The 115343-nt window shown below is 62.8% G+C and carries 94 protein-coding genes and 29 tRNA genes (1 of these 123 only partly in view); 75 read left to right on the forward strand and 48 right to left on the reverse strand.

Translation table 11 applies throughout. The annotated features are described in order from the left end of the window. Positions 1–56: 56 nt before the first annotated feature. The 14 genes from LZC95_26645 (at position 57) to LZC95_26710 (ending at position 4133) form a co-directional block, all read left to right on the forward strand. Positions 57–128 (forward strand) — tRNA-Arg (locus LZC95_26645). A gap of 9 nt (positions 129–137) precedes the next feature. Then, positions 138–212: transfer RNA gene (locus LZC95_26650), tRNA-Glu, on the forward strand. A 3-nt stretch (positions 213–215) separates the two neighbouring features. After that, a tRNA-Arg gene (locus tag LZC95_26655) sits at positions 216–290 on the forward strand. A 341-nt stretch (positions 291–631) separates the two neighbouring features. Then, positions 632–704 (forward strand) — tRNA-Thr (locus LZC95_26660). A 299-nt stretch (positions 705–1003) separates the two neighbouring features. Beyond that, positions 1004–2152, forward strand: a complete 1149-nt coding sequence (locus LZC95_26665) for an IS110 family transposase (GenBank protein ID WXA90055.1) — start codon at positions 1004–1006, stop codon at positions 2150–2152. A gap of 480 nt (positions 2153–2632) precedes the next feature. After that, positions 2633–2704: transfer RNA gene (locus LZC95_26670), tRNA-Gln, on the forward strand. An 87-nt stretch (positions 2705–2791) separates the two neighbouring features. Beyond that, positions 2792–2902: transfer RNA gene (locus tag LZC95_26675), tRNA-Pro, on the forward strand. A 3-nt stretch (positions 2903–2905) separates the two neighbouring features. Next, positions 2906–2981: transfer RNA gene (locus LZC95_26680), tRNA-Val, on the forward strand. A 1-nt stretch (position 2982) separates the two neighbouring features. Next, positions 2983–3060, forward strand: a tRNA-Leu gene (locus tag LZC95_26685). Between the two features lies 1 nt (position 3061). Next, positions 3062–3147 (forward strand) — tRNA-Leu (locus LZC95_26690). Between the two features lie 78 nt (positions 3148–3225). Further along, positions 3226–3765 (forward strand): HNH endonuclease, encoded by a 540-nt coding sequence (locus LZC95_26695; protein ID WXA90056.1) that lies wholly within the window; start codon positions 3226–3228, stop codon positions 3763–3765. A gap of 134 nt (positions 3766–3899) precedes the next feature. Further along, positions 3900–3977, forward strand: a tRNA-Pro gene (locus LZC95_26700). A 4-nt stretch (positions 3978–3981) separates the two neighbouring features. Beyond that, a tRNA-Val gene (locus LZC95_26705) sits at positions 3982–4057 on the forward strand. A gap of 1 nt (position 4058) precedes the next feature. Further along, positions 4059–4133: transfer RNA gene (locus LZC95_26710), tRNA-Leu, on the forward strand. Between the two features lie 52 nt (positions 4134–4185). On the opposite strand, the gene LZC95_26715 is transcribed toward LZC95_26710, so the two are convergent. Beyond that, complete coding sequence (locus LZC95_26715) at positions 4186–5049, reverse strand: hypothetical protein (GenBank protein WXA90057.1); 864 nt, start codon at positions 5047–5049, stop codon at positions 4186–4188. 672 nt (positions 5050–5721) lie between these two features. Here LZC95_26715 and LZC95_26720 point away from each other — a divergent pair. Both LZC95_26720 and LZC95_26725 read left to right on the forward strand, forming a co-directional pair. Next, positions 5722–5798, forward strand: a tRNA-Pro gene (locus LZC95_26720). Between the two features lies 1 nt (position 5799). After that, positions 5800–5889: transfer RNA gene (locus LZC95_26725), tRNA-Ser, on the forward strand. Between the two features lie 772 nt (positions 5890–6661). On the opposite strand, the gene LZC95_26730 is transcribed toward LZC95_26725, so the two are convergent. Both LZC95_26730 and LZC95_26735 read right to left on the reverse strand, forming a co-directional pair. Next, the gene (locus LZC95_26730; GenBank protein ID WXA90058.1) at positions 6662–7630 is read right to left on the reverse strand and encodes a hypothetical protein; all 969 of its coding nucleotides are present in this window, start codon (positions 7628–7630) and stop codon (positions 6662–6664) included. Further along, positions 7627–8580 carry a VOC family protein gene (locus LZC95_26735; GenBank protein WXA90059.1) on the reverse strand — a complete coding sequence of 318 codons (954 nt, stop codon included), beginning with the start codon at positions 8578–8580 and terminating at the stop codon, positions 7627–7629. The genes LZC95_26730 and LZC95_26735 overlap by 4 nt, the downstream gene beginning before the upstream one ends. A 78-nt stretch (positions 8581–8658) precedes the next feature. On the opposite strand from LZC95_26735, the gene LZC95_26740 reads away from it, so the two are divergent. Then, positions 8659–8973: a LysR family transcriptional regulator gene (locus tag LZC95_26740; protein WXA90060.1), complete on the forward strand. Its 315-nt coding sequence runs from the start codon at positions 8659–8661 to the stop codon at positions 8971–8973. Between the two features lie 166 nt (positions 8974–9139). Here the strand turns inward: LZC95_26740 and LZC95_26745 are convergent, their stop codons facing one another. Then, positions 9140–10327: a PLP-dependent aspartate aminotransferase family protein gene (locus tag LZC95_26745; protein ID WXA90061.1), complete on the reverse strand. Its 1188-nt coding sequence runs from the start codon at positions 10325–10327 to the stop codon at positions 9140–9142. A gap of 98 nt (positions 10328–10425) precedes the next feature. Between LZC95_26745 and LZC95_26750 the strand changes: the two genes are divergently transcribed. Continuing rightward, the gene (locus tag LZC95_26750; GenBank protein ID WXA90062.1) at positions 10426–11760 is read left to right on the forward strand and encodes a PLP-dependent aminotransferase family protein; all 1335 of its coding nucleotides are present in this window, start codon (positions 10426–10428) and stop codon (positions 11758–11760) included. A gap of 660 nt (positions 11761–12420) precedes the next feature. Beyond that, positions 12421–13704, forward strand: coding sequence for a S1 family peptidase (locus tag LZC95_26755; GenBank protein WXA90063.1), 1284 nt, complete (start codon positions 12421–12423; stop codon positions 13702–13704). Positions 13705–13815: 111 nt separating this feature from the next. Here the strand turns inward: LZC95_26755 and LZC95_26760 are convergent, their stop codons facing one another. Beyond that, positions 13816–15222 (reverse strand): PLP-dependent aminotransferase family protein, encoded by a 1407-nt coding sequence (locus LZC95_26760; protein ID WXA90064.1) that lies wholly within the window; start codon positions 15220–15222, stop codon positions 13816–13818. A 118-nt stretch (positions 15223–15340) separates the two neighbouring features. On the opposite strand from LZC95_26760, the gene LZC95_26765 reads away from it, so the two are divergent. The 5 genes from LZC95_26765 (at position 15341) to LZC95_26785 (ending at position 19410) form a co-directional block, all read left to right on the forward strand. After that, positions 15341–15958 carry a nitroreductase family protein gene (locus LZC95_26765; protein ID WXB00229.1) on the forward strand — a complete coding sequence of 206 codons (618 nt, stop codon included), beginning with the start codon at positions 15341–15343 and terminating at the stop codon, positions 15956–15958. A gap of 33 nt (positions 15959–15991) precedes the next feature. Further along, positions 15992–16537, forward strand: coding sequence for a peroxidase-related enzyme (locus LZC95_26770; GenBank protein ID WXA90065.1), 546 nt, complete (start codon positions 15992–15994; stop codon positions 16535–16537). Positions 16538–16678: 141 nt separating this feature from the next. After that, positions 16679–17401 (forward strand): SDR family oxidoreductase, encoded by a 723-nt coding sequence (locus LZC95_26775; protein WXA90066.1) that lies wholly within the window; start codon positions 16679–16681, stop codon positions 17399–17401. A gap of 69 nt (positions 17402–17470) precedes the next feature. After that, positions 17471–18388 (forward strand): NADP-dependent oxidoreductase, encoded by a 918-nt coding sequence (locus LZC95_26780; GenBank protein WXA90067.1) that lies wholly within the window; start codon positions 17471–17473, stop codon positions 18386–18388. 467 nt (positions 18389–18855) lie between these two features. Next, positions 18856–19410, forward strand: a complete 555-nt coding sequence (locus tag LZC95_26785) for a TetR/AcrR family transcriptional regulator (protein WXA90068.1) — start codon at positions 18856–18858, stop codon at positions 19408–19410. On the opposite strand, the gene LZC95_26790 is transcribed toward LZC95_26785, so the two are convergent. Further along, positions 19334–20227, reverse strand: coding sequence for an SDR family oxidoreductase (locus tag LZC95_26790; protein ID WXA90069.1), 894 nt, complete (start codon positions 20225–20227; stop codon positions 19334–19336). The two genes, LZC95_26785 and LZC95_26790, sit on opposite strands and share 77 nt — an antisense overlap. Then, the gene (locus LZC95_26795) at positions 20224–21051 is read right to left on the reverse strand and encodes a GDSL-type esterase/lipase family protein (protein WXA90070.1); all 828 of its coding nucleotides are present in this window, start codon (positions 21049–21051) and stop codon (positions 20224–20226) included. The genes LZC95_26790 and LZC95_26795 overlap by 4 nt, the downstream gene beginning before the upstream one ends. Before the next feature lie 228 nt (positions 21052–21279). On the opposite strand from LZC95_26795, the gene LZC95_26800 reads away from it, so the two are divergent. Continuing rightward, positions 21280–22188, forward strand: a complete 909-nt coding sequence (locus LZC95_26800; GenBank protein ID WXA90071.1) for an aminoglycoside phosphotransferase family protein — start codon at positions 21280–21282, stop codon at positions 22186–22188. 407 nt (positions 22189–22595) lie between these two features. On the opposite strand, the gene LZC95_26805 is transcribed toward LZC95_26800, so the two are convergent. After that, the gene (locus tag LZC95_26805) at positions 22596–23180 is read right to left on the reverse strand and encodes a CGNR zinc finger domain-containing protein (GenBank protein ID WXA90072.1); all 585 of its coding nucleotides are present in this window, start codon (positions 23178–23180) and stop codon (positions 22596–22598) included. Positions 23181–23329: 149 nt separating this feature from the next. Here LZC95_26805 and LZC95_26810 point away from each other — a divergent pair, with 149 nt between their 5' ends. Together LZC95_26810 and LZC95_26815 are read left to right on the forward strand one after the other, a co-directional pair. Then, positions 23330–24028: an SDR family oxidoreductase gene (locus tag LZC95_26810; GenBank protein WXA90073.1), complete on the forward strand. Its 699-nt coding sequence runs from the start codon at positions 23330–23332 to the stop codon at positions 24026–24028. After that, positions 24025–24543, forward strand: a complete 519-nt coding sequence (locus LZC95_26815; protein WXA90074.1) for a lipocalin-like domain-containing protein — start codon at positions 24025–24027, stop codon at positions 24541–24543. The genes LZC95_26810 and LZC95_26815 overlap by 4 nt, the downstream gene beginning before the upstream one ends. 461 nt (positions 24544–25004) lie before the next feature. On the opposite strand, the gene LZC95_26820 is transcribed toward LZC95_26815, so the two are convergent. Next, complete coding sequence (locus LZC95_26820) at positions 25005–26624, reverse strand: GMC family oxidoreductase N-terminal domain-containing protein (GenBank protein WXA90075.1); 1620 nt, start codon at positions 26622–26624, stop codon at positions 25005–25007. Between the two features lie 109 nt (positions 26625–26733). Next, positions 26734–27804 carry an aldo/keto reductase gene (locus tag LZC95_26825; protein WXA90076.1) on the reverse strand — a complete coding sequence of 357 codons (1071 nt, stop codon included), beginning with the start codon at positions 27802–27804 and terminating at the stop codon, positions 26734–26736. Positions 27805–27883: 79 nt separating this feature from the next. Here LZC95_26825 and LZC95_26830 point away from each other — a divergent pair, with 79 nt between their 5' ends. After that, positions 27884–28816: a LysR family transcriptional regulator gene (locus LZC95_26830; protein WXA90077.1), complete on the forward strand. Its 933-nt coding sequence runs from the start codon at positions 27884–27886 to the stop codon at positions 28814–28816. A gap of 808 nt (positions 28817–29624) precedes the next feature. Here LZC95_26830 and LZC95_26835 read toward each other — a convergent pair. Continuing rightward, positions 29625–29876, reverse strand: coding sequence for a hypothetical protein (locus LZC95_26835; protein WXA90078.1), 252 nt, complete (start codon positions 29874–29876; stop codon positions 29625–29627). A gap of 241 nt (positions 29877–30117) precedes the next feature. Here LZC95_26835 and LZC95_26840 point away from each other — a divergent pair. The 10 genes from LZC95_26840 to LZC95_26885 all read left to right on the forward strand — a co-directional run bounded on the left by LZC95_26840 (position 30118) and on the right by LZC95_26885 (position 31284). Next, positions 30118–30189 (forward strand) — tRNA-Lys (locus LZC95_26840). Positions 30190–30217: 28 nt separating this feature from the next. After that, positions 30218–30292, forward strand: a tRNA-Lys gene (locus LZC95_26845). A gap of 4 nt (positions 30293–30296) precedes the next feature. Beyond that, positions 30297–30370, forward strand: a tRNA-Gln gene (locus LZC95_26850). 199 nt (positions 30371–30569) lie between these two features. After that, positions 30570–30644 (forward strand) — tRNA-Asn (locus tag LZC95_26855). A 2-nt stretch (positions 30645–30646) separates the two neighbouring features. After that, a tRNA-Thr gene (locus LZC95_26860) sits at positions 30647–30718 on the forward strand. Positions 30719–30741: 23 nt separating this feature from the next. Beyond that, positions 30742–30814, forward strand: a tRNA-Glu gene (locus tag LZC95_26865). Positions 30815–30897: 83 nt separating this feature from the next. Then, positions 30898–30969, forward strand: a tRNA-Asp gene (locus LZC95_26870). Between the two features lie 67 nt (positions 30970–31036). Further along, a tRNA-OTHER gene (locus LZC95_26875) sits at positions 31037–31107 on the forward strand. 1 nt (position 31108) lies between these two features. After that, positions 31109–31179: transfer RNA gene (locus LZC95_26880), tRNA-Ala, on the forward strand. Between the two features lie 34 nt (positions 31180–31213). Then, positions 31214–31284 (forward strand) — tRNA-Gly (locus tag LZC95_26885). A 250-nt stretch (positions 31285–31534) separates the two neighbouring features. Here the strand turns inward: LZC95_26885 and LZC95_26890 are convergent. Further along, positions 31535–32977 (reverse strand): TolC family protein, encoded by a 1443-nt coding sequence (locus LZC95_26890; GenBank protein WXA90079.1) that lies wholly within the window; start codon positions 32975–32977, stop codon positions 31535–31537. Between the two features lie 92 nt (positions 32978–33069). Between LZC95_26890 and LZC95_26895 the strand changes: the two genes are divergently transcribed. From LZC95_26895 to LZC95_26920, 6 genes are all read left to right on the forward strand, one after another. Further along, positions 33070–33176: transfer RNA gene (locus LZC95_26895), tRNA-Gln, on the forward strand. 3 nt (positions 33177–33179) lie between these two features. Continuing rightward, a tRNA-Val gene (locus LZC95_26900) sits at positions 33180–33255 on the forward strand. A 1-nt stretch (position 33256) separates the two neighbouring features. Continuing rightward, a tRNA-Leu gene (locus LZC95_26905) sits at positions 33257–33334 on the forward strand. Positions 33335–33396: 62 nt separating this feature from the next. Continuing rightward, a tRNA-Pro gene (locus LZC95_26910) sits at positions 33397–33473 on the forward strand. A 92-nt stretch (positions 33474–33565) separates the two neighbouring features. After that, a tRNA-OTHER gene (locus LZC95_26915) sits at positions 33566–33655 on the forward strand. Positions 33656–34241: 586 nt separating this feature from the next. Further along, positions 34242–36818 carry a protein kinase gene (locus tag LZC95_26920; GenBank protein ID WXA90080.1) on the forward strand — a complete coding sequence of 859 codons (2577 nt, stop codon included), beginning with the start codon at positions 34242–34244 and terminating at the stop codon, positions 36816–36818. Between the two features lie 402 nt (positions 36819–37220). On the opposite strand, the gene LZC95_26925 is transcribed toward LZC95_26920, so the two are convergent. After that, positions 37221–37385 carry a hypothetical protein gene (locus LZC95_26925; protein WXA90081.1) on the reverse strand — a complete coding sequence of 55 codons (165 nt, stop codon included), beginning with the start codon at positions 37383–37385 and terminating at the stop codon, positions 37221–37223. A 319-nt stretch (positions 37386–37704) separates the two neighbouring features. Between LZC95_26925 and LZC95_26930 the strand changes: the two genes are divergently transcribed. The 3 genes from LZC95_26930 to LZC95_26940 all read left to right on the forward strand — a co-directional run bounded on the left by LZC95_26930 (position 37705) and on the right by LZC95_26940 (position 39787). Continuing rightward, entirely contained in the window at positions 37705–38097 is a 393-nt protein-coding gene (locus LZC95_26930; GenBank protein ID WXA90082.1) for a hypothetical protein, read from the forward strand. Between the two features lie 157 nt (positions 38098–38254). Then, positions 38255–38425 (forward strand): hypothetical protein, encoded by a 171-nt coding sequence (locus LZC95_26935; protein ID WXA90083.1) that lies wholly within the window; start codon positions 38255–38257, stop codon positions 38423–38425. A gap of 930 nt (positions 38426–39355) precedes the next feature. Beyond that, positions 39356–39787: a DUF1501 domain-containing protein gene (locus LZC95_26940; protein ID WXA90084.1), complete on the forward strand. Its 432-nt coding sequence runs from the start codon at positions 39356–39358 to the stop codon at positions 39785–39787. Between the two features lie 49 nt (positions 39788–39836). Here LZC95_26940 and LZC95_26945 read toward each other — a convergent pair whose 3' ends face one another. The 5 genes from LZC95_26945 to LZC95_26965 form a co-directional block, all read right to left on the reverse strand. Beyond that, on the reverse strand, positions 39837–41318 hold the full coding sequence (locus LZC95_26945; protein ID WXA90085.1) for a right-handed parallel beta-helix repeat-containing protein: 1482 nt from the start codon (positions 41316–41318) through the stop codon (positions 39837–39839). Between the two features lie 110 nt (positions 41319–41428). Beyond that, positions 41429–41779 carry a hypothetical protein gene (locus LZC95_26950; protein WXA90086.1) on the reverse strand — a complete coding sequence of 117 codons (351 nt, stop codon included), beginning with the start codon at positions 41777–41779 and terminating at the stop codon, positions 41429–41431. A gap of 93 nt (positions 41780–41872) precedes the next feature. Further along, on the reverse strand, positions 41873–42796 hold the full coding sequence (locus LZC95_26955; protein WXA90087.1) for an MBL fold metallo-hydrolase: 924 nt from the start codon (positions 42794–42796) through the stop codon (positions 41873–41875). Positions 42797–42968: 172 nt separating this feature from the next. Next, complete coding sequence (locus tag LZC95_26960) at positions 42969–44033, reverse strand: MBL fold metallo-hydrolase (GenBank protein WXA90088.1); 1065 nt, start codon at positions 44031–44033, stop codon at positions 42969–42971. A gap of 19 nt (positions 44034–44052) precedes the next feature. Then, on the reverse strand, positions 44053–44547 hold the full coding sequence (locus LZC95_26965) for a nuclear transport factor 2 family protein (protein ID WXA90089.1): 495 nt from the start codon (positions 44545–44547) through the stop codon (positions 44053–44055). Between the two features lie 150 nt (positions 44548–44697). On the opposite strand from LZC95_26965, the gene LZC95_26970 reads away from it, so the two are divergent. After that, positions 44698–45564 (forward strand): sigma-70 family RNA polymerase sigma factor, encoded by an 867-nt coding sequence (locus LZC95_26970; protein WXA90090.1) that lies wholly within the window; start codon positions 44698–44700, stop codon positions 45562–45564. Positions 45565–45965: 401 nt separating this feature from the next. On the opposite strand, the gene LZC95_26975 is transcribed toward LZC95_26970, so the two are convergent. Next, a complete protein-coding gene (locus tag LZC95_26975) occupies positions 45966–47048 on the reverse strand; it encodes a glycosyltransferase family 4 protein (protein WXA90091.1) in 1083 nt (360 codons plus the stop codon). Between the two features lie 560 nt (positions 47049–47608). On the opposite strand from LZC95_26975, the gene LZC95_26980 reads away from it, so the two are divergent. The 5 genes from LZC95_26980 (at position 47609) to LZC95_27000 (ending at position 52343) form a co-directional block, all read left to right on the forward strand. Beyond that, on the forward strand, positions 47609–48064 hold the full coding sequence (locus LZC95_26980) for an Hsp20/alpha crystallin family protein (GenBank protein ID WXA90092.1): 456 nt from the start codon (positions 47609–47611) through the stop codon (positions 48062–48064). A 70-nt stretch (positions 48065–48134) separates the two neighbouring features. Then, the gene (locus LZC95_26985) at positions 48135–48476 is read left to right on the forward strand and encodes a hypothetical protein (GenBank protein WXA90093.1); all 342 of its coding nucleotides are present in this window, start codon (positions 48135–48137) and stop codon (positions 48474–48476) included. 450 nt (positions 48477–48926) lie between these two features. Continuing rightward, positions 48927–50450 (forward strand): GMC oxidoreductase, encoded by a 1524-nt coding sequence (locus tag LZC95_26990; GenBank protein WXA90094.1) that lies wholly within the window; start codon positions 48927–48929, stop codon positions 50448–50450. Between the two features lie 201 nt (positions 50451–50651). Further along, positions 50652–51596, forward strand: a complete 945-nt coding sequence (locus tag LZC95_26995; protein ID WXA90095.1) for a hypothetical protein — start codon at positions 50652–50654, stop codon at positions 51594–51596. Between the two features lie 327 nt (positions 51597–51923). Beyond that, complete coding sequence (locus LZC95_27000; protein WXA90096.1) at positions 51924–52343, forward strand: hypothetical protein; 420 nt, start codon at positions 51924–51926, stop codon at positions 52341–52343. Between the two features lie 77 nt (positions 52344–52420). Here the strand turns inward: LZC95_27000 and LZC95_27005 are convergent, their stop codons facing one another. From LZC95_27005 to LZC95_27020, 4 genes are all read right to left on the reverse strand, one after another. Further along, complete coding sequence (locus LZC95_27005; GenBank protein ID WXA90097.1) at positions 52421–52840, reverse strand: hypothetical protein; 420 nt, start codon at positions 52838–52840, stop codon at positions 52421–52423. A 235-nt stretch (positions 52841–53075) separates the two neighbouring features. Continuing rightward, on the reverse strand, positions 53076–53681 hold the full coding sequence (locus tag LZC95_27010; protein WXA90098.1) for a hypothetical protein: 606 nt from the start codon (positions 53679–53681) through the stop codon (positions 53076–53078). Between the two features lie 102 nt (positions 53682–53783). Continuing rightward, positions 53784–54203 carry a cytochrome c gene (locus LZC95_27015; protein WXA90099.1) on the reverse strand — a complete coding sequence of 140 codons (420 nt, stop codon included), beginning with the start codon at positions 54201–54203 and terminating at the stop codon, positions 53784–53786. Beyond that, positions 54200–55750 carry a flavin monoamine oxidase family protein gene (locus tag LZC95_27020; GenBank protein WXA90100.1) on the reverse strand — a complete coding sequence of 517 codons (1551 nt, stop codon included), beginning with the start codon at positions 55748–55750 and terminating at the stop codon, positions 54200–54202. The genes LZC95_27015 and LZC95_27020 overlap by 4 nt, the downstream gene beginning before the upstream one ends. Positions 55751–56058: 308 nt before the next feature. Between LZC95_27020 and LZC95_27025 the strand changes: the two genes are divergently transcribed. Further along, positions 56059–60087: a protein kinase gene (locus LZC95_27025; GenBank protein WXA90101.1), complete on the forward strand. Its 4029-nt coding sequence runs from the start codon at positions 56059–56061 to the stop codon at positions 60085–60087. After that, positions 60084–60671 carry a hypothetical protein gene (locus LZC95_27030; GenBank protein ID WXA90102.1) on the forward strand — a complete coding sequence of 196 codons (588 nt, stop codon included), beginning with the start codon at positions 60084–60086 and terminating at the stop codon, positions 60669–60671. The genes LZC95_27025 and LZC95_27030 overlap by 4 nt, the downstream gene beginning before the upstream one ends. A 56-nt stretch (positions 60672–60727) precedes the next feature. Here LZC95_27030 and LZC95_27035 read toward each other — a convergent pair whose 3' ends face one another. Next, positions 60728–60970, reverse strand: a complete 243-nt coding sequence (locus LZC95_27035) for a hypothetical protein (GenBank protein ID WXA90103.1) — start codon at positions 60968–60970, stop codon at positions 60728–60730. 170 nt (positions 60971–61140) lie between these two features. Between LZC95_27035 and LZC95_27040 the strand changes: the two genes are divergently transcribed. After that, positions 61141–61983 carry a glycoside hydrolase family 16 protein gene (locus LZC95_27040; GenBank protein ID WXA90104.1) on the forward strand — a complete coding sequence of 281 codons (843 nt, stop codon included), beginning with the start codon at positions 61141–61143 and terminating at the stop codon, positions 61981–61983. 254 nt (positions 61984–62237) lie between these two features. Here the strand turns inward: LZC95_27040 and LZC95_27045 are convergent, their stop codons facing one another. After that, positions 62238–62852, reverse strand: coding sequence for a CGNR zinc finger domain-containing protein (locus LZC95_27045; GenBank protein ID WXA90105.1), 615 nt, complete (start codon positions 62850–62852; stop codon positions 62238–62240). 48 nt (positions 62853–62900) lie between these two features. Here LZC95_27045 and LZC95_27050 point away from each other — a divergent pair, with 48 nt between their 5' ends. Continuing rightward, a complete protein-coding gene (locus LZC95_27050; protein WXA90106.1) occupies positions 62901–64262 on the forward strand; it encodes a hypothetical protein in 1362 nt (453 codons plus the stop codon). Here LZC95_27050 and LZC95_27055 read toward each other — a convergent pair. After that, positions 64205–65092, reverse strand: coding sequence for a LysR family transcriptional regulator (locus tag LZC95_27055; protein WXA90107.1), 888 nt, complete (start codon positions 65090–65092; stop codon positions 64205–64207). The two genes, LZC95_27050 and LZC95_27055, sit on opposite strands and share 58 nt — an antisense overlap. Positions 65093–65280: 188 nt before the next feature. Here LZC95_27055 and LZC95_27060 point away from each other — a divergent pair, with 188 nt between their 5' ends. The 5 genes from LZC95_27060 to LZC95_27080 all read left to right on the forward strand — a co-directional run bounded on the left by LZC95_27060 (position 65281) and on the right by LZC95_27080 (position 72944). Continuing rightward, a complete protein-coding gene (locus tag LZC95_27060; GenBank protein ID WXA90108.1) occupies positions 65281–66117 on the forward strand; it encodes an alpha/beta hydrolase in 837 nt (278 codons plus the stop codon). 44 nt (positions 66118–66161) lie between these two features. Next, positions 66162–66575, forward strand: a complete 414-nt coding sequence (locus LZC95_27065) for an OsmC family peroxiredoxin (protein ID WXA90109.1) — start codon at positions 66162–66164, stop codon at positions 66573–66575. Positions 66576–66726: 151 nt separating this feature from the next. Further along, positions 66727–68205 (forward strand): Ig-like domain-containing protein, encoded by a 1479-nt coding sequence (locus tag LZC95_27070; GenBank protein WXA90110.1) that lies wholly within the window; start codon positions 66727–66729, stop codon positions 68203–68205. A gap of 667 nt (positions 68206–68872) precedes the next feature. Next, positions 68873–71650 carry an AMP-binding protein gene (locus LZC95_27075; GenBank protein WXA90111.1) on the forward strand — a complete coding sequence of 926 codons (2778 nt, stop codon included), beginning with the start codon at positions 68873–68875 and terminating at the stop codon, positions 71648–71650. Then, on the forward strand, positions 71622–72944 hold the full coding sequence (locus tag LZC95_27080; protein ID WXB00230.1) for a serine hydroxymethyltransferase: 1323 nt from the start codon (positions 71622–71624) through the stop codon (positions 72942–72944). The genes LZC95_27075 and LZC95_27080 overlap by 29 nt, the downstream gene beginning before the upstream one ends. 70 nt (positions 72945–73014) lie before the next feature. Here the strand turns inward: LZC95_27080 and LZC95_27085 are convergent, their stop codons facing one another. Beyond that, positions 73015–73353: a hypothetical protein gene (locus LZC95_27085; protein ID WXA90112.1), complete on the reverse strand. Its 339-nt coding sequence runs from the start codon at positions 73351–73353 to the stop codon at positions 73015–73017. A gap of 317 nt (positions 73354–73670) precedes the next feature. On the opposite strand from LZC95_27085, the gene LZC95_27090 reads away from it, so the two are divergent. Beyond that, positions 73671–75623: an N-acetylmuramoyl-L-alanine amidase gene (locus LZC95_27090; protein ID WXA90113.1), complete on the forward strand. Its 1953-nt coding sequence runs from the start codon at positions 73671–73673 to the stop codon at positions 75621–75623. Here LZC95_27090 and LZC95_27095 read toward each other — a convergent pair. The 3 genes from LZC95_27095 to LZC95_27105 all read right to left on the reverse strand — a co-directional run bounded on the left by LZC95_27095 (position 75586) and on the right by LZC95_27105 (position 79538). Continuing rightward, positions 75586–76341: a hypothetical protein gene (locus LZC95_27095; GenBank protein ID WXA90114.1), complete on the reverse strand. Its 756-nt coding sequence runs from the start codon at positions 76339–76341 to the stop codon at positions 75586–75588. The two genes, LZC95_27090 and LZC95_27095, sit on opposite strands and share 38 nt — an antisense overlap. An 18-nt stretch (positions 76342–76359) precedes the next feature. After that, entirely contained in the window at positions 76360–79095 is a 2736-nt protein-coding gene (locus LZC95_27100) for a serine/threonine-protein kinase (protein WXA90115.1), read from the reverse strand. 218 nt (positions 79096–79313) lie between these two features. After that, the gene (locus LZC95_27105; GenBank protein WXA90116.1) at positions 79314–79538 is read right to left on the reverse strand and encodes a hypothetical protein; all 225 of its coding nucleotides are present in this window, start codon (positions 79536–79538) and stop codon (positions 79314–79316) included. An 89-nt stretch (positions 79539–79627) separates the two neighbouring features. Here LZC95_27105 and LZC95_27110 point away from each other — a divergent pair, with 89 nt between their 5' ends. Further along, the gene (locus tag LZC95_27110) at positions 79628–82408 is read left to right on the forward strand and encodes a carbohydate-binding domain-containing protein (GenBank protein WXA90117.1); all 2781 of its coding nucleotides are present in this window, start codon (positions 79628–79630) and stop codon (positions 82406–82408) included. A 74-nt stretch (positions 82409–82482) separates the two neighbouring features. Here LZC95_27110 and LZC95_27115 read toward each other — a convergent pair whose 3' ends face one another. The 3 genes from LZC95_27115 to LZC95_27125 form a co-directional block, all read right to left on the reverse strand. Continuing rightward, positions 82483–82725: a hypothetical protein gene (locus LZC95_27115; protein ID WXA90118.1), complete on the reverse strand. Its 243-nt coding sequence runs from the start codon at positions 82723–82725 to the stop codon at positions 82483–82485. Between the two features lie 114 nt (positions 82726–82839). Further along, entirely contained in the window at positions 82840–83427 is a 588-nt protein-coding gene (locus LZC95_27120; GenBank protein ID WXA90119.1) for a hypothetical protein, read from the reverse strand. Between the two features lie 512 nt (positions 83428–83939). After that, entirely contained in the window at positions 83940–84389 is a 450-nt protein-coding gene (locus tag LZC95_27125) for a hypothetical protein (protein ID WXA90120.1), read from the reverse strand. A 471-nt stretch (positions 84390–84860) separates the two neighbouring features. On the opposite strand from LZC95_27125, the gene LZC95_27130 reads away from it, so the two are divergent. Continuing rightward, a complete protein-coding gene (locus tag LZC95_27130; GenBank protein WXA90121.1) occupies positions 84861–85379 on the forward strand; it encodes a hypothetical protein in 519 nt (172 codons plus the stop codon). A gap of 305 nt (positions 85380–85684) precedes the next feature. Here the strand turns inward: LZC95_27130 and LZC95_27135 are convergent, their stop codons facing one another. Together LZC95_27135 and LZC95_27140 are read right to left on the reverse strand one after the other, a co-directional pair. Then, positions 85685–86491 carry an NAD(P)-dependent oxidoreductase gene (locus tag LZC95_27135; protein ID WXA90122.1) on the reverse strand — a complete coding sequence of 269 codons (807 nt, stop codon included), beginning with the start codon at positions 86489–86491 and terminating at the stop codon, positions 85685–85687. Between the two features lie 90 nt (positions 86492–86581). Then, positions 86582–88072, reverse strand: coding sequence for an alpha/beta hydrolase (locus LZC95_27140; GenBank protein WXA90123.1), 1491 nt, complete (start codon positions 88070–88072; stop codon positions 86582–86584). 342 nt (positions 88073–88414) lie between these two features. On the opposite strand from LZC95_27140, the gene LZC95_27145 reads away from it, so the two are divergent. After that, complete coding sequence (locus tag LZC95_27145; protein ID WXA90124.1) at positions 88415–91360, forward strand: hypothetical protein; 2946 nt, start codon at positions 88415–88417, stop codon at positions 91358–91360. A gap of 14 nt (positions 91361–91374) precedes the next feature. Here the strand turns inward: LZC95_27145 and LZC95_27150 are convergent, their stop codons facing one another. Further along, positions 91375–91776, reverse strand: a complete 402-nt coding sequence (locus tag LZC95_27150; protein WXA90125.1) for a tautomerase family protein — start codon at positions 91774–91776, stop codon at positions 91375–91377. 30 nt (positions 91777–91806) lie between these two features. Next, entirely contained in the window at positions 91807–92022 is a 216-nt protein-coding gene (locus tag LZC95_27155; protein ID WXA90126.1) for a XapX domain-containing protein, read from the reverse strand. Positions 92023–92106: 84 nt separating this feature from the next. Here LZC95_27155 and LZC95_27160 point away from each other — a divergent pair, with 84 nt between their 5' ends. Beyond that, positions 92107–93000, forward strand: a complete 894-nt coding sequence (locus tag LZC95_27160) for a LysR family transcriptional regulator (protein WXA90127.1) — start codon at positions 92107–92109, stop codon at positions 92998–93000. Between the two features lie 118 nt (positions 93001–93118). Beyond that, positions 93119–93841, forward strand: a complete 723-nt coding sequence (locus LZC95_27165) for a dienelactone hydrolase family protein (protein ID WXA90128.1) — start codon at positions 93119–93121, stop codon at positions 93839–93841. An 11-nt stretch (positions 93842–93852) separates the two neighbouring features. Here LZC95_27165 and LZC95_27170 read toward each other — a convergent pair whose 3' ends face one another. Next, the gene (locus LZC95_27170; protein WXA90129.1) at positions 93853–94074 is read right to left on the reverse strand and encodes an SDR family oxidoreductase; all 222 of its coding nucleotides are present in this window, start codon (positions 94072–94074) and stop codon (positions 93853–93855) included. A gap of 752 nt (positions 94075–94826) precedes the next feature. On the opposite strand from LZC95_27170, the gene LZC95_27175 reads away from it, so the two are divergent. The 3 genes from LZC95_27175 to LZC95_27185 all read left to right on the forward strand — a co-directional run bounded on the left by LZC95_27175 (position 94827) and on the right by LZC95_27185 (position 99199). Next, positions 94827–95831, forward strand: a complete 1005-nt coding sequence (locus LZC95_27175) for a formylglycine-generating enzyme family protein (protein WXA90130.1) — start codon at positions 94827–94829, stop codon at positions 95829–95831. Positions 95832–96042: 211 nt separating this feature from the next. Beyond that, on the forward strand, positions 96043–97539 hold the full coding sequence (locus LZC95_27180; protein ID WXA90131.1) for an arylsulfotransferase family protein: 1497 nt from the start codon (positions 96043–96045) through the stop codon (positions 97537–97539). 640 nt (positions 97540–98179) lie between these two features. After that, the gene (locus LZC95_27185; protein ID WXA90132.1) at positions 98180–99199 is read left to right on the forward strand and encodes an acetylserotonin O-methyltransferase; all 1020 of its coding nucleotides are present in this window, start codon (positions 98180–98182) and stop codon (positions 99197–99199) included. 77 nt (positions 99200–99276) lie between these two features. Here the strand turns inward: LZC95_27185 and LZC95_27190 are convergent, their stop codons facing one another. Further along, the gene (locus LZC95_27190; GenBank protein WXA90133.1) at positions 99277–99996 is read right to left on the reverse strand and encodes a TetR/AcrR family transcriptional regulator; all 720 of its coding nucleotides are present in this window, start codon (positions 99994–99996) and stop codon (positions 99277–99279) included. Positions 99997–100024: 28 nt separating this feature from the next. Between LZC95_27190 and LZC95_27195 the strand changes: the two genes are divergently transcribed. Next, on the forward strand, positions 100025–101587 hold the full coding sequence (locus tag LZC95_27195) for an FAD-dependent monooxygenase (protein WXA90134.1): 1563 nt from the start codon (positions 100025–100027) through the stop codon (positions 101585–101587). A gap of 41 nt (positions 101588–101628) precedes the next feature. Then, a complete protein-coding gene (locus LZC95_27200; GenBank protein ID WXA90135.1) occupies positions 101629–103176 on the forward strand; it encodes a hypothetical protein in 1548 nt (515 codons plus the stop codon). 60 nt (positions 103177–103236) lie between these two features. Here LZC95_27200 and LZC95_27205 read toward each other — a convergent pair whose 3' ends face one another. From LZC95_27205 to LZC95_27225, 5 genes are all read right to left on the reverse strand, one after another. After that, on the reverse strand, positions 103237–103404 hold the full coding sequence (locus LZC95_27205; GenBank protein ID WXA90136.1) for a hypothetical protein: 168 nt from the start codon (positions 103402–103404) through the stop codon (positions 103237–103239). 56 nt (positions 103405–103460) lie between these two features. Continuing rightward, positions 103461–105194, reverse strand: coding sequence for an asparagine synthase-related protein (locus LZC95_27210; protein ID WXA90137.1), 1734 nt, complete (start codon positions 105192–105194; stop codon positions 103461–103463). After that, complete coding sequence (locus LZC95_27215) at positions 105191–105883, reverse strand: lasso peptide biosynthesis B2 protein (protein ID WXA90138.1); 693 nt, start codon at positions 105881–105883, stop codon at positions 105191–105193. The genes LZC95_27210 and LZC95_27215 overlap by 4 nt, the downstream gene beginning before the upstream one ends. A gap of 221 nt (positions 105884–106104) precedes the next feature. After that, the gene (locus LZC95_27220) at positions 106105–106983 is read right to left on the reverse strand and encodes an NmrA family NAD(P)-binding protein (GenBank protein WXA90139.1); all 879 of its coding nucleotides are present in this window, start codon (positions 106981–106983) and stop codon (positions 106105–106107) included. 122 nt (positions 106984–107105) lie between these two features. Then, complete coding sequence (locus LZC95_27225; GenBank protein ID WXA90140.1) at positions 107106–108416, reverse strand: amidohydrolase family protein; 1311 nt, start codon at positions 108414–108416, stop codon at positions 107106–107108. A gap of 112 nt (positions 108417–108528) precedes the next feature. Here LZC95_27225 and LZC95_27230 point away from each other — a divergent pair, with 112 nt between their 5' ends. Further along, a complete protein-coding gene (locus LZC95_27230) occupies positions 108529–109086 on the forward strand; it encodes a MarR family transcriptional regulator (GenBank protein WXA90141.1) in 558 nt (185 codons plus the stop codon). A 13-nt stretch (positions 109087–109099) separates the two neighbouring features. Here the strand turns inward: LZC95_27230 and LZC95_27235 are convergent, their stop codons facing one another. Then, positions 109100–112876 (reverse strand): M36 family metallopeptidase, encoded by a 3777-nt coding sequence (locus tag LZC95_27235; GenBank protein WXA90142.1) that lies wholly within the window; start codon positions 112874–112876, stop codon positions 109100–109102. 239 nt (positions 112877–113115) lie between these two features. Between LZC95_27235 and LZC95_27240 the strand changes: the two genes are divergently transcribed. Next, positions 113116–114375, forward strand: a complete 1260-nt coding sequence (locus LZC95_27240; protein WXA90143.1) for an alpha/beta hydrolase — start codon at positions 113116–113118, stop codon at positions 114373–114375. Positions 114376–114387: 12 nt separating this feature from the next. Here the strand turns inward: LZC95_27240 and LZC95_27245 are convergent, their stop codons facing one another. The 3 genes in view from LZC95_27245 to LZC95_27255 are tightly spaced (at most 54 nt apart) and all read right to left on the reverse strand, a layout consistent with a single transcriptional unit that may run on beyond the window. Then, the gene (locus LZC95_27245) at positions 114388–114720 is read right to left on the reverse strand and encodes an antibiotic biosynthesis monooxygenase (GenBank protein ID WXA90144.1); all 333 of its coding nucleotides are present in this window, start codon (positions 114718–114720) and stop codon (positions 114388–114390) included. Positions 114721–114774: 54 nt separating this feature from the next. Then, complete coding sequence (locus LZC95_27250; GenBank protein WXA90145.1) at positions 114775–115173, reverse strand: hypothetical protein; 399 nt, start codon at positions 115171–115173, stop codon at positions 114775–114777. A gap of 42 nt (positions 115174–115215) precedes the next feature. Next, positions 115216–115343, reverse strand: the 3' end of a protein-coding gene (locus tag LZC95_27255; protein WXA90146.1) for a VOC family protein. 358 nt of this gene lie beyond the right edge of the window; 128 of the gene's 486 nt are visible here — the last part of the coding sequence; the start codon falls outside the window, past its right edge — the gene reads right to left on this strand; the stop codon is at positions 115216–115218.

Below are 115343 nucleotides of genomic sequence, written 5' to 3' on the forward strand. Positions count from 1 at the left end.
AGGATCGCCGGCTGCAACCCGGCGCGCGAGGGCGCGACTCCCTCTCGGCTCTCCACGCCCCACTCGTCCAACGGAAGGACCATCGTCTTCTAAACGATCGCATCCGGGTTCGACTCCCGGGTGGGGTGCTCGTCCACGTTCCCATCGTCTAACGGTCAGGAAGCCGGGCTCTCAATCCGGAAATGCGGGTTCAATTCCCGCTGGGAACACCATCTCTCCTCGTCTCGGTGGATTCCGAGCACCGGTCTACGAAACCGGTTGCCCAGGTTCGATTCCTGGCGGGGAGGCCATCTGTCCTCGTTCGGCCGGATTGCCGACTCGAGCCTCCGAAGCTCGATGGCGTGGTTCGACTCCACGCGGGGACGCCTCGTCCCCCGTGCACGTGCTCGAGCGCTGGGTGGACGGTCTCACGGGCAGTCAGACCGGCGTGGCTCCGGGCGTGGTTGTAGCCCACGCGTCTCCTAGAGGCCATCTGGGTTCGATTCCCAGGCTGCCCACCGCGGCGAATGCTGCGACGACTACATGGTTACTCCGAGGATGCAGGTGCAACTCCTGCCGCCGGCACTTGGGCTGGCGTCGTCCAACAGCAGGACATCGGAAAAAAGTCGCCGCTCTCGTTGTCGCCGCCTTTGCCGTCGAGGCCCAGATAGCGGGGCACCTCATTGGTAATGAGGAGAAGGAGGGTGCAATCCCCTCGGACGGCTCTCGCTCGATTCTGCGGTGATGGTTCAAGAGGAGAACGCGAGGTCGCCAGCCTCGAGATCTGGGTGCGATTCCCAGCAGATTGGATGAACCGGCGGCAGTAAAACCTGACGCGTCGCCGCCGCCGGACGTCACGCCCACTGCAACGCCGAGATCGATGGAAGGTCTCAGCCGCAGCGGGCGCGCCGTCCGGCTTTCCTCGCGAAGAAAAACGATCGACCTCCCGCCGATCGCCGAAGCTATCGGCACCCCCGCGTGGTCAGAGCCACAAAGAGAAGTGGGGGCCCAAGGGAGGTCGATCATGCGTAGCGTAGGCCTGGATTTAGGAGCGCGCCACATCGCTTATTGCGAGGTGTGCGATGGGAAAGTCGTGGAGCGGACGAGCGTGCAACAGATCGAACAGCTCAAGGGTCGATTGGGGCCCGGGACGCTTCCGGCCATTGTCGCCTTCGAGGCAGCGCGAGAGGCTTGGTTCGTCCATGATCTCCTCCGAACCTGGGGACACGAGCCGAAGATCGTCGACACCACGCGACTCAAGACGATCGGGATAGGACACCACAAACGCAAGAACGATGCGCTCGATGCCGAGCACCTCGCCATCGCGGTCGAACAGGGGCGCATTCCCGAAGCCCACGTCCTATCGGTGGAAGGTCGAGAGCTTCGCGAGCAGTTGAGTGTCCGACAAGCGCTGGTTGAGACCCGCGCGGGTTACGTGACCACGATCCGCGGCCTCGCGCGTGCACATGGGAAACGTGTTGCTACGTGCGATATCAGCAACTTCGTGACGCACTTGGAAGCAACCGAGATGAATCCTGGCTTGCAGAAGCTTGTTGCGCCGTTAGCCGCCATGCTGAAAGTACTCGACGAGCAGCTCGTGAGAGTGGAAGAGAAGTTGCAGAACTTGGCAGGGCGAGATCCTCGGATACGTCTTTGCGCCACAGCCCCCGGTGTAGGGCTCATCGTCGGGGCCACGTTCATGTCCGTCATGGACGATGCCCACCGTTTCAAGAATGCCCATGCGGTGAGCGCCTATCTCGGACTCGTTCCGTCCGAATCGACCACGGGAGGACCGAGCAAGCGTCGTCTCGGAGGCATCACCAAACAGGGAAACCCTCACGCGCGAGCCATGCTCGTGCAAGCAGCCCACAGCCTACTGCGCACGCGCAAGCATGCCGGGGACCCCATTCGTCTTTGGGGAATGAACATCGCCAAGAAAAAAGGAAGATCGATCGCGGCTGTCGCCGTGGCCCGACGTCTTGCTGGTGTGCTCTGGGCGATGTGTCGTGATGGGGCTTTCTACGACCCGAATACGGCCACAAAGGGGACTTTCCAGAAAAAGAGCATGCGTGGAAGCGATGAAACTCAGCGCACCGTTGCGCTCCGGCGCGCGACCAAGAAACTTCAGCGGCGATACACTCGCCGTAAGACTTCGGAGGTCACCATGACGTGACCCACCCGATGCGCCGCAGAGCGCGCGACGTTTTGAGAACCCATTGGAGGACGATGAACGCGGGGAGAGCGGTGTGAGCACGACCGAGGTAACGCCAAGGTCGAGAGCTCGCCCCGTAAATTGCGTCTCGCTCCGCCCTACGAATCCCATACTGCGTCCCGGGGCTACCCGCGACCATCGCTGCCCGGTGAACGCGAAGAGTCAATTGACGGCAAACTCGAAACGCACGTCTGGCGGCCCATCTTTTTCAAAACGCAGCGGGCTCGTCTCGAGCCACAGGAGAGCTCCATGCTTCGCCAAAACACCTCCTCCCGGACGACGAAGAAAAATCCGAAGAAGAAGAAAATCGCCTTGCATAAACCGCCGGTACAGAGTCACCGCTCCGAGGCGCTATGCCTCCGCAGCCGCTGCGATCCTTGGAGGAAGGCGAGCTTCATAAGCTCGGCCGAGACGGTTCGATTCCGCCCGCAGCGACGACGATCCGGGGTCGTCCAATGGCAAGGACCCGCGACTTTGAATCGCGTGATGAAGGTTCGAATCCTTCCTCCGGAACCGGACGAGCGCAGCGCCGATGCTGCGCTCGTCCATGGGGGTCCACGAACGCGCCGGCAGCGTCGTGCTCGAGGGCCGGATCATCATCTGGGTGTAGCTCAATCAGGAAGAGCACGCGGTTTGGGACCGCGTGGTTGCAGGTGCACTCCGGCCTTCGGCCTCCGTGGGCCTTCGGCTCGATTCCTGCCACTCAGACCATGTGCGGGGAAGGCGATCTGGGGATCGCGCCTGCTCGACAAGCAGGAGGCGGCGAGTTCGATCCTCGCACCCCGCACCATGCCGACGTAGCCCAATCGGCAGGAGGCAACGCGCTTAGAACGCGTGCAGTGTCCGTTCGAATCGGACCGTCGGTACCATGTCACCGTGATGGAATAGGTATACATGGCAGGCTGAGAACCTGTGCGCTTCGGCGCGTGGGGGTTCGATTCCCCCCGGTGACACCAATTTTTGACCCGCGCTCACTCAAGCGCACGAGGAGAAGTGCCATGCGAATCCGCAAGAGACGAAAGAGGTAAAGGCCAATGTCGACACGAACCCTTATGCTGACCCCCTGGATGACCCCGCACCGTGTGATCTCCTGGCGGCGCGCCGTCGCGCTCTTCTTCCTCGGCAAGGTCGAGGTGCTGGAAGAGTACGACGAGCCCATTGCCGCGCCATCGATTACCATTCGCACGCCGGCCGTCGTCCGCCTCACCAAGGGCACCGTGTCGAAGAAGTACAAGGTCCGCTTCTCGCGCGTGAACGTCTTCACGCGCGACGGGTTTCGCTGCCAATACTGCGGCGTGCGCAAGGCCATGGACGCCCTCAACTACGACCACGTCGTGCCACGCGTCCGCGGCGGCAAGACCGTCTGGGAGAACATCGTCACCTCGTGCTACGCCTGCAATGACCGAAAGGGGGGCCGCTTGCCGGAGGAGGCGGGGATGATGCTTCTGCGGAAGCCGTTCAAGCCTTCTTCGCTGCCGTTCGTGCCCGTGCTCGACACCGGCAGGGAGGTTCCTTCGATGTGGAGGAACTACTATCCCCTCGCCGCCGCCGAGCACCGTGCGGACGTAGCGTGACGACGCCGCCCGAAGGGACGCGGGCGACGTTCGCGCGCGCAAAGCTGCACCCGACGTCTTGGAGCGCGCCGCACGCGCCGTTCTCACGCGCCGCGTGCGCGAGCTCTGGGCCCAGACGCAAAACAGGGCCATTTCAGCGCGTAGTTTAGCCTGGCAAAAACATCGGCTCGGGGAGCCGAGGACCGTGCGTTCGAATCGCACCGCGCTGACCACTTTGCGGGGCTCGCTTTCTGGTGAGAGCTCCTGCCTTACAAGCAGGCGAAGGAGAGTTCGATCCTCTCGCCCCGTACCACGCGAACGTAGCCTAATTGGCAGGAGGCACCTGCTTCAAGCTCAGGACAGTGCGGGTTCGAATCCCGCCGTTCGCACTACCGCGCCGACGTGGCCCAATCGGAAGGAGGCAGCGGATTTAAATTTAGATCACTCCAGCAAAGCGCTCCCGAACCCTCCCCTCGCGGTGGCCTGAACGAAACCATCGCGGAACCGCCGCGTGTAGACCGGACCGAAGCGTGTCTCGACACCATGCACGGAGCGCTCGGGTTCGCCGTCGCAATCGTAGACGCGGGGTGAATCCGGTGGGCAGGGCTTGTGGCCTCGCGACGATGGGCAAATGCGTGGCGCATCGCCGTCGCGCAACACGATGTCTCCATCGACAACGACCATCGTCCCCTCGGGTTGCGCGAGGGCCGCGGCGACCGAAATCTGTCGCGTCTCGGGCCAGCGCGAGGGATCGCCGCTACGGTGAGGGCGAGGTGGCCAAATGGGTTCCTGGGGGATGTCGCGCGTGACACCGGCCACGCGATCGCCAACTTCGACATGATTGGGATCACCCTCGAGGCGCCGCGCGACGAACGTGTCGAGGTCGCGCGCGCGTGTCGGCAGCGACGCGATGGGAGGGCATGGGCCCATGCATGCGTCCCAGCCGGAATTGCCAAGGACGTGGCCGAAGGCATCCCAGCGAAATGTGCCCGCGAATTGCTTCGTTTCTGCGTCCCACGGCACGACGACCATGGCCGCGCCTTCCCCGCAGGATAGAGGCGCGAAGGGCCCGCCGCCTTTCCCGCGGGATAGAGGCGCGAAGGGCACGACGATCGTGACGGCATCGTTTACATGGTGCACGAGCCAGACTGGTGTGCCGTCGCCGAGTACAGCGCGCGTCATCTCACCGCGCGCTGGTAACGCGAGAACCTTGGACACCGAAGGCGCAATGACGCGCGTGTCGTGAGGAGGCAGCGCACGAACCTGCGCTGCCGGCCCGCGACAGGCGATCAGAAACGCCAGCATGGTGATCCAACAAGCCCTCAACCGCATCGTGCGCGGACCCACCGGTCGCATTCTTTACGATGGTATTGACAGTAGAGGCAATTGTCCACGGCGCGCTCGGCATTCGTCGGACGCGTAAGGCGCGTATAAGAGGCGCACCACGCCATCGAGCTCGAAATTGGTGCGATCTCCGCGTTCTCACTGTTGCTGTCGGGCGACATCTGCTGATGTGAATCAATCCGTTTCACGAGGCGGTCGAAGTCTGGTTGCCGCGACCGCCCCTTCGCACAGCAACATTACCCGGCCTGGTCTTCCTGGTCTTCCTGGTCGACGAGGCGCAATCGATCTCCAATGTACCGCCGAGGATCCGCGCGTAACGCCGGCACAGTTCGATGGCTTCAGGTCCGCACGGAGACGATGGAGAGGCTAATTTGAATCCCGCGCAGTGTCCGTTCGAATCGGCCGTCGGCACCGCGGGCCATGACGGGTTGGTCACCCTGGACTCTCTGATAAGGAGTCTGCACTGCGTTCGATTCGCAGATGGCCCACCAGCGCGATGACCTCGTCGCCGCGCTCATCGATCCGCGCGTGGTCTCGTCAGGCCAGGGCGTCTTATAAGGGTCCCGCTCCGGGTGCACTCCGGCCTTCGGCCTCCGTGGGCCTTCGGCTCAACTTCCGGCGCGCGGACATCATCTGGGTGTAGCTCAATTGGCTAGAGCGCTCGGTCCGGAACCGAGGAGGTGCAGGTTCAAGTCCTGCTGCCCAGACCACGGAAGGGGAATTCGTCGGGGACGAAGCTCGCTTGGAAAGCGATGCGCGCCGCACTCGCGGCGTGAGGTTCGAGTCCTTTCCCTTCCGCCACGGAGAGTCAATCGAGCCAGCGCTCGACGCGGTCTTGAAAACCGATGGCACGCGCCAGCGTGCGTGGTTCGACCCCACGCCTCTCCGCTACATGGAAGGCAAATCGATCAAGGATCGAGCCCGTTTCGAATACGGTGCGCGCTGCGATGAGCGGCGTGGGGTGCGACTCCTCTGCTTTCCGCCATGGAAGTCGAATCGCGAATGGTCGCGAGCCCGGCCGCTACCCGGTGCGTGCTCTTCGGGGCATGGTGTTCGAGTCATCCGACTTCCGCTGTGATTGGCGCCAAGTTTCTTGGCCGGCGACCCAGTGAGCGCGCCGCCGGGGGAGAGCAGGATAGTGACATCGCCAATCGGGCGGCGTTGCGTCTTCCGGGCACCCTCGAACGCGGGGGGCATCGCGCGCGTGATCAGAAACGACTCGTTCCGAGTGGACGAAAGCCGGAGGCATCGACGCCCGCGGCCCGCGGTAACTTGCCCAACGAACCAGAATGCACCCACCGGGGATCGCCGGCGATGTAAACTCCGCGCCGTAAGGAGACCATCGGGAAGCTGGCCGTGTTTCGGTGGGACACCCCGTCGATGTGGCGAGCGGCGAGTTTTTCGGAGATCACTCGGACTTCGAGCTCGAAGGCGTGGTTCCGCTGATCTTGAACCGCCGTTACAGCACGCGCTTTCTCGAGGCCTCCCCCATGCGAGCTGCACGGGAAGAAATCAACGATGAGCCATTTGGCCCTGGATGGCGCGCCAGCGTCTTCGCCAAGGGCGAACGGCTTCAAGGCGACACGAGGGCCCCATCGAGCACCTGGCGCACGATACGAAATGGCAATCTTGGCTTCTGGTCGGCGAGATGGTCGAGCTGTCCCTCGACCACCCAAGCGCTATCGGCGAAAAGGGCGAACGTGGTCGGACCTTCGAACCCCGTCGCAAGTACCGAAATCGCCCCGCGATCGCCTTGTAGCTCGGCTCGCACGAGTCGATTTGCGCCACTCTCGACAATGAGAAGGCTCCCGTCGGCTGCGATCTCGATGCCATCAGGACGAGTAAGGGGGCGGTCGAGAGAAACAGCGACGGACTCTCCAGCCGTCCCCTGTGGCGTAAGCGGGATTCGAAAAAGCTCGTTGTGCTGTGTATGAACCGCGTAGACATTTCCCTGGAGGTAGGCGAGGCCATTAAGGCCATACTCGCCGGGCATCACCTCCCATCTGCGATCCGTTGCCCAGACAACGGCTTTCGCGTTTACGAGTTTGTCCAACGCGGCGACGCGTAGAATTCGCGGCGCGAAGGAATCACTCGCGTACAAGGCGCCTTCGTCGTCCATCGTCAGATCGTTGCAGAACGCTTCTCGCTCCGGAAATGGATGTCGGACCACGGTGTGACCATCTTGAAGGGACAGCCCCAAGACGGCGGAAGGATGGGATGGAGGCGCACCTCCGTCGCAGACCCAAAGTACCCCGCTCGCCTCGTCCACGAGCAAACCTTCGGCCGTTTGCACTTGCCGGACCGCCGGATCGCCACCGGACACGAAGACGTCGAATTGACGGCTGCCCGGTCCTCGCCGAAGAATGGCTCCAGTTCGTACGCTGCCGACGAAAAAGGAACCGTCCCGGGTCGTCGTGATCCCCTCGGGGAAGAAATCGGCTCCCGGAAGCACGAATCCAGCCCTATCGTGGGACGGGGACTTGGCGCAGGCGGCGGTCATTGCCAGCAACCAGGAGCTCGCGAGCACGGTGCATCTCGTCATCTCGGCGCACCTGGCAAGAGTGAAAATAGCGTGAACTGCATTCCGTCCGGGGCCCGAACGCGCACGTTCTTGTGCAGCCACGGCGTCGCCACAGGCCCCCCGAGCCATTCGGCGCCGGCCTTGGTCAGCTCCTTGCCAACGGCATCGGAGTCGTCGACCCAGACCGCCACACGCACGGGACCGGCTACCCGCCGTCCGACCTCGACACGATCGACGGACTCCGCCATCGGTTTCGAAAGCAACTCCAGAGTGGCATTGCCCGCGTCGAAAAGTGTTCCACCTCCCGCTGGATCATCCCATTGCTGCAAGATCGGTAAGCCGAAGGCGTCGCGATAGAATCGCAACGCCTCGTCATAACGGTCCACCGTCAGCGAAAAGCGCATCGCACGAACTGGCCCCTTGGTGGATTTCGCACCGACGCTCGTGAACAGGGAGTATTGCATCCCATCGGGAGCGCGCATCCGGAACGTATTGAGCCCTGAAGGCGACGTCACTGGACCGGCAAGCCGTTCTCCGCCCCCGGCCAAGAACGCCGTCGAGACTTGAGTCGCATCGCCCACTTCAAATCCGAGACGGACAGCTCCCGCCGCCCTTTTTCCGACCTCGAGTCGGTCAATGAATTCAGCCCGTTGCTTCGACAGGATCTCCAGCGTGGCATGGCCGGTATCCAGAATGACACCGCGTCCGTCGGGTCGGTCCCAAATCTCATCGACTGGCAACTTGAGCGAGTCTCGATAAAAACCGAGGGCTTCATCGTACGCGTCAACCGTGAGCGCGGCGCGCAATTCTCGAAGTGGACCACGATTCGGCGTGGGGTCGCCGCGAAAGTTGCCATTCCCCCGCGGCGTGGTGCCGCCGTGCGAGCAGGCACACAGCGTGGCGATGGCCGAACCAACCGCAACGCATCGAACAACGTCTGAAAGAAGGGTACTCCAACCGAAAACCGACATACCCAAGGTATAGATCGCTGCCGTCGACGCGATAATCGCGGTTCCTGTATCGTCATTCTATACTATGAGTATCAAATCATGGACCGCCTCACCGGCATGTCGCTCTTCGTATGCGCCGTCGATCGCGGCAGCTTCGCTGCGGCCGCGCGCGATTTCGGAATGACGCCCGCCATGGTCGGCCGGCACGTACGCGCGCTCGAGGAGCGGGTCGGCGCGCAGCTTCTCCAACGCACCACGCGCACGCAGCGCCTCACCTCGTTCGGGCGCCTTTACTACGAGCGGTGCGCGCGCGTCCTCGCCGAAATCGACGCCATGGATCGGACGGCCGACGAGCTCCGCGCCTCCCCGCGCGGCAAGCTTCGCGTGCTTCCTAGTGCAGCGCGACCGACATGAAGTGCATAGGCTTTATTACCGAGCTCTTGGATATGCGTTTGACCCCACCTCGTGCGCTCGCGCATCTCCGTGGGTCATCGGAAGGGCGAAGTGTTCGTTGCCTGTATGCTGGCTACGGCTGGGGCCCCGAAAGCTTCTCGCCAAATCGCCTGCGGGGTGTATGCCCTCACCTGCCCAGCCGATCCAACGCCTGCCCCACATCGGCCACCAAGTCCTCGGTATTCTCGATTCCTGCGGCGAACCGAATCAAACCCGGCGTAATACCCTGTTCTTCGACAATGGTCGGGGACAGCCGGTCGCCGAACAGGACCGCGGGCCGCATGACCGTGGACGAGACCCCGCCTAGGCTCGTCGCATACGATGCAAGCTGCAGGGCAGCTATGAATTCACTTGCCGCTGCGGAACCGCCCTTCAAGTCGAACGTGAGCAATCCACCGAAGCCGGACATTTGTGCGCACGCGAGTTCGTGCTGTGGATGGGACGTCAATCCGGGATAGAAGACGCGGCGCACGGCAGGATGCGACTCCAGAAAGCGCGCTATTGCCAGCCCATTGGCGTTCTGCTGGCGAACGCGTAGTTCCAACGTTCGAATACCCCGCAGCGCAAGCCAGGAATTGAACGGCGCGGCGATGGCGCCGGTCACCAAGCTCCTATCCCAAATACGCGCGACCAGCTCACGTGAGGCGGTGACGCTCCCCGCGAGCAGGTCGTGGTGCCCGCCAATGTACTTGGTGGCACTATGCATCACGATATCGACCCCGAGTTCCATCGGCCGCTGATTGATGGGCGTGGCGAACGTATTGTCGCAGAAAGTGAGAATACCTCGCGCTTTCGCCAGCTCGCACACCGCACGAAGATCGGTGATGTGCATCATGGGGTTCACCGGCGTTTCGAGGACAATCAGCTTGGTGTTGGGCCGGATGGCCTGCTCGAACGCCGAGACCGACGTTTGATCGACCCGCGAGGTCTCGACGCCGTAGCTCGGCAGAATTTCGTCGAGGAGCTCGGTCGTGCCCATGTAATGGCTGCGCTGCCCGACGACATGATCGCCCGCCCGAAGGAACGTCATGAGGGTCGTGGTGATCGCCCCCATGCCCGAGGCGAACATCATTCCGGCTTCTCCGCCCTCCAGATCGGCGATAACGTTGACGAGCCGCGCCGTGGTGGGATTGCCCCGCCGGGTGTAATATTCATTTCCGAGTGGGGCCGCCATTTCTCTCAAATGCGCATCGTCACGCGCGGCGTAATTGACGGATTGATGCAGGGACGGTGATACGCTGAGCCCGTCCAGGCCATCGTCGTCGGCGTTGAGCAAGCGGGTGGTGAACGAGAATCCATTGCGGTGCGCGTGCATATGGGAGATAATGTTCTCCGTGCAATCTCGGTGCAACTTTATCATTGCTCTCGGAGCAATTTCGTTTCACCCGCCCTCCATGTCTCCCGAGATCCGCCGTGGATAATTATCAAACGATTGCCGACGCGATTGCTGCAGACATTCTCGAAGGTCGCCTGCGCCCGGGCGATCGCCTGCCGCCCCAGCGCGAGTTCGCCGATCGACGAGGGATTGCCACGTCGACGGCAAGCCGCGTTTACTCGGAGCTCATTCGGCGCGGGTTGGCGGTCGGTGAGGTGGGTCGTGGAACGTACATTCGTGCGGTCGCCAAGGCTCTGGCCGCCACGTCGGTGGAGCCGCCGGATGCCCCGGTCGATCTCGAACTGAATTACTGCGTCCTGCCCGAGCAGGTGGCCGACATGGCGCCGGTGCTCTCCGCCCTCACGACGCACGATGCGCTGGCGAATGCGCTCCGTCCCGTGGGTGCGGCGGCCACGCCTCGTGCGCGTGAGGTGACGGCGGAGTTTCTCGCGCGGGGTGGATGGCGGCCGGAACCGGCGCAGGTGCTCTTCACGGGCAGCGGGCGTCAGGCGATTGCCGCGGCCATGTCGGCTCTAGCCCCGGTCGGCGCGTACGTGGGGGTGGAGGCCCTTACCTATCCCATGGTGCGGGGTATAGCCGCGCGCATCGGCGTTCATCTGGTTCCACTCGCCCTCGACGACGAGGGATTGCGACCCGATGCCGTGGCGCGGGCACATCGCGCGAGGCCGCTCTCGGCCATCTACGTGCAACCGGCACTGCACAACCCGCTCGGAACCACCATGAGCCCCGCGCGCCGCTCGGAGCTCGGAGCAGTTCTGAAAAAGACCGGAATCGTTGCCATCGAGGACGCGGTCTATTCCTTTCTGGCCGACGAGGAACCGCTCGCGCTCGTCGCCCCGGATCACACGATCCTCGTCGACAGCATATCGAAGAGAATTGCGCCCGGTTTGGGTCTCGGCTTCGTCGTTACACCGGAGAGGCTCGCGGAGAAAGTCGCCACCACGATTCGGTCCGCCGGATCGCTCGCCCAAGGCTTTCCACTTGCCGCGGCCTTGCGTTGGATGGCCGATGGCTCGGCGGCGCGCATTGCACTGGCCAAGCGGAAGAAAGCTGCACGCGGCCATGTGCTCGCGTGCGAGATTCTGCAGGGGCTCGCCGTGCGGGGCGATCCGCGAGCCTTTCACTTGTGGATGGAGCTTCCGGCCCCATGGCGGGCCGACACCTTTGCCGTCGCGGCCGCACGCCTGGGCATTGCCATCACCCCTGCCAGTGCCTTCACCGTCGGCACGGGGCACGCGCCCAATGCCGTGCGCCTTGCTTTGGCATCGCCGCCGCTCGATGCAGTGGCCCGCGCGCTGCGCAAGCTGGCGCAGCTTGCGATGACCAGCGATTACGAAGCGGGAGTCGATTGATTCGATTTCAATCAGGCTGGCGATTGGCGTCCTCCATCGGGCTTCTGCCGCTCCAGGGACGTATCGGGACATCGTTGCCCCCGACGTACCCTCGCTAGCCTAACCCCCCGCTGGGTTCCTCAGTTCGAGGACCCGCCGGGGGTTCTGTCGTTTTGTGAGCGCGTCGGGTCGAACACGTCAAATGCCCACGATCTCCGCGGGCTTCGGATGCCTTCCGGGCAACCTCGACGGCGGCACGAGCCGACCGGAGCATCGATCGGGCTGCTTACGTCGATCAGGCTGCGTACGGTGATGGCGAAGTTAATGAGGATGCGAGCCGTGCTCGACGAGACGCACACCATGGTCGCGTAATCTCGATACGCGCATATCCGAGTTGCTCACCGCATTGACCGATTGGCTCTCGGCGTGCTGGCAGGCATCGGTGGTGAACGGCTGGAGGTCAGAGGCCGACGATATTGAATCTCATCAAGCCTGCGCGTCCGCTGCGCGCAAGGTGACGACGCGTCCAAGGCTTACCGACCAGGCGAGCGAGTCATGTATCTCCGTAAAACGTGTCTTTACGACCTTGAAAATTGGTCGATATCGCCCAACCTCCCATTCTCACATCTCTGGGTGGTCGCAGGCGACGAACGCCGCAATCCAGAAAAAGGAGAAGACGCGATGGGTAACGGACTCGCGATGGGTATTCGTTTGTGGCATATCGGTTTGGCCACGCTCGGGCTCGGCATGTTCTCAGGATGCGGATCGCCGGGGACGAACGAAACGGCCGAAACCGATGGACCGAGCGCACTGCAAGGTATCGACGCAGAGTCGCGAGCAAAAATGGCGGCTCAAGAACCGTTGATCCGCGCGGCCAACGTCATCCAGCAAAGCATCGATACGGCCAATCCTGATGGATATGCCACCCTCGCGCTCGAAGACGACCACGTCGCGGTCTGGTGGAAGGGCACCCCGCCCGAGTCCGTGTTGCGAGGAATCGAAGCCGCTAGGAAGATCGCGCCCATTCAACTCCGCGCCGCCGAGCACTCCCGCGCGGAACTGCGCGACGCCGCCGAAAAGGTTGCAAATTACATCGATACGCACCGCTCCGGGCCATACTACGGAGTCGACGTCGCCTACAACGGCAGCGGATTGAAGATCCTGGCCGATCCCGATGCATCGCCGGAAGCTGGTGGAGCGCGGGTCCTGGCGGCCGCGTCCAAGGTGGATCTTGCAGGCGATCTGGGCGTACCCGCCGGGATCGCAGTGACCGTTTCCCGAGAAGTCCGGCCGCTCGACACCAGGAGCCGTGGGGCCGACACGCAGCCGTATATCGCTGGCGCCCGCATCGTCAACGTGGATACCCACGAGGAGTGCACATCCAGCTTTGCGATGAAAGATTTCGGAGGATTTTCGTATTTGCTCACGGCTGGCCACTGCGGCCGCCCCGGCGGCCTATGGAACAACGGTGCGGGAGCTCGGATCGGTGTTGGTTCCAATGAACAAAAGGATCACGACGTTCTGCTGATTCGAGTCAATCAGTCTGCAGGCTATATGTGGGATGGTCCCCCGTCACACGAGTTCGTCAAGCGAGTCTCCGGCTGGTCCGACACTCGCCCCGGCATGTGGCTGTGCACCTCGGGCGCGACCTCGGGGCCCATTTGCAATCATCATGTCAGCGGTGACTTCACCTATAAGCGGTGTGGTGTCGATACGTATGGAAAGTGGGAGTGCTACAGCGATTTGGTGCGCGCGCACTTGTTCAACAATGTCACCGCGTCGCGCGGTGGGGACAGCGGAGGCCCCGTGTTTCGTCTCGAAGGAGCCGATCGGGTGATCGCGCAGGGTGTCATCAGCGGCGTTCGAAGAGGCGACGGTCGCACCGATGGTTACACGGATTTGATCTTCCAAGACTTTGCTACGGTCCGCAGGGATTTTCCGAACATGTACATTCTCACGCAATAAGCACTCGTCACCGGCCGAGGGCGCGGTGGGAGACCGAGGTGTCAAGCCCGTTGGGAATGCGTACTACGCGTTAGAGCACTTCTTTGTCGCTGCCGTTTACGTATGCGGCGATCACGCAAGGAGATCGATGGCGCGGTAGAGGCGGTCGCACGCCGCGGGGATCCTTTCGAGAGGCGCCGTGGCGACCCCCAATAGCAGGCCGGATCGCCGCGCCGTAGGGCGCATGTACCAAGGAGACAACGCTGTCGGGGCGAGTCCGTAGGTCAAGGCGCGCTTGGCGATCTCGGTGTCACGCGCCCCTTTGGGCAGCGGCACGCGGACCGAGAGCCCGGCGCGCGAGACCGAGGACACGCGCCCTTCGAGGCAGCTCAGTAACGCGTCCTGCTGTTTGGAGTATATGCGCTTCGTTCGCCGCAGGTGACGCATGTAATGCCCTTCGCGCATGAACTCCGCGGTTGCGTGTTGGACCGCGGGACCGGGGGCGGGGGCGAGGCACGCCGCCACCTCGGCGAAGGACGCGGCCATGGACGGAGGGGCGACGATGAAGCCCAGACGCAATGTGGGACTGATGGTCTTGCTGAACGAGCCCATGTGGATGATCCGCCCGTCGCGATCCAAGGACGCGAGCGCGGGGGCCGCGCGTCCTCGCAATTGCAGCTCGCTCAGGTAATCGTCTTCGAGGATCCACGCGCCCGTCTTCGCTGCCCAATCGAGCAAGCGCAGACGCCGCGCGAGCGATAGCGTGGAGCCGATCGGCGCCTGCTGCCCCGGCGTCACGAGCGCGAGCGCCGCATCGGGCGCGTGCTCGAGACCATACTCCACGTCCATCCCGTCGTCGTCGACGGGGATCGGGACGGGCTGCAATCCCCCGAGCTCGAGCCCTCGCCGGCTCAACGGAAAACAGGGATCCTCCATCCAGGCCGTGCGCCCTTCGAGCGCGAGCGCCCGCAGCACGAGGCCGAGCGCACCGGCGAACCCGCCCGTGATGATGATCTGCGAAGGCGAGCACGCAACGCCGCGCGCGAGCATCAGGTGGGCTGCGATCTCACGCCGCAGCTCGGGCTCTCCGCGCGGATCGGGGTAGCTCGCGGACGACCAGGTCTCGGTCCGGACTGCGCGCGCGCGGATGCGCGCGAAGAGCTTGGCCGGGAAGCACTCCGGCGCGGGGACCCCCACTTGGAAGAGCGCGGGCGCGGACGAAAAGGCGGGGAACAAATCCGCGAAGAGCGAGGACTCCTTCGGAACGTCGCGCACAGCGCTCGTCGAAGGTCGCTTCGCGACATGCGTCCCCGCCGAGCGCGACGCGACAATGAGCTGAGCATCCGAGAGCCTCTCGTACGCCACGCGGACGGTCCCTCGCGCGACGCCCAATTGGGCCGCAAGATCCCGCCACGAGGGCAGACGGGCCCCAGGTACGAGGACGCCGCTGTCGATCGCCGCCGCGATCCCCTTGTAAATCTGCTGCGCCAAAGGCGTCTTCCCCGAGCGATCGAGCCGCAGCTGAAACCGTTTCGCCATTCTTTATTGGTACAGTGAAATGATTACTTTTTGGTACTTTTCTTTGATCCAAGGTGGCGCCATCGTTTGGCGGGCAAAGAGAATCTTCGAAGGAAACTCATAGGAGTCCGTGATCACCATGACCAATGCCGTCATCGAAACGATCCTGAGTCGATCCGCCGCCAAGTACTACGATCCTGCAGCCACCTTGAGCGACGACGAAATCCGCGAGTTGGTGCGGATCGGCACCACCGCGCCGACATCCTTCCACTTGCAAAACTGGCGCTTCATCGCCGTGCGCACGCGCGAAGCCAAGGCGCGTCTGCGTCCGATCGCCTGGAATCAACCCGCGATCACCGATGCAGCGGTCACCTTCATCGTCTGCGGCCAACTGGTCGAGACCAGTGTAATCCCAGCGCGCCTGGCGCCCCTGGTTGAATTGGGCGTCATGCCGCCGGCGATGGTGGCAGATTGGGAAATCCCCGCACGCGATCTGTACATGGCATTCCCGCAGCGCCGGCGCGACGAGGCCGTGCGCACCGCCACCTTCGGCGCAGCGACGATAGTCTACGCAGCCCGCTCGCTGGGCCTGGGTTCGACGCCGATGATCGGTTTCGATGCCGATGCAGTGCACCGCGAGTTCGGACTCGCCGAGGACGAATTACCGGTCATGCTGTTGTGTGTCGGGAAGGAGCGGGCGGGCAACTGGGCGCAGAAGCCGCGTCGCCCCCTCGCCGAAGTGCTGGACTTCGTTTAACGGTCATAAGGCAATAACTCCAGGAAGGTTACGATGCCACGAACCACTGCTCTCAAGCTGGAACAGGTGCCAGCTGCTTCGAAACCGACTCTCCATGCGTTCACCAAGAACATCGGGTTCACCCCCAATATGATGGCGGCCTTCGCACAGAGCCCGATCGCGTTCAACGCATGGGCCGCCCTTCTCGACTCCCTGAGCAAGGCGCTCGACGTAAAGACGCGCGACAGCATCGGCCTCGCTGTCTCCGAAGTGAATGGCTGCAACTACTGCCTAACGGTTCATAGCTTTACGGCGCAGCATATGGCCAAGCTGCCGGCCGATGAAATCATCCTCGCCCGGAAGGGCCATGCCGCCGATCCGAAGCGGGACGCCGCCGTCCAGTTTGCGCGTAAGGTCATCGAGACTCGCGGCCATATCCGTGACACCGATCTGAAAGCCGTTCGCGATGTCGGGTACTCGGATGCGAACATCATGGAGATCATCGCACTAGTGGCCATGTACTCCCTGACGAATTTCTTCAACAATGTATTCGATCTCGACAAAGACTTTCCCGCCGTCACGCCTGCCGGTGCAATCTGACCTCTCTCCAGTCGTGTCTCTATCTCTGAGCTTTGCGGCCGCGATGTGAAAGCCTAGCCACGCCCAGGGAAGATTCTTTGAAAAGCGTCTGGGCGTTTCTTACGTGCCGCCCATCGGCGTCGAAGTGGACCCACTATTTTCATGGGTGAAACATTGAGCAAGTCACAGAAGGTCGTCGTCGTCACTGGCGCGTCACAAGGCATCGGCGCTCGTATCGTAAAGGCTTTCCGAAACCTCGATTACCGCATCGTCGCAACCTCACGTTCGATCAAGCCTTCGAACGACGAGAATATCCTGAGCATCGCCGGCGACATCGGCGACCCCGCGACCGCTCTACGTGTCATTTCCCAAGGCATCGCGCACTTTGGCCAGATCGATACGTTGGTGAACAATGCGGGCATCTACATTGGAAAGCCTTTCACCGAACACACCGCCGAAGACTACTCCGCCGTGATGCGCGTGAACATGGCGGGCTTCTATCACATCACGCAACGCGCGATCGCCGAGATGGAAAAGCGCTCGAGTGGCCACGTGGTGAGCGTCACGACCAGCATCGACCAGGCTGCAATCCAAGGAGTCTACACGGTCCTGGCGGCTATGACGAAGGGCGGCATCAACGCTGCCACCAAGTCACTGGCCATCGAATACGCGAAAAAGGGTATTCGCGTAAACGCCGTTGCTCCGGGGATCATAAAGACGCCGATGTACGCACCTGAAAATTACGAAGCGCTGAGCGCTTTCAACCCTGTCGGACGCATGGGCGAAACAAGTGACATCGCCGATGCCATCCTTTTTCTCGATTCCGCGCCGTTCGTCACTGGAGAAATCCTGCACGTCGATGGCGGGCAGAGTGCTGGCCATTGAAATGTAACCGAATGGATATCCTCTAAAACAACGCAACAACAGTTCCACAGACGACCAAAGAGATTTCCCATGAAAGCAATCATTGTAACGGAGCAGGCATTAGGAACGACTGGGATGAAGCTGGTCGAACGACCCGAGCCGCAGGCCGCGATAAACGACGTTATCGTTCGGATTCATGCGTCGGGGTTCGTCCAAACCGAGCTTGAGTGGCCCTCGAGCTGGACCGATCGCAATGACCGTGACCGAACACCGTCGATCCCCGGCCACGAGCTGGCTGGAGTGGTCACCGCTCTCGGTTACGGCACAACGGGACTGTCGGTAGGACAGAGGGTGTTCGGTCTCGCGGATTGGCATCGCGACGGCACCCTGGCCGAATATCTGGCGATCGAGGCCCGTAACCTCGCACCGCTGCCGGGCGACGTTGACTTCACGGTGGGCGCGAGCCTGCCGATCTCGGGCCTCACCGCGTTCCAAGGATTGTTCGAACACGGCCGCCTTCGGGCGGGGCAAAGCGTCATCGCACACGGCGCGGCCGGCGCAGTCGGTTCGATGGTGACGCAGCTCGCGCGAGAGGCCGGCGCCTACGTCATTGGCACTGGACGCGCGGCCGACCGTCAGACGGCGCTCGACTTCGGCGCGCAGGAATATGTCGCTCTCGATAGTGATACGCTGGAAGACGTTGGCAGCGTCGATCTTGTGTTCGATGTCATCGGCGGCGATATCGGCAAGCGGTCCGCGCGCCTGATTCGAGCCGGCGGAACCCTGGTGTCCGTCGTCGGACCGTCCGAGGTGCGGCCCGACAACGGCCGGGCGATCGACTTCGTCGTCGAGTCGGATCGTGCCCAACTGACGGAGATCGTCCAGCGGGTGCGGGACGGACGACTGCGGACGAACATCGGCACCATTTCGACGCTCGACGAGGCCATCGCCACCTTCAACGCGCCCAAGCGGCGCGCAGGGAAAACGGTCATCCGCGTTCGCGCGTGAGTACTCGGCGAGGGCGACAGAATCGACCGACGACCTCCACTCGCGCCGGCGCGGAGCTTTGTTTCTAGCGCGATCCCAACAGAGCAAGAGCTTCGGCGCGGGAGGTGGCGCGCAGCCCCCAGCGCTTCGTCCGAGAGGTACAGATCGACGAGTGCACGTGCATGTTGCTCGGGTGATGGCAGGCGAGCCTCGGAGCCGGCATATCGCTGGGCGAAGGGATTGCAGGTGGTGAAGCTTCGCACAGCCTCGGCGTAGAGCTCGTCCTTGCTCGTGAAATGGTTGTAGAAGCCGCCGCGGGTCAGGCCGCGCGTGTGCGTGCCTTGTGCTCTGCGGTGTGACGAGGCTCCGCCGTCGACTTGGTCGGAGGCGGTGCGACGGACCGCACGGAGAACGAGCGGGTTTTCCAAGCGCCGGACGCTCCGAGATGCTAGAAAATTGCGCGGATGAGAACGACGAGCCAGGAGAGGATGCGACGGGAACCTCGGCAGGGCCGGTCCCGGCAGACCGTGCATGCGGTGCTGGGCGCGGTCTCGCGGGTGATTCGGCGCGAGGGGGTCGACGCGGTCACCACCAACCGAATCGCTGAAGCAGCAGGTGTAAGCATCGGCTCGCTCTATCAATACTTCCCGGACAAGAAGGCCATCTTCAGCGCGCTGCATGAGCGCCACGTCGAGGACGTTCGCCGTGTGATCGAGCGCACGATGGCCGGCCGCTCCAAGTCTCTCGACGGGTTCACTCGCACGCTCGTGGAAGGGCTGGCGGATCTCCATGCCGCGGAGCCCGAGCTCCACGAGCTGGTCTCCGAGCAGGTACCCGAAGGCCCGTTGGGTTTTCGCCGCGCACTCCGGGCGACCTTCGAGCGCGTCACATCGTCGGAGCGGATGCTGTTCGTCCTCCCCAACGTGATCGAAGCGCTCGTGCACGGCATCTCGCAGCGGCCTTCCCCTATTTCGGCCGCGTCAGCGAGGGAGGAGGCCGTGCGGACCGTCCTCGCTTGCCTCGAGTCGTGCCGGAACGCCTGAAGGCTCCCGCGTTTTCTTCCGCCCATTGATCGAAGGTGACGGGCCTGCGTCCGAGGACCTGCTCGACACCGTCGGTTACCGTCGCTAGGCGGCCCTCCCGGATGGCCCGCCAGATGTCGACGAGAGCATCCGCATAAGCGCGATCGAAGTTCGGCCGTGCATCGTCGTCGGAGATCTGCTCGAAGCGGATGGTCTTGCCGATCGCTGCGCCAATCCGCGACGCCATCTCGCCGTAGCTGAGAGCCTGTGGGCCGGTGATCACCAGCGCTTCACCGTCGTGAGCGCGCGTGGTCAACGCCTTCACCGCGACATCGGCGATGTCCGCCGGGTGGATGAAAGCGATCTTGCCGTTGCCCGTTGACGTTCGTAAGACGCCCTCACGCTTGATCGTGTGCGCCCAGCTCAGCGCGTTGGACATGAATGCCGAGGAACGGATGAACGTGAAGCGGACGCCGCTCTCGCGGAGGGCGTGCTCTCCGCGGGCGTGCCAGGGCCCGGTGCCTACCCCGGTGCTCACGTCCAGCGTCGAGAGCTTGACCAAGTGGCGCACCCCCGCGGCCTTCGCGGCCAACGCGGCAGCACGATCTCGAACCTCGAGATCGGGACCACTGTTGAGTAAAAAGATTTCGCGAATGCCAGAGAGCGCGCTCGAGATGTCAGCAAGATCGCCAACCCGGATCTCGACCCGGTCCCCGAAGAGGTCTCGCGCCTTCTTCGGATCGCGCACGAACACGCAGGGACGGTCTCCGCGATCGATCAGACGCTGCGTGACGAGCGAGCCGACGTTCCCGGTGGCTCCGGTAACGAGACACGTCACGAGACGTTGCTCCAGGCTCGTATGATCTCGAACGCGAGACGCTTCTGACCAGCGAGCGTGAAGTGGAGCCCGTCCTCCATGAGCAGCTCGGGCGGGGGCGGCGTACCGAGAATCGAAAACAGGTCGACCGTCGGAGCGTCGAGGTCCCCAACGGCGGCCGCTACCCGTGCGACGTCCTCGTTGCGGAAGCGGACACCGAAGCGCGATAGGCCCCAGTGGTTCGAGATGCGCTCCTCATTCACGGCCGCAGGCGTGATCCACAGGCAGCGCGCCTTCGTCTCGAGCGAGGCGCGCTGGTGCAGCTCGCGCAGATTCCGCACGGTCTCCTGGTGATCGACGAGCGTCTTGGCCGGCTTTGGCCCTTGCGTGCGCGCATCGTTCAGCCCGATGAAAAAGAGGATCCAGTCGGGCTGCTGCGCGACGACTTCGCCGATGCGAATCAGCCCGTGCGTCGTCGTGTCACCCGGGGCCGCGTTGATCGCCACCGAAGCGCTACGCGCAGTCAGAAGCTCGCTCAGGATCACGGCCCAAGACTGCGGGTCCGACGTGTGGCTGTCGCCGAACGCTACGATCCGGGCGCCCTCTTTCAAGGGCAGGCGATCGATCATCGCGCTGACGGCGGACTCGGAGACCAACTTGCGCGCCGCTTCCTTGGCGCCCCCCAACATTCGCGCGTGCTCGGCGGCATATACATCGGGAGGAAGCCCGAGAAGAGCCGCGCGGACAGTCTCCGAGAGGGCCGCCACGCCCGGCAGTGAGCCGAGGGTCTTTTCCGGTTGAAGGACTTTGAGAAGCCAGCGCGTTTGCTCGGCCGATAGTTGCATGCGTTCCGCCTTTCCTTTTCGACGCTGAAAACTACGTCGTGAATGCCCGCTCCGTCAGCTCGCGTTCGTGCCTTGCACAAGCAGGAGAAATCGCGATCGAGCGAAGCCGCTTCGCAAGGGTTGCTCAGATTCAGCGGCTACCCGCGGGGCATTTGCCACGACTAGGCCCCCGAGAAGGCACGTAGTTGCGTCCACAATCGCGCATGTGGATCATCCAGCGAGGTGACCATGCGTAGTGAACGAGAAATCGCGGCGGCCGTTCTGGCATCGTGCGGACAACCAGGAGAGATCTCGTGGCGCTCGTGGCGATGGGCGGTCGCGTTCCAAAACGAGTTCATCGCCTTCGCCGCCGATGACGACGAAGGATGGGAGCGCCTACGCCGCGAGCGAGCACTGCTCGATCGCCTCGCCGCGCGAACGAGCGTGGCGCTGCCCGCCGTGGTCCTCGAGGACGAGAGAACGCGATTGCAACTGCGGCGAATGGTACCCGGCGTTACGGGCGATATGGTCGAGCGCATCGTGTTCGGGCGCGACGACAAAGTTGGCCCTGCGACACGTTACCAACCGAATCTTCCTTTCACCGCCAAGGGCCGACGTCTTGCGCGCGACCTTGGACATGCGCTCAGCGCATTGCAGCGCGCCATACCTGTCGAAGAAGCAAGGGCTCTTGGATTTGCTGTCCATTCGTACCTATTCCTCCTCGACCAGGTCGCGGCGTATCTGGCCGAGCAGCGCGAGCTACGTGACCTTTACATCGCCATTGCTCCGCTTCGCCGCTGGTTCGCAGAACTGCCCAATGAGCCAGCTCTCTGCCTCTGCGATTTGCAGCTCCACAACATTGCGGTCCTGCCGCAAACTGGTGCGCTGGGCGGATTGTTCGACTTCGATGACGCCGGGATCATGCACCAGCTCGAAGACTTCAAGTATCTGCCGTCCTTCGGCTTGGAATTCACCGAGTTCGCTCTCGAAGCCTTCATGGAGTCCGGTGGCCGCTCATCGACCCTCGCGGAGGTAGGGCGATTTCATGTGCTCTCTGCAATGGAGCATTTTCTCTTCGTCCCCGAGGAGACACCGCGATGGCCGGAGATCGTCAGATGGGCGAGAGCCGCCGTCCACCACTTTGCGCGCGACTGGTAGCCTCACCCCCGCGATGGCGAACCGATATCACTGCCGGATGCCGAGGCGCAATCAACGATCCAGACCCGGGCCGCTCTTTCACGGAACCTACTCTCGCACCAGTCGTCGCGCATGTGCACGAATCAATTCACCGTATTCCGTGTCGAGGTCCTCGGCTGTCCTCCCGGGATTGCCGAATTCCACTTCAAAGCCAGTCCATGCGCCCAGAGAGGTCACAACCTGCATTGGAAGGTCAAAGGCCCGATAGAAGATCGCACATGCCAACACTGTTTTGCCCTTGCCTGCACGTGCCTTCGCGAATTTCGGCAACTCCGATAACTCCGCGCCAAGCGGTTCGGTTCATTCCGGCGGGGTATGACACTGCACAATCTCCCTCCCGGCTCGTGGTGGAGTATTGGCGCGACAGACTATTGCGATTTTTCCTTGCGCTGGCGAAACGCGGCGACCTTGTGCCGGTTGCCGCATGCCGTCATCGAGCACCAGCGGCGATCGCCCGATCGCGATGTGTCGAAGAAGAGAATCGCGCATCCATCGCCCTCGCATTGGCGCACCCGATCGGCCACTTCACCGCCCAATAGGAGGACGGCTTCACGCGCGACAAAGGTCAGCAACGCACTGGCGTCGCCGCGCAATCGTGCACTGCCATCGGCGCCGATCTCGGGAGCTGCCGCAGGCAGTCGCGCAATGTCGTTGAGAGTTGCGCGTGCGCTCGCAGGTCGCACCTGTCCTGCGACGCATCCCATAGCTAGCGCATAGATCGCCTCCCGTAACCGCCGCGCCATGCCCAAAAGATCATCGTCCGGCGCGGTCGCCGCGCACTCGAACCCGGCGGCCTGCAGCCAGCGGATGACATCCTCCGGCCGCGTGAGGAGATCGCGCTGGGTCGGCTTGAGCCGGCCCGTCAGCGTGGCCGTGAGGTCGAGCGCGGCATGCCCGCCGCGAAAGCGGAAGCCATCGCGCGTTTCCTCCTGATTTGACGCCGAAATTCTCACAGGACGAATGAACAACTCTTTTCCGGGGCGTGCCATTGAAGATGAAACCAGTTTGACAGGTTACGTGGCGCGTGGCAACGTAACCCCACATACAGGTTACCAAGTGGGCATATGATCAGCCGCTTCCCTTGCGGCCAGAGGAGGTCTTCGTGAGCGGATCACTGGAAGGACAGAGCGTGGTTGTCGTTGGCGGCAGCACCGGAATCGGCTGCGCAGTTGGGGAACTCGCCGCGAAAGCCGGCGCTCGCACCTATGTGCTCAGCCGATCGGCGCATGCGCCCGAGGGAACGCGAGCGATCGTGGCCGACGTGACGGATGCGGCGTCGATGGAAGCGGCTTTCGCGCAAATCGGACGAATCCATCATATCGCCTACACGGCCTGGTCCCGTCAGGGCGCGCCGCCGCTCGCGACGCTGACGAGCGATCATCTGCAGCAGAGCTTTGCCGCCAAGTTGTTCGGCGCCCTGCACGCGGTTCGCTTGGCCCTGCCCTATCTCGATCCCTCGGCGTCGATCACCCTCACCTCCGGGCAGGTGTCGCGCAAATATGGTGTTGGCAGCGTCCTCAAGGGCTCGGTCAATGCCGCGGTGGATGCGGCCGGAAAGCATCTCGCCAAGGAACTGGCGCCGCGCCGCGTGAATGTCATCAGCCCGGGCGTGACCGATACGTCGCAATGGGGAGAACCGGGTTCGGCGAAGCGTCTCGAAACACTGGAACGTGTTTCCGCCGCGCTGCCCGTCAAGCGGGTTGCCACGCCGGAGGAACTGGCCTCGGCCTATCTGTTCGTAATGACCAATCCATTCGTCACGGGCGCGGTCGTCGATGTCGATGGCGGAGGTCTATTGTGAGCGAGCACCCCCTATTCCGGCGCCGCACACTTATCGCGTTTGCGGCGACCGTGCCGGCCGCCGTCGCGGGCGCAATGGCGGCACGGTCGGTCACATCATCGCTTGCCGGCACGTGGACGCTCGTCGCTGCCGATCGCCGAATGCCGGATGGCTCAGTGGTTCACGATTATGGCGCAGCGCCGGACGGCCGGCTGATGATCGACGAAGCCGGCCGATACGCCTTGCAGATATTCAGCACCGATAGATCGAATTTCGTAGCCAAAGACAAGGCCGGCGGCACCGACGCCGAAATGCGCGCGGCCGTCGTGGGATCGAGCACGCATTTCGGCTCGCTTGCCGTTGACTGGGCAGCAAAAACGCTGCGTTTCGCGATCGAGGATTCGTCTTTTCCGAACTGGCGCGGCCAGGTACAGACACGTTCCTTCGTTTTGCGCGACAATGTGCTGAGTTGGGAGGTTCCGCCGCGACCGGACGGAGCCGTGCCCATATCGATTTGGCGCCGCCTGGCCGTTTAGCTGGCCTGGAAATGATCCTAACGCTGGGGTTATTCTACGGCCGGTGCCATGAACAAGGACGCGCAGAAGCTCATCGACAAATTGGATGGTACCGAGTCCGAGGCGGAGTTGGCGGCGGTGAAGGAGCTCCGAAAGTTGGACATATTTCCGAGGCTTCTTCTTGAGAAGTACAGATCGTCACGCATCTTCACGCGGCGGTCGATGCAATTCAGAGCAAGAATCACAATTATTTCGTCGACCGAGATCATACCGGAAATTTCATATGGGAGGTCTCGCAGCCAGCACCTAGCGAAGACGGCTAGCGGTCGTTTGAGTGGATCGAATGATCCTACACGAACGCCACTGGCCGAGCAAAAAGCCGGAATGGGAGAAGCGAGTGGTAGTTGGTATTCCCGCGGCCACATCGAACACATTGACCTTAACTCGACGAGGCACCTTCTATTCGGGAGAAAAGAACCGACTCAAATGCAGTGTTCCTTTTTCAGAATTTGCGAAGCGCGCTCGCCGATAATGACACAAGGTGCCATCGTATTCCCGGTCGTGACGCGTGGCATGATCGAGCCATCGGCGATGCGAAGATTGCGAATGCCGTGCACCTTCAGCGAGCCGTCCACCACCGAAAGCGCGTCATGGCCCATTTTTGCGGTACAGGTCAGGTGCCAATAAGAGACGGCGCTATCGCGAATGTAGTACTCCAATTGACTCTTGCTTTTGCCACCTGGCAGGACTTCGCGCTCGACGAAGGGCATGAACGCCCGCGCATTGCCTATGGCGCGTGCCATTTCGGCGCACACCAGAGCCACCTTGATATCGTCGGTGTGGGCAAGGGTGTTGGCCTCGAGCCTCACCGGATCCAGGGGGTTGGACGAACTCAAACGAACGCGCCCGCGGCTCTTGGGCCGCGCAAGGCCGCCGAACATCGACCAGCCGCCGTTGGGCAGGTCGAGCACAGGAGTGGCCGGGCTGCGCGTGGGAAATTCGGCTTGGCAAAACATGAGATCCGGCGCATCCAAGGTTGGATGACTTTTCCAATACATGGTCGCTTCACTACCGGTGTTGCGGGGGCTGATCGGGTATTTGTATTCCCAAATGCAACCGAAGGTTACGTGGTCTTGCAGGTTCCTTCCCACGCCGGGTAAGTGTTGCAGCACGGGGATGGAAAATTGACGCAGCTCATCTTGATCGCCAATTCCCGAGCACATTAGCACCTTCGGCGTGTGAATCGCTCCCAACGACAGAATGACCTCCGACGTCGCGCGAAGGGTCGACGTTTGCCCGTCACGCATGATTTCAACCCCGGTAACCTGCTGTTGCTCGAGGAGGAGACGGGTTACCACGGTATGGGTCAGCACCGTCAGGTTGGGGCGGTCCATATAGGGATATGTATAGGCACGAAAAACAGAATGGCGCTTACCATCGCGGGTCGAGGAGTCGGAGTAGGCGCATCCCCCATCGCCCTCCATCATGCGACCATTCGGATTCGGAAAACTCGGGATTCCGAGCTCTTGGGCCGCTTCGAGCATAGCCGATGCAATGGGGCTAGGGTTCGGTGACGACTGGATGAACATGGGCCCACCCGTTCCGCGGTACTCAGGGTCCGGCGGGCCTTTCCAGTCTTCGATATTGCGGTAGATGGCGAGAACGTTCTCGTATCCCCATGCCGGGTCCTTCGCCTCCGTGGCGAAGAAATCCCAATCTGATTTGTGCCCTCTCGCCCAAACCATCGCATTGATGCTCGAGCCGCCACCGAGCACCTTCCCCATCGATAGAAGAATGCTCCGGCCATTCAGGTGTGGATTTGGGGCCGCTTGAAAAGCCCAATCGCGGTCGCTTCTCAGGTTGGTCGGCCAGAGCGCTGGGTTCGTGACCTCCGGAACGTCTTCGTCCCCGCCGGCCTCGAGCAACAGCACCTGCACGGATGGATTCTCTGCAAGGCGCCTTGCAATGACGGAGCCCGAAGAGCCTGCCCCGCATACGATGAAGTCATAGTGAGTCTTCAAAGCCGCCCTAAGCGAAGCCTGATTGGCATTTGCCCGTTCGGCAAAATCTTGATCCTGAGAAGAGCTGTTGATCGATGTCATGGCTTTCTCCCGAGTGAAAGGCTGCGCGCGGAGATCCGCGCGGCCCCAAAGTTCGCGCCTTGCTTGAAGGCATCTGCATTATCGCGACGCAGGGATGATGGTATCCGTATCAGCGCGGCGAAATGTGTGTGCCGCCGGAGATCGCCTGGCGCGTCATGGGCGTGCGCAGAAAATCGTGAGGGAAGCCCGGTTCTATCGCACTGGCAGCGTCCAGGCGAGCGAGGTGTGCCTCGTTCCACTGGACGTCGAGGGCGCCGAGATTGTCCTCCAGTTGCTCCAAGGTGCGTGCACCGAGAACGGGGGCACTCACCGCGGGGTGGAGCAGCGTCCACGCAAGGGCAATTTGCGCAGGCGTTCTACCCATTTCGACGGCCACCGACTTCACCACCTCCGCGATCTCCAGATTGCGCTCGGTGAGGCGACCGGTCACGGAGATCACCTTCTTGCGCGTGCCGCTCGCGTTGCCTTGCGCGGGGTCGAGTGCCAAATCCGCCTTCGTATATTTGCCCGTGAGCACGCCGCTCGCCAGCGCGGCCCAAGGCGTGACACCGAGCCCCATCTCCCGCGCCATGGGCAGCAGATCGCGTTCGACGGTCCGCTCGGCCAAGCTGTACTGAATCTGCAACGCAACCAGCGGCGTCCAACCCCGCAGATCGGCAATGGCCTGCATGCGCGCGGCTTGCCATGCGGGCGTGTCGGAGAGACCGACGTAAAGGACCTTGCCCGCGCGAACGAGATCGTCCATTGCACGCAAGATTTCGTCCACCGGAGTGGTCCCATCCCAGATATGCAAGTAGAGCAAGTCGATATAGTCGGTCGCCAGCCGCTGGAGGCTCGCTTCCACTGCGCGAATCATGCTCTTGCGATGGTTTCCGCCCGAGTTGGGATCGCCCTCTCGCATGGCGAGCGTGTACTTCGTGGCGATGACGAGGCGATCGCGCCGGTTACGCGCAAGCTCACCGACGAGCTTTTCCGACGTACCATTGGTGTAGAAGTTCGCGGTATCGATGAAATTGCCGCCGCGGTCGACGTAGGTGTCGAAAATGCGCCGCGTTTCGTGGGCATCGGAGCCCCAGCCCCAGTCGGTGCCGAAGGTCATGCCGCCGAGCGCGAGCGGCGAGATGCGAAGACCGGATCGGCCCAAAAGACGATAGGTGCGAAGGGAGAGTGCATCGTTCATGGTGCACCGAAGATGGAGCTCACCGGCTCTTTAGATAATATCGTATAATTGAACGGGCCTGTTTAGCTGGAGATATAGAATGCGTGGAAGTGAATATGCCGAGCTGACCGCTTTTGCCACCGTCGCTGCGCAAGGCAGTTTCGTCCGGGCGGCGGCCCAGTTGAGGATCTCGCCCTCGGCGCTGAGCCAGATCATTCGGGGACTCGAAGAGCGCCTCGGCGTGCGCCTCCTCAACCGCACCACGCGGAGCGTCGCCCCGAGCGACGCCGGCGCACGTCTGCTCGCCCGCATCACGCCGGTGATGAACGAGCTCGATGCCGCCGTTGCCGAGGTGAATACGTCACGGGACCGGGTCGCGGGCAGCCTTCGCATCAATACGCCACGCACCGCCGCGGTCCGCCTTTTGGGCCCGCTCGTGGGCCCATTTCACGAGAAATATCCGGACATCGAGCTCGACATCGTCGTCCAGGAAGCCATGATCGATATCGTCGCGGAGCGCTTCGATGCGGGCATTCGCTTCGCCGAGCAGCTCGCGAAGGACATGGTGGCCATCAAATTGAGCGACCCCATCAAGACAGCCGTGGTCGCATCACCGAAGTACCTGGCCCGCCACGGCATCCCGAAGACGCCACGCGATCTCATGAAGCATCGCTGCATCAATTGGCGCTGGACCACGAACGGCAGCTTGTATCGATGGGAGCTCGAACGCGGAAAGCGAAGAGTGGAGATCGCCGTAGAAGGCCCCTTGAGCGTCAACGACATGGAGGTCATGTTCCGAGCCGCCCTCGATGGTGTGGGGCTCGCCTATTTGTTCGACGACCACGTGCGGCCCTGGGTCGAAAAGGGAAAGCTCGTGCGCGTCCTCGAAGCGTGGTCACGATCGCTGCCAGGCTTTTACCTCTATTATCCGAGCCGGAGCCATATGTCGCCCCCACTGCGCGCGTTCGTCGAATTTCTTCGCGAAAACGCATCAGTACCTACCAGCCGGAGGAACTTGCATCGCGAGGCGTGAGCATCGAAATGGAAAGCACTGCTTGGCTTGGGCTCGCGCTCGATAGCGCGTTCGCTCCATGCGCGACGCAATCGAAACAGCAATGTGCCGCGCGAAAGCCTCCCCGTTGTTGGGCAGCTCTGCGGACGGCGTCATCTGGAGGCGGAGGCGATGGGATGCCACGCAATGTTCCTACCGTTGCGCGTTGTGAGCATGGGAGGTTCTGGAATGGGGCCAGCGATTGAGACTCGACACGACACCGCGCCAGAAGCTTGCGGAATGTTGCGGGTCTCCGCGCGTATCGTAAAGCTCTTCGCGGCGCACGAGCTCAACTCATCAGCTGATGGCCGAGCGCCTCGATGCGTGCACCGATCCCGAGTCCTCGAACACTGCACGGTCAGTAGAGCGCTGCCGTCCTGCCTGACGAAAGAGGTTCGCTTCGCACCCAGAAGTACGATTGACGTCTCTACGCGCGACCAACCCGGACGCGATCTTTTTTGTTTGAGCGTCCGATTTATTCTTGACCGCTTTCAAAATGAGGCTCATAAGAACGAAACATCTGAATGGTAGTCGCGCTCGTCGCGTCTATTCTTCCGTACCGAGAAAGAACGCTCAGCTAACCCGCAGCCCTTCGAACCGCCATGATGACCCGACGCCCCCATCAATCATCTGCCAGCTTGTCGCCCAAGGCGACGTGGCAGGGGTGCGCCTATAGCGTCATGCGGCCGCTCGAAGGCAAAAAGAGCCAGATCGGTCTCCTCCAGGATTGCGCCGCGATCCTGTTTGCGAACCCGGAGGTCGATCCCTAGGCGGAAATTCCAGAGTCGTTTCAGCGCACTCTCGGAAGGCCGCCTAGGGAAACCCAGGCGGCCTTCGGCGTTTGTACCCCCGCAAGCGCGGGCGTGAACGGCGTGCTGAAGGCTCCGAGCAGGCACTTCGACACCACCGTCGCGGTGGCGCTCGGGCGTGTTGCGACGATGTGCCAGTCCAGTTCCAGCAGAAAGAGCGGGCCCCTGCCCGCGTCCGAAACCACGACGTTCGAGGAGAACAAACGCAGAATCAAACGCGATAGTTGGTTCATGAATCAATCCATGTATCGATGCTTTCAACCGAAGAATCCGTTCTTCGCTCCCGCGAAGATGACGGGAGACGTGCGCCCAGTTTGCGGGCCTGCGTCGAGTCGGGAGAAGCTCGATCGGTAGCTGGAGTCAGGACGTTCTGCGCGCAGCCATGAAGGCCGCCGAGGAACGATCCTCGGTGGCCTTCAACGCATTTGGAGAACGGAGAACGAGATGAAACACATGCGGAAGCAGAAAATCTGAGGGACGTTATCTCAATGGTAGAGGGCCGGCCTTTTAAGCCGAGAGATGAGGGTTCGACTCCCTTGCGTCCCACTTCGTCGTCGCGTGCGACGGCGAGCATGGGTCCGTAGCGTAATGGGAGCGCACCCGGCTCTTACCCGGTGAAGCGAGGGTTCGAATCCCTCCGGGCCCACCATCGATTCGGGATCGTCTAGCTGGCAGGACGCCGCGCTCTGAACGCGGAAACGCAGGTCGAATCCTGCACCCGAAACCAATGCTTTCGACAGCGAGAGCTTTCCTTCGTCGCAGGAGATCCGCGTTCGGAACGAGCGCGGCGGAGGGTGACGTGTGCCCACAAGGGCTCTGTTCCTTGAAAACTTGGCGCCAATCAAAAACGCGACACCACCGCGCCGGTGGTCGTCGGCATGGTCGAAGTCCACGCCGATGTCAACGGCCCGCGGTGTCGCGCTCATTCCAGCGTCGCCTAATGGCAAGGCACCCGGCTGTTAACCGGACATATGGGAGTTCGATTCTCTCCGCTGGAGCCAATGCCCTCGTAGCTCGATCGGTCGAGCACCCGTTTCGTACTCGGGAGGTTCCGGTTCGATTCCGGACGAGGGCTCCGCCCGCGCAAGCGGGTCCTATGCCCTCGTCGTCTAAAGGTCAGGAGCTCCGGCCTTCAACCGGAGAATGTCGGGTTCGAATCCCACCGAGGGTGCTCGCGGGCTGTGAGCTGGTCGCGTGATAGCGGCCGATTGCGCCTCCGGCTCGACTCCTGCGGGGGACGCGATCGATTATCTTGCCTCGTGATGCGACCGGTGTCGCAGCTCCGCTGTCTACGGAGTGAGACGGGTTCGACTCCCGTACGGGGCGCTCGGCGAATGCCGTGAGGAGTACATCTGGCAAGAATGAACCTCTTCACGATTTTGTCGCCGTTCTTAGGTCGGAGAGCCAAGGTGGCCAGCCGAGATTCCAAATCTCGGAGAGGCGGTTCGATTCCGTCCCGACCTGCGGGGCCGTAGCTCAAAGGCAGAGTGCCCGGTTTGCACCCGGGTGATGGGAGTTCGAGTCTCCCCAGCTCCACAACCCTGATGCGCGCGCAGCGCGCCAGGGGATCGCGGACATCGTTCAATGGTAGGACCGCAGCCTTCCAAGCTGCCGATGCGGGTTCGATTCCCGCTGTCCGCTCTGTTTCTTTTCGAGCCGATTCTCGAGCGAGGATCGCCGGCCGCAACCCGGCGCGCGAGGGCGCGACTCCCTCTCGGCTCTCCATGCCTCATTCGTCCAACGGAAGGACCATCGTCTCTTTTCGCTCCTTGCGGGGCTTTTCTGCGGAGTGGAGCAGACGCAGCTCGCCTGTTTCATAGGCAGGAGGGCACGGGTGCAAGTCAGGTCTCCGCGCCCCGCCTTCATTCGCCGGTGACTACGCAGAGCACGCTCACGGCGCTGCTGACTCGACATCGTCGATGCCGCTCACCCGCGCGAGCTCCGCGCGCGTCATGTTCTGGTCCATCAAAGCCTGATTGTAATTCGCCCGTGCGCTTACGAGGATCCGGAGCGGCTCGACAAGCGCACGCTCGTCCTTGGTCCCGAGGTCCATCGCGTTCTCCACTTGGACTATCCAACCTTTCGCACGGTGGACGGCGCGCTCCCACCTTTCGGCGCGCTCGTTCGCCTCCACCGCAGCGGCGTGGGCCACTTCGACCTCGCTCGCGACGCCGCCGAGGGCGAGGCGTTCGAGAGCGTACGCCTCGGCGAGGTTGGACTTCGCTTGCTCGAGGCGCGCAGCCTTCGTCGCGAAATCGAGCGACCAGTCGAGACCGAAGGCGGCTCCGAATTGGACGTGATTCGCGGCGGCGCTCGGATTGAGGCCGCCACCGCTTTGCGCGCTTTCGACCTTCGGCGCGACCGCGTAGTCGAAGAGCATTCCGAGCCCAATGTTCGGAAATAAGTTTGCGCGTGCGATACCGACTTGTGCATCACGCGCGACCGCACCTGCACGCGCTCGGTTAACGTCGGGCCTATTGAGGCGCGCGGCTACGAGATACCGAACCACCGGGCCGAGCGGCGTTGGCGGTGGCTTGAGCGGCTCGTCTGGGACATCGAACCCGCTCTGCACCCCGGTGTAAAAACGAAGCGCGGCGAGGGCGGCGGTCTCGCCGCGCTTCGCCTCGGCGACGCGCGCGAGCAGCTCGTCGCGACTAACTTCGAGGCGCAGGCGATCGGTATTCTCGACGGAGGTATCGCCGGACTCGAGCTTCGAGGCGATCGAACCGATCGCCTCGTCGAGTTTGGTGAGCGCATCCGACGCGAGGTGGAGCATGTCCCGCGCGAGCGCAACACCGAAGAACGCGCGACGCACGTCGGTGTGAACCTGAAGTTTCTCTTTCTCGACGTCCCATTCTCCAAGCCGGATTTGGGCCTCGGCGGCGCGCTTGGCCGACGCTATCTTGCCAAAGGTATAAAGCGGCACCGTCGCATTGACTCCGACTTGCAGGAAGGGCCCGATGCCATCTGCGAAAGTCGTTGCTTCCTCGGGCTTTTTATCCTTTGGACGATTCGGAACGACGCCGAATCGGCTCGTCAAATTGACGAACGACCATGGCGCGGCGCGAGCCTCGTCGAGTTGCGCACGCATCGACGCGAGCCGAGCGCGAGCCGCATCGATCGCCGGATGGTTGTGGTCGGCAAGACGGAGGCATTCGCCGAGCGAGTAGGGACGAAGCTTCGAGCCGTCAGCACACGCCGACCGCGTTAAGGTGAGCACGAGAACGACGAGCGCGATGCTCGCTGGTATCGCCGCGAACCATGGCGACGGTGTCAGATCGCGCGTGAACGAGCGCTGTGCGATGAAGCGTTGGATGCGTCTAAAGGAAGTCATGTCGCCCGCGATAACAAGCGCTATGTCCATCCCATTCCACACATCCACAACGAACACCAAGGCGGTATTCCTCCGTCCGCAGCGACAACGATCCGGGGTCGTCCAATGGCAGGACCCGCGACTTTGAATCGCGTTATGAAGGTGCACTCCGGCCTTCGGCCTCCGTGGGCCTTCGGCTCGATTCCTGCCACTCAGACCATGCGCGGGGAAAGCGATCTGGCGATCGTGCCTGCTCGACAAGCAGGAGGTGGCGAGTTCGATTTTCGCGCCCCGCACCATGCCGACGTAGCCCAATTGGCAGGAGGCAACGCGCTTAGAACGCGTGCAGTGTCCGTTCGAATCGGACCGTCGACACCATCTCACCGTGGCGGAATTGGTATAGCAGCAGGCTGAGAAAGTTTCCGGCGCGCGGACATCATCTGGGTGTAGCTCAATTGGCTAGAGCACTCGGTCCGGAACCGAGGTGGTGCAAGTTCGAGTCTTGCTGCCCAGACCATGGAAGGGGAATTCGTCGGGGACGAAGCTCGCTTGGAAGGCGATGCGCGCTGCACTCGCGGCGTGAGGTTTGAGTCCTCTCCCTTCCGCCACGGAGAGTCAATCGAGCCGGCGCTCGGCGCGGCCTTGAAAACCGATGGCGTGTTTCAAGCACGCGTGGTTCGACTCCACGTCTCTCCGCCACATGGAAGGTAAATCGATCAAGGATCGAGCCCGTTTCGAACACGGTGCGCGCTGCGATGAGCGGCGTGGGGTGCGACTCCTCTGCTTTCCGCCACGGAAGTCGAATCGCGAATGGTCGCGAGCCCGGCCGCTACCCGGTGCGTGCTCTTCGGGGCATGGTGTTCGAGTCATCCGACTTCCGCCGTGATTGGCGCCCGCTAGTACATCCGAGCGCGCCATTGAATGCACGACGATGCCGATGGCCGATGGTCGGCGCTCGATTCTTGTCGATGACTTTCCTGACAGGAGAACTGGATGTAATTGCTATCAGCGAGTTTGCTCCGCCGCGCAACGTGCCCGCGGTGCTCCAGCGGGACGAGGGCAGCGAGCGCCCGGCAGCCAAGCAGTGCGCCGGCATTGTCGTCGGAGTCATGCGAACATCGCGCAGCTTGTGTCCGGGCGCATCCTTGCCGGCTCGGCATTGAGACGATACAACTTGAGGCCCGTGAACGGGTCACGTGATCACGTACCTGGGAATCGAAGCTCCGACCCGCATGCGCGTTTCGCCGGTCGCTTTATCGTCGAGAAAGAAGCCGGACGCGGTGGTATGGGGGTGGTCCTACGGGCCTACGATTGCACGGCCGAGCGCACCGTCGCGCTCAAGGTGCTTCACAAAACGGGTGCATCGGCGCTGCGTCGCTTCGCCATAGAAGCCGATGCCCTCGGCAAACTCGACCACCCGGGCATTGTCCGCTATCTCGCCCACGGAGTGTCGGAGGACGGCGCGCCGTACTTGGCACTCGAGTGGCTCGAGGGCGAGAGCTTGCGCGAGCGCCTCGAGCGCGCCGCAAAGCAGAGCGAGTATCTCGACCTGGGCAAGGTCGTCGCGTTGGGCGAGCGCGTCGCGGGGGCGCTCGCAGCGGCGCACGCCATCGGCATCGTGCACCGCGACGTGAAGCCGAGCAACATCTTGCTCGTCAACGGAGACCTCTGTCGCGCCAAGCTGCTCGACTTCGGCATTGTGCGCGCGCCCTTTGCAGAGCACGACACCACCTCGGGCACGGTGCTCGGCACGGTGGGGTACATGGCGCCAGAGCAAGCACGCGGTGCCGAAGACGTCGACGGGCGTGCCGATCTCTTTTCGCTCGGCTGCGTACTCTTTCGCTGCCTCGCCAACCGCGAGGTTTTCGACGGCCCCGATCCGGCGACCGTGCTGTCGATGCTTCTCCTGCATAAGCCACCGCGTCTCAGCGAGCTTCGCCCGGGCGTCCCGCCCCAACTCGATGACTTGGTCGCTCGGCTGCTCGCGCGCGAGCGCGAAAACCGGCCGGCCTCGGCGTCCGACGTCAAGCGTTCCCTTGCGCAGATCGGCTCGGAGCTTCTCGGTGAGACGCAGGCATCGGGCCGCCTCGAGCCCCCGCAGCCCCTTGCACTCAAAATCGATGCGCCGCCGCTTACCACCGCGCGGCGGCCGCTGTGGATTGGCGCCAGCGCTTTCGCGGTGCTGGTGCTGGCCATCGGCATCACGCTTCGCCCTTGGCGGCGCGCGACCGATTCGGCGGCGGCGGTCCCGTTGCAAGTCGCTCCATCGCCTGCGCCCACCTCCCTCACCTCACTCCCCGCGTCGCCGTCCTGCGACCCACGTGCCGTCGCCCTTTACCAACAAGGTCTGCAGGGGATGCACGATGGCCGTTGGTCGGAGGCAAAAGTCGATTTCCGCCGCGCCGCGGAGCTCGATGGTGCGTGTCCACAAGTCCAACTCCGGCGCATTTCGACCGCCTGGGAGCAGAGCACCTCGCTCTCGACCCGCCGCCGTTACCTGCGCGAAACCTTGCGTCTCCGCGATGGACTCAGCGATCGCGATCGCATGGTCGTCCAAGCATTCGAGCTGCTCCTCACGGGCGACGTGCCCCGGCTCGAGGACACGCTCCGAGTCTTCCAAGAAGCGGTGAACCGCTATCCGATGGACGCCGAGCTCCGACAGATGTTGGCGAGCGAAAAAATGACCATCGCGCGCAGCCGCGCCGAGCTCGAGGACGCACTCGAGGACGCGCGCAAGGCGGCCGAGATCGATCCATCGTACTCCGACGCATGGCAGACGCAGAGCCGCATCCTCGAACGCCTCGACCGCGACGACGAGTCGCGTGCGATGCTCGACCAATGCATCGCGGTGTCGCCGGGCTCGGTCGACTGCATGCAGGTCCGCTCCTTTGCCATGAGCCTCGCGGGCCAATGCGAGGACGCTGTTGCCGAATTGCGGCGCGCCTCCTCATGGGACCCGGAGCAATCGGGTATCTACCGCGCGCTGGCCGAGGCGCTCGCCGCGACGGGCGCACCAAAGGAGACCATCGAGCAAGTCCTGGTTATGCGTAACGACCGCTTGCCCGTGGAAGGCCGCGACGAGACGCGCCTGCTCGAGCGCGCGCAGCTCGAGGCGTGGGCCGGGCAATTCGATGCTGCCATCGACACAGCGCAGGAACTCGAACGCCATGTTGCGAGCTCCGCATCGCGCGGATCGCATTGGGCCGCGGCGATTATCGCGTCCGGCTCTCTCTCCGAATCGGGCGACGCCGCCGGCGCAGCGCGCGTCGCCACGCAAGCGCTCCTGCGCAAAGGGGCGTGGCCCCCGGACTCGACGCGCTCGCTGCCGGAGGCCCCCGCCGAAGGATGGCTCCTCGGCGCCAAGTTCAGAGGGCAACGCGACAAATTGGCCGAGTGGCACAAAGCAGTAAGCGCGTGGGAGCGCTCGAACGAAGGTTTCCTCGACGCCTTCGAGCGGTGGGGCCTGAAATGGGGCCCCATGATGGATGCGCCCATCGATCCACGCGAAGTCCTGGCCGAGGCGCCTTCGGGGAGCCCGAGCGAGGGCGCGCGGCACTATCACGTGTCGTGGCGGGTCGGCGTCCTTGATGCGTACGCTGGGCATATCTACTTACAGGCTGGTGACATTGCGCACGCGATGCCCTTTCTCGAGCGCGGCGCGCACGCCTGCCAGGGTTTCGACTACCCCTTCCTCAAGACGCGCGCGCACCTGTGGCTGGGCATGGCCAAAGAGAAGCTCGGCGATACCGACGCCGCGTGCTCCGCATACCGCGCCGTCCTCGATCGATGGGGCCACGCGACACCGCGATCGGTCACCGCCCGCGAAGCGGAACGTCGGAGCCACGCCCTGGGCTGCAAGTGACACATTAGTGGGTAGCGTCGTTACTTGAGTAAGCGCCTGAACGAGCCAATGAAGACGGCATCCAGACTTGACGAATACATCCGTTCGGCCGGGCTATCGATGGGGTCACAGTATTTGAAACGATGGCAGCCTCGCACTCGTTCAGCACCAGTACGGAGCGATTTACGTCCTACCGAATCCCAACCATCTTCTTTTCAAACCCATAGGGACCCCTAGAGCCCGGGCAGAAACCCCGTAACCGCTCTCTCGAAAAACCGAGAATAGCTTCACATGCCAAGTTGGAGCATCGCCGAATGCGGGTGCTCGCAAAGCTACGGACGCGAAGAGGAGCTCGAACTCCTCAGCGATCTTGCTGCTCGGCTTCGAACGTTCAAGAACCTCCTCTTCTTGCCGCGTTTGGCATCAGCGATATTCTTCAGACAGCAATTCCTCATACTGACCATACAAGGCCCGATTTGCCTGCTCTTCCTCACGTCGTTGATAAATCATGTACTCTTGATAGGAGACGACAGTGTCAAGAAACCCTGCGACCGAACGCATCGCATCGTCGATGCGTGCAATATTCAAACAATCAACCTCGGTCTTTAATGGCAGATTCGGGCCTCGAGCACGAGGAAATCGAGAGCAGGTCCGAATAGGGCTCCTATTCCATACAAGATAGGAAGTTTCCCAACTCAAATACGAGACTCCGGCCGGACCAAGAGTGTCGCGGACGGCGCGCATCGTCCATTGTTCGCGCCCGTGTTCGCCATACCGCGCGAACAATTCGCATGTCCTTTTGATAATTGACATTGATTTTCGTTCAATAATGTTTCATTAACAAACATTCAAATCAGTCTTCGCCTATGGATTCACGTAGGCGCAATTTCGAATAAGGAGAATATACATGAAAGCCAAGAAGCAAGCGCTCGGCGCGGCCCTCGGGATCATGTTTGCGATGATGGTTTCCGGTTGCAGCACCGATACGGCCGAACAAGAAGAGACGACGAACGTCACCTCGGACGGACTGACCACGCAAGCGGATGGCGAGTTTTGGCTGTATCGGGAACCATTTTACGGCTATCTCGTGAGAACGGGTATCAAGCCGCGCTGCTTCAATGTGGATAGGGACCAAGAACACCCCTCATCGTTGAAAATTGTCAGCGGCAACTTCAGGTTTTACGACAACAAAGACTGCAAGGGTGGATACCTCGGACTCAAGGGGCCGAAAGAGGTGCCCCAATTGAGCGCGTTCGGCTGGGACAACAGGATCCAATCGCTCGAATACACGGGCCCGTAGCGCGGTCGCGATGTGAGGTCTCGTCGGTGAGGAGCAGCAGCGGCTCCTCACCGAACTCTCTTGCCACTCCGCAAAATTGAGTCGCTCGGGCAGGCTCGCCGCGATCGCGGGGCTTTCGATGCGAGCGGGCACTATGACCGATGGATCCATGGCGCCAATGAAGACGTTCTTCTTCGAAACTCGAGCGCGCATCTTTTCCCTCTGGACGGATCTACGAAAGACGCGCCACGACACTTTAAGTGATTGGACAATCGCCTCGGCGAATCTCGAACCGAACAGTGTCGAAAATGTCACCGCGATGCTGTGCTCGCCGGACGCGGCCAACTGATTCCACGCCTTTGAAGGCCGCCGGCCCCTGCGCCGCGTAGAACCCGCCGCAGGAATCATCGCCTCAGCCACAACGCTCGGGCATCTCGAGATAGGCGCAGACGCTCACTCGTTTAGCGCGAGAGCCGAAGAGGCGCACGGGACTCCGAGGTTACGCGGCTCGTGTTGGCATGACCGTGCCATTCGCCTCCCAATGCGAGCCCGCATCGAGCACCGGGGAAATTTTTGAAATTCGTTTGGGCCAGCGCTGCGAATCTACGCCGGCATGAAACATCGCAGAAGCGAACGGAGTTCAGCGGGAAGAAGCCTCATGACGTGCGCCCGCGTTGGCATAACGATGAATGCTATGAAACAGCCAACCTTGTGCTCGCCGTCGGAAATCACAAGTACCGGGACAATTCGCAGCTAATGTTAGCTTGATGATGAATTGGCGCCCTCGAACCGCTCCAAGTGAAGGAAATGTGGCACCGTCTCAACAAGAAGAATGCACGCCCTCGAAGCATCGCAGTGCGTAGGGAACGCAACAGAAAGTATACGCAATGCCGGGCCCGTCTTCTCGCAGCAGCGAGCCGTCAGTCCATGCGAACGGAGCGCCGCTTCCACATCGCACGGACTGTCATCCGCGCAAACTATCTTTCTATCGGTAGAATTGCCGAAGATAGACTGCATTGATTGAACGAAATACCGCGCGACTCTTCTCGGCGTTCCGAAATGCTCGAGGGAGGATCCGCACTTGCCGGTTGGTGGACGGCATCAAGGTGTTCTGATTGAACATCCATCTCGCCCGAAATCGTCAATGACACGGGGGGCTCTCCTCGTCCGAATCGACGGGGAAACAGCTTTCTTCCCATAGGATTGACGCAACGCACATCGACCCGGTGTTTGGGCGCCGATGAAAACGCATCATCGTATCGACGCGTCGCGACCATGAATGATGCCGATCGCTCGGGCGGTACCGTCAATCCATTTGGCCGCACTGGGCGACTACGACGTTGATAGGCCGATCGACGACACCGGGACGGATCACAACCCGTTCACCAACTCGATCCTGTTCGCGGGGAAGGGTATTCGTGCCGGTGCCGTGCTCGGAGGTTCGGACTTCCAATCGTCGAACGAGGAGCTCTCGGGTGCGCACTTGTCCTTGGACACCGAGAAACTCAAGCGGATGGGTCTCCCGGTCGATTTCGAAACGGGACTCATCACGGGAGAAAAGCCGGCCGAGTATACGGCAAATGCGTATTTGACCATCGCCTCCGTCGTCAATGCCGTTTATACGCTATTCCGTGTCGACCGCCAGCACCACTGGGAGAACGGACGCGGCCTGGGCCCAGCGCCCGTTCTGGCGGCGCTCTTGAAAGGATAGCTTCGCGCACGAGTCGTAGTAGAGCGCTGCCGACGGTGGTTTCATCGATTTAGCGCGAGAGCCAAAGCGGCGCACTGAACTCCGACGTTGCGCTGCTCGTGTTGAACACGGCGGCCGCGGTGGCGGTGAAGAACGCCCCTCGCGTGCCGTCGCGAAAGGGACTGCCGTGGCTCACGAAGGTAAACGTCGCCACCCCCGCGGCATTCGTTCTTACCGTTTCGGCGCCGAGGTAGATTTCTCCCTCGCCGAGCACCGCTACATTTCGTGCATAGCCCGCGAAAAACTCGACGGTGAGCGTGGCATTCGGTCGAGACGCGAGCGTCCCGCGGAGCGTGACCGTGCCGTTCGCCTCCCAATGCGAGCCCGCATCGAGCACCGGGAAATTCTGAAGTTCGTTCGGTCCAGTGTCGCAATCGGGAGCGCCGTCCGCGCACGACCCAGCGGGATCGTTCGGGGTCGGACCGTCGATGCCGAGGTCGATCCCGAGGCGCACGGGGCTCGCGGGATCGGTGGTCCCTCCCGCCGATGTAGGCAGCGATACAATCGGCTGCCCGTTGCCGAAAATACGATTCTGCGAGATGGTCGCGCGTGACGTGCCCGTGAGCCCCACGCCCATCCGATTGCCGCTGATCGTATTGTCTTTTACCACGATACCGTTGCCGGCGGCGGTGATGCCGTAGGTGGAGTTCGTGATGATGTTGCCCATCACCGTCACGTCGTTCGCGGAATTGAGCTGCAGTCCGTCGGAATAGCCGCTGAACCAATTGTAGAGAAACCGGATCCCGGCGTTCCCTTCGCCTGCACACTCGACGCCCTGCGAACGGGGGCTGACGGTGTTCGGCGACGATTGGAAGAACACGTTGTACTGGTATGTCGTGTTCGTCGTCCCGCGCGTGCACTCGCCCCCATCACCCGTGTCATAGATGACGTTTCGTTCGACCACATTGTTCGTCGACAGCCCCTTGGTCGATCCACCCGCAGCCGTACCATCATCCCCCGTAATCATGATACCCGCCGCGCCGACCATATCGTGGACCACATTGTGGTGGATATGATTGTCATGACTCCGAAGGAGCAGGACGCCAATGCAAAAATGGCGAATTTCGAGCCCACTTATTTCGATGTGCCCAGAGTCCACCACGGCAAGCCCCGGCTTTTGCAGCGAGCGTACGTTCGGACCACTGCCCACATGGTTCTCGGCCGGACACGAGGCCGTCGTCGTATCATCCACGATGCGCGTGCCGTCTACAACGACGCGCGGAGCTTCGCCGGCGACGCGATGTTTGCCCTCGATGACGACCGGTCGCGTGATGTTGGGAAGCAGTGAATTCACTTGAATCACCAACGGCCTCTGCGGATCCGCTCCGGGATCGATTTCGATGCGGCCCCCACCCCCGCGCGCGTTGCTCTGGAGAATGGCCCAGCGCAAGGTGTGCTCGGCCCCGTCGTCGTCGGGTTTGTCCACGACCAGCGTGTAGCCGTTGGCGGACGAGGCCGCTGCGAATAGGGCGGCCACCGTGGTGACGATCATCGTTCCTCCAGATCCGGTGAGTGCCAGAGGCACATTCGGCGCGAGCTTATCGCAACGCGGGGGTCATGAAATGACGAATGCCGTTTGCAAACGGCCGCGTCTGCGTCATCTCAATGGGCACCGCGGAGCCGGGCGGCGGTCCCGCGAATCGCCGAGAGCGTCTCGTCCGTGCAGCTCGTGTGGTCCACATGATGGCGATTGCGTTCGATGAGGTTGCCGATCTCCTCCCACGCGCCCGGATCGCGGCGGTCGGCACGCAACGCGAGGTCCCTCCACGTGCGCGTGAAGAACATCAATTGGGTCCACATCCCTGCATCGCGACGATGGCTGCGCGCGCAGGCCATCTCCGTATCCGCCTCGAGCGCGGCAAACGAGTCCTGGCCGCGCACTGCGTCGCGAGGAGGTTGGGCACACGAAGCACACAGCGCTGCGACGAGTACGACAAAGGCACGAATATCCACGGCTGCCACGATCGTACGCCAGGTGGTGTCGCATTCTCCCCTGCCGCGTCGGGCGCAGCCGTTCGGTGCGTTCTTGCGATTCGAGCGTCGTGATCAGTAATCCCAGTAGGCCGGTACGAAGCGAAAAGCGTCGCCGTCGACCGCCACCCGTCCGACGGACGGGAACGATAGGTGCGTGGCCACGAGCAGTTCGCCGGTCGCCGCCAGCTCGCGGAAAAGCCGGATTCGGACATTGACCGACTCCTCGGGGTCATGTTCGAAGCCGTTGTGCCAGTCCGGGTGATCGAACGAGACCGGGAACACGGCGTCGCCGGCGAATGTGAGTCGCTCGCCGCCGGATTCCAGGCGGACCACGCTGTGTCCAGGGGTGTGGCCGCCGGTGCGCTTGACAATCACCCCTGGCGCCACCTCGCGCTCCACCTCGAACGGCCGCAGCTGGCTGTCATACTCCTTCACGAAGCGCTGCGCGGTCGCTCGAAGCACGTCCGGTATGGGCGACGGCATCGCGGTGCGGGAGAAATCCGGCGCCGCCCAGAACTCGATCTCCGCAGCCGCCACGTGGATCCGCAGGTCCGGACGCAGCCGCTCCTTTATACCGTCGCCGAGCAGCCCGCCAATGTGGTCCATGTGAAGGTGGGTCAGCACCACGTCGGTCAGCGCGGCGAGATCGATGCCGGCGGCCTCCAGTCGCAAGGCCAATTGCCCCGCCCGCGGAAAACCCGAGAATTCCTTTCCCAGCCCGGAGTCGACGAGGATGGTGCGGCCGCCGCTGCGCACCACAATCACGTTCACCGCCCAATCGAACTTGTCCGGCAGGAACAGGTTGTCCAGCCAGGCCCTGCGCACGGCCGGCTCGACATTGGTGGACATCGTTGCGAATGGCAGCGGCAGCACGCCATCGCTGATCACCAGCACGTCGATCTCGCCGATCCGCAACGCGTAGCGCGACGGAACCAACTCGTCCGAGGCTGGTTTACGGGTGTGCGGAGTGTTGTCTACGCTCATGTTTGCGTTCATGTCTGTCTCCTCGAGGGGTTCAATTGAAACTGGCCTTGTCGAGGCCGTAGGCCTACTCGGCCGAGCCGGGGCACGGCCCGAAAGCTGGAAGCTTTCAGGCATGGATGGCCGTGATCGAAGGTCCGCAAGGTCGTTGAAGAGTGGACGGCTCCGTGCGCGCCGTTCGATTCGGTCAATCGACGCGTAGGCTTTGCTCCATCGCGTAGCAATTGTCCCAAACGAACGTGTCGAAGCCCCCTAGCCTGCTCTTCCACTTTCGAGTCAGCGTCGTCACGCATTGACCCGCGACGCGCGCCGTGTAGTCGTCGACCAGGGCCCAAGTGTTTCCCATGTCTGCTGGGTTGATCCCATCGACGTAAGGAGTTGATTTCAACGCTTCGCCTGCGGCCGCCTTCAAATCGGCGTCGAATTCGACCTGCATCTTCACGTCCTCGCGCGTTCCAAGACGGCTGACGTGTCCGGACACCAACTTCTTGAAAGGCATCTTCTCGATCTCCTCGACCTGGGAGAGCCATCCAGGAATGTCCTGCGCAATCGCTAGGCGGCGAAACGGCATCCATCCGGGGAAGACCACATCTACGACCATCAAGGTCTCCTGCTCCGGAGCATAGATGAAGATGTTTCCCGGCTCGTGCCCATTGCCATGATAGGACAGCTTCAAAACCTGGCTTCCAACCTCCAATGAGTAATCGTCCTGGAAACTCACCGTGGGCACCGGACGCGTGGGGTCGGCATCGCGCATCAAAAGCTTTTTCGTCTCGTCGTGGGCAATGATCACGGGATTGTGGCTCAGATCGAGGCTACCTGCGCCGCCGATATGATCGGCGTGTGAATGGCTGTACACGATATGAGTAATGGGAAGCCTCGTGACCTCGGCGATCGCGTCGTTCAGTTTCGCTACGTAGCTCGGCGGGGCGTCGATGACTACGACACCGGCCTCGTAGACCATGAACATCGATTGGTAGGAATTATCCGTAACCATATAGAGGCCGCGCCCCAACTTCTCTGTCCGACATCCCTTTTTCGCGTCGATTTCTGGTCCTTTGGCCCCATCCGGCACATCGAGATACTTGTCGAGCCGAACGCCAATTGGCGCAATCTCTGGAACGTTCGGAAACGGCCTCCCGGGTTGACCAGGCAGGGCCAACGAGTCTCCCGTCTCGCGTCCGGCGTTGTCGGTGCACGAAATACCGAGGAGGAGTGCGCAGACAGAAAGCCTATGAATGATATGCGGCATGATTTCTCCTTCGATACCTCTATTTCGAATCAGCGATGACGTTCGCGTGACGAGCAACGAGCTGCCAAGCGCCGTCCCGTTTGACCCAGATGTCGGTATAGCGCCGATGGATGGTCTTTCCGGCGTCAGGGGAGGTCCCTTTCGGAACGACCGTTTCGTGGCCCATGACGATCACGGTATTGCCGTACGCCTTCGATGCCTCGATCGTGCGTTCGAACGACGAGTAGGTGACGGTCCCCTTCTTGATATGGTCACCGTGGTCGACTTTGTTCCATTGATTGTTGATGAGGAAATCGTCGCCCCAGAATTTGCTGAGAGCCGCCTGATCGCCACGAAGGATCGCCTGTGCATGGGCAAGATCGAGCTCTCTCGCGACTCGTTCCTGGTCTGCTGGGATAGCCTGCCTAGCCTGCGTAGTCTGCGCAGCGCAGCCAGCGAGCGCCGCCGAGACCAGCAGACGGCTCAGGGTCTTGAGCACGATCGACGAGACCTGAGTCAATGGTCGTTGATTCACTTGTATCCTCCGGGCGCTACGCACCGTTCATGTCCAGGACGAGACAAGGCAGTCGGTCGTGACGTCGGGCCGTCATTTTTTTCCTCGGAGGTCCCGGCGCGATGTCACATTTGCCTGGGGCATCTGGTCCATGGCGGTGGAGGCGAAAACATGGACTTGAACGACGACAACCCGGCTCGGGCCTTCGAACAGCGCCGCCCGCGTCTGCTACGCATCGCCTATCGAATGCTAGGCGTCATCGCAGAGGCGGAAGACGCCGTGCAAGAGACCTATCTCCGCTGGCATCAGGCCGATCGCAGCGCGATACGTGATGCCGAGGCCGTCTTGGTCCGAACGGTGACGCGCGTGTGCTTGGATATCCTCAAGTCGGCGCGCGTGCGGCGTGAGCAGTACGTAGGCACGTGGTTACCTGAACCTATCATGGACGTCGTTGAAGGAGAGGACCTGACGCTATCCCTGATGATGGCTCTGGAGCGTTTGTCTCCACTCGAGCGCGCCGCTTTCTTGCTGCACGACGTCTTTGGTCAGGACTTCGATGTCGTGGCGGCCGCTCTCGAACGCGACCCGGCAGCCTGCCGCCAGCTTGCCAGCCGCGCGCGAGCCCACGTGCGTGAGGCTCGCCCACGCTTTCCCATCACGGAGCGCCGGGGGCACGAGATAGCTTCGGCATTCTTCGATGCTTCGCGCAGCGGTGACGTGAACGCACTGAAGGCGCTGCTCGCTGACGATGCGGTGACCTACACCGATGGTGGCGGCAAGGTGGCTGCCTCGCTGGTGCCGATCCACGGACAAGCCAATGTGGTGCAGTTCTTCGAAAGTCTGCACCAGCGCCTCGGGCCCGACTTCTTTCAATGTGTGTATCAGGGCCTCGTCGACGGGCTGCCTGCGATTGTTGCGATGGATCCCAAGGGCGGTTTGCAGACCACCGCGTTTGGCATCGAAGAAGGTCGAATCGTTGAAATCTATATCGTGAGAAACCCCGATAAGTTGGAACGGGTTCGACGCTTTCTCGGGTGAACGCCGTGCCGACGCACTCGTTCAACGCCGGGATTCGCGCTCGATGGCCACGTACACGATCGCCTTCTCACGCCGCACTTTGAGGAGCACGGGGCCGTTGGGCGCGGATTGAAGGGCCTTCATCACCTCCGCGGTATTGGACACCGGCTGGCGATTGACCTCCAGGAAGGGTTCACCTTCGCAACCAAGCTGGCGACATCCGGCGTGCCGGGGAGGACGGGTGGCGAAGCGAACGGTGCCGCGACATGTGCGGCCTGCACGGTCGGATTGTCCAATGCAGCGCCGGCGGTGCTGCCGGGATGGCAGCCGACCGCCACCAGGGTGAGAGCGACCAAAAGGGATACACGGGCGAGCATGATCGAAACATGCGATAAGCACCCGCATCGCGAGGTCAAGCCCCCCTAAGCCGCATGCAGACGGCGCACGCTCCCCCGCGGCGGAGTCGTCGGGCCATCGGCGGAGTCGTGCGCTACTTGCGAGTAGACCCTCAAGTAATCGCGCGCCATACGACCTACGGTGAAGCGTCGTTCGAAGACGTCGCGGCAGCGTTTACGACTCAGCTTGTGAACGTCGCGCACGGCCGCCACAGCCTCGTCCTCGGTCTGGACGATGAAGCCGGTGATACCTTGGGTCATAATCTCCGGCACCGAACCGCACCGCCACGCGATGACCGGGGTGCCACAGGCCATCGCCTCGATCATGACCAGCCCGAACGGTTCTGGCCAATCGATGGGGAACAAGAGAGCCAGCGCCCCACCGAGGAATTCGTCCTTTTCCGCCTCGCCAATCTCGCCGATGAACTCGACGCCGGGCTCGCGAAGAAGCGGGCGAATGCGCTCTTCGAAGTACTGCTTGTCGGCATTGTCCACTTTGGCGGCAATTTTTAGTGGGATCCCCGCCCGACGAGCAATGAGGATGGCCCGGTCTGGGCGCTTCTCGGGGGAGATGCGGCCGAGAAACGCGAGGTACGAGCCTCGTTTCTCGTGCAAGCGATACAGATCGGGCGGCAACCCATGATGGATGGTCGCCAGCCAGCGATTGTGAGGAATGGGGGCACGCTGCGCATTCGAAATCGACACCAATGGCGCTTCACGAAAATGCGAATAGACGCGCACGAATTCCGGAAGATCCAAACGACCATGCAAGGTCGTTACTGCAGGCATGCGAAGCCGGCGGGTCATGGGGAACTGCCAATAGTCGAGATTGAAATGGACGACGTCGAACTGTCCGGCCGCGTCCATCACCTGATCCATCATGAGCAAGTGATGCGTGAAAGGGTCCACGCACGTCGGATCGAGACGGAGGCTCTGCTCGCACATCGGCCGAAGGCGCGCGCGGGTGACCGAGTCACCGGAGGCAAAGAGCGTCACATCATGGCCTTGCCGCACCAGTTCTTCGGTCAGGTATGACACGACTCGTTCCGTGCCACCGTAGAGCTTTGGCGGCACGCTCTCGAAGAGTGGAGATACGATTGCGATCTTCACGGCAACCCTCACTCGATTCAAGGATTCGTATCGCAATGGGAATCATTCCCCATGTCGCTCGCAAGGGGGGGAGCGCGATCTTGACAGGGGGTGGTCGGAAATTTACTCGTTCTGGCCAAAAACCAATCCAAGGAGGTACTCCTATGTCGATGAAAGGCCAGGATACTGACCATTCGGATCGCAACGATGTTCCGCCGTGGCTTCATGACCTTCGACAGCGTTCGCGTGAGCGCGTGTGGTGGACCTCGGCACGCGTCGCCTTGCGACGGCATGGAGAAGGATCTCGAGTCGACGCATCTTTCCAGCATGATCGCGCACGCACTCCAACGCGATGACCTGATGCCCTGGGTCGAAAGTCGTTATGCTCGAACGTTGATTCGGTGTATGCGCCCCCTCACTTGCACGGCATGAAACCGCCGCTTGGATGTACGACTCGCTTACGAATGTCGCGTGATCCAGCGCTTGACAGCAGCACGTTCGAATTTATTCGTTTGGTCAGATTCTCCGGCACGAGCCACCACTCGGGGGCCGCCGGAGCAGCAATAACAAGGAGGATTGCCATGCTTACTACATGGGATGCCTTCCCGATGCTGAACCGTCTCCTCGACGACGTCATGAACGACGTCACCGGTACGGCATTCGGGACCGGTGCAAAGGTCACAATCGATCCTGCAATCGATGTTCGTGCCACCGAGGACGAGCTCATCTTCGTGTGCGACGTTCCGGGTGTCACGCAGGAGGATCTCGAAGTCGCCATCGAAGGGAGCACGCTCACCATCAAAGGACAGCGCAACTACTCGGGCGGCGAGAAGGATAAAGTTTGGCTGGGCCGGTCGTACGGTGCGTTTGCCAAGTCCTTCACGCTTCCGGAGTTCGTTGACGCAAACGCGATGACGGCAGCCCTGTCGAACGGCGTGCTCACGATCAACGTGCCGAAGAAGCCGCAGGCCAAGCCGCGCAAGATCCAGATTGGGTCGGGCAGCTCGCCCAGGCAGCTCGAAGAAAAGAAGGAATAATCCAAAAGGCGTTAGGGCGGTCCGCGCGCGCGGGCCGCCTGCACGCGGTCGGGGCAAAGGAGCATGGGCCATGACGGTTCGTGAAATTTTGGAGGACGCGAGGGCCTTCGCCCGCTCTGGGGATTGGACGGGCGCGATCGCGCGCGCCAAACTTGCCCTTTCCTCCGCGCGGGCCGAAGACGAACGGAATACCTGTCAGCTCGAGTTCGAACACCTTCAAGAGGGCGAACGGGCCTGGCGCGCGGAGATTGAGGCGCGCCGCGCGAGCTACTTGAAGCGCGAGCTTGGCGTGGATCGTCCGATCGCAAAGGACCGGACCGTTATCGAGGTACCTACGATGGCGGCGGAGCCCGTAGCCACCGCGCAAACCTCCGTCGGGACGCCGGTGCCCCCGGCGTTCGTGCGGCCGTAGTATGGCGCCCGACGCGAAAGTCCATATTTGCCGGCTTCGCCGTTTGTGCGTTGCGGACTCGTATTCGAGCGGTTGGCAAGCCCGCGAGATGTCGGATTGACTTACGCGACATTCGAGGCTCGAAAGACATCTACGCGAGCGACCGCTCTCGTCGCTTTTATTTTTGGCAATGGATTGGAGGAATAGAATTCGAATCGATATACACTCGCTGTCCGCATACTTCTGAGCTCAGGTCGCGAACCCGACCAAGGCCGATTTCGCCTATTCGGCAGGTCGAAGTTCGTAGGGCGACATGCGCCACATTCATCGAACCATGAACATCTTGACAGCGAGGAATATCCAATGAGTGACGAAGTCACGCGAAAACCAAAAGGTGGAGCAGTTTCTCGCCGTGGGTTCATCGTTGGAGGCGGTTCCATGGTGGCGGGCGCTGCTCTCGGAGGGCGGGCCATGGCCGCAATGCCGGCTACTGCGACCATTTCCAGCGGCGCGCGCGTGTCGGTCCTGGTGATTGGCTCTGGTTACGGCGGCTCGGTTGCGGCGCTCCGACTCGCGCAGGCCGGAGTCGATGTGCATATGATCGAAATGGGCATGGCTTGGGACACGCCCGGTGCTGATGGCAAGATTTTCGCCCACACGACGAAGCCGGACGAGCGCTCGTTCTGGTTGCGCACGAAAACGAAGCAGCCGCTCAGCAGCTTCCTCGGCTTTCCCATCGATCGTGATATCCAGCGCTACACGGGAATTCTGGACGCGGAAGAGTTCGCCGGAATTACGGTTTACCAAGGCCGCGGCGTCGGAGGCGGATCGCTGGTCAACGGTGGAATGGCCGTGACGCCGAAGCGGGAGAACTTCCGCGCCATCCTCCCATCGGTGAACCCCGACGAGATGTACAACGTCTACTATCCTCGCGCGAACGCGGAGCTCGGCGTCCACACAATCGACCCTGCGTGGTTCGAAGTTGCCGAGTGCTACCAGTACGCACGGGTCGGTCGCAAACAGGCGCAGCGATCCGGTTTCCCGTTCGTCTTCGTGCCGAACGTGTACGACTGGGACTACATGAAGCAGGAACAAGCCGGCACCGCGCCAAGGTCGGCGGTTGCCGGGGAACTTCTCTATGGGAACAACTACGGCAAGAAATCACTGCAGAAGACATATCTCAAGCAGATCGCGGCGACGGGGCGGGTCACCATTTCGCCATTGCACCGGGTAACCTCGGTCACGCCTGCGCCGCGCGGCGGCTATACGGTGGAGATCGAACAGCTCACCACCGCCGGTGCGGTATCCACCACCAAAACCATTACGGCGGACACGGTGTTCTTCGCCGCGGGCAGCGTCGGCACGAGCAAGCTGCTGGTGAAATTGAAGGCCACCGGCGCGCTGCCGAACCTGAATAGCGAGATCGGAAAGGGCTGGGGCGACAACGGAAACGTGATGTGCGGACGTGCCAACCACATCTGGGATCCGACGGGCACCCTTCAAGCGTCCGTCCCCACCGGCGGCATCGACAACTGGGCCGCGGGTGGTGCATTCGCCGAGGTTGCGCCTCTGCCGACTGGGATCGAGACGTGGGCATCCTTCTACCTGACGCTCACGAACAATCCGCACCGGGCTCGATTTCATTGGAATCCGTCGACCAAACAGGTGGATCTCGACTGGCAAAAGGTGTGGAAGCAGCCGTCGATCGAGATGGCGAAAACCATCTTCCACAAGATCAATGCAACGGAGGGGACCATTTACCGATCTGACCTCTTCGGCGTGAATACGATTTGGGGCGATCATCTCACCTATCACCCTCTCGGGGGTGCGGTGCTCAACAAGGCGACCGACAATTACGGGAGGCTCGTCGAGTACCCCGGCCTTTACGTGATGGATGGGTCGCTGATCCCCGGCAACACCAGCGTCAATCCATTCGTCACCATCACGGCGCTGGCCGAACGGAACATCGAGGAGATCATCGCCTCCGACTTCTAATCCCAGCTCCAAAATGGGACCTTGATTGGCAAAGCCGATGTGGCATGTTCGCGCTATTGCGCAAATGCCACGTCGGCTCGATGTCCGCTTCGCGGCTTGCCCCAGCCATATCGGGCGGCCGATTCGAACATCATGCGGCATCGAACGATTTTGCATTCTTTGCCATCGACTCCCGTCCACGGCTCGTGCAATCGTCCGCACATGCGCACGTTAATCACGCTCGCCGTCGTGTGTGGTACCGCCGCGGCGTTCGCGGGTTGCGATTTCTCGACCTGGGCCGGTCCCGGCTCCGACATGAGCGTTCCTCCCAGGTCCGGCGGCGACCCTGCAGCGCCCGGTGCCCGTTTTGGCGCGTGGGTGAACAATGCCTGGGGCCCCGCCTCCACGCTCCTGCCGCTCAACAAGGAGCATCCGCCGCTGCAAGGCGTGCAAGCCTGCGTCGTCGAGTACCCCGCCCTTCCCTGCGCCATCAGCGATGCGTCGGGCCGCATCGACATCCACGGGATCCCCGTGTCCAAGCCCGTCCACATCTCGTTCCGTCTCGCCGGCTATTACGGCCTCCTTCTCCCGTTCGATCCGACGGCCGGCGATTTCGATCAGCCCGCGATCGAGATGCCGTCGCTCGGTCTGCAGGCCGCGCTCTATCGACAGCTGCTGATCTCCGAGAAACCCGGCACCGGCGGCATCAATGTCTTTGCCGTCGACAGCGCCGACCTGCGCCCCGGCGACGCGCCGGACCATTCAGAAGCCAACGGAAAGCGCGCCGGCGTGGGATTCAAGTACCGCCGCGTCTACGTCGACGCGAGCGGTGCCGAGACGTACGGAGAATGGAGCAACCCAGCGAGCTGGGCCCTCAGCCATCACAGTGTCGTCTACCTGAACGACGACGAATCGCCGGACCTGCTGGCCATGCACACCTCGGAAAGCGGTTTGGCGCTCGCCGTCAACCTCGAGCCCGGCCTTTACGAAGCGATCACCGACGACACCAATTTCACCAATGGCCTGCAAACCCTGTGGACCCGTTACCACTGGAACTGCGGCCCCATAAATCACGCGCCGAGCACCCCCGGAGCGCCGCGCATCGCCCGCACCCTCGTGCAACCCGGCCAGCTCTCCGACGTCCGCGTGGGCTGCGTCAGCGAATGATGCGGCCCGGCGGCGCGTGACGCCGGTCGGAGCGAACGTCTCGAGAGGAGGATACTCGATTCGAAAAAATGGATCATTCCCGCCGCCTGCCCCTTGCGACCGTCAATGGCGCCCATCCCCTAGGTCATCCTCAATGGCCTCTCTCTTGCTTATAGAGAGCGCGACGCAGCCCTCCGTAGGCTGTCCACGTGAGGGCAAAACTTGATGACGACGCGTTGGCTTTGGATGCCTTTTTTCGTCGAAATGATCGTCGGATGCGGTCGGAGTAAGGAAAAGCCCTATTCAACTCCGGCGTACGAACCTGGCCAGCCGTTCACGGTTTGTCCCATGCGGTTCGTCCCGAATCCTGGCACCACCGCCGATCCCTGGATGGACCTCGAGGCCGATGGCACCATTGTCATTCCTCGCGCCTCGGTCCCGCGCGACGCTATTCTGAAGATCAGCGGGGATACGGTCTTCAACACGGAGCCCGCGGGCACGGTGTTCGTTCATGTGGCGCCGGACGGATGCTTCGAGGGCGAATACGTCAATCCGGGATTTCGCTACATTGGAGACGAACTGGCAACACCCTTCGGAACACTCGGAATCACGGACACGGGAACCGTCACTCGGACAGCGGCAACTCGAGTCGGGACGCTCGGCCAGATAATCGGTGAACCCAACTGCATTCGCTCCGCCAAGCGCGCGGCACTGATGCTCGTCAGTTCGGAATTCGGACGCCCCGCGAAGTTCGAGTACTCACCTTAGCTGGGGCGTTGCCTAGTTCGGATATTTTCGGGCGCCCGCGGGCTCGCGCACACCGCGGGCGACGTTCGCGTGGAAGCTTACAAGCCGCTGACGGTCCCTTTTACTCTCTCGCCGGTGCGACCGGCAACGACCTCGAGGGAGTAATACCCTGCGGGCATGTTGTAACACATCCAATCTTGCTCCGGCGCCTCGGCGGGGAATCCCTGCCGACACACTTGAACGCCATCGCGAAAGAGGTACCAGTGAGCGATTTCGGGGCCTCCCCATGCATCGGCCCGAATCGTGATGGTGCCCGTTCTCGTAGTACGGAGTCGGGGCGTCGTGCACTGCGTGACGCCCGAACAAGACTGGGACGCTTGAATCTCGAAGTCACTGCCCGGATCTGCCGGGACGGCGCCTTCGTCATCGGTTTCCGATGCCATGGCCGCACTGTCGACAACGAGACCCGCAACCGCGATAACTGCAAGCGCGATGAACTTGTGATGGATACGATTCATTGAGAAGGAACCTCCATTGGCTCGCCGCACACGCCGCGAGCGACCGGTCCCTCAGCAGAACCCGTGCCGTACGTCATCCGAGAGCACGCGGAGCTTTCACGCTGCATGAACCACCGCCCAAAGAACGCCCATCTCCGGCACGAGGCGAACTCCACGGGTTACGCGGCGATCCATCCATGATCTCGCGCGGCACCCCACGATGCGCTGAGAGCGCACCCCCGGGCCCGTGGCATTCTCATTCTGGAACGGCATCCGCTTCGTGTTCGGCCTCCGGGTCGGACCAGGCGCGTACCCTCTTGGGCGGCCCGAGGTTTTTCGTGGGCCAAAGCTGAATGCGCCATTGATCGCCCGGCGTCGTCGAGCCGGGCCAACCATGAGCGACGAAGCCGCGCCCCGCGATTCGGACGGCGTACATTCCCGGGGGTGGTGTCTCGAGGACCTTCCCCTCGAGCGTCGGCGATTCGTAGTAAAGCCCGAAATCGTCTATCTTCAACGAAGCCTCGAACGCCTCTTGCCATTGCTCGAGATCCGTGGGCGGCTCGGAGGACCAACGTTCGATGCGCAATGGCATTTTGAAGTTGTTCTGGTGTGGCGACAAAACGATGAGGATATTCTTTCCTTGAGCAATCCCATCGCCATTGATCGCGCGATCGAGAACGGCAAGGTCGTCCTCGCCCTCCGTGTAGCCCGTCTTCAAATAGAACTGCCCGTAGTCCAACGCCACGACCGCCTCTTGCACATGAACGACGTGCGGCCTGCCGTCGATCGGCTGCTTCTGACACGACGGGCGTTGCGAGCACCCAAAGAGAGCCAACGTCAGGGCAACGGAGCGGCTGTTCATGCACCGCCATGCTACACAACCCAAAGCACCGTTTTCGTTCCTCGTCATGGCCAGCCGCGGTAGGGCCACGCCACGGCCGCTTGCCTCGACGACGTCCGAGGTTCATCGGTTCGCCGCGACGTCGCGTGGGGCGATTTCTTCGCGGTAGTCGTTGCCAAAATGGGTGCGCACGTAATTGGCGACGGCGGCGACTTGTTCATCGCGGAGGGATGGTGCGAGCGGCGGCATCGCTCCTCGTCCGCGCAGAATCATGAAGATGACGTACTCTTTGGCGCGCAGCCGCTCGTTGTGCGCGAGGGCGGGATAGGCTCCTGCCCCCACGGCGCCGCGCCCGTCGGCCATGTGGCAGCCTTGGCAAATGGCACGAAAAAGAGCTTCGCCTTCGACTTGAGGGAATTTCGCGGGCGGAAAATCGGTGTGTGACGCATGGGATTTCGTCGAGCGGATGGAAACGAAGGCACCCGCGGCGACGACCGCCAACGCGACGACGATGCCCCACGTCCGGGCACGTGAACGGTTCATCGTGCAACGATCCTTTGGTGCAGTCTCGAAATGGCATCGAGGGACGACAAAATGGCGCCTTCCTGCCAAGCCGGGAGGTACGAGAGGTGCTCGCCTGCGAGGAGGATGCGTCCGTCGATTTGACAGAGGTTTTGGTAGTGCGCCTCACGGTTTACTTCGGTCCAGTCGCCGCTGCAGCCGAGCGCCCAGGGCACGCGGTGCCACGCCACGGAGACGCCCGTGTCGAATTCGGTGCGGTATTGCGGGTGGATTCGAGCGCCCGCCTCCAAGGCCTGCTGAATGCGTTCTTCTGGCGAGAGTCCACTCGTCTCGTAGGCTTGGCGGCCCCATACGTAGGCGCCCAAAAGAATACCCTTGCCCGAGCTGGCGAATCCCGTGCTCGGATAGCCGATCTGCTGATTGGGTAAATCCGTGTAGCTGATGCCGCCGTAAATTTGTTCGTCCTGTTCCCAGAACCGCCGTTTGAATTGGAGGCCGGTCTTGACCGAGGCCCCGTACGGTACCGCACCGATGCCCCGGCTCATCTCGGCACTTACGTTCATGTCGATTTGGCTCAAAATGGATAACGGAATGGTGCACAAGCACCAATCGGCCTTGGCCGTGGCAGGCGGGGCGCCTTTCGCCGTGGTATCTTCGTACGCCACGACAACCCCGTTTGCATCCTGCTTGATGGCGGTAACCTTTGCATTGAATCGAACCACCTCGTTTAGCTCGCGGCCAAAGGCCTGAGCAAGCCGATCCATTCCTCCCACCGGCTGAAACATGGGTGACTGGAATTCGAAATTGTCGCTCCCCAGAAAGCGCCACAATTCGGACTGCAACAACTGAGAAAGAGATACCGGCGATCCCGATACAACGGGTTTGCCGTGAATGCCACCGCCAGGTGGGGACTTGAAGCCGCGTCGCTCGCTGCTGTCGAATCCCTCGACGTATCGAAACTCCTCGTCGAGAGCTCCCCGTGCGCGGAGCGCCTCCAAGAGCTTCTCCTGATCTTCCTTGGTGACCAGCTCGTCGAGTTTTCCTCGTCGGGTCACCTTGGCGAGAAGTTCGGCCACGGCTCCGTGGTAATCGGAGTAAACCTCGCGAAATCGTTGCGGCTTGCCCTCGAACGCGCTGCGCTGGTGCAAATAGGCATTGTAGTTGACATTGATGAAAGGCTCGAGGGCGACGCCGAAGCGACCGCAATAATCGAGCATCCCCCGGTGGTGGTATGGGATGCGCCATGGGCCGGGATTGAAATACTGACCTTGTTCGAAGGCTACCCGTTGCGTGTCACCACCGAGCTCCGTGTAGACGTCGCCGCCGCGCAAGGTCCACGAACGGCCGCCCACGCGGTCCCGGTATTCGAGGATTTGCACCTTGTATCCGGCTCTGCGCAGTTCGAACGCCGCGACCAACCCGGCGAGGCCTGCGCCCAGGATGAGCACCGAAACGCCTTGCGGGGCTCCGTCCAGTTGCACGGGGCCCCGGTACGTCGAGGCGGGGGCGAGCCCCAAGCTGGCCGCCGCGGTGTACATGATGCTGCTTCCGGCGGAGGCGCCGATCATGGCGAGAAGGTTTCGCCGGCTCAATGCTGCTATGGAACCCTTTGCCATTCGTTGCCTCGGCGGGAGGCGCATGCCCCCAGCGTGCCGTACGATAAATCGCCATCGCAATGGCAACAAGAGCGCTCGTTCGGGAAGGCTGCGTCCGGTGGGTGGCCCGCCCGGCGCGACATGACACGATGAGCCAATTCATGGGCGCAGCGCGAGGCACGTCGATGGCGCGCTGCCGTTGCTACGATGAGCGCATACAGGAATATACTGTACGCAGAGTGGAGGCTCATCGAGTCCTCGAAGCTTGAGCGAGCTCACCAATGGCAACCAAGAAGAACACGGACGATCTCGAGGCGACCCGGGACGGAGAACGACGAAACCCTCCCGGCGCTCTCGCGGCGACGTGCACCGCGACGAACAGCTGGCGGGTCGTAGGGAACGAACGCGAGAATACGCTCCCGTCGGCGGGGGGAACCCAGCCCGTGGAATGGGCACCGGGTTGGAGACTCGGCGGCATCGACGGTCGGCGATTCGAGCTGATTGAGCGATTGGGTGGCGGCGGCATGTCGGTCGTCTTTCTCGCGCGCGATACGGTTCTCGACCGGACGGTGGCCATCAAATTTCTTACGAGCACGACGCTTGGCATGAATGAGGCGCGCGATCGCGCGCTGCTCGAGGCGCAAGCCTGCGCGCGGCTCAATCACGAGAACATCGTGCGGTTGTTCGATATCGGCGTCGACAACGGAATGCCATTTCTGGTCATGGAGCACTTGGAGGGCCGATCGCTCGACGCCATCGTGCAGGACGAGGGGGTGGACGCACAGCGCGCTGTCCGAATCATGATCGACGTCGCAAAAGGCCTTTCGCAAGCCCAGCGCGCGGGCATCGTGCACCGCGATCTGAAGCCCAGCAACGTGTTCGTCACCAAGGCCGGAACGGTGAAGATTCTCGACTTTGGTGTGGCGACGATCCTTGCGCGGACCCACGCCATCCAAGGCTCGTCGGGGACGCCGCTGTACATGTCGCCGGAACAGTGGAATGGAGACGTCCAAGACGCGCGCTCCGACATCTGGGCCGCGGGGGTCATGCTGTATCATTTACTCAGCGGCCTTTTCCCCTTTCCGGGTGAAAACGTTGCCGCGCTGCGCGAGGCCATCGTCTCGCCCGATCCCGCCCCCTCGCTGCGTCATGCACGGCCCGATCTCCCCGAGGAGGCGGAGGAGATCACACAACGCGCACTGAAGAAGAACCTCGCCGAGCGTTACGGTACCCCGGAGGAGTTGCTCGACGCACTCGTGGCTCTCCAGGTTGCGCTCACCCACTCCATCCGTGCGCGCGGCGCAGCGAACGAGCACCGCGCGCAATCCAAGCCCGAACGGCGCCAGACGACGGTCTTGTCATGCTCTCTCTACGATGTACCGGTGCTCTCGGATGAAATGCGATTCGACGATATCGGCGAATTGTTCGACGATTTTGCCGAAATTTGCGCCACCGTCGTGACGGAGCTCGAAGGGACCGTCCTGTCGTGTTTCAGTCCGCGTGTGGTGGCGTGCTTCGGTTATCCAATTGCCCACGAGGACAACGCCCAGCGCGCGCTGCGTGCAGCTTCGTTGATTGTCGAAGCGATCCGGCGCCGAACACACGAAGATGGCTCGGCTCATGCCGCGCGCATCGGAATCAGCACGAGCTTCGCAAGGACGCGTCGTACGGAGGGGCGCGCCGCATCGCCCATCCTCCATGGTGATGCGCCACTCGTCGCGCAATGGCTCGAACAGCGTGCCGGACAGAACGAGATCCTCATCGAGCATGTCACGCATCTTTTGGTGCGCGGTACATTCCACCTCGAGCCGCTGGGGGAAGCCGTGCCCGATGGGGCAACACGGGCCATACGCACGTACCGGGTGCTCCGGCCCAAGGACGCGTCGTCGCGCTTCGATCCTGCCGCCGGTGGTGCGCTCACCGCGTTCGTCGGCCGCGAACGCGAGCTGGAGGAGCTGCGCGGACTCTGGGAATCGACCAAGGCAGGCAAGAGTCAATTCGCGCTGGTCGTCGGGGAAGCCGGTATTGGCAAGTCGAGGTTGATCGAGGAACACCTTGCCAGGATCGAGGGCGACGCGCGCATGATTCTGCGTTGCCAGTGCTGGCCGTATTTTCAAAATAGCGCATTCCAGCCGATCGTCGAATGCGTCGTCCGTTGGCTCGGCGTGCGCGACGAGGCTCCGGCGTCGGAGAAACTCGACCTCCTCGAGACGTCCTTTGCTGCGGTAGACCTATCGTTGGCCGAGCATGTGCCGCCCCTCGCGGCGCTGCTCGGAATCCCGACGGACGATTACTACGCACCGCCTTCGTCGAGTCCCGTATTGCTCAAGCAGCAAATCCTCGAGGGGGTCGTGGCCGTTCTTGGACATCTGGCGAAACGCCAAGCCATGATTCTCGTGGTGGAAGATGCGCACTGGAGCGATGGTTCGACGCTCGATCTGCTCGATCGATTGTTGGCCGATATGGTCGCGACGAGGCTTTTGGTCATCGTGTCGGCCCGCACGGAGTTCCGATCGCCCTGGGCGCAACGTTCGCACATGAAGCGACTCACGCTGCAGAGGCTCTCGCCCAACCAAAGCACCACCATGATTTCGTTCGCGAGCCAGGGGCGCTATTTGCCCGATCCCATCGTGGAGCAGCTCGTGCACCGGACGGACGGTGTGCCGCTTTTCATCGAGGAACTCACCTACAAGGTTGCCGACGCGATCCAGGACGCCGAACGGCACGGGACCGTGTTCGAGCTCGATTCGTTGGCGTCCAATCGAATTCCCGCGACCCTCGATGCCCTTTTGAGTGCGCGCCTCGACGCGCTCCCGCAAGAGGGCCAGGACGTCGCGCATCTCATCGCCGTTCTCGGCCGCGATGCGACGTACGATCTCATCGCCAAGACGTCGGAGCTCGGCGAGGTGGCGCTGCGTGCCGGGTTGATGCAGCTGGTGGAGGCTGGCCTGTTGCACCAGCAAGGGCTGGGTCCGGACGTGCGATATGCCTTCAAGCACGCATTGGTGAAGGACGCGGTCTATCAATCCCTTTTGAAGACCAAGCGCGCACACCTCCATCGGCGCGCGGCCAACGCACTGCTCGAGCATTTTCCAGGTGTCGCTCTGCAGCAGCCGGAGCTCGTTGCCGAGCATTGCAAGGAGGCGGGCCTTCACGAGGAGGCCGTGACCTACTTCGAAAAGGCTGCGCAGCGCGCGGACCAGCGTGCGGCCATCGACGATGCGGCGGCGCACTTCGACCGTGCGCGCGCCGAGCTGCGGATGCTTCCGGAAAGCCCAGCGCGCGAGCGGCGCGAGATTGCCATGCAGCTCGCACGCGCCACCGGGCTCATGGCCCGCGGAGCGATTGCGTTGGGCGCGCTCGACCCCGAGCTCGTGGCGCGCGCCGAGCGGTCCGACGATCCGGTGCTCATGGTGCACGCGCACAACGCAATTGGATTTGCCGCATTGATGGCGGGCGATCTCGTTTTGTGCCGCAAGCACGCCACGGCGGCCCTCGCGCTCTGCGATGCGCGGGAGCATGAGATGCTCGAGCAGCGCCATAGCGGCATGGTTCCCAGCGTCTTCAGCGGAGTCCAGCTCGTTTGGGCATGCGGACTTCTTGCCGATGGCAATCGAGCCGTGGAATACGGGCGCAATGCCGTTCAGTGTGCACGGCGCAATCGCCATCCGTACAGCGAAGCGGTTGCCATGGTCCATCTGGCCTGCTGGCACAATTATCGCGGCGAATTCGACGAGGGCCGTCGTTTGGCCGATGAAACGGCGCTCATTTCCAAAGAGGACGGGTTCGCGCTGCCGCTGGCAATGGCCAAAGTCGTACGCGGTTGGTCTCGAAGGAGCGCGGGCGACCGCGGGGGCTCTCGAGAGGTCGCCGAGGGCGTGGCCGACCGATTCAAGGTGAGCTCGAGGCTCGCTATTTTGTTTGCCGTACTCGCGTGCATCCAATTGGAGGATGCCGAGTTCGACGACGCCTTGCGAACGATCGATCATGCGATGGTCCTGGTCGAGACCCGAAGCGAGTTGCTTTTCGAGGCGGAGCTCCTGCGAATCCGCGGTGAAATCCTGCTCGGATCGAGCGGGGATAGTGCGCTCGCGTTCGAATATTTCGACCGCGGCCTCGAGGTCGCGCGGCGGCAACAGGCGAAGGCTTGGGAGCTGCGCCTCGCATGTGGCTACGCGCGCCTATTGGCAAAGCTCGGTCGTCCGGATGATGCGCGCGCGCGCCTCGCGCCCGTCGTCGCGCAGTTCACCGAGGGGCCGGACACCCTCGACCTGCAACGCGCCCGCGCGCTCCTCGGCGACCTGCCATGAAGAACGAGGACCTCCGGCTACAGCTGATTCGATGGATTGCGGAGGACGATGCGACGGCCCAACGTCTCGCGGCGAATGGCTCGTTGTTCGACGGTTACCATCCCGAGATGGAGGCCATCCATCGCGAGAATGCGACGCGGCTTGCGAACGCCGTCGCGGAGTATGGCTGGCCTGGGCGCGCGTTGGTTGGCGAGGATGGAGCGGAGGCTGCTTGGCGCATTGCCCAGCACGCGATTTCCGAGCCAGCGCTCATGCGTGCCTGGCTGCGCATGATCGAAGATGCCGCGGAGCAGGGCGACGTTCGCCGAATGCATGTCGCCATGCTGGTGGACCGGATACGTGTCTACGAAGGGCGACCCCAGCTCTATGGGACGAATTATGACTGGTCCGAAGATGGTTCGTGCATGACGCCCATGATCGGAATCGAGAATCCAGAATGTCTCGATGAGCGGCGACGGGAGATGGGGCTGCCACCCATGGAGTGGCGCCGTCCCCCTCCGCCCGGCGCGTCACGACCTCGCGATCTCGCGGTCAGAGCCCACGAAATGGCTCAATGGGCCAAGCGCGTGGGCTGGCGGCCGTAGAGTTGGTGGCAAATGGGGTTTCGTTCCAGCGGCATGATGGCTTAGCCACATGACATCTAAATGCAGCCCCGCGCGCCCGATCGAATCGATCGCGATGCGACGATCGCGTCGATCACCGTGCGACGCTGCCGCAATCGTTGAGCTTCGTCGTTTGGAGCTTCAATTTCTTGCTGGTAAAGATGGCTCATACGAACGCGCCATTCATTGAAATCTGAATAGACCACTGAGCGCCCACCATTGACTCCATGATCGAATCGATCGCCCGATATCGAACGATCGGCCGGAATGACGCGGCGCACCGGGTCATTTTACGATGCTGACGCAAGGTTGGCCTTGAAGCATCCGTTTGCAACGCGTACCAATGACATCGTTACTGGTTATCCAAATTCGGACGCAGGGAACTCTCTCACGAAAGGCACCCGCGATGATAGAGACGACGAATCGAAGGCACCCCACTCTCATCAACATCATGTCCACATGGGGAATCGTCATCACCCTCGGAATGGCGAGCTGCACCCAGGCCAGCCCCGACGAGCGCACGAACCTCGCATCGGAAAAACTGGCCCCCAACGCAACGGTATTCTCCGACGACTTCGACGGTCCCGCCGGCAGCGGTGTCGATACCAGCAAATGGACTTTGGAAACGGGCGACAACAGTGGAAACAACCACGAGCGTCAATATTATACCTCCGGAACGCACAACGCGGCGCTCGACGGAAATGGCAATTTGGTCATCACTGCGCGCAAGGACAATCCTGGCAATTACCAATGCTGGTACGGCACGTGTCAATACACGTCGGCGCGCATGAACACGGCCTCGACGTTCACGCAACAGTACGGCCATTTCGAGACGCGCATGAAGATTCCAGGCGGACAAGGCATATGGCCTGCCTTCTGGCTTTTGGGCAACGACATCGGATCGGGCTGGCCCGGGTGCGGGGAACTCGACATCATGGAGAACATCGGCCGCGAGGCGAGCACCGTCCACGGCACCATTCACGGGCCGGGATACTCCGGCGCCGGTGGTATAGGTGCAGCTTACACGCTTCCCAATGGCCAGCGTTTTTCCGACGATTTCCACGTGTTCGCCGTCGACTGGTCACCGAACGAGATCAAATGGTCGGTCGATGGAAACGTCTACCAAACTCGGACCCCCGCGGATCTGAATGGCAATCGATGGGTGTTCGACCATCCTTTTTTCATCATCGTGAATCTCGCGGTCGGAGGCGATTGGCCGGGGGATCCGGATGGAAGCACACCTTTCCCAGGGCAGTTGGTGATCGACTACGTACACGTCACGACGAGCAATTGACCTCGTCGTCGAATTCGCACTAGCCTTCGTACTTTCTGTCGAGAAGATTGGGACCGTCGCACGGCTCCCAATCTTCGACGGATTTCCTTTACTTCTCGCACCGGCCGCCGACCGTGCGCCGAACACGCTGGGAATGTCATTCGTCTTCGGGTTCTTCGCGGCGATGGCGATTCTGGCCTTCGCCTTCATCGCATGGCGCGCGCCCGAAACGACGGGCAAGTCGCCGGAAGAAATCCGAATCTCCTGGCGACGGGTTAGATTTTGGCATCGCTCTCCTTGACCACGTGGTAGTGCCGGCGCGCTTTGGCGCGGTTCCCGCAGTCACGCATGCTGCACCAGCGCCGGCGCCCCGCTGGGGAGCGATCGAGAAAGAGCCAGCCGCAGCCGGAGCCGTCGCAAAACCTGATCGCCGCGCGCGGCGCCGATGCCAGCAGATCCACGGCCTGGCTCAGGATCGCATGAAGCACCCGGTCGCAGACGGAGGTGCCGTCGCTCCAGCCCCAGACCACGGCGCCGCGGTCTGCCCGCAAGCATTGCCGGCGGCGGCAAGCGCGCAGCGTGCGATCGGTCGCGACGAGCGCGTTCTCCGGGATCGCGCTTCCGGTCGCCGCGGCGTTGAACAGAGAATACAGATGCTCACGCGCCGCTCGCAGCCGCGCCGGCGCGCGCGATTCGGAGCGAAGTCGCCGCGGCCAACGCGAGTCTAGGGTCGCGGACAGGCCGCTGGATTCCAGCCAGAGCGCCACATCGTCGTGGGTCAGCAGCAGCTCGCGCGCTCGTTCCGGGTCGTGCCGGTTGGCCACCGTGTTGATGAAGTCGAGCGCGAGGTGTCCGCCAACGAAGTCGAACGTGGGTGAGGTCTCCGACATGCCGCCGATGGATTTGCACGGCCGCGCGACTGCGTCTACTCTAACCACATGAACCGCTTTCTTGGGGTTATGCGTGCCACGCTGGCGACGGCGCTGATCGTGTGCGGCCTGCTATCGGGATCGGTCGCCATGGCGCAGCCTGCGGCGGTCAACCAAGCCGTCGCGCTGGGCGCGTCGGTGGTGCCCTTGAATGGGCCCTGGAAATTCCACACGGGCGACGATCCCCGATGGGCCGATCCGAGCTTCGACGACTCCGGTTGGGAAAGCGTCGACCTCACACCGGCGCCGGGCGCGCACGACGGGGATGTGGGGCTATTGGGGTACGTGCCTGGATGGCTTGCACGAGGGCACCCCAATTATTGGGGATATGCCTGGTACCGTATTCGCATATCGGTGACAGCGCCGGCAGAATACCAACTTGCGCTGACGGGCCCCTTGTTGGTCGACGATGCGTATCAAGTCTTCCTCGACGGCCGGCTGCTCGGTGCCTCGAGCCCACTTTCGGGGCCGAAGCCCGCCGTTTACAGCGTTCAACCGAGCCTATTTCCTTTACCGCCGCTGCATACCCGTGAGGGAGGATCGGCGCTCTTGGCATTTCGCGTGTGGATGGGCGAGGACACCATGCGCAGCTTGGACGACACCGGCGGGATTCACATCGCACCCGCGATCGGGGAGTTGGCCGGCGCCGAAGCGCAGCACCGCTTGCAGTGGTGGGACTTCTTCACCGGCTACGTGGCCGACGCGCTGGAGCCCCTCCTGCTCGTCGCGGTGGCGGCGGTGTCGCTCGTCGTGTTCGCCTTCGAGCGAACGAACCGCGCGTATTTATGGCTGAGCGCGGCCCTGGTGGGGAATGGGCTCCTGCGCCTTCATCAAGTCCTCTTCTTTTGGACGCACTGGGAGAACAGCGACACCGTCGAGCTCCTGCGCAATGTCATGCTGGCCCCCTTGGTGTTGGCCGCCTGGGTCATGACGTGGCGGGAGTGGTTCGACGTGCGCCGGCCCCCATGGATTCCGCGTGCGGCCGCCGCGCTCGCGGCGATCCTCGCGGCATCGCAGGCGGCAGGCCCCTCGATGTCGATCGCCCAAACCGGGGCGCGCTGCGTGTTCCTCGCGCTCATCGTCTACATCACGTACGCCGGGATCCGCCGCATGGGACGGCGCGCGTGGCCCCTGCTCCCCGCGGTGCTCATCGGCCTCGTGGCGCAGTTCGCCAACGAGTGGAACGCGCTCCACGTGCCCGGTATTTGGTTTCCTTTCGGGGTGGGGGTGTCGCGCACCCAATTCGCGCTCGCGGGATTGATCGTGGTGCTCACGGCCTTGCTGTTCGGCCGTCTCCTTTCGATCGCGCGCGCCTATCGAATCGACGACTTGGCGTCACGTACGAGCAGATCGACGAGCGCGCGCACCTGAGGCGGCAAATAACGCGATGACAGATAGAGCGCGTAGATTTTCCTCGTCGTCGGGACCGCGCCGGGGAGGACCTCGCGCAGCGCTCCGGCCGCCGCGTCGTCGCGCGCGAGGTAGTCGGGCAGCTCCGCGATGCCGAGCCCTCCAAGCGCCGCCTCACGCGCTGCGAGAATGCTGTCGGTGGCAAACACGACCCGACCGCGTCGCGGTATGCTCGCCCCGCCGCTATACGTGATCACGGAGTGCGAAGCGAGATCGTCGAGCGTCTTCGGCGTGCGGGCGACGCGCAAGTATGCAGGGCTGGCGTAGAGACCGCGTCGATCTTCGGTGAGCGGGCACGCGACGAACTCCGCGGGCAGCGTCGAGAGAATGCGTACCGCCACATCAATGCGCTCGATCACCATGTCCACGAGGCGATCCTCGCACTTGAGCTGCACATCGAGCGCCGGGTGCTTGCGTGCGAGCGCGACGAGCAAGGGCGCTACCTTCACCGAGCCGTAGACCATCGGCGCCGATACCCGGAGCGTCCCGCGTACGATGTCGTCGCGTGACGACATCTCACGCTCGAGCCCCTCGAAGTCCGAGATCAATTGGCGCCCGCGCGCGACGTACATCTCACCGGCGTCCGTGAACGACACGCGGCGTGTCGTCCGCTGGAGCAAGCGAACTCCGAGGCGCGACTCGACTCGGGTCACGGCCTTGCTGACCGCGGAGGGCGTCAGTCCAAGACGCGCGCCGGCGGCCGTGAACGAACCGCTATCGGCGATCGCGACGAGCAACTGAAGTCCGTGCGTCGCGTCCGCGACGTCGATCGACCTCCCATCCTTGGGCATCGCACGAGTGTACCGGAGGCACGCTGATTCGTGAATCGCATTCACAATACCATCGACCCCGCACACGGTTGTCGCGTGCTCGCGCCGGGCCCATCCTACGACCCGTCTCGCCGTTCGGGTGGGTCGCGGGATCTCTCAATTCACTATATAGCCACGCACCAAGATTACACAACCAACGAAGGAATATCATGAGCTGTTATCGCGCCTTCTCGTCCGCTCTGGCCCTGGCCGCACTTTCGGCGTGCGGTTCATCCGAGAGCGCGCAGCCTTCTGCTGCCCAAACGATTGACCCTCAGAACCCGAAGCCGACGATCGTGCTCGCGCACGGCGCGTTCGCCGATGCGTCGAGTTGGAGTGGCGTGATAGAGCGCCTCGAGCAGCGCGGTTATCCTGTGATTGCGCCACCCAACCCGCTACGGGGCCCGGACTCCGATGCTGCTGCGCTCGCGAGCGTACTCAAGACGATCAATGGGCCGATCGTCCTCGCCGGTCACTCGTACGGCGGTATCGTGATTTCGCAGGCCGCCCAGGACAACCCGGCGGTAAAGGCACTCGTTTACATTGCGGCGTTCATGCCCGATACGGGCGAGAGTGTCGTCACGATTACGGGCAAGTTCGCTCCAACCAAGTTCGGTCCGGCGGTTCTTCGCGCGGTGCCGTATGCACTTTCGTGCGGGGCCGGCAATGGATCCGACACCTACCTCAAGTCCGAAGCGTTTCACGATGTATTTGCGCCGGACGTACCCGAAAGCACCGCCCGCGTGATGGCCGCAACCCAAAGGCCCATCGAAGGCGCGGCGATTCCAGCGAACTTCACGGGCACCCCGGCCTGGAAGACCATTCCATCGTGGGCGCTCGTGTCTCGTTTGGACCAAATGATCTCGCCGGACGCCGAGCGATTCATGGCCCAGCGTGCGAAGTCTCATATCGTGGAGGTGGACGCTTCACACGCCGTCGCCGTGTCGCAGCCGGACGCCGTCGCGAACCTGATCGTGGACGCCGCGCACAGCGTTCATGTCGAATGAGAACGACAATTGGTAACAAGAACTGACAGAAACGGAGAACGAAGATGAAGCGCAGCGCCAATGCAGTATGGGAAGGCAGCATCAAGGAAGGCAAGGGAAAGTTCGGAATCGCCAGTGGCGCGATTGCGGAAACGCCATACAGTTTCAAAACCCGCTTCGAGGGAACGCCGGGGGCGAACCCGGAGGAGCTCATCGCGGCTGCCCACGCGAGCTGCTTCAGCATGGCACTGGGGGCTCAGCTTGGGGAGCGCGGCATCACGCCGGAGTCGATCGAGACGATTTGCGACGTCACCTTCGAGAACAAGTCGCTGACGAAAAGCGCGCTCACGACGAAGGTCACGGCGCGTGGCGCCGACAAGGCGAAGATCGAGGAGGCTGCTGCGGCTGCCAAAGCGGGATGCCCGATCTCGAAGGTCCTCGAGCTCGAGATCGCCCTCGATCTGAAAATCGTGAATTGAGCCGTCGCAGCGCAACATGAGAAACGCAGGGAGGACGATATCGTCCTCCCGCCACGCGTGGCGCGATATGTCCAATGCGTGCGCATGGCGAAGGGATTTCCTGATCACGGCGAAGGTTGGGCGCGCACGCGGTATACTGACGGCCTTCCCTATGCCATCTCTTCCTTCTTTCTGGTCTCCGGTCGTCCTCGCGTGCATCGCGACGGGCGCGCTCTGGTCGTGTGGCTCGAACGATGCGTCTCCTAGCCGGACCGACGGCGGCGTGCCCGATGCTGCGGTTCGCGACGCGTCCCCGCAAGACGCAGGTATCGATGCCCCCACGGTCCCAAAAGAGCTGACCGTCGTCACGCTGGCACCGGCCCATGGCGACGCCAATGTCTCCGTACAAGATCCTATTCAGGTCACGTTTTCCGAGGCGGTCCAAATTGGAGCGACGCCCCTTACGCTCACGAAGCCAGACGGCACGCTCATTCCGACGACGGCCGCGCTCTCGTCCGATCGACGCACGGTGACCCTCTCGCTCCTCGATGCACAAAAGGCCCCCGCGGAGGTGGTCGCCCACTTCGCCGATATTTCGACGCTGGACGGAAGGCCGCTTGTCTCGAAGCCAGATTGGAGCTGGAAGCTACCGGCGTGGGTATCGGTGGGGACGAATGTCGTGGATCGATTCGACCTCTATGACGAATGTTCGGTGGTCGCGGGACCAGGTCGGCAGATTACCTTCGTGGCCCGCGAGTGGAACATCCGTCGGGACCAGCCCGGGTTCGTCTCGACGACCGACACGCTGCATGGGGCGTGGAAGCAATTGGGTGGCCCGCTTACCCCTGTCACCTATTATCCGCGCATCGCACTCGATGCGAAGAACAACCTCGTAGCGCTCTCGATTTACGAGAACGTCCTTCACGTTCAGCGCTGGTCGGGGGCGAAATGGGACGACCTCGGCGGGCCTATTCCCGACGCCGACGGATTGTGGGAGAACTCGCCCATTGCCGTCGATTCCAGGGGCAAGATCTTCATGGCCTACTCGCATCGAGTTGGAGGCCAAGCCAGCGTGAATGAGTTGCTGGTCCGCTCCTTCGACGGCACGACGTGGTCGCCCGTCGGCGGGCCGGTGAGCAGCGCGCAATCGGACACACCATTTTATCCTAATTTGGTTTTGGACCCGACGGGGATTCCGTACGTCCGATATCACGATTCCGAGGAACACATCGTCAAGTGGACGGGCTCCGCGTGGGCGCCCGTCGGGTCTCATTTGGCCCCGACGGGCGGGACGGCGCTCGGCTTGACGATGGCCTTCGACGATGGGGGCCGGTTGTTCGCGATTGGCAATTTTTCGGATGGAACGACGCGCGTCATTCGGTTCGACGGCTCGGACTGGGTGCCCGTCGGCAACTCGCTGGGTACCAAGATTACCTCGGCATCCTTGGTCGCAGGTCGCAGCGGGCACCTCTTTTCGATCGTCTACGACGATATCGACAATGCCACGTTCCGAGTGGCAGACATCACCCAGGCCGGATGGACCAAGATTGACGGGGCCATCACCGACTTTGGGACATCGCTCGCCGTCGATCCGGACAACGTTCCCGTGGTGCTTACCCCCAAATTGGGAGTGCTTCGCCTCAATCGGTGAATGCCCGCGCAGCCAGGGCCTCCCGCGAAAATCAGCGCCATAGGCATCTCCGCGCTTGGCGAAGTCCATCGACGCGGCCTTGCCGATGCCATTCGTTGCCCCAGTTACCAGAAATACTTTTCCTTCGAGGTCCTGCGCCATGGTTGCTCCATGGTCGGCCTAAGCTCGACAACAGCGTTGCCGAGCGGCAACTCTCACGACACCGGAGATCTTGCACCTCGTCGGGCCATCACGTGACGGCGTGCATTACAGGGCGCTTCCCCCATTCTTCGCGCCGCGTCGTAAAAGTCGAATTCGAGCTCGACCAAAAACTGCACGAGGGAAATGTGCTCCTGGAGTTGGACGTGGAACCGGCCACGATCCATCGCTGAGCCACGGTCGCGATTGTGGGGGAGTGCCCCGATCCATGGCGCGTTGACATCTTATTTCGACTGCGCGCGGATCTGATTGGGCATGTGCAAATTCCTCTTGCTATGAGGGAATGTCTCATATCAGGGTATTCGCTCGCGCACCCGCTTGCGTGTGCTTTGATTTACCTCGAAAAAAGCCAAGACGTGCTCTTTGCACATCGGGGCCTACTCTTTGCTGGGTGCGCGGGCTGAATCAAATGAGATATCAAAATTAATTGGCGCGATCCGTACAATCACAATCACGAATGGATGATTGCATGACATTTGCAATGCCATCAATCGCCCAGCAGCGGTTCTGGGCGATGCATCAGACGCGTCTGCACGCGGGAAGCCTGGCCACACCTTTGGTCGTGGAGCTGCGCGGGCCGCTCGACCGCAAAAGCCTCGAGCGCGCGGTGCACGCGTTGGTAATCCGCCACGAGATGCTCCGCGTCCTGTTCGAAAGCAGCAACGGCTTGCCACGCCGGTGCGGGCCGGAGTGTGTGCGGGTCGAGCTGGAGCTCGCGGATGGCGCGAATCGATCGCGCGATGCCGTCGAGGCCTGGGTGCGCGATACGATAAGCCGGCCGCTCCGCCTCGACCGAGCACCGATTCTGCGCGCAGCGCTGCTCCAGCTGCGGGACGACGAGCACCTGTTGGTGCTCGTGTCGCACCGGGCGGTGGTGGATGCCCGGTCGATGCGGCTCCTGTTCGATGACTTGACCACGAACTATGCAGCGTTCGTGTGCGGCGAACGACCCATATTCGCCGAGCCGGCCATTTCGGAAAGTCGTCCGGGTGATGAAGCCATGCACGATCTTGGCCCTCGCTTGACCGAGCTTTTGGGCGCCAACTACGCGGTTGCGCCGCCGGCGGACTTCCCACTGCCGTCCGACGATGCCGCTCGCCGATGCCGATCGTTTCCACTGAATCGCGATCAGCTCATGGGTCTCGCGGACCTGTTCATCGAGGATGGGCCCGTTCAGGTCGTGCTGATGGCGGCCTATGCCCAGGTGCTCGCCCGGTTCTCCGGCGATTACGATCTGACCCTGGCGCGCCCCCATCGCCGCCAAGGCTCCGTGGGGCCGTTCGAGAGCTCGGCGGTGCTGCGTGTCAACATGACCGACAATCCGCCGTTCCGGCAACTAGTGCGGAGGCTGCAGACGAGCACGGCCCGGCCTCATGTGCCGGTCGAAGCCCTGCTGGTCGAGCTCCGCCCGCTGGATACCCTGGAGGATGGCCCGATCGCCCGCGCGGCCTTCGACTTCGCGGACGCGCACCCGTCACCCGTCGAGCGCGCGGGATTATGCATGACGGTGCGCGACATCGCGCAATCGTGTGCGGAGTATCCGTTCGTACTGCGCCTGCGGCCCCGAGGTACGGGGCACGTGGTGGATCTGGACTATCGCGCCCACTCGTTCAGCGCCCAACTCATCGATTCATTCTTGGATGCATATCGCGCGCTGCTCGTGCGCATTGCGGAATATCCCGATGGCCGGGTCCAAGACGTGCCTCTGTTGCCTCTGCGGCACACATTCCCATCGGTGACTCCGGCGGCTCGGAAGTACCCGTCCGTCTGCGAGCTCGTTGACCGCGCGATCGCGGCCGCACCGAACGCGCCGGCGTTGGTCAAAGGAGAGCGCTCGTGGTCGTACGGCGATCTCGCCCGGCTGGCCGGCGAGACAGCCGAGAAGTTGCGATCGCTCGGGCATCGGCCTGGGGAAACGGTGGCCATCTGCCCCACCGCACGCGGCTTCGAGCTGTACGCCGCCTTGCTCGGCGCGTGGCAGGCCGGCGGGATCATCATGATGGTCAACTCCGCCTTGCCGCCGGCGCAGCGAACATCGATGCTGGAGCGTGCAAGGGCCAGGACCCTGCTGATCGCCGGCGACGAGCTGCCGTCGTGGTGGTCTGCGGTGCCGACGGCCAATGTGGTCGTGCTCGCGCCGGACCGTGGTTGGTCGATCCTGCGTGAGAAGCGCAGCCCAGCGCTCCCCTTGTCGCAGGAGCCGGCCGCATATGTCTTCTTCACCTCTGGGACCACCGGGACCCCCAAGGCGCTACTCGGCCGGCACGATAGCCTTTCGCATTTCGTCTTGTGGCAACGGGACGAATTCGCCGTCGAGCGGGGCGACCAATGCGCGCAGCTCACCAGCCTGTTCACCGACGCCGTGCTGCGCGACATCTTCACCCCGTTGATCAGCGGCGCCTGCCTGCACGTGCCTCCCGGGCGCGCGCTTTACTCCGACGAACCCGCGATGCTCGGCTGGCTGGGCCGCTCGCGCGTGACCTTCGCGCACACCATGCCGTCGCTGTCCAGCCTCTGGCTAGGGCGCCGCGCCGACGACGTTCACGCCACCTTGAACGATCTACGCCTGCTCTTCTTCTCCGGCGAGCCGCTGACCGGCGCACTCGTCGAGCGCTGGCACGCCATGGCCCCGCACGCCGAGCTGGTCAACCTGTATGGCACCAGTGAGTGCACGATGATTCAGGCGTTTCACCGCGTGCAGCGCAACGCCAGGGAGCTGCTCCAACCGGCGGGGAAAGGGATACCCGACGCGGACATCTTCGCGCTGACGCCGAGCGGAACGCCGTGCGGTCCGGGGGAGGTCGGTCAGGTGCATATTCGAACGCCCTACGCGACACTCGATTATGCGGGCCGCATCTTTCGCACCGAAGATCGCGCGCGCGTTCGCCGGGACGGGTCCCTCGAGGTGTTCGGGCGCGCCGAAGGCCGGGCGCGCATCCGCGGGATCGACGTCGACCTCGAGCAGGTAAGTGCGCTGCTTGCTCGTCAGGCCGGCGTCCGGACATCCGCGGTCATGCGACTCGCGGACGGCGCCGGCGACGCTCACCTGGTGGCCTTCGTCGTCCTCGATGCCCCGACCAGCGCCCACGAACTTCGCTGCCAGCTATCGAAGCTACTTCCCGCCGCCGCAGTGCCCAGCCACGTCGTGTTCCTGCACCAATTGCCCGTCACTGCAGTTGGAAAGCTGGACCGCCATCAACTTAAGAAAGAAAACTCCCATGTCCTCAGCAATCCTACTCCATCGTGACCTCACCGAAGTCGACTCCGAAATCGCCGCCGAGCTCGCGGGCGAAGCACGCCGCCAGCGAACGACGCTCGCCATGATCGCATCCGAGAACTACACGGCCGCCGCCGTGATGCAGGCTCAGGGCTCGCTGTTCATGAACAAGCTCGCAGAAGGTTACGCAGGGCGGCGCTATTGCGACGGGTGTCAGCATATTGATGCGATCGAAAATCTGGCCGTGCAGCGCGCGAAGGCATTGTTTGGCGCCGAGCACGCGAATGTGCAGCCGCACTCCGGCGCCCAGGCCAACGCCGCGGCCTACGACGCGCTGCTCGATGCGGGAGACACCATCCTCGCCATGGATCTCGCGCACGGGGGACACCTCACCCACGGCATGCGCCTGAATTTTCTGGCCAAGTGTTATCGCTTCGTCAATTACCACGTGCGCCGCGGGGACTCGCGGGTGGACATGGCGGAGGTCGCCCAGCTCGCCCGCCAACATCGCCCCAAGCTGATTGTCGCCGGTTGGTCGGCCTATCCGCGCCATCTCGACTTCGAGGCCTTCCGAGAAATCGCTGACGAGGTGGGCGCTTATCTGCTGGTGGACATGGCGCACTTCGCCGGCCTGGTCGCGGCCGGCCTGCACCCGAACCCCGTCCCGTGGTCCGACGTGGTCACGACGACCACGCACAAGACCCTCGGAGGTCCGCGCGGCGGTATGATCCTGTGCAAGCAAAAGTTCGCCAACAAAATCGATACTGGCGTCTTTCCCGGTCAGCAGGCGGCCCCGCTGGCGCACACCATCACCGCGAAGGCGGTTGCGCTCAAGATCGCGGGCAGCGAAGCATTCCGCGATGCGCAGCGCCGCACGGTCGAGGGCGCGCGCATCATCGCCGAGCGACTGATGCGGCCCGATCTCGTGGCGGGCGGGGTCAAGATCCTCAGCGGTGGCACCGATGTTCACCTGTTGCTGGTCGACCTGCGCGAGGCCGGTACCACCGGGAAGAAGGCCGAAGAGCGGCTCGGCGAAATCGGCATTTCGGTAAATCGCAACGCGGTGCCGTTCGATCCGCGGCCGCCGATGGTCACCTCCGGTCTGCGCATTGGCACCGCGGCGCTGGCCACCCGCGGATTCGTAACCCGGGACTTCCAGGCCGTCGCCGACGTGATTTCTGAAGCGTTGCTGTCGCCCGACGATGCCGATTCCGTGCCGGGGCTACGAAGCCGAGTGGCGGCCCTTGCCGACGCGCATCCGATCTACGGACAGGAGATCAAGGACCTTCCGCGGGCGAACTTCTTCGAGTCGCGCAATACATGATATTGAAGGATGATGTCCGAAACGAGCGGCGCACGCAGACGATGGCGACCGCTGCGCGCGCCCCTTCACGTCACGGCGTAGAACTGCACTCGATGTTGCCGTCGTTGTTGATCAGGTTGGTCGTGCAGCGGCCGTACCACACCTTCGGACCGCTCCACGTATTGTCTCGCTTCAGACATGCATTCGCCCGGGCGAAGGTAGCCGTGCTGCCGGTCACTTCGGCATAGGGATACGCGCACGTTTGGTAGAACGAGAGAGCGACCATCGCCTGAACGTCATCCCCTTGGTTCGAGCCCTCGCTGGACGGGGGCTCGCTCGTCGACGCTCCCGCGTTGCTCGCAATACCTGCCACGATCCCAGCGAATGCCATCACGCCAACCACTGCGCCGAGTTTCTTCATAGATGTCATGAACGATGTCTCCTCCACGATTCGACAAAAGCGGGCTTTCCCGGCGGTCTCCACCGGCGCCTTACGCCTCGTCTTCGAGAGACAATACGAATGCCCAAGAGCTTTATTTGTTGGAATCGCCGCCGCGAAGCAATTTGTCGGCAAGCCGCGCCGTGGCGCGATGTGATCGGACGGGCAGCCGCGCTCGGTGGATTCAATCTTCGGTCTCCAAGCGAGCAGTGGGAATATGCGCATCACAGGATGAGATATGCGCGTTCCCGCCACGAATTTCCATTTTGCATTCGCGCGAACGCACGCGTCGCGCCTAGGTTGATTTCATGCTCCGAACCGCTGGCTGCTGGTCCATCGCTGCCGTCGTCGTCGTCCCCGCGTTGGCCTGTCAGTCCGCGCCGTCCGAATCGGACGATGCGCGCCAGATGGATGCGCGCCAGCGAGCCTTTCACCAGGCGGCAACCGAGTTCGGCGTCCCCGAGAGCGTGCTGCTCGGTGTATCCTACATGGAATCGCGGTGGGACACGAACGGCGGTCAGCCGAGTCGAGGTGCGGGCTACGGGCCGATGCACCTCACCGATGTCGGTTCGGTCCCGGGCCGACGCACACGCATGTGCGGCGCCGGCGCCGACGATGCGCGCGGCGATGATTCGCGGACGATGTCTCGGGTCGAGCGCCATGCCGACAATGTTCCGGCGTCGTTGCGTACGCTCACGCGGGCTGCCGCGCTGACCGGCGTGGACGAAGGAACGCTGCGCACCGACCCGGAGCAAAACGTTCGCGGCGGTGCCGCGCTGCTGGCCGAATACCAGCGGGAGCTGGCTGCTGCGGGGAAGGTTCGCGCGGCCAGCGCCGACGCGGCGGACTGGTACGGTGCGGTGGCTCGCTACAGCGGCGCGGTGGATACGGGCGCGGCGCGCCAGTTTGCCGATGGCGTCTTCGGCATCCTCGCGGAAGGCACCCGCCGCGTTACCGACGATGGCCAGAGCATGGAGCTCTCGGCCCAAACTGGCATTCGGCCGCAGAGGACCCAAATCGACGTTCTCGGTTTGCGCCCCTCGCCCCAGGGCGACGTGGAGTGCCCGCCGGACCTCGATTGCGAATGGATTCCTGCGCCCTATCAGGAGCTCGGCGGAGGCAAATTCGGGAATCACGATTTGTCCGACCGGCCGAACACGCAGCGAATTACGCATATCGTCATTCACGACGTCGAAGGCTATTACTCGACGGCGGTGAGCGACGAAATTCTCGACCCGAATGGCGTCAGTTGGCATTACACGATTCGCTCCAACGACGGGCACGTCGCGCAGCACGTGAAGACCAAGGACGTGGGGTGGCACGCTGGCAATTGGTACTTGAATGCCAAATCGATTGGCATCGAGCACGAAGGATTCGCCGCACAAGGCACTTGGTACACCGAAGCGATGTACCGCAGCTCGGTGAAGCTCGTGCGCTACCTTGCTGCCCGCTACGGTGTGCCGCTCGATCGCGCGCACATTCTTGGCCATGACAATGTGCAAGGGCCGATCCCCGATGCCGTGAGCGGCATGCATTGGGATACGGGGCCCTATTGGGATTGGGCGCACTACTTCGAATTGCTCGGTTCACCGTTCCGCGCCACGGGGCGTCGGGGCTCGGGCCTGGTCACGATGCGTCCGGATTATGCGCACAATCGGCCGCCGTTCTTCGGCTGCGACGACGATCATCCCGCGGATCCGTGTCCGGCGCGTGCTTCGTCCTCGGTGATCCTGCACAGCGAACCACGCGCCGACGCACCGCTGCTCGACGACGTGGGGCTCCATCCGCCGGACGGAAAGACGTCCATGGTGGTGTACGACATTGGAAGCCGCGCCTCGACGGGCCAGCAATATGCCGTTGCGGAGCGGCGCGGGGATTGGACGGCCATCTGGTACCTCGGACAAAAAGGCTGGTTCTACGATCCGGCGAGCGCGCCCAGCGCTCTTCCGGCCAGTGGCGTGCTCGTCACCCCGAAGGCGGGGAAAGCGTCGATTCCCATTTACGGACGCGCGTATCCAGAGGCGGAGGCTTTTCCCGCACGCGTGCCCGTGCAGGCCATCGTCCCGCTGCAGTACACCATGCCCGCGGGTCAAAAGTACTCGCTGGGCCATCTGCCTGCCACGGAGTACCTGTGGGCAGGGACGTTCGATCCGGCGGAACACGTCGTGGTGCGAGGCCAGACGTCGTATTACCAAATTCAATTTGGGCATCGCATCGCGTACGTCATGGCGAACGATGTCGACCTGCTGCCCGCGCTCTAAGCGCCTCCTGCCCTAGCCTGACCAAATCCGCATTGAGCAGTGTATCCGTATCGATCCCGTTGATCGCCTGGTCAAGTAATGCCGCCGCGATCTCACCCACGTCGATTTTGGGAAGACCGATAAAGCTGCGGCCGATCGTCTGCACGGCCTTCATCACGACTCCCGTGCGGCCCGGTTCGTCGATCAGCCCAGGCTTTGCGATACATGCTTCCACCGCACCTCGAGACACTTTTGCATGCTCGAGGACGTGGGACTCGACTTCTCCGCGCAGCAGACAGTAGTCGCCCAACACCCACGGTTTCTTGCGCGGATCGCGCTCGGCGTTTGCGCCGCTGACGTAGAGAAAGCGGAAGGACTTGCTCGCCGGATCACGTGGTAGCTGCGCGATCGTTTCGAGCCCCGTGACCGTATAATCGAGGCAGATGCTCCGCACCTCCTGCCACGGCATCTTCTTCACTTCGGACGGCGTCAGGCCAATGAGCCAGATGCAGGCGTCGGCCCCCGCCAAGTCTCGCTTCACGCTCTCCGAGTAGCTCCGGAAGTCCTCGCATACGACGGACGTGAGCTTCGTTGTGTCCGCGCCGGATCCAGCCCCCTGCGGTACGGCCGTCACTCGGCGCGCGAGCGCCGCGATGGACGTGACCGCGGGATGGACAAGGGCTTGCCGCATAACCTCGGTGCCGACGAAGCCGGTCGAGCCGGCCACGATGAGCTTCATCTAATTGTTCCTCGATTCTCAGAGAGAGCGACAGGCCAATGCACGGGCGCGGACCTTTACCTCTTCAGCGGTGACGCTTCGTGGGCGCGCCGCGCCCCATCGCGCGAGTACTTGGTTGTAGGCTGCACATGCACCGCGCGTATCGCCCTTTATTTCCAGAGCTCGCCCGAGCAGGGCCACGGCGCGCGTGTGCACGATGGGCTGGTACAACACATCGCACCAGCGTGCGGCGGCTTGCAGTGATTTCGTGGCATCGTCAATTCGTCCGGCGAGGAGGTACGCGCGTCCGGGGGCCGCATCCTCCACCATGTCGTGATAGGCCGGGAGTGGCTCATACGTCGACCCGACGGCGAGCGCGTGAGCGGCTTCGCTCTCCGTCGAAACGAGCGAGGCGTAGGCGTAATACCAAACATAATTTCGCAGGGCGGGCGGCGCGCGGTCGACCCATTGCTTTGCCCAGTTTGCACGCGCAGCCTCGAAGTCCGTGCGGTGCAACGTTCCCGCACGCAGCTCGGCCTCTAGAAGTTGCGGTGTCGGATCATCGTGCTTTTGTTCCTGACGCCAAGGGGGCGCCATCCATCCGTCTTTGCGTGCGAGAAAGCGCTGACTAACTTTGGAAGCATCGGCCTCCTTGCCGGTTTCCATCAGCGCACCCACCGTGATGCGCGCGGCTTCGGCATGCCACTTTTGCTCGACGTCATCGGCAACGAGATGCTCCAGGCGAGCGGCGTTGGTGATCGCCGCAGTGAAATCGCCGCGCCACAACGCTACGTGCGCTTCGTCGGCCGCGCGTTCGCGTTCACGTCGCTCGGCTGAAATGCGACTCCATTTCTGCTGCAATGCCTCGATTACGGCGGAAGCAGCGAGCCCGCGTGCTGCGAGCGCCCCGGCCAAATGCTCGTAGCCAAACGGCGAATTGGGCGTGAGCGTGATCTGCCGGCGTGCATTCTGTTCCCCCTTCTCGCATTCGCCGCGTCGGGAATGGAGCTCCATGATGTTTCCGAGGCAGGTGGTGGAGGACGCTGTGTTCAGGCAGCGCTCGAACATCGCGAGAGCCTCGTCGTCTCGCCCGGAATACAGGAGCCCAAGCCCTCGAATGTTCCAAGATGCGGCAGCGAACGGCGGCGTGGCTGCGACGAATTCCTCCGTCGAGCGAAGCAACTCCTCGCGTCTGCCGGATTCCATGTACAGTAAGGTTTGGAAAAGCAAAAGCTCCGCATCCTTCGGAAACCGCTCCAGCGCAGCCAAGAGCCGACGATGCATCTCCTCGAAATCGGGTGGCTCTCGTTCGAGATAAAGTGCAATCGCGTGGAGCAACATGCGATCGTGCTCGTCGAGCGTGTCGCGGGCGGCGTTGGCACGTGCAAGCGATTCCCGAGCATCCGTAAGGCGGTCGAAGATCCATATGTAAAAGATCCCCAAGCGCAGGTGTGCTGCGGCCAGGCGGGGGTCGAGCTCGACGGCATGCTCGAAGGCGAGACGCGCGGTTTCGAACGACGAATCGTGGTATGCGCGGATCCCGTCCTCGAACGCCGCCACGGCCTCCGGGTTCGCGGAAATCGGCGTTCGGACCGGTGCGGTTTCGGACGGCGAGACGCGTGCGGTGGCCGTCTGCGCGACCGGCTCCGCGACGCGTGTCCTCAGTGCCACGACGAGAGGCACCGCGAGCGCCATCGACCCAAGCAGAATCGCGAATCGTCGCGCCACGGCTCGTTTGCGGAGCGGCAGCGATCGTTCCCCCGTATTGGGCGGTAGGTCTCCAATGACGGGGGCCGAGGTAGGCAGTTGTTCCGGCACGCGCGGTGTGATGACGGCGAGGGATTCGAGCGCCGATACGATGGGAGCCATGCTCTCGAAGCGCCGGTCCTTCCCGGCCGCCAGGGCGCGCTCGATCACGTCGTAAATGGCAGGCGCGAGGCCGGGCACAGGCGTCGAAAAACGAGGCGTCTCCTTCTCCATATCGGCGAGGAGTGCATGCAGATCACCGGACCATGCCCAGGGCATTCTTCCAGTAAGCAGCTCGTGCGCGACGACGCCCCAGGCAAATTGGTCCGAGCGACCATCTGGAGACTCGCCGCGCATCTGTTCGGGAGCCATATAGAGCGGCGTTCCTTCCACAGTGGCGCTCCGTATCGACTTGGCGGCCATTGGCAATTTGAGCGCCGCCGGCAACGCGAGTTCAGTATTGGCGTGCTCGGCGCCGGGGCCTTCGGTTCCTGCCAATGCGGATTGTCGCGCGATCCCGAAATCGAGCACCTTGATGGCATGATCGTCGCGCACCATGATGTTCTCGGGTTTGATATCGCGATGGACCAATCCGCGTTGGTGCGCGGCATCCAGAACACGCGCAACATCGAGCAGCCAGCGCAGTCGCCGCTGCAGCGGGATGGTCATATCCCCCACGAATGCTCGGAGCGGGCGGCCTACGATGAGCTCCATGGCGATGAACGGTTGCCCATCCTCTTCCCCGACGTCGAAGATGCTCACCGCATTCGGATGGTCGAGCGAGGCTGCCGCGCGCGCTTCGCGCATGACGAGCACCGAGCGTGCAATGGTGTTTCCAAACGCCGGCACCCAATCCGTTTGCAGGAGCTTGAGCGCAACATAACGATGAAGCCGCGGATCGTGCGCGCGGTAAACAACGCCCATTCCGCCTGACCCCAGGACCTCTCCGATTCTATACCGGTTGAATCTCTCGCCCGGGCGAAGCGGCATCGCTCGGAGTATACATGGATGCCCCAAATCGCGAGCCAACGCCCTCTCGCACCCGGCTCATGGAATGCGCCGTTCTACCGATAGGACCACGCGTGAACGTCGACGAGGCTCTCTACGAACTGTTGACCATGCCATGGTCGCTGCTTCTCGACGGGGGCGATGCGGCCGAATCATCGAGGACACGCAAAACTCCGTGAGAGCCTCCCGCATCGTCGAAACGAAATGAATAGGCGTTCCGATTTCGCTCTAAAATATCGTTATTGATTTACCTTCAGCGAGACATCATGAAAAAGCAGTCGCTGCAGCAGACGCTCGATTGCAGCCATGCCTTCGGGCTTTGGGGCTGAGGTCGCCGAACGGATGGCCGGCGCGCATTGTCCATGGGCGACCCGCACGCCCATTGACCAGATCTCGCGCACAACTTGCCGGGGTGTAAACCTCCGAACACGATCGATCCGATCATGGGTGATCGAAACGATCATGCGATTTGGGCACTCGCTCCCCTTCTGTATTGAAAGCCCATATCCTGCGCTGATAGCGTATTTTACTAAACTCTAAAGTGAGGTAGCGCATGAGAAGGTCCCTGCTTGGTATTTCGATCATCTTGGCTTCCTCTTGGACGGTGATGACGGGGTGCGACGACGATGGGGGGAACAACCCTCCGCCGGCGAACGACGGGGGAAAGCCTGACAGCGGTACGCCGGATATCGACAGCGGCCCCGACGCGAACGCAGGCGGTCCGAATATCTCCATTTCGTTCCGCCCAGTCGATAACACCGTATCGGCCGGGGGTGCATTCTTCTCCGGTGAGCTGACCATTCAGAATGATAGCAATCTTCGTCTGGATACGACGGGGTGGAAGATCTACTTCAGCTTCGTACGCAATATTTTGCCCGACGGAAAAGCTGACGATACGCACACCCAGGACCTGGCGGTGCAAGGCCTCAAGATCTCGCGCGGAGACAAGGCGCAGAGCGGCGACTACTTCGTCATGGAGCCGCTCTCGAACTTCACGCCCATTGCACCTGGCCAGTCGCGGAAGATCTCGCTGCTCGCGGAGAACTGGGCCATCGTCAACACCGACGGACCTGCAGGATTCCATCTCGTCCTTGGTTCGACGGATACCGCGTGGGCTCTCAAGTCCAGCACCGTGATCGATGCGACGGATCCCAAGCAGACCAAGCGCTTCCCCGGCGATCACGTGCCGGTCCCCACGGCCCAATCGCGATACCAGGAGAACACGTCCCTGCAAGGCGGCACCGTCAATGCGGCGACCCGCCTTTTGCCAACGCCGCAATCGGTCACCGTCGGCGCGGGGCAGTACACGCTCGGCGGCGCCATTGCCGTCTACGCCAGCGCCGGTCTCGATGGCGAGAAGGCCTTCCTCAAGGCTGCACTGGGCGACGTCGTCTCCGGTGCCATCACCGACAAGGCCGATACGGCGAACACCGCGGTGCGCCTCGTGCTCGACCCTGCAGCACCGGCGGGCGACGAGAGCTATTCCCTCGCGATCACGCCGGCGAACGGCGTCGAAATTCGCGCGCGCAAGTCGGCGGGTATCTTCTATGGGATCCAGACGTTGCGCCAGCTGGTTCCCACGGATGCCTACCAGGCCGCAGCCACCTCGGGACGAACGGCATCGTTCGTGTTGCCGGAGATCACGATTTCCGACAAACCGCTCTTCGCATACCGCGGTATGACGCTCGACGTCGGGCGCCATTTCCAGACGAAGGATACGGTCAAAAAGCTTCTCGATCTGTTGGCCGCCCACAAGATCAACAAGTTCCACTTCCACATCACGGACGATGAGGGGTGGCGCCTCGAAATTCCGGATATACCCGAACTCACCTCGTTCGGCTCGAACCGCGGCTTCGACGTGAACGAGACCAATTCGCTCCATGCCGCCATGGGCTCCTCGAACGATCTCGGGCCGGGGGACGGGATCTCCGGCAAAGCGGCTAGCCCGACGGCGGCGAACGGCGGAAAGCCTGCCGTCTTCCAAGGGTTCGAAAAGGCCTCGCTCAACTTCGTCGGAAAGGGTTCCGGTTATTACACGACGAAGGACTTCGAGGAGATCCTCCGCTACGCGGCCGAACGCCACATCGACGTCATCCCCGAGATCGACGTGCCGGGGCATGCGCGCGCAGCGGTCAAGGCGATGGAGTACCGCTATCGTAAATATGCATCGAGCGACGTGACGAAGGCCACGCAGTACCGCCTGGCCGATCCGGACGACAAGTCGACGCATCGAAGCGTTCAGGGATATACGGACAACTTCGTCAATCCTTGCTTGCCGTCGTCCTACGCGTTCCTCACCAAGGTCGTCAAAGAGGTCAAGGCGCGCTTCGACGCGGTCGGTGCCCCACTCACCATGATTCACGGCGGCGGCGACGAACTGCCGGGACTCAGCGACAAGGTAACGTGGTGGAAGGGCTCCCCGTTGTGCCAGTCCAATCCGGACACGAAGAACTTGGACGATACGGGCATCAAGGACTACTTCTTCAAAAAGTGGCAGCCGATCATCACGGCCACTGGCGCCAAGATGACGGGGTGGGACGATATCATTCACAGCGGGTTGGTGCTTCCCGGGTTCATTCCCATGCCGTGGAGCAACGTCTGGGATTGGGGCCGCGAGGACGACGCGTACAAATATGCCAACAATGACCAAACGGTGATTTTGGCGCACGCCACCAATTTGTATATGGATCTGGCGTACAACAACGATCCGGAGGAGCCCGGCTATTATTGGGCAAACTTCGTGGACGAGAGCAAGACGTTCAACTACCTCCCGTTCAACATTTTCGATATCGCCACCCAAAGCCGCATGGGAGATACTTTCCCAGCGGGCTACTGGAACAACAAGGTCCACCTGACCGACAACTCCAAGCGCGCAAATATCCTCGGCATGCAGGGGCTCCTCTGGGGTGAGAACCTCAAGAGCCCCGAATTGGTCGAGTACTTCGCATTCCCGAAGATCCTCGGCGTGGCCGAGCGCGCGTGGAACTTCAACACGCCCGAAACGGCCAACGCACTGCCTCCCGCGTGGAAGCAATTCGTGACCACGCTCGGTCAAGCCGAACTCCCGCGCCTCGACTACTATCACCCCGTCGATCTTCGCGGCGAGCTCCCCAAGACCACGGGAGTCAATTACCGCGTGCCGCTTCCGGGCGCGAAAATCGACAACGGGCAGCTCCTGGCGAATCTGCGCTATCCGGGATTGGCCATCGAATACTCGACGGACAACGGCACCACGTTCCAGCCGTACACGGCACCGACCGCGGTCACCGGCACCGTGTGGGTCCGCACGAAGACGCCGAATGGCCACTACAGCCGTGCGGCCAAAGTCAATTAGCCACGTAGCAGCTCCGTGAAGAAAAAGGCTCCGGTGACCGTATCCGCGGTCATCGGAGCTTTTTTTCTCGGCCGCTACCGAAACTCCGAAAGCCATCGCAGCCTCGCGCTCTCCTCGATGACCATCGCGCGGAGTGTTTCGTCGGCTTTTGCATCGGCACCGACGAGTCGATCCGGCGCGACGAGCGCAAAGAAGCCTGACACGTTGCGCCGAACCTCCGAACAAGCCTGTTGCGTACTCTCGTAGATGCGGGACTCGATACGATCGGACAGTGGCGAACCGAGTCGTCCGAGCGTGAGCTCGATGCGCGCAGGCATCTCACGTACGAGCGCACCGCCCCCTGAAGGAACGACAGGAAATCTCGGTGAACGCGCGCGATGAATTCGGGTCGGGTTCGTCGCGCGCCCCATCCTTCTCAGCATTCGCTCACGTCATTGGTCGTTCGTCGAGGCGTCCGTTGCGCAGTCCGACGTTGGATCGCACCGCACGTTGCAGTACACGCCGCCGGGACTTCCTATCTCGGAGATGGCGATCTGGCGAAGCTGGCCCTGCGTGAGGACAGCGCGGACGCATCGAGCATTGACCGAACACTGCTCCCGGAAGCTTTCGTAACAAACGTCGTATGTGCCCGGGGCGAGCTCGACTGCGAAGATGCCTCCACGAATGTCGGTGCGTTTTGTCTCGCCGGACGCGACATCGGTCGTGGAAACGACTCCGCCCATGCAACCCCCGTAGTTTGGCGGGCAGTGAGCGGCGCAGCCATACCCCGCCGATCCGTAGACGCCGGTGCTGAAGTCAACGCACTCCCGCAACGGAGATGTTTCCGCCCAGCAGCCTCCGTCAGCGGGGACGACGCACGAGCCCACGCGTACGTCATTGGAGGCGTCAGCGTGATCCATCAGGCCAGAATCCGTAGGCTGGCTGACCGAATGATCGTCGGTGCATGCCGGAATCGCGGTGAGCATGAATGGCACGAACGCGACAGGCGCCGCGATAAGATAGGGGATCCGAAGTCTCATGGGCAGAGCGCATCAGCAATTCGCGCGCCAAGATAGATTGCCCCGGGTATCGGAGTCAGACTTCAATGCATCCATGACATCGCGATCGCACATCCTGCGAGCGCTGGGCCGCTATCCAGATATCGAAATTGTGTCGATTCAAGGAAACAAATCGCCACCGCCGGCCGATTGAGGGCGCCGCTCGAGCTGCGGCCAGCGTAAAAGTCGCCCGCAATCGACGTCGCGTTTGACGGAAGGGGCGTCCTTTTTCCAATTCCTATCGAAAGGCCCTTTCGTGCTCAGCGGCACACCTCACTACGGCGAGCAACATCACGATATTCAACAGTGCCTCTCTTCAAAGTCTGCGTCGTCTCGAGAAGCTCGCGACGCTGACCGAGCGCACTGAGGCGGTGCAGGCCATTGATGTGTTCGAATCTGAAATTGTTGACGATGGACAAGTTCCGAATGGAGGTGAGCGCATTCAAACTGCCGACTTCGCACGGCTCCGCGTTGTTGAAGAGGTACAGGTCACGTCAGCGCGGTTCGAGGTCCGCCAGGTCCACGCTGGTGCCCACGCGCTCACACTCGACCATGAGGCGCTCCTTGTCGATCCATCCGACGCGATGAAGCCGGAGCAGTAAATGGTATGCCCCATCTCTAACGCTGCGGCGCGCTGCGTCCAATTCCGTCGAAGGGGTTCGCGTGGGTGGGCTGGGTCGCATGGGGCCGAACTCACATTTGCCGCCGCAGATCGGACAATACTCCGAGACGATGGTCCCGTGCTCATTGACCCAACGCTCTTGCGCGTCCCGCAGTAGCTTGAATCGCCGCGGATAGTCGTCGATGATCTGGAGAGCATGAATGGCTTCCCCCAGCCAAAAATCGAGATTGGGGAACTGCCCCGCGAGCTGATGCACATTGTAGGTCGCCAGTTTCTCGAGCTGGCTGGCGACGCGGGTAGCTTGTTCGAGTGTGTAGATCATGCGGAGAGCTCCTTCCTGGGCTGAATCTGCGCGTATCCTCGGGCATAGTCCAGCGGCGCCGCCACTGGGTGCGCATACCGCGCCGGCTTCGAGGATGCCCGAGCGAGCTCGCACGGGTCTTCCTGCGAAAGCGCAATTGAGCTCCCATGCACCTGGAGCGGCACACTCCCCTCTTTTTTTGATTGCTGGTCAGATTTATTCTTGACCGGTCGCCGAAAGAGCCTCATGCGGACATCCAGAGGGATCTCCTGGAGCGCGCCGCGATCCTGTCGGGGAATCCGGAGGTCGATCCCTAAGCGGAAATTCCAGAGTCGTATCCGCGTACTCTCGGAAGGCCGCCAAGGGAAACCCAGGCGGCCTTCGGCGTTTATAGATGCGATAGTTTTCCGACCAGGGTCCCGGTTTCCTGAACCTTGAACCGGATTCACTTCCAACGATCGGACGAAACTGCGTCCCGGGAGGCGAAGTCCCATGGAACCTGTTTTCAGCTATCGTCCTCTGTCGCTCGATTGGTGGGAGACGGAGACGGAGACATCGTACACGGCCAAGTCGGCGCGTTCGCGTTGGTCGGCAGTTCGGAACGGTCTATTCGCCGTGGTTTGGTGGTCCAGCCTTTGGGGCCATTGTCCACTGCCTTTCATGATCTTCGGCATCTATTTCACGTATATGGTCGTCGCGGAATTCGTGAACTCGACGACCGTCACCATGGATACGAAGGAATTCCGCAAGACGTGCGGGCCCCTTCCCGTTGGTGGCAACGTGCGCCAGCCCCTGGCCGCCATCGAAGGATTCGCTCCGGAGGTGATGCACGGTGCCAAGGGGAAGATCTGGTACAAAGTTCACGTGCTCACCCGTAGCGCGACAAAGGTGGGCTCCTTCTCCTTCGATGACGAGTCCTCGGCAAATTACGCAGCCGGACGACTCAATGAAGCGCTCACCCGCATTCGCACCAAGGCCAATTGCAGCAGCCGTCGGCTGCCGTATCGTTGATACACAATCCGTGCGTCGGTCCCCGTCGCCTGGAACGCGGCGGGGACGCGGCGTGACCTCGCGATAGGGAATCCGAGGAGCACACTGAACGCGCGGGAGCGTGCGGCGCGCCGAATGGTGCATTCTATTTCACTCGGGATGCTCGGCACGTCAGAGGGGAACAACGTCTATCGACTCCCAGTCTACGGCAATGAAATGAGCATCAACGCTGGCAACTGCCAAAACGAGTGGAAGTTCCATGTGCTCATTGCGGGAATCCTATGAGCGTGCACCGCGGTAGGGATCGGCGACGTTAGGCGCTCGCGTTAGGCGAGGCGGGGGAACTTGGGCTTGAAGCCGAGGTCTTCGCGGATCCTGCGACCATCGAGGAGCGCGTCGAAAGCGCGCGCGCGCTCGGCGTCCGAGCCGTCAGGCGGCGGCGCCCCCACCGATGCGAACAGCGTCGCAAGATCGGGAGCTTCGTCGTCGACCACATTGTAGATGCGGTGCGCAGGCGAACGCGCATCGAGCAGGAGAGCGACGGCCTGCGCGACATCGGCATGGTGCCCGATCGACAGGCGCTGCGTCGGCGGGAACGTGCGCATGAACGAGATCGCTTCCTCGATGTGCGGATCGCCGTCGCCATACACGAACGGCAGCCGAAGCACCCGCGCATCGAGCCCCTCGGTCGCAAGCAGGAACCGCTCGGCCGCGAGTTTGCTCACCGGATAGGCCGCAGTTGGCGCGCAAGGGTCGTCCTCGTGGGCGGGGCGGCCACCGTTCGAACCGTAGACCGTACCGGTGCTCGTGAAGATGAAGCGCCCCACGGAGGCATCACGCGCGGCGATCGCAAGGTGCTGCGAGCCGAGATCATTGACCGCGTGCGCTTGCTCGGGCGTCGCACCACGGAAAAACGCGGCGCAGTGGACCACGGCATCGACGCCGCGCACCGCGGCCGTGAGCGAGTCCGCGTCGAGCAAGTCGCCTTCGACGAGCTCGATCCCGTCTTCGCGCAAATCGGCGGCGCGCGTCAGACTGCGCACGAGCGCGCGCACTCGATCGCCGCGCCGAGCAAGATATTTGATGAGCCGACTTCCGACCTTTCCGGTCGCTCCAGTGACGAGGATTTTCATGCACGGAGCGTAGGAATCGGCGCTCCCCGCGGATTGGAAGAAACGGACAATCGGCTCACCGCTGCGTGCAACACGGCACCTCGATCGACCTCAGGGCGGGAAATCCGACGGACAATGCGTATCTTTCGGTGGCATGACGAGCGTCGTTAGATACGTCTCGATGTACTGACGGGCGCAGGTGTTCCGAAGGTATTGATTGTGGCCAACGCCATCCTGCTGAAGCAGCACGGAGCCTTTGAGTTGTCGGTGAATCGCTGCGGCGTCGGCCTGAGGCGTTGTAACGTCGCGCTTGGCGGTGACGAGCAAGATGGGCGGTGCGTCGGGCGCGGACACGCGCCGCTGCGGGTTGGTCGTCTGGATCGGAGATCCCAGGCACGTGAGGATCCAAAACCAGTGCTCCTGCATATGCGTATGGGGATACATGGCCTCGAGGGCGCGACGATATGCGTCCAGCTCATGGAAATTGCGAATGGAAAACTTCCAATCTTGGCAGATGAAGTCGTGGAATCCATTTTCATAGACTTCATCGTCGGCCATGAATCGCGACGCCGCCAATGGCACGCCGGTCTCCAAGCTCGAAAGACGGTTCGCGAACGCGAGCCAGCGCGAGGCGGAAGCGGCTGCTACTGCGAACCCCAGCTCGCTGAGCAGCCAGCCCTCGTCGAGCGGCTCACCGGTCGCTGGATCGATCAGCGTTCCAGCTTCGGCCTTCGCGTACAATTCGTCCCATAGCGCCGCAACGTCTCTCCCATGGAGTTTGCATTCCTGCGTGCGCCCGCACCATGCCACGAATTCATAAAAGGCCCCTTCGAATTCTTCCGTCTTCGTCTTCAAAAATCGAAAGGCGGACGTAACGCTGTGATTGACGATGGAATCGAGCGCCATTGCGCGAACACGCTCGGGGAACTCCTCCGCATAGTTGACACCGATTTGGCTTCCATACGAAGCGCCATAATAGCTGATCTTCTCCTCGCCGAGCGCCGCACGAATGGCATCCATGTCACGTACGGTGCTCGGCGTATCGACGTGATCGTACAACGGCCCCGTGCGGGCGCGGCAATTCCGTGCAAGCCTCGCGTTGTAGGCCAACCACTCTTGGTACTCGCGCTCCGATCTTGGAAATGAATCCGGCATTGGCAAAATCACCGACGCGTCGCACACGATCGGATGACTTCGGGCCACGCCCCGGGGATCCCAGCTTACGAGATCGAATCGTTTGCGGAGTATGCTCGTATCGGGAATGCGGTGGCCGGTGATGAAAAAGTTGATCCCCGAACTGCCAGGTCCTCCGGGATTGAGAAGGAGGACGCCGATGCGATTCTCCGGTTCCAGCGCCGGCAGTCGACCGATGGCCAGATCGAACTTCTCCCCTTCCGGATGAGCCCAATCGACTGGAACCGCGATGGTCGCGCACTCCTCGTTGGACGTCGCGGTGCACGGCACCCACGCGATTTCCGATGAGGGCCGCTGCGCGCCCAGCGATAGTACGCCGGTGTGGTCAGGCCGCCCGGCGTCCGAACACGCCGTCGACGTGAAGAGTCCAATCCCGAGAAGCCCCGCCAACTCGAGTCGAAATTCCATGCGCGGCACTGTGCATGGCTCATGCCGCCCATCCGCAGAAACGACCCGCGCCAACCTCCGCGAAATGCGCAGCTTGCCATGCGTCGATGCATTCCGATGTACCGGTTAACCGGCGGTACACCGGTACATTGGTCGGTACAGGGGCGGCTCTGGGCGTCGGGCGCGGGTGGCCGAACGTGTGCGGAGAACGGCCCCGCCTCGTTGAGTTGGCTCCTCCCGCGCGTCCACGGATTGGCAAAAAGGACGGGCTCACATGGTCCAATGTATGTTAGTAAAGTTTCCTAACTATTCTCACTCGGAAGCTGCACAATCAGCCAAGCGGATCACACGAAGGGTTTAGCCATGTACAGGACCAGAGTTGCCAAATGGGCACCGTATGCCGTGACCTTGGGTGCGTTCGTCGCGTGCTCTTCGGAAACGTCCTCCCCGAGCACCGGTGATCCCGACTCCGAGTCCGGAACACCGTCGGCCGCCGAAAACGATGCGCTCCTCGGCAACGCAATCGACGAGCACGTGGACGAGCTCGACGCCGCGGCATGGCTTCGTCCCGTGACGCTGGGAACGCGCGGCTGGCACGTGCAAAGCAGCGCCGTTGCGACGCAACCCGGCGAGCAGATCTCGCAAGCGGGCTACGCGACCCAAGGATGGTTCCCCGTCAAGCCGGACGACGCGGGTGCCCCGGGAACCGAGATCAATGCCCTCGTGCAAAACGGTGAGTGCGACAACGTCTACTTCTCCGACAACATGCGCAAGTGTTTCGGCTACATGGCGGAACGCGGGCCGGTCTCCGTCGCACGCTTCGCCGTGCCGTGGTGGTTCCGCACGGATTTCACGGTGCCGCTCGAATCGCTGGCCCGCAACAAGCAAGCCAAATTGATCATTCCCGGTGTCGTCGGCGAGGGCGATGTTTGGGTCAATGGCACCTTGGTCGCCACCCGCGACATCCTATCGGGCGCATTCGCCGGTCGCACCCTCGATGTCTCGTCGTTGGTCCATGCAGGGAAGAACTCCCTGGCCATCAAGATGTATCCTAACGATGCCACCACCATGTTCACGGTGGACAACGTCGATTGGGCTCAAATTCCGCCGGACAACCAAACCGGAATTCAATTTCCCATTCAGCTCCAATTGTCCACGGCACTCTCGGGCTCCAATGCCCACGTCGTCCAGCGCAACGCCGCAGATTTGACGAGTTCTGCGCTGACCGTGAAGGTCGACGTCACCAATGACTCCGACGGCGAGCAACGAGGTGCGGTGAGCGCCGCCGTGATTCCTCCCAATGGCGCGGGGGCGCCCATCGTCGTGCGCCAAATCGTCTCCGTGCCCGCGCACACCACGAAAACCGTATCGTTCGCGCCGGATCAATTCCCCAGCCTAAACTTGCAGCGCCCGCGCCTTTGGTGGCCTTACCTGATGGGCGATCAGCCGCTCTACACGCTACGCACCGTGGTTTCGCAACGGGGCAGCGTGTCCACCACGTCGCGCGAGACCTTCGGCATTCGCACGGTGAACACGCGGCTCGTCGGTCAATCGCCGCAGGCGCCTCAGGGCTCGCGGATCTTCGGCGTCAACAACAAGGAATTCGTCTTCCGTGGCGGCGGCTATTCGCCCGATCTGTTGCTTCGCTATTCGAAAGCCGATCTTGCTCATCAGATTACGCTCATCAAGAATCTCGGATTCAACGGGATCCGCATCGAAGGGCACGACATGCCCCAGGACTTTTACGACCAGATGGATCGGGCCGGAATTCCCATCATCGGCGGATTCACGTGCTGCAATCGCTGGGAGCTTCCCGCGGATGGTCAAGGCGTGTCCGAGCGCGATTACAAGATCATCCACGATTCGTCCTTCAGCATCGGGCAGCGCGAGCGGCAGCATCCCAGCGTGATCAACTATGGCTGGAGCGACAACGAGCCCATCGCACGTCAGGAGAGCGAGGTACTGCGCGCCTTCGAAGAGGCGGATTTCGACGTACCGCTCGTGGCCTCCGCGGAATACAAGAGCACGCCGACGCTCGGGCCCGCCGGTGAAAAAGAAGGGCCCTACGACTGGGTTTCGCCGAGCTACTGGTACGACACGACGCACTTCAATCCGGAGGATGGCAGCCGCACCAACGCAGGCGGCTCATGGGGCTTCGACAGCGAGGGAAGCGCGGGCGATACCGTGCCGACCTTGGACTCGCTCAAGCGATTTCTCTCGCCCGAAGAGTTGAACAAGCTTTGGCAGGAGCCCGCGTACAATCAGTACCACCTCAATTTCGAGCCGGGGCACGGCGGATATGCCTTCGGCACGTTGTTCGTCTTCGACCAGGCACTCTCGAATCGCTACGGCCAATGGGCCGATTTGGAGTCGTACGTGAAGGCGGCGCAAGTGGCGAATTACGAGAACGTGCGCTCGGAGTTCGAGGCGTACATCGAGCATTCCACCGACAAGAACAATCCGTCCACCGGCGTCGTCTATTGGCAGATGAACAAGGGATGGCCCAGCATGCTCTGGTCTCTCTACAACAACGATGGCGACCAGCCGGGTAGCTATTTCGGTGCGAAAAAGGCAAACACGCCTTTGCATGCGCTGTTCGCGTACGACGCGCACACGGTCACCGTGAACAACTTCGGCGCAAAGACCGAGGACGATCTCGCGGTGCAGGCCAAAGTGTACGATCTCGCTGGCAAGGTGCTCGACGATCAATCCGCCAGCGGCATCGCGCTTGCGAGCCAGCAGGTTCGCAACAAGGTCCTCACCTTGAAGGTCCCCGCAACCACGGTGCCGCCCGCGGCGGCGCAGGTCTATTTCGTGGAGCTTTTGCTCCGCCAGCATGGGAACATCGTGGAGCGCAACGTCTATTGGCTCTCCACCCAAGAAGACGTGGTGGACTGGCCGGCCACCTTGGGCAAGCCGCAGGCCACGATGAAGCAATTCGCGAGCTTCCAGGCGCTGAAAACCCTGCCGAAGGCGGCGGTGAGCGTGAAAGCCGCCACATCCCGCGCGCCGGGGCCGAACGGTGCGGACACGGTCACGTCGGTGGTGGTGACCAATACGTCGGACAAGCCGGTGGTGGGCTTCTTCCTCCGGGCCGATGTGCGCCGTGGAAACACGGCCGGCGCAGAGCTTCCCGGCGACAATCAAGTGCGCACGGCCCTTTGGGACGACGACGACATCACCTTGTGGCCCGGAGAATCGCAGGAGCTCCACGCCACGTACCGCTCGTCGGAACTACAGGGCAGCGAGCCGGTGGTCAGCCTCACCGGGTGGAACACGGATCGCATCGTGGTGCGCGCGCCGCGATAATGCACCCACCTAGCTCATCGCGGCGGTGACAGTTCCCCTGTCATGAATTGGGCGCGACCGTTTCCGAAGCTCCAATCGGAATCCGAATTCGTGACCATGGAGACGATGACATCGCTCGGCGCGATTCCGCAGTTCTCTTCGAGTTCCCGACAGAGCGCTTGGTAAAATCTCGTCTTGGAGCCCTCGCTTCGCGGCCGGGTGACGAGCGTGAGGACGACCACCTTGTTCGTCCTCGCGATACCAAGTCCTGTATCCTGCAAAATGAGCCGGGAAGCAGGGTGCTCGTGCACGATCTGGTAGCGATCGCGTTCGGGCACCCCAAAGGCATCGACCAATGCGCGATGCGCCGCATCGAGCAGGGTTTGCACTTCTTCGTCGGTGCGTCCTTGGATCAGATCAAATCGAACGAGCGGCATGCGTCTTCTCCCTCTTGCGGGTGGTGGGCGTCACGGACGGTTTTCCGGTGGCTTCGAGGCGGTGGAGAGAGAGACGTCCGCGCGCAGCCGTTTCCCGATAGGAATGACCTGCTCGCCTGCGAGCATTCCGAGTAGGCCGAGGAGTGCGACCAATGGAGGAGCGGGCGATCGGACGTTGAGCACGCTGTAGATCACGCCGACGAAGATGCCGGCGGCGAGGGACAACACATACATTTTCATCGGCATGATGATCAGACGTTAAGGGTGCCGTGGATGCCGGATAATGCGCGATGTAATGTGATGACTTCTCACTGGGGGTAGGAAATCCGCATGCTCGACAGGGTCACCGCAATGCAGGTCTTTTCGCGCGCCGCAACGGCGGGGGGCTTGTCTGCAGCGGCGCGCCAACTCGGACTCTCGTCCGCGATGGCGACCAAGCATGTCGATGCACTCGAGGCAAGGTTGGGGGTAAAGCTGTTTCACCGCACGACCCGTCGGTTGACGCTCACCGAAGCGGGCCGAGGATACTTGGAGGCGTGTCAGCGAATCTTGGCCGAGCTGGATGAAGCCGATGCAGCCGCGGCCTCCCACCGGCTCGATCCCAATGGCACGTTGCGCATGAATGTTCCGGTGTCGTTCGGCGTGCGGTGCATTGCGCCGCTGCTCGCGGAGTTCAGTCGACAGTACCCACGCGTGCGTGTCGAACTCGGTCTCGACGACCGCGCCATCGATATGTTGAACGAGCGGTGGGATCTCACGATCCGGGTCGGCCGGCTCGCCAGCAGCCGATTGACCGCAAAAAAGATCGTCCGCGCCGAAATGGTCGTTTGCGGAGCCCCCAGCTACCTCGCCGTGCATGGGACCCCGCGAAGCGTGGAGGAACTCTCCGAGCACAATTGCCTCGGGTACTCCATGACGGAACTGGCAGGCCCCGAAACATGGGTATTCGGCAAGGACAATTCGCTTCATGTTGCGGTTCGCGGCAATCTCTTCGCGAACAACGGAGACGCGCTCGTCGCGGCGGCAATCGCCGGCCAGGGGCTCGTCTATGTACCGATGTTCATCGCCGGTGACGCTTTGAAAGCCGGTACGCTCGTGGCCATCGAGCTCGATCAGCCCTATTGCAACCTCGGTGATATCTTTGCGCTGTACCCTCCCGAGCGGCGGCCGCCAGCCAAGGTGCGCGTCATGATCGACTATCTGGCCTCCGCATTCCGAGCCTAGGACCGATTCGCCATTCGCCATCGTTTGCGGAGTCTGCCCGGTCCAGCGTTTGAAGGCGCTGTGAAAGCGCGCTGGCGCGCGGCTATTTCCCGCTCGAGGATTGAGGTATGCTGACCGCATGCACACCGAGAGCATCGAGTATCAAGCGGACGGCGAGCGCCGTGTCGGATATCTGGCGGTCGATCGCGCGCGCGGCACGAAGCGGCCGGGCATCTTGATCGCGCACGAGGCGAGCGGCGTCTCGGAAGTCGTCAAGACGCGTGCGCGCAAGCTCGCGGAGCTCGGGTATGTCGCGTTCGCGATGGACTATGTCGGCGACGGTGTCGTGCTCCAAGGGCTCGAGAAAACTGCCGCACTCCTCGAGAAGTACCGGGACGCCCCCGAGCGGATCCGCGCGGTCGGGCGCGCAAGCCTCGACGTGCTGCGCGCGCAACCCGAGTGCGATGCGACCAAGCTTGCGGCCATCGGCTACTGCTACGGCGGTGCAGCGGTGCTCGAGCTCGCCCGCGACGGCGCCGACATCGCATGCACCGTGGGCTTTCATGCGCAGCTTTCCACGAAGCATCCAACGGATGCGCAGAAGATACGGGGCAAGGTCCTCGCCTGCATCGGTGCGGACGATCCATGGGTTCCGGCCGAGCAACGCCTCGCGTTCGAACAGGAGATGCGCGCGGCCAATGTCGATTGGCGCCTTCACGTGTACGGCGGTGCGGTGCACGGTTTCGCGAATCCCGACGCGGATCGGCTCAAGAATCCCGCACTGGCCTACCACCGCCCGAGCCACGAGCGCTCGTGGCGGGCCATGATCGACCTCTTCGAGGAGACCTTCGGCCCGCTGTGAATCCCGAGCGCTTAGCGCGCGAGCAGACCGCCATCGACGGCCCATGCCTGGCCGGTAACGAACGACGCGCGATCGGATAGCAGCCAGGCAACGGCTTCGGATACCTCGTCGGGATGCGCAGATCGGTTGATCGGCTGCATCGCCGCGATCTGCTCCTCCGTCACGGCACCGCTCGCGATCACCTGATCGTACATTCCCGTGCGCACGGTGCCGGGGCAGTCCAAAGGGATCACCACGCAATGGAGTGAACGGCGACCGGTATCCGCTGAGCGCTGCTTGGCATCCGCCGATGGATGATCATCGGCAGGCGATTGGGCCGAATGAGGGCGGTGGCGACCTCGCGGATTTTGGCCCCGGGGGCTCCGATCAACGAGGGACTGCGTCAATGCCAGGCCTCTAGTTGGTTATTCTTCGTTATCGAATGGGTTAGGGACGCATTCGTTTTTCGACAATAGCCACGACTCCGGTGCCGAATACTGGAATACCCATTCCGCTTGTCGTCCACTTTAAATCTGACACAAAAATACAATTTACGACTCTCAACACCCAAATAGACGACAACATCGAATTAACTTTAGACCTTTGCATTCGGAGTACTTGGCAATTCCACTCCGTGCTGGTCGTCAGCGCCTTGTCGCGAGTTCCTCGCTTGCGGTGACCGCCAAGCGTCCTCTTCCGATACGGACCATGCGTGCCTAATGACCAATGATTCGTGACTGCGGGATCCACCAAACGTCGCGCCCGCTACTTCGGCAGAAAGGCTTCGTGTTGCGCGACTCAAGGGGCTTTGTGCACCTATTGCTCGGCAGAACGCGGTCGGGCCTCGTGGGCTGCACCCTCAATGAAGGTGGCTTGCATACCTGGGCGGTTTGGCTTGATTAGCCATTGCAAAAAGGGTCACTTGCTCGGTGGCGCACTTGGTACTGGCTCGCATCGCGGTAGTACGGGCCAAATCATGGATACGTGATAGCGTGAAAAGTCTGAGATGAAGCGCCGGCACCTTTGGCTCGCCGTCCCCCCTGCCCTGCTGGTCGCAGCATGGGGGGTGACGCGTTGGATAAAGTCACACCACGTGTCCGGGGAGGACTTGATGAGCGAGATCCGCCGTGTCGAAGCGCCGCGCTTCGCATGGCAGAGCGTCGATCGCCGGCATTGGCAGGCGAGCTCACTCAACGCCTCGGAGCAGCCCGTGACGCTGGTCTCGTTGGAGCCCGACGGTGAAGGGTGCCCTCTCGGGATGGTCCGAGCGAAGGGGGCGTTTCACACCGATACCGCGGACGGTCGCATGACCGGCGCGATCGAGCGCCTGCAAGACGCGGCCTGCACGGATTGGATCAGTCGTGACTTTCCAGCAAGGTGCCGAACGTTCGATGCGGCCAAGATCTCCGACAGCATCGCGGCGCTACCGACGACGGACCTCGATTTCTGCATCGACCGGTTCGAGTACCCCAACGCGGTCGGGCAAAATCCCGTCATCGTGGTGACGTTTCATGAAGCAGAGGCGCTCTGCAAGAAAGAGCAAAAGCGTCTCTGCACCGAGAGCGAATGGACGTTTGCCTGCGAAGGCGAAGAGGCGCGCCCCTACCCGTACGGCTACACGAGGGATGACTCGGCGTGCGTCATCGATCGCCCCTGGCGTGCCTTCACCGAGGGCGCGCTCCAGCCGCGCGACGGAGAGAGGGCCCGTGCCGAGCTCGATCGCCTGTGGCAAGGAGAGCCTTCCGGTTCGCGCCCCAAGTGCCGAAGTCCTTTTGGCGCCTACGACATGACCGGGAACGTCGACGAATGGACGCGCTCGGTCAACCCGACGGGCTATTCCTCGATCCTGAAAGGTGGCTATTGGGGTCCCGTGCGCGCCCGCTGCCGGCCCTCCACGCGCGCCCACAACGAGGACTTCATCGACTACCAGCAAAGCTTCCGCTGCTGCGCGCAGCCGACGCCCAGCTCGGAAACGACGACGGCCAGCGGGAGTTCCGTCAAGAGTCTTTGATACGCCGTCCGGCGTAATTCGATCATGATCAAGAGTTCACTTTACAAGACACCGCGTCTTGTATAGTGAATTCGTATGAGCCTGGGAGACCACGCGGCACAGCGTGCGATCGCGTCGATGCGGCTTCGGTGTACACGCTGCCGCTGACGGCGCCGCGAACGATTTCGGCGCCGTCGGGGCGAGCCTTCGTTCAACCCCGGAGTCTCACACCATGGCTCTCTCTCGTTCCCTGCGTCGCTCGCGTTCTTCGCGTTTCGTGCTGTTTCGTCCTCTTTCCGTGCTCGGACTCGTACTCGTCGGTACGAGCGCGCACGCCGATTCGGAAAACACAGCGTCTTCCGATGCCCCCGAGCTGCGGCCGCCCGAGGTTACCGTTCTTACGCACGACCCTCGCGCGGCGCGCGGACTCATTTTCATCGCACCAAAGGCGCGCGGTCTGGCGCAGCCGGGTGGCGGTGTGCGCGATCATGGCCCCGAAATCGTCGACGACGAGGGGCACGTCGTTTGGTTCAATCCCCTTCCCGACGACGAATACGCCACCGATTTCCGCGTGCAACGCTACCGCGGTGAGCCCGTGCTCACATGGTCGCAGGGCAAAGGGTTCGGTGGCCTGCAGCATGGCGAAACGACCAATTACATTCTGGACCGTTCGTACCATGTCATCGCCAAGGTGCGCGCCGGCCATGGCCTGAATGCCGATTCCCACGAATTCTTCATTACACCGCGGGGAACGGCGCTCATTACGATTTACAATGCCGTGGCGCGGGACCTTTCGTCGGTCGGCGGTTCGACGGCAGGCAAGGTCATCGATGGCGTCGTCCAGGAGATCGACATCGAAAGCGGAAATGTGCTTTTCGAATGGCACAGCCTCGATCACGTTCCACTCGACGAGACCAATCAGCCTGCGCCCGCATCGGCGGACAAGCCATACGACTACTTTCACCTGAATGCCGTCAGCCCCGACGAAGACGGCAATCTGCTGATTTCGGCGCGGCACACGTCGACCGTGTACAAGCTCGATCGCCACTCCGGCAAAGTGCTTTTGCGATTGGGCGGAAAACGAAGCGATGTTTCCCTGGACGAAGACACGGTATTTGCTTATCAGCACAACCCGATTGCCGCGGGCTTCCGAACGATTCGCATTTTCGACAACGAGTCGAACGGGACGCCCGTTTTGCCGGCATCGCGCATCCTCTGGATACGCCACGATCGGGCGGCGCACACGGCAACGTTGCTGCGCGCACTCGAGCATCCCGAGAAGCTCTCGGCCGCGTCGCAGGGGAACGCGCAGGGCCTCGTGGGGGACCATACGTTCGTCGGCTGGGGGCAACTCGGGCGTGTATCCGAATTCGACGAGCGTGGTCGCCTTACGTTCGATGCGAAACTCCCGACGGGTTACGACACGTACCGCGCATATCGATTCGAGTGGAATGGCGAGCCCGACACGGCGCCGATCGCGAAGGTGCAGTCGGACGCCGATGGAACGACCCGCGTACACGCCATTTGGAACGGCGCGACCCGCGTGGCGCGATGGGTGGTGCGAGGCGGTGATTCGACGGACGACCTGCGGCCGATCGCTTCCGGGAGGTGGGCCGGCCTCGATACCGCGCTCACGCTTCCGCGCGCCGTGAAGGTGGTGCAAGTCGTCGCTGAGAATCGCGGTGGCGGTGTGATCGGGCGTTCCGCGCCGGTGCCTGTAACGCCGTAGAAGATGAAAACCCGTCAAGCTTAACAAGGAGTCAGAAATCCAATAGCGATCAGCAGAGCACGTGCTGGCCAGCGATGCGACGAGGACATCGGGTACGGACTTCTGGAGCTAACCCGGCGTAAACGGGCGCACGTCGACGGTTTGCAGAGTTTTCGTCGTCGCGTTGACAGCGCTCGACGAATCGCCTGCCATTCGCAGAACGACCATGCATGGTCGGCGATGGCGCGATTCGTCGAGCGCATAATCGTGAACAGTCGCGACGCGACGGGTGCCTTTCTCATCCATGCGCGCTGGCCTCCGTCGAGAGATCGTTCGTTCGCGATTCGAGCACGCGTATTCGGGATATCCCAAAAGGCACCCCGCTGCACGACAGACGATCTCTCCCTCCGTCGCGAGCAAAGTCTCGACGATTGACACGAGATACGCATTGACCGAGGTTACGTTCCACGGCGTAACCGTCGCGAGTCGAGACCGGAGCCCGGATTTCGTCTCTTTCGTCGAATAGCGGACATGGAAAATACGTAGAGGTCTACGAGCATCTCCCATTGGAGGTCATGCGGACCACGCGCGCGTGTGGCGCGATTTCGACTGAGCTCTCCAGCAATCTCAATAACCCGTCTTCATTGGAAGGAACGATCGCATGTCATCTGCAATCCAGCCTACATTGACCAAGAGGCTGCTCGACACTCTCCTGGAAGCACGAGTCGCTCACGCGTTGTATGCGGCCACCAAATTCGGTTTTGCCGACCTTCTCGCCTCGGAGCCGAAAACATCGACCGAACTTGCGCAACTCAGCAATACGCATGCTCCTTCCGTGTTCCGTTTGCTGCGAGCGCTCGCGAGCTCGGGTATTTTCGTCGAGCTCGACGACGGCAGGTTTGCGAACACGCCGTTGTCCGAGTTGCTACGCGCGGACGGTCCCGGTTCGATGCGAAACAACGTCCTCTTTCTTCATCACGACATCATGACGCTAGCTTGGACGAAGCTGCCGGCCACCGTCGAAACCGGAAAACCGTCGTTCGACCTGTACTATGGCGAAGAGCTTTGGCAACACCTCATGAAGAACCCCGAGGTCGGTGCAGTCTTCAATGCAGGAATGACATCTCTTTCGACCATGTACGCCAATGCGGTGGTCAATGCGTACGATTTCGCCGACATCGGCACGATATGCGACGTCGGTGGCGGTCGAGGCATTTTGCTCGGGACCATTCTGGCCAAGTATCCGCAGCTGCGAGGCATTCTTTTCGATCAGCCGCAGGTCGTCGATTCCGTCGGCGAGGGGCACGATTGGGCCCCCGTCAAGGACCGATGTCAGGTCGTGGGCGGGAATTTCTTCGAGTCGGTGCCCCAGGCGGATGCCTACGTGATGAAGAGCGTTTTGCACGATTGGAGCGACGAAGATGCCGTGCGCATCTTGAAGACCGTGCACCAAGCGGCGAAGCCGGGTCAAAAGCTTCTCTTGGTCGAGTCCGTCGTCGAACCGGGAAATGGTCCCGACGATGGCAAAGTCCTCGATCTTTTCATGATGGTCATGACGAACGGCGGCCGCGAGCGCACGGAAAAGGAGTTCGCGACGATCTTGAACGCCGGCGGCTTCGAGCTATTGCGCGTCATACGCACCGGATCGAACAAGAGCATCATCGAATCGCGTCGGCGATGAGTCTTCCATCCGTCCCGCTTCCGTGCCCCTCGGGGTACCGGAAGCCGGGAACGGTGTTGTCCCATGAGAGGCTTCGCTCACTTCAGCTTGAAGCGCTTCGAGAGGCCGTCGAGCAGCGCGTCGACGCCGATGTCGAAGTGGTGGTCCTCGGTCATGAAGTCGGAGTTCTTCACGAACGCATCGATGGGATCGTCGTCGCCAATCATCGCGCGCAGATGAGGGTAGTCGCCCTCCTCGAGGTAGCGGTTCATCGCCTCGCTCAGCGCCTTGGCGGTCTTGCGATCGAATTGCGCTTGGCTGCGCCTTCGCACCAACGAGGCGCAGTGGCCGAACACGTAGTCGTCGACGATCGACAAGAGTGCGAGCTTCTGGCCTAACGGCACATCGAGGCCCGCCACCGACTGCAGCGACTGCTCGATGTGGCGCAGCGCATTCGGTCCGGCACGCAGGCCAGTGTGCGCACGCAACGCCCACGGGTGGCGCAGATAGGTCGCACGGGTCGCGGTTGCGAGCTTGCGAATCGCGGGGCGCCACGCCTTCGGCAGCGACTCGCACGCTTCGACGGTCTCGCCCATCAGCGCGTCCTCGACGAGTGCCAGCAAGTCCTCCTTGGTGCGCACGTAGTAGTAGAGCGTCATCGTGCCCGCGCCGAGCTCGTCGGCGACCCGGCGCATCGACAGCGCCTCGAAGCCCTCGGAATCTGCGATCTGCAGGGCCGTCTTGGCGATCTGCTCGCGGGTAAATCGCGGCTTGCGGGAACCGGGCGCGGCGACTGCCCAAATCGGGGGCTTTGACATTCGTACGGTGTACCACTAAATAGTTCGTATGACGTACGAACAACACGCGGACCAAGGAAACGACTTGGTCTACGACGTGATCATCGCAGGGGCAGGGCCGGTCGGCCTGTTCCTTGCCAGCGAGCTACGGCTCGCGAAACTCTCCGTGCTGGTGCTCGAGCGATCGGAGGATCCGCACTCGCCCCTGAAGCGCCTTCCATTCGGAATGCGAGGGCTTTGGGGTCCGAGCATCGAAGCCTTCTACCGGCGCGGCCTCTTGGAACGAATCGCGCAGCAACGTCGCGACGACGACAAGGGCCCTGGCCAGCCGGCACCTGGCGCCATCACGTCCAGCTCACGGCTGCGCGGCCCTGCCGGCCACTTCGCGGGCATTCAGTTCGACTACAGCAACATCGATTCGTCGAGGTGGACGTACCGGCTACCTGGCCCGGCGGACACGCAATTCGGGAGCGAAATGGAGCATCTCGAGCGCGTCCTGGCCGCTCACGCACTCTCCATGGGAGTCGAGATCCAGCGCGGTCATGGTGTCGAAGGCTTCGAGTCTTCGAACGACGAAGTGCTCGTCCGTGCCGGCGATCAACGCTTTCGCGCACGTTGGCTCGTGGGTTGCGATGGCGCCCGCAGCACCGTGCGCAAGCAAGCTGGCTTCGAGTTCGTCGGCACCGAGCCTGAGTTCACGGGATATTCGGTCCAAGTCGAAATGGCCGATCCTTCGGTACTCCCCCTGGGCCGGCACTACACGGAGGTCGGTATGTACACCCAGTGGCAGCCGGGGGTGTTCGGGATAGCCGACTTCGACGGCGGCGCATTCCATCGCACCCAGCCGCTCACACGCGAGCACGTGCAAGCGGTCTTGCGGCGCGTCTCCTGCACCGACGTGACCGTCGAGGCGTTGCACATTGCCTCGACATGGACAGACCGCTCGTACCAAGCGACGACCTACCGCAAAGGGCGGGTGCTGCTGGCAGGCGACGCCGCGCACATCCATTCACCGCTCGGTGGTCAAGGCTTGAACCTCGGACTTGGCGACGCCATGAACCTCGGGTGGAAGCTTGCTGCAGCGGTTCGAGGCGATGCCCCCGATGGCTTGCTCGACAGCTACACCGCGGAGCGGCATCCTGTCGGGGCGCGCATCCTCGAGTGGACGCGGGCCCAAGTCGCGCTGATGCGACCGAACCGACAATCCCGCGCGCTCCAAGCCGTCGTCCGAGACTTGATCGATACACGCGACGGCGCGACGTACTTCGCGGAACGTGTCTGGGGTGTGAGCCTTCGCTATGACCTCGGCGAGGAACACCCGTTGGTGGGACGCAGCTGCCCGGACTTCGAGCTCGAAGACGGAACGAGGGTCGGCTCACGGCTTCGCGATGGACATGGTTTGCTGTTGGACTTCGGCCGACAGGCTCCGCTGCAGGCGCTCGATGGCCTTTGGGGCGACCATGTCAGGTACGTGGCTCGCGACGCGAAGGATCGACTTGGACTGAGCGCCGTGCTCGTGCGTCCTGATGGGTTCGTTGCATGGGCGAGCGATACGACGCCCCATGCCGAAGATGTCAGAAGGGCCGCAGCGAGGTGGTTCGGGCGTAGCTGATAATTCGCAACCCGCGCTTTCTGCAGGCCGAACAAGTCGGCATGACCGACGATCCCCGGGCTCTTTCCATGCTTACCGCACTCCTGCCGTTGGTGTTCCTCGCGTGCTCGTCCGATACGACATCGGACGGCGCGACGGAGCGTATCGACCTCGAGAGCGCCACGATCCGCACGACGGAAACGCCGCGCCCAAGCTTCGCGGGGCTCCAGGTCCGGCTGGTGGGAGACCGTGTCTTCGTCCTCGAGGTCGTGCGCGACGTCGAGGGAAGGTCTTCGCGTCGACTCGCGGTCTACGCGCGCAATGGCGTGGAAGGGGCAGCCCCGTTGTGGACGTGGATGGGTGAGCCCAACGAGTCCCTTTCCGATTTTGCGGTGCATCCGTCAGGGGAGATCACGGTCGCGACCGAGAATCTTGCGGGCACCGCCAGCCAATTTCGACTCGTGCGCCTCGATGCGGGCGGCGCACTCCGTACGCGCGCCCCGCTCTCTGCGCCGGCCACACTCCCCGATGGAAGCCTCGACGGGCCCGCCGCCGCGATCGTGCGCATGCGATCGACCGACGACGGCGCCCTCGAAAAGGGATGGCTTCGCGTCCAACCTCGGGGCGAGGACGTGACCTTGGCGTATCTCTCGGTGGCGGGCCGCTCCGATGGAACACCGGATGCCCGGAACGAATATGTGACCATCGTCGAAGCCATGCGATGGTCCGGAGTCGGCTACGACGAGAGCTGGTCGCGCGTCGTGGACGGGCGTCACCACATCGAACCTATCGAGTGGCACGACGAGTTCGGCTGGATGAATGCCGCATTGAGGCCCGTGCTCGCCCTGGACGACGATGGCACCGCCATCGTTGGAAGGACGTTCAGCCAAGGGCGCTGCGCTTCACTCACACGCACCACCCACGAGTTCGAGCAGTCCATCTGCGACACGAAGAAGGTATCGCCTTTCTTCAATATCGATTATCAGCCCTTCGCCACGACGTCTTTCTCCATCGCCGGCGTACGCGGGCGTACGAACATCGTCGTTCCCGACCACGCCGGTGAATTCCTTGTCTTCGACATGGCCGCCCGCACGGGGCGGTTGGCACTCGTTGGGACCCTTGCCCGGCTCGATGCCAACGGACATCATATCTATTACTCGTCGGGCAACGGCGCCCCGAACAACTTGGTTCCCTACGACGGCTACATCGGCGTGTTCGATCGCGACACGGGGGCGGTTCAATACGAGACGAGCGTCGACCAAGGGCGCGCCGACTACTTCGCAACCATCCATTGGACGAAGGAGGGCATCGTGGCCGCCGGTGCTTCGGATTGGGACCGCTGGAACGGCGGAATGAGCATCTTGCGCGGAGCCGATCCGCTCATCGCGCTCATCGATCCCGAGCGACGCACCGTGACCGCGCGACGCATCGCCTTCCCCAGCGACGAGCGCCATTTCCACGGGCTCGGCGTCGACATGGACTCCACCGGCATCGTGATGGTCGGCCCCGCCGACGCGCCGATGACCCACTCGGGCGACGGAGGAAACATCGCGAATCGCACGTTCGGCGGATTGCGTCTCGACGTGCGGAACGCCGCGGCTTCTCACTGAGAGGACGCGCGTACGGCGTCCAGCGCACGTGAAGCGCCGGACGCCGTACCGCACGTGTGTTTACCAGCCGTGGCCGCGGGTCCGGAAGGTTCCCGGCATGTCGGCGACGTTGCCGATGACGCCCTTCGTTTTTTCGACGGCGTTGCCCAAATCCTCCACGCGGGGAGACTCGTAGGTCTTTTTGACTTTGGGGGGCGAAATAGGCTCAGGAGTTTCGATATGGTCCATGCGTCACCTTTCCGAGGATTGCCATTGGTGTCATTAAGCCAGGATAAGGAAAGTCGTCAGTTTTCCCGTGCGCGAAGCCATTCTTCGAGGGAGAGCGCGTGCAGGACGGGCATCAGCTCTTTGCTTCGTCCGGCGACGAGCTCGTCGATCTCCGCACGGAGGACCGCGGGCTCGATCCATCCGAGCTGCGCGACGAATGGATCGCGCAACCATGTGTCCCATCGCGTCCGTTCGTTGGACATGGCCCAGAGCGTCCGCGCGGTATTCCCACCCTTGTCGCGGCGGGTACGCACCAACTCGGGAAGCGTGCCGCGCATGGCCTCGCGCAGGATCCATTTGCGGCTCGAAGGGCGCACGCGGAACCGGGCCGGCGTCCGAAGCGCATGCTCGACCAAGGGGCGGTAGAGAAATGGATAGCGCATTTCGACCTGCTCGGATCGCTCGGCCTCGATCGGACCCGGGAGTCCGGCGAGCTGCCGGAATGTGGCATAATCGAACTTTCTCCCCGCCCCTCCGAGCGCGGCGCGTGCATCGCGAAATCGATCTCTCGCCGACGTGGCGCGCAGGAAGTCTTCGCGCAAAAATCGAGGGAAGCCCTCGCCCGTCCTTTCGAAGCGCGATTGAATCGACGCCGGAAAAAGCGGGAGGGCCCCGCATCGACCGAGCACCGTCCACATGGAGCCCTTTTCCTCGACGGCAAACTCGAATGCGACCCGTGCGCCCGCGGAGATTCCGCGGCGGACGAGCGCATCGGCAATGAAGAAGGGGCGGCCATCCAAGTAGTGATCGGATCCCGTGCCGCTGAGAAGCACGCGTCCGCCCGCCGACGTGACCGCGCTTTCCATTCGAGCGCGCATCGCGTGGTGCGCGTTCGGCACCGAGGGCACGTCGGAGCGCGGCGCCTCACCGCCGCGCCATGCGTGATAGCCGATCAATTTGACGTTTTCCACGCCGGTGTGTGCCGTTACCGCGTCCACGAAGACGCGCTCGTCGGCGTCGCAAAGGTCGTCGTAGATGGTGACGGTGCCCGCCAGCTCGGCGCCAGGCGTCCCCTCGCGTGCGAGCTCCGTCGAAGTGCACACGATGGATGACGAATCGAGCCCGCCCGACAATTGCGACCACGTTTCGCCCGCACCGCCCAGATTGAAATGCACTGCCTCGCGAAAGAGCTCTCGAAATCGCGAAATGTCTTTCGTTTCGGACGATGCGTCCTCGTCGCGCGCGGCAAAGTCCAAGGCCGACCAAAATGGTCGCATTCGCCGCGATGGGCCGCGTTGAACGAGCAAGCTTCCCGCCGGAATGGTGCGCACGTCCCGAAGAATCGTGCCCGCGGTTCGGGTTCCTCCCTCGACGAGAAAATCGATGACGTACTCTCCCGAATAGGCCGCGCTCACGTGGCCTTCGAGCAGGGCCAAGTGCGATGAGAATAGGACGAGATCCTGGGCATCGGCCGTAAACAGCGATTGGACGCCGAACGGATCGCGCATCGCCTGGATCTGGCGGGATGCGCGGTCGAATACCACGATACCGAAATCGCCGAGCCATCGCTCGACGGGCCGGTCATCGAGTTCGTTCAGGATGGCCGGTAAACGTCGGCCATACCCCATATGCGCATTGCCGACCGCAATCCGCGCACCGTTCTCGGCGATGCAGGCGCCGGCTGCGGCAAAGGGACCTGCGTAGATCGCGCTCATGTTGTGCTCGGCGTGCCCGAGCGCGCGTGCGAAGGGCGCGAAATCGGCCTCCGTTACCGGGCCGCCGCTGGGCCGGTAGGCGCATACGAATTTCATAGCTCGATGTCGCTCAATGGCAAATACGTCGCCAGCGTCTCGCGCGTTTCATCGAGTAGCTCGCCACCGTGCACGACCCACGCGTGCCCATCGAAATAGAAGGGGTCGACTCCGAAATGCAGGCGCGCGTGCAAGCCTCTGCGGCGCAGGACGAAGCAAAGCGCCATCGAACGCTCGAGGCACTCGGCGCGTCCAGGATACAGTGCGCCTGCGACGCGCATCGCACGCACCGCCTGCTCCGCGATATCGCGATTCACCTGGGATGGGCGTCCCCGCGAATGCGCTCGAAGGACGGCGACCGCACGGTGGAGCCCTGCCACCTTTACGAGGGTGCGGGCGGCGGCCAGGGCGAGTGCGCACTCCGCCGGGGCCGGCGGTGCGGTGACGATCGCGCGCGTTTCCACGAGCCCGATGCGTTCGAGATCGGCCAGGAAAGCCTCTACGTCTGCGACGATGCGCGCGCGCGGTGCATCGTATTCGTCCTCCAGCCGGTCAACGATGTCGTCCATGCGCGCCGGATGCTCCAGGAGCTCCCAAATGCGTGACCCCATGCCCGAGAAGCGACGGTAGCGACCACGCCGCATGTCGAGCACGATCGTCCGCTCGCCCCACGGGTCGTTCTGCGAGCCAGCAAGCGTGGAGATCGTTTGGCGTCGCGCCCAGACGCGGGATCCCGAAGGTAAGAACATCGCGGGGGTACGTTGCCACATCCCCCCGCGCAGATTCAGTCATTTGTGCTGGCGCGATTTGCGGCGCAGCGAGTCGTCCTATCCCGCGGAGGCCAGCTACTCGACAGCGAAAGCAGGCCTCACGAAAACGTCGAGCTCGACCCCGTCAGGGTGCAGGACCCGTGCGAGTGCGGCAATGCTTGTGGGATCGCCGACGCAATTCACTTTGCAGCCCTAATGAATCACGCAGTCGATGGGGCTGCGAGATGGGGGTGCGTGACGAGCTCGCGGAAATATTGCCTCGTGGAACGCGGTTCACGGCCCAAGATGGTGCGCAGCACGGCGGAATTTCCGCCGGGCAGGCCATATTGATCGTAGTGGGCCAGCATGCGCGTGAGGCCCTCACGCATCGGACCGGCGGGCATCTGGGACGCGGCGAATGACTCGCGGGGAATCTGCTGCGCTTCGACGAGGCGCCCCAGTTCCTCGCTAATCATACCAGCGAGCTGTAGTCCGTCGCTCATTCCGGGCGCGCATAGCTCGAAGGTGCCATAGCCAAGCTCGTTGCTGGTCATGGCCCGGGCCGCGACCTCGGCGACATCACGGTAGTCGACCCAGCAGAACTTGGCCGTCACGGCGTAGGGCATCGGAAGCCGGCCGTGCTCGACCACTTCGCGCCAAGGGCCGGCCCAATTCTGCATGAACCGCGCGGGCTGTAGCACGGTAAAGTCCATGCGCGAGCGGTACAGCGCGTCCTCCACCCGTTGCTTTGCCGCGTGATTGCTCATCGCGGATATCGACGGATGGATCACACCCGAGAAGACGAATTTTCGTACGCCCGCCGCCTGCGCGGCTTCGACCATCGCCACGCCCATGTCGGCCTCGCGTGGCGCAAATGCAGGATTGATGTGGAAGACGCCTTCCACACCCGAAACGGCAGCGCGCAGGCTGGCGGGATCGGCAAGGTCTGCAATCACCGTCTCGGCTGCACCGTTGCGGCGAGCGGCATGCGCCCGTTGCTCGTTGCGTACCAGCGCACGAACGGTAATGCCCCGCTTTAGCAGTTCGGGCAGAACCAATCCGGCCCTGCCACCCGTTGCCCCAACCATCAACACCTTCATGGCAGCCTCCCTTTCCGTTCACCTCCCTGCCCTGCGCGCTGCACATATCGGACCGAGCTCGCAGAGTCGCTCGAGCTCGTCGTGACGGAGAGATATGGGCGACCGCCCCTACGCACGTTTCGCTAGCTGCCCAGCACGTGTTCGTGCGACGCCTGCACCAGACGACGGGCGCGATCGAGGTCGGCATGGAGACGGCCGCCTCGTTTGAGAACGCGACCCGCCACCAACACGGTATCGACATTACCGGGATGCGCGGCGAGCACGATGGCATCGGTGGGGGAACTCACCGGTGCGAGGTTCACGTCCGTGGCGCGGATCAAAATGATGTCCGCGGCCTTGCCTGCGGTCAGTGAGCCGGTGCGGTGCTCCAAGCCCGTAGCCCGTGCCCCTTGGAGTGTGGCCCAGCGTAGAACGTCACGCGTGGAGACGCGTGCGTTGCGTCCTTCGAATCGATCGCGCCGCGCGATGGCGAACGCGGTGCGCATCTGCGTGAACATGTCGCCGGCGGTAGCCGTCTCGCTGTCGACGCTCAAGCTCGGGGTGAGCCCGGCCGCCAACATCCGGCCCAGGACGGGTACGGCGAGGCCATCCATCCCGAGCTCGATTTGCGCGGAGACGGAGACTGTGACGCCGTGATCGGCCAGAAGCTTCAGCGCGTGGTCCGTCGCACCGCCGCCGTGGACCACGGTGATGTCCGGACCGAGCAAGCCAGCGGCGTGCATCCGCTCGATCCCTCGATTCTCCGGCCCCGGTTCCCGCGTCGCCACGTGTGCCGTAATGCGGATCCCGAGCTCGCGCGCGAGCGCAAAATCCTCGGCGGTGGCCACGTCGCTGCTGTAGTCCGGACCAGTCGCGGCCATGGCCAAGGTGAGGAGGCCGTCGTCGCTGGTGAAGCGCTCGCGACGCAGCCTGCGGATGTCGACCGAATGCCGTTGCGCTGCCGGATCGGTTCCCTGCGGCGTCTCGATCGATGCACCACCGTGCCCGAAAACGGCGCGAAGTCCCGACTCGGCGAGTGCGGCGACGGCAGCATCCGCATGGGCCGGCGAGTTCTGGATGTGCGACCAATCGAGCAACGTGGTGATGCCGCTGTCGATGGCCGTTAGGGCTCCGAACAAGGTACCGGCGTACACATCCTCCGGGCGCGTGCGCTGACCGGCGGCGATTCGCGCCTGCGCGAAATAGTCGTCGAGCGACCAATCGCCACCGCGGTGCCGAAGGGTCGTCTGCCATGTATGGCGGTGCGTGTCGACGAAACCGGGCAGCACCAGCATGCCGGAAGCATCGATGGTCTCGGCACCGTCGGCCGCGAGCGATGGTCCGATGGCGGCGATCGTCCCGTCCTCGATGAGGAGATCTCCGTGCGGAAGGTCGGCGTCGGACTCGTCGGTGCGGACGATCCAGCCACCGCGGATGAGGGTACGTTGCGTCATGATGGAAACTCCTCGTTCATAAAAATTATTCAGAAAGCTTTTTAGAAAGCTTTCCATCACCTAGATCGCGGCGGCTCCCACGTCAAGCGGGACCCTGCTATGCTTCGCGCACATGAGAGAAAAACGGGCGGCCGTGCCCGACGTCGTTGACGACATCATGGACGCCTGGCGCACGCAGGATCCCTCGGTTGCCCACGTCGCGGCCGAAATCTCCAAGCGGATTGCGCGCCTCGATTCGCTCCTTCATGCCGCGACGGATCGCGCGCTCGAGCCCTTCGGCTTTCAGAAGGCCGAGTTCGGTGTGCTGTCGGCGCTCCGGCGCATGGGGCCCCATCACCGGCTCAAACCCAACGAGCTCGCGCGCTCGCTGCTGATCTCGTCCGGCGGGACCAGCAACGTGCTTCGCCGGCTCGAGCAGGCCGGCCTCATCGAGCGCGGGGTCGATCCCAACGACCAACGCAGCTCGTGGGTGCGTCTCACCCGCGAGGGGGTACGCATCACCGATCAAGCGGTGCGCGTCTACACGGCGGCGCAGGCCGAATTTTTCCGCCCGGTCGCCGAGCGAACCGCGCGCGATGCCGCCGACCTACTGCGCGAGGTGCTGGTCGCCGTGGGCGATGCCAGCCCCCGCGCCGTCGGAGCGCCGATTCGCCGCGCCCGTCGCGGCTAACGAGGAACGAAGTTCACGTCGTCGCTTGAGCGCGGCGCCGGCGCGATCGCCGTACCAGCGACATCGCGGCAAGGCCGAGCGCCATCCACGGCGAGGTGAGTGATCCGTCATTGCGCTGCGGGGCCGCGCTGCATCCCCCATCGCCACCATTGGGTTCGAGCGGCTCGCCAGGTGCGCCGCCGTCACCATTCGACGAACGTGGGTCGACGCGAACGACGACCTCGGCGGGCGCCCCCGCGGCCACGCCATCGGAGACGGTGAGCCGCAGACGCAGCTCGCCCGCGACCTCGGGCGCGACGAAATGCGCGTCCTTCGCGGTAGCCCCGTCGATTGCCACGCGCGGCCCGGAGACTTGCTGCCACGCGTACGTGAGCGCGTCCCCATCGGGATCCGTCCCCTCGCCGTGGAGGGCGACCTGTGCCCCGGCGGTGACGCGTGCGGGCGCCGTGGCCGACGCCGTCGGCGGCTGATTGCAGCGAGCGCGCTGGTCGACCGCGCCGGAGAACGGCTGGTTCGCAATCCCCTGGAACCGCACGCCACGGATCTCTGCGGTCCCGGGCTCGAGCTTCGTGTGGCCTGGCCAAGACGAGCGCAGGATGATCGCGACATGGACCTTCTCGCCCGGATGAACGCCGGGCACGTCGACATGGCTCGTCGTCGAGGCGGGGTACGCCGCGCTTCGTCCGGCGAACTGGACCTGGATGTCCTCGTAATACGGGCCTCCCTCCCGCAGCAGGAGCACCCCGGCCTTCGCCATGGTTCCGAGATCGTAGCGCCACTCCAAGTCGAACGAGAGCCGGCCTCCGTTGTCCACGACGAGCAGCGGTGATCTCAGGATCGCGCTCCCGCCTTCGGTATTCTGCTTCACGGTCCACGCATAGCCATCGCCACGGTTCTCATAATGCCAATGCGCCCAAGTCGGCAGGTTCGGCTCGTCGAACCACAATGACGTTGCGGTCGCGAATGGGTCGTTCACCGACGGTCCCAGGTCGCAATTCACGGTGGGATGCAGCGTCGTCGCTTGTGTGCCGTCCGTCGACGGGCCCTCGAGCTTCGCCTGCACCTCGACCTTCGACGGGGACTGCGTGCCGCGGAAGCGCACGGGCACCTTCTTGGTCACCGTTTCCCCGGGCATGAGCTCCGGAATGGCGACCGAATCGCCTTCGACCAGGGTCAGCCCCGAGACCTGCACGACGGCGCGCCCGGGCTGGGACCGGTCCCAACCGTCGTTGCGCACACGCAGCGTGATCACTCCGTCTTCGCCCTGGTCGACGATCCCGTCATGATCGCACGAGGTCGCCCCTTCTTCGAGCGCAGCGCCCACGAGACGGACGAGCGGGCCGTTCGCGAAGCTCTCGACCACACCCGAGAGGTAGCCGTCGCTTCGCTCCGGTGCGCGCGCACCGGCTCCAAGGCCTCGCTTGGCGAACGCCGCTTTGAACAGCGCGAGGTCGGCCGCATCCACGGCCTGTGCGGCCGCGAGGAGCGCATCGCGGGCCTCCACGAACGTGGGCTCCGATGGCGTCAGGGAAAGCGACGCGACCAGGTACTTCTTCATGCGGCTCTGCGCTTCGTCGAACGAGAGTCGAGGGCGATCGCGGAGGAGCGCCGCATAGCACTCCCAGAGCACGTTCGCCCAGATCTCGCCCGCATTGTGCGCCTCGTTGTTGGAAAGCTCGGAAGCCCAGGACGCGACCGGGTGCGTCTTCGGGAGCGGCACACCGAGCTCGATGTGCTGGAAGGTCAGCGCATTCTTCGCCATGTCGGTGCTGTACGGCACGCGCCGGACACCGAAGTAATCGAAGTCTTGGTATACGCCGCGGCCCGCGTAAACGCCGGGCGCATACGTGCCCGTGTACGCGGATCCTGGCCCGGTGTGATCATCCTCCGGACGCACCAGGACGAGCTGCGCGACGAAATCGGACCACCCTTCTCCCATGCTCCGGCCCTGGCGGTTGATGAGGCCATGCGCATCGAATACCAAGCGATTCGACAAGGTGTGCCCCCATTCGTGGGCCACGATGCTCGTATCGAGCGCGCCGTCCAAAAAGCGCTCCTCGAGGCGCAGTTCCATGTCGACGCCGCCCTCGACCGCGCGAAGCCGTGTGACGTCGGCGCGCCCAATGGCGACCGCCGGGATCCCGGTGAAATCGAATCCCGTCGGCCGCTGGGGAGCACCATCTTGCGCCTCGGCGATCAGGACGGCGCGTGCGCCGCTCGCTTCGAGGTTGCGGACCTTCTGCGTCACCTCGCAGCCTGCGCGCCCGACAACGGCGACCCGGCCCGCTACCGTCGCGGGGATGGCCGTGCCATTGCACGCGTCGACATCGAGGAACGCAAGCGTGCCGGCGACGGTGACGGTTTGCGGTCCGAACCTCGCAGGCGCCACGGTGATGGATCCCGCGACCGCCGGCGGAGACTTGATATCGGCACGCGCAACCGTCCCATTCTGGAACAAGTACATCTGCACGCGGGGCGATTGCCCATCGGCCGGCGTCAGGGCGTTCGCGTTGTTTCGCCCGGAGAAGTCTTGCGTTTCGAACAACACAGGATCGTTCGGCAACCCTCCACGCCCGAAATTGTTCCTCTGCGAATTGCCCGCCGCCTCCGTATAGCCCGCGTCGTAGAACCAATCGTGGAGAAAGTTCATGACGAAGAAACCGTGCGTAATGCCAATACGCCGGTTCTCATCGGCGGTCGCATTCGCCTCCGGCGCATAGACACGGTCGAAGCGCCCGGATTCGGTGGTGGTCGCGCTCAGGTCGCCGGCGCTGAAGCCGTCGGGCGCGACGATGTCCGCATACGCGAGGACATTGTTCCCCGTGGTCTCCGTTGCCCCGGCCGGGAGCCACGGATCGTTTTTCGAGAACGGCACGTTGGCGAGCGAGACGAGGTTCGACGCCACCGGAGCCTCGGGAATGGGAAATCCCGGCATGCCGGTTGGGTGCGGCATGAACGCATCGCCCTGCGGACCGGGATAAGGGCGGACTGGCGCCGTCGCATTCGACCAAACGCGGTACGCGTACGTATCGGAGACGATGAGCGATTGTTCGAAAAGGATGGCACCGTCTTCTTTGGATACGACGAAGGAGCGAGCATCCGTCCCCGCATCGTTTGCCACCTCGACGTATTCTGCGGGAATGAGGCGCTTGCCGGATGCAAAGAGGACATCCTTCGCGCGCCCTCTGCCCACGTTCCCCGGCGAGAGGCGATAACTCCTATAACCACCGGCCGCCGGCCCCGCGGCCTCCACCGTCACATCCTCAGGACGCGCCCCCGTGATGCGCGCCGCCGCGCGGGCAACCGGGGTCGCAAGCTCGCCCTGCGGCGGTTTCATGGCATCCATGGCAACCGACGGGGCAAGCCGCCCGGACATCGCGATGGGCCTGCCGGCGCTGTCGAGAAGGGTCGCGAGCTTGCGACCGAAGATCTCGATTCCGTTCACGCTTTGCCCAAAGCGCACAATGGTCGCACCGCCCGCAACGGGCTCCACGCCGACGATCTGCGTCGCCCGAAGCGCCGCCGGTTCCAGACGAAGCGCCTCGCGCGCGGTCTCGAGGGCGCGCGTCGCGGCCAGGCGAGGCGTGTCCGACGCGGTGCCGCCTTGAAAGAGTAGGAACGTCGGCTCCTCGCCGTTCCTATGGGCGATCTGGACGCGCAGCGCCGGGTCGGGAATCGCACCCGAAACGGTTTCGCCGGGCGGTTCATGGCCCGAGCAGGCCGATGCAGCAAGGACAAGACTAGGAACGAGACAACGAAGCCCAAACGGGCCAAGCGATCGCACGCGCATGGTAAAGGTCACCCCGGGAGTAGAAAGCTAAAATATGGACTAAAGACCAGGTGCGCCGCGACTTAGCACACGAGCCTTCCCGCCGACCATGCCGCAACACAATCCTCGCGACGTCGCGAATATCAATCTTAGGAATAGCTTTCGATCAATGAGCACGACGCAATCATTTTTCATTGGGAGAGATCATCCGACCTTGTCGTCTGTACGATGAGACTCCACATGATCATGAGACCATGTCCATGTCGAATTCCCCCCTTGCGTCACGAACCCTCGGGAACCAGGGGGATGTGCTGGTGTTCGTGCACGGCGGGGCGGGGCCGGACCTCACGTGGGCGCGGCAAGCACCGCTCGCGGAGCGCTGGCGGCTCGTCATCCCGTGGCGGCGGTGTTTCGAGCCGAGCCCGCGCGGGCCGCGCCAGGATTGGGAAATCGATGCGGAGGACTTGCTCGCGCTTCTCGCGCGCGTTGCGCCGCGGGCGCATGTGGTCGCGCATTCCTATGGGGGCCTCGGTGCTGCGGTGGCCGCCGCGAAGGAGCCGCATCGCTTTGCATCGCTCACCTTGATCGAGGTGCCCCTTTGGTTCCTGGCGGAGCACGATCCGGAGGTCGTGCGCGTCATGCACATCGCCAAAAGCGTCTCCGATCCGCAGGCCGATCCCGAGCTTCGCCAGCATTTCATGCGCCTCGCGGGCCTGCCTGCGAAACACCCCGATACCCTCGAGCTCGAGCGGCTTGCCCGCAATTTACGCGACCCCGGGGAGGCGCGCCCCGATCTGGCGGCCATCCGAGCGGCGCACGTCCCCGTGGCGGTCGTATCGGGCGATCACGATGCAGGCATCGAGCGCACCTGCGATGCGTTGGCACGTGCGCTGGGTGGTGAACGCGTGATCCTCCGCGGCGCGGGGCACGCCGTGGCACGCGCTCCGAAGTTCAACGACTGGCTCGCTTCATTTCTTGAATCCATTGACCCGATTCTCGCGTTTCTCCGCGTTCACGGCGCCGACACGATCGAGCATCCTGGTGGCACCTTGCTCGGGCACCTCGTTCGCACCGCACGGCGGCTCGAATCGTGGGGCGCATCCCCGACTTGGGTTACCGCGGGACTATGCCATGCTACGTACGGCACCGACGGCTTTCCGAGGGCTCTCCTCACGCCGGATCGACGCCACGAGTTGGCCGATCTCATCGGGCCCGAGGCCGAGACCATCGTTTATGCATACGGCTGCTGCGATCGCCGTCATGGGCTGCCCCTCGGCGATCCCCGCGGCGAAATGCGTGACCGATTCACGGGCACGCTGTTTCGGCCGGGCGAAGAGACCTTGCGCGCCATCGTGGAGCTCACGTGTGCCAACGAGATCGATGTCCTCGAGCATAGCCCCGCCCTGCGCGAGGCGGTCGGGCGGGACATTGCAGCGCTCCTGCGCGCATGCTGCACCATCGCCAGCCCCGCGGCGTGCAGGGCCGTCGATGAAACGCTGCGGAGCACCGGCCTGGCGTAGGCCGACCCGCCGTCACAAAGCCTTATTGAGCTTGATCCCCTCGCGACCGGAAACCCACTCGCGCAAGTACGCATTGAGCTCCCCGAAGAACGACACCGACACCAGATCGGCCACGGCAAAGAATTCACGGAGCAATGAATCGACGTGGTTGTTATGTGCTTCGGCCGCGTCGGCGTCGACGTACTCCTCGATAATCGAATAATGACCAGGTTGCTGGGTGACGAACCACTGATACCGCAGCGTTCCCGGTTCGGTCGCGGCGGCGGAGGCCAATGCCCGCGCCACCCGCAGGAACTCGGCTTCGTCCGTTCGTACTTTGAATTCACATAGCACCAGAAGACTCATGGGAAGATCCTAGGGCCTCCCGCGCCGGACGACATCGTTGGCCATGGCAAAATCCTACGGCGTGGCTTTCTCGTCTTTCTTCGCCTCCTGCGCGAGCCACTCGAGTGCGCTCGCCTCGGTGTGGAAGGCACGTTGCTCCACGTGCTGCTCGCGGGCGATCCGGCGCCACTGAAGCAATGTGGTGGCGCTGTCGACGAGGACGGCGGCGCGCACCCGGCCGGCCGCGGTGGCGCGGCTCATCACATCGGCCACGATGTTCGCCACCTCTTCGGATTGCACGGTGGATCCGGTGCGATCGGCAAGAATTGCCCAGGGCTTGCCCCGCAGACGGGCGAAAGCGCGGATCATGTCCTCGCGGTAGGCGCTGGCCAGGGCAACTGTCCAGACGCCCCAGCCGCGAACCCGCAAGATGCGCGCCTCCTCATCGACGTCGATCTGGTAACCCGGCTCCACCGACGAAACATGACAGTGCAGCCGGCGGGCCGCAAGGGCGCGTCACCCCTCATCGTACGCGCGCTGCAGCGCAGCCAGATCCAGTTTCCTCATTTGAAGCATGGCTTCGAAGACGCGCTTCGCTTTGGCAGGATGCTCCTTGTCCTGCATCATTTCCATGAGCCGCACGG

This window comes from Sorangiineae bacterium MSr12523 (assembly GCA_037157775.1).
GTDB classification, from domain to species: Bacteria; Myxococcota_A; Polyangia; order Polyangiales; family Polyangiaceae; genus Pendulispora; species Pendulispora brunnea.

Excerpts from the sequence above, each read along its gene's own strand:
- LZC95_26665 (WXA90055.1), top strand. The coding sequence starts at position 1,004 with ATGCGTAGCGTAGGCCTGGATTTAGGAGCGCGCCACATCGCTTATTGC.
- LZC95_26695 (WXA90056.1), top strand. The coding sequence starts at position 3,226 with ATGTCGACACGAACCCTTATGCTGACCCCCTGGATGACCCCGCACCGT.
- LZC95_26715 (WXA90057.1), bottom strand. The coding sequence starts at position 5,049 with ATGCTGGCGTTTCTGATCGCCTGTCGCGGGCCGGCAGCGCAGGTTCGT.
- LZC95_26730 (WXA90058.1), bottom strand. The coding sequence starts at position 7,630 with ATGACGAGATGCACCGTGCTCGCGAGCTCCTGGTTGCTGGCAATGACC.
- LZC95_26735 (WXA90059.1), bottom strand. The coding sequence starts at position 8,580 with ATGTCGGTTTTCGGTTGGAGTACCCTTCTTTCAGACGTTGTTCGATGC.
- LZC95_26740 (WXA90060.1), top strand. The coding sequence starts at position 8,659 with ATGGACCGCCTCACCGGCATGTCGCTCTTCGTATGCGCCGTCGATCGC.
- LZC95_26745 (WXA90061.1), bottom strand. The coding sequence starts at position 10,327 with ATGCACGCGCACCGCAATGGATTCTCGTTCACCACCCGCTTGCTCAAC.
- LZC95_26755 (WXA90063.1), top strand. The coding sequence starts at position 12,421 with ATGGGTAACGGACTCGCGATGGGTATTCGTTTGTGGCATATCGGTTTG.
- LZC95_26760 (WXA90064.1), bottom strand. The coding sequence starts at position 15,222 with ATGGCGAAACGGTTTCAGCTGCGGCTCGATCGCTCGGGGAAGACGCCT.
- LZC95_26765 (WXB00229.1), top strand. The coding sequence starts at position 15,341 with ATGACCAATGCCGTCATCGAAACGATCCTGAGTCGATCCGCCGCCAAG.
- LZC95_26770 (WXA90065.1), top strand. The coding sequence starts at position 15,992 with ATGCCACGAACCACTGCTCTCAAGCTGGAACAGGTGCCAGCTGCTTCG.
- LZC95_26775 (WXA90066.1), top strand. The coding sequence starts at position 16,679 with ATGGGTGAAACATTGAGCAAGTCACAGAAGGTCGTCGTCGTCACTGGC.
- LZC95_26780 (WXA90067.1), top strand. The coding sequence starts at position 17,471 with ATGAAAGCAATCATTGTAACGGAGCAGGCATTAGGAACGACTGGGATG.
- LZC95_26785 (WXA90068.1), top strand. The coding sequence starts at position 18,856 with ATGCGACGGGAACCTCGGCAGGGCCGGTCCCGGCAGACCGTGCATGCG.
- LZC95_26795 (WXA90070.1), bottom strand. The coding sequence starts at position 21,051 with ATGCAACTATCGGCCGAGCAAACGCGCTGGCTTCTCAAAGTCCTTCAA.
- LZC95_26800 (WXA90071.1), top strand. The coding sequence starts at position 21,280 with ATGCGTAGTGAACGAGAAATCGCGGCGGCCGTTCTGGCATCGTGCGGA.
- LZC95_26820 (WXA90075.1), bottom strand. The coding sequence starts at position 26,624 with ATGACATCGATCAACAGCTCTTCTCAGGATCAAGATTTTGCCGAACGG.
- LZC95_26825 (WXA90076.1), bottom strand. The coding sequence starts at position 27,804 with ATGAACGATGCACTCTCCCTTCGCACCTATCGTCTTTTGGGCCGATCC.
- LZC95_26830 (WXA90077.1), top strand. The coding sequence starts at position 27,884 with ATGCGTGGAAGTGAATATGCCGAGCTGACCGCTTTTGCCACCGTCGCT.
- LZC95_26835 (WXA90078.1), bottom strand. The coding sequence starts at position 29,876 with ATGAACCAACTATCGCGTTTGATTCTGCGTTTGTTCTCCTCGAACGTC.
- LZC95_26890 (WXA90079.1), bottom strand. The coding sequence starts at position 32,977 with ATGACTTCCTTTAGACGCATCCAACGCTTCATCGCACAGCGCTCGTTC.
- LZC95_26920 (WXA90080.1), top strand. The coding sequence starts at position 34,242 with ATGGGGGTGGTCCTACGGGCCTACGATTGCACGGCCGAGCGCACCGTC.
- LZC95_26930 (WXA90082.1), top strand. The coding sequence starts at position 37,705 with ATGAAAGCCAAGAAGCAAGCGCTCGGCGCGGCCCTCGGGATCATGTTT.
- LZC95_26935 (WXA90083.1), top strand. The coding sequence starts at position 38,255 with ATGAAGACGTTCTTCTTCGAAACTCGAGCGCGCATCTTTTCCCTCTGG.
- LZC95_26940 (WXA90084.1), top strand. The coding sequence starts at position 39,356 with ATGATGCCGATCGCTCGGGCGGTACCGTCAATCCATTTGGCCGCACTG.
- LZC95_26945 (WXA90085.1), bottom strand. The coding sequence starts at position 41,318 with ATGATCGTCACCACGGTGGCCGCCCTATTCGCAGCGGCCTCGTCCGCC.
- LZC95_26955 (WXA90087.1), bottom strand. The coding sequence starts at position 42,796 with ATGAACGCAAACATGAGCGTAGACAACACTCCGCACACCCGTAAACCA.
- LZC95_26960 (WXA90088.1), bottom strand. The coding sequence starts at position 44,033 with ATGCCGCATATCATTCATAGGCTTTCTGTCTGCGCACTCCTCCTCGGT.
- LZC95_26970 (WXA90090.1), top strand. The coding sequence starts at position 44,698 with ATGGACTTGAACGACGACAACCCGGCTCGGGCCTTCGAACAGCGCCGC.
- LZC95_26980 (WXA90092.1), top strand. The coding sequence starts at position 47,609 with ATGCTTACTACATGGGATGCCTTCCCGATGCTGAACCGTCTCCTCGAC.
- LZC95_26985 (WXA90093.1), top strand. The coding sequence starts at position 48,135 with ATGACGGTTCGTGAAATTTTGGAGGACGCGAGGGCCTTCGCCCGCTCT.
- LZC95_26990 (WXA90094.1), top strand. The coding sequence starts at position 48,927 with ATGGCCGCAATGCCGGCTACTGCGACCATTTCCAGCGGCGCGCGCGTG.
- LZC95_26995 (WXA90095.1), top strand. The coding sequence starts at position 50,652 with ATGCGCACGTTAATCACGCTCGCCGTCGTGTGTGGTACCGCCGCGGCG.
- LZC95_27000 (WXA90096.1), top strand. The coding sequence starts at position 51,924 with ATGCGGTTCGTCCCGAATCCTGGCACCACCGCCGATCCCTGGATGGAC.
- LZC95_27005 (WXA90097.1), bottom strand. The coding sequence starts at position 52,840 with ATGAATCGTATCCATCACAAGTTCATCGCGCTTGCAGTTATCGCGGTT.
- LZC95_27010 (WXA90098.1), bottom strand. The coding sequence starts at position 53,681 with ATGAACAGCCGCTCCGTTGCCCTGACGTTGGCTCTCTTTGGGTGCTCG.
- LZC95_27015 (WXA90099.1), bottom strand. The coding sequence starts at position 54,203 with ATGAACCGTTCACGTGCCCGGACGTGGGGCATCGTCGTCGCGTTGGCG.
- LZC95_27020 (WXA90100.1), bottom strand. The coding sequence starts at position 55,750 with ATGATCGGCGCCTCCGCCGGAAGCAGCATCATGTACACCGCGGCGGCC.
- LZC95_27025 (WXA90101.1), top strand. The coding sequence starts at position 56,059 with ATGGCAACCAAGAAGAACACGGACGATCTCGAGGCGACCCGGGACGGA.
- LZC95_27030 (WXA90102.1), top strand. The coding sequence starts at position 60,084 with ATGAAGAACGAGGACCTCCGGCTACAGCTGATTCGATGGATTGCGGAG.
- LZC95_27040 (WXA90104.1), top strand. The coding sequence starts at position 61,141 with ATGTCCACATGGGGAATCGTCATCACCCTCGGAATGGCGAGCTGCACC.
- LZC95_27045 (WXA90105.1), bottom strand. The coding sequence starts at position 62,852 with ATGTCGGAGACCTCACCCACGTTCGACTTCGTTGGCGGACACCTCGCG.
- LZC95_27050 (WXA90106.1), top strand. The coding sequence starts at position 62,901 with ATGAACCGCTTTCTTGGGGTTATGCGTGCCACGCTGGCGACGGCGCTG.
- LZC95_27055 (WXA90107.1), bottom strand. The coding sequence starts at position 65,092 with ATGCCCAAGGATGGGAGGTCGATCGACGTCGCGGACGCGACGCACGGA.
- LZC95_27060 (WXA90108.1), top strand. The coding sequence starts at position 65,281 with ATGAGCTGTTATCGCGCCTTCTCGTCCGCTCTGGCCCTGGCCGCACTT.
- LZC95_27065 (WXA90109.1), top strand. The coding sequence starts at position 66,162 with ATGAAGCGCAGCGCCAATGCAGTATGGGAAGGCAGCATCAAGGAAGGC.
- LZC95_27070 (WXA90110.1), top strand. The coding sequence starts at position 66,727 with ATGCCATCTCTTCCTTCTTTCTGGTCTCCGGTCGTCCTCGCGTGCATC.
- LZC95_27075 (WXA90111.1), top strand. The coding sequence starts at position 68,873 with ATGACATTTGCAATGCCATCAATCGCCCAGCAGCGGTTCTGGGCGATG.
- LZC95_27080 (WXB00230.1), top strand. The coding sequence starts at position 71,622 with ATGTCCTCAGCAATCCTACTCCATCGTGACCTCACCGAAGTCGACTCC.
- LZC95_27085 (WXA90112.1), bottom strand. The coding sequence starts at position 73,353 with ATGACATCTATGAAGAAACTCGGCGCAGTGGTTGGCGTGATGGCATTC.
- LZC95_27090 (WXA90113.1), top strand. The coding sequence starts at position 73,671 with ATGCTCCGAACCGCTGGCTGCTGGTCCATCGCTGCCGTCGTCGTCGTC.
- LZC95_27095 (WXA90114.1), bottom strand. The coding sequence starts at position 76,341 with ATGAAGCTCATCGTGGCCGGCTCGACCGGCTTCGTCGGCACCGAGGTT.
- LZC95_27105 (WXA90116.1), bottom strand. The coding sequence starts at position 79,538 with ATGATCGTTTCGATCACCCATGATCGGATCGATCGTGTTCGGAGGTTT.
- LZC95_27110 (WXA90117.1), top strand. The coding sequence starts at position 79,628 with ATGAGAAGGTCCCTGCTTGGTATTTCGATCATCTTGGCTTCCTCTTGG.
- LZC95_27115 (WXA90118.1), bottom strand. The coding sequence starts at position 82,725 with ATGCCTGCGCGCATCGAGCTCACGCTCGGACGACTCGGTTCGCCACTG.
- LZC95_27120 (WXA90119.1), bottom strand. The coding sequence starts at position 83,427 with ATGAGACTTCGGATCCCCTATCTTATCGCGGCGCCTGTCGCGTTCGTG.
- LZC95_27125 (WXA90120.1), bottom strand. The coding sequence starts at position 84,389 with ATGATCTACACACTCGAACAAGCTACCCGCGTCGCCAGCCAGCTCGAG.
- LZC95_27130 (WXA90121.1), top strand. The coding sequence starts at position 84,861 with ATGGAACCTGTTTTCAGCTATCGTCCTCTGTCGCTCGATTGGTGGGAG.
- LZC95_27135 (WXA90122.1), bottom strand. The coding sequence starts at position 86,491 with ATGAAAATCCTCGTCACTGGAGCGACCGGAAAGGTCGGAAGTCGGCTC.
- LZC95_27140 (WXA90123.1), bottom strand. The coding sequence starts at position 88,072 with ATGGAATTTCGACTCGAGTTGGCGGGGCTTCTCGGGATTGGACTCTTC.
- LZC95_27145 (WXA90124.1), top strand. The coding sequence starts at position 88,415 with ATGTACAGGACCAGAGTTGCCAAATGGGCACCGTATGCCGTGACCTTG.
- LZC95_27150 (WXA90125.1), bottom strand. The coding sequence starts at position 91,776 with ATGCCGCTCGTTCGATTTGATCTGATCCAAGGACGCACCGACGAAGAA.
- LZC95_27155 (WXA90126.1), bottom strand. The coding sequence starts at position 92,022 with ATGCCGATGAAAATGTATGTGTTGTCCCTCGCCGCCGGCATCTTCGTC.
- LZC95_27160 (WXA90127.1), top strand. The coding sequence starts at position 92,107 with ATGCTCGACAGGGTCACCGCAATGCAGGTCTTTTCGCGCGCCGCAACG.
- LZC95_27165 (WXA90128.1), top strand. The coding sequence starts at position 93,119 with ATGCACACCGAGAGCATCGAGTATCAAGCGGACGGCGAGCGCCGTGTC.
- LZC95_27175 (WXA90130.1), top strand. The coding sequence starts at position 94,827 with ATGAAGCGCCGGCACCTTTGGCTCGCCGTCCCCCCTGCCCTGCTGGTC.
- LZC95_27180 (WXA90131.1), top strand. The coding sequence starts at position 96,043 with ATGGCTCTCTCTCGTTCCCTGCGTCGCTCGCGTTCTTCGCGTTTCGTG.
- LZC95_27185 (WXA90132.1), top strand. The coding sequence starts at position 98,180 with ATGTCATCTGCAATCCAGCCTACATTGACCAAGAGGCTGCTCGACACT.
- LZC95_27190 (WXA90133.1), bottom strand. The coding sequence starts at position 99,996 with ATGTCAAAGCCCCCGATTTGGGCAGTCGCCGCGCCCGGTTCCCGCAAG.
- LZC95_27195 (WXA90134.1), top strand. The coding sequence starts at position 100,025 with ATGACGTACGAACAACACGCGGACCAAGGAAACGACTTGGTCTACGAC.
- LZC95_27200 (WXA90135.1), top strand. The coding sequence starts at position 101,629 with ATGACCGACGATCCCCGGGCTCTTTCCATGCTTACCGCACTCCTGCCG.
- LZC95_27205 (WXA90136.1), bottom strand. The coding sequence starts at position 103,404 with ATGGACCATATCGAAACTCCTGAGCCTATTTCGCCCCCCAAAGTCAAA.
- LZC95_27210 (WXA90137.1), bottom strand. The coding sequence starts at position 105,194 with ATGAAATTCGTATGCGCCTACCGGCCCAGCGGCGGCCCGGTAACGGAG.
- LZC95_27215 (WXA90138.1), bottom strand. The coding sequence starts at position 105,883 with ATGTTCTTACCTTCGGGATCCCGCGTCTGGGCGCGACGCCAAACGATC.
- LZC95_27220 (WXA90139.1), bottom strand. The coding sequence starts at position 106,983 with ATGAAGGTGTTGATGGTTGGGGCAACGGGTGGCAGGGCCGGATTGGTT.
- LZC95_27225 (WXA90140.1), bottom strand. The coding sequence starts at position 108,416 with ATGACGCAACGTACCCTCATCCGCGGTGGCTGGATCGTCCGCACCGAC.
- LZC95_27230 (WXA90141.1), top strand. The coding sequence starts at position 108,529 with ATGAGAGAAAAACGGGCGGCCGTGCCCGACGTCGTTGACGACATCATG.
- LZC95_27235 (WXA90142.1), bottom strand. The coding sequence starts at position 112,876 with ATGCGCGTGCGATCGCTTGGCCCGTTTGGGCTTCGTTGTCTCGTTCCT.
- LZC95_27240 (WXA90143.1), top strand. The coding sequence starts at position 113,116 with ATGTCGAATTCCCCCCTTGCGTCACGAACCCTCGGGAACCAGGGGGAT.
- LZC95_27245 (WXA90144.1), bottom strand. The coding sequence starts at position 114,720 with ATGAGTCTTCTGGTGCTATGTGAATTCAAAGTACGAACGGACGAAGCC.